110 protein-coding genes, 5 tRNA genes, 3 rRNA genes and 6 pseudogenes (2 of these 124 cut by a window edge) are annotated in these 115,343 nt (G+C 41.0%); 52 read left to right on the top strand and 72 right to left on the bottom strand.

Annotated features, from left to right (window positions below; all coding sequences use genetic code 11):
• Together AC4CVD_RS00875 and glnK are read right to left on the bottom strand one after the other, a co-directional pair.
• Positions 1 to 302, bottom strand: the start of a protein-coding gene (locus AC4CVD_RS00875) for an ammonium transporter (RefSeq protein WP_058868720.1). The gene continues 1,093 nt to the left of window position 1, outside the view; 302 of the gene's 1,395 nt are visible here — the first part of the coding sequence; it begins with the start codon at positions 300 to 302; its stop codon lies beyond the left edge, outside the window.
• A gap of 59 nt (positions 303 to 361) precedes the next feature.
• Positions 362 to 700, bottom strand: coding sequence for a P-II family nitrogen regulator (gene glnK / locus AC4CVD_RS00870; protein ID WP_004281042.1), 339 nt, complete (start codon positions 698 to 700; stop codon positions 362 to 364).
• 275 nt (positions 701 to 975) lie between these two features.
• Here glnK and AC4CVD_RS00865 point away from each other — a divergent pair, with 275 nt between their 5' ends.
• Both AC4CVD_RS00865 and AC4CVD_RS00860 read left to right on the top strand, forming a co-directional pair.
• Positions 976 to 1,203, top strand: a complete 228-nt coding sequence (locus AC4CVD_RS00865; RefSeq protein ID WP_004692854.1) for an accessory factor UbiK family protein — start codon at positions 976 to 978, stop codon at positions 1,201 to 1,203.
• Positions 1,204 to 1,268: 65 nt separating this feature from the next.
• Positions 1,269 to 1,358 (top strand): annotated as a pseudogene (locus AC4CVD_RS00860) (hypothetical protein); the annotation flags it as partial.
• Between the two features lie 139 nt (positions 1,359 to 1,497).
• Here the strand turns inward: AC4CVD_RS00860 and AC4CVD_RS00855 are convergent.
• Positions 1,498 to 2,652 (bottom strand): RNA-guided endonuclease InsQ/TnpB family protein, encoded by a 1,155-nt coding sequence (locus AC4CVD_RS00855; protein ID WP_005402020.1) that lies wholly within the window; start codon positions 2,650 to 2,652, stop codon positions 1,498 to 1,500.
• The gene (locus AC4CVD_RS00850) at positions 2,649 to 3,263 is read right to left on the bottom strand and encodes an IS607 family transposase (RefSeq protein WP_005402019.1); all 615 of its coding nucleotides are present in this window, start codon (positions 3,261 to 3,263) and stop codon (positions 2,649 to 2,651) included. Before AC4CVD_RS00850 ends, AC4CVD_RS00855 begins: the two co-directional genes overlap by 4 nt.
• 44 nt (positions 3,264 to 3,307) lie before the next feature.
• Between AC4CVD_RS00850 and AC4CVD_RS00845 the strand changes: the two are divergent.
• Positions 3,308 to 4,072 (top strand): annotated as a pseudogene (locus AC4CVD_RS00845) (YifB family Mg chelatase-like AAA ATPase); the annotation flags it as partial.
• A gap of 112 nt (positions 4,073 to 4,184) precedes the next feature.
• Here AC4CVD_RS00845 and AC4CVD_RS00840 read toward each other — a convergent pair.
• The gene (locus tag AC4CVD_RS00840; protein WP_070074431.1) at positions 4,185 to 4,892 is read right to left on the bottom strand and encodes a hypothetical protein; all 708 of its coding nucleotides are present in this window, start codon (positions 4,890 to 4,892) and stop codon (positions 4,185 to 4,187) included.
• Between the two features lie 429 nt (positions 4,893 to 5,321).
• Here AC4CVD_RS00840 and AC4CVD_RS00835 point away from each other — a divergent pair, with 429 nt between their 5' ends.
• From AC4CVD_RS00835 to AC4CVD_RS00805, 7 genes are all read left to right on the top strand, one after another.
• Positions 5,322 to 6,404, top strand: coding sequence for a helix-turn-helix domain-containing protein (locus AC4CVD_RS00835; RefSeq protein WP_490751720.1), 1,083 nt, complete (start codon positions 5,322 to 5,324; stop codon positions 6,402 to 6,404).
• 205 nt (positions 6,405 to 6,609) lie between these two features.
• Complete coding sequence (locus AC4CVD_RS00830) at positions 6,610 to 6,789, top strand: hypothetical protein (RefSeq protein ID WP_001141891.1); 180 nt, start codon at positions 6,610 to 6,612, stop codon at positions 6,787 to 6,789.
• Positions 6,790 to 6,903: 114 nt separating this feature from the next.
• On the top strand, positions 6,904 to 7,917 hold the full coding sequence (locus AC4CVD_RS00825; protein ID WP_070074429.1) for an SMODS domain-containing nucleotidyltransferase: 1,014 nt from the start codon (positions 6,904 to 6,906) through the stop codon (positions 7,915 to 7,917).
• Complete coding sequence (locus AC4CVD_RS00820) at positions 7,917 to 9,629, top strand: ThiF family adenylyltransferase (protein ID WP_070074428.1); 1,713 nt, start codon at positions 7,917 to 7,919, stop codon at positions 9,627 to 9,629. Before AC4CVD_RS00825 ends, AC4CVD_RS00820 begins: the two co-directional genes overlap by 1 nt.
• Before the next feature lie 5 nt (positions 9,630 to 9,634).
• A complete protein-coding gene (locus AC4CVD_RS00815) occupies positions 9,635 to 10,096 on the top strand; it encodes a Mov34/MPN/PAD-1 family protein (RefSeq protein WP_086265363.1) in 462 nt (153 codons plus the stop codon).
• A gap of 2 nt (positions 10,097 to 10,098) precedes the next feature.
• The gene (gene cap4, locus AC4CVD_RS00810; RefSeq protein WP_070074426.1) at positions 10,099 to 11,493 is read left to right on the top strand and encodes a CD-NTase-associated endodeoxyribonuclease Cap4; all 1,395 of its coding nucleotides are present in this window, start codon (positions 10,099 to 10,101) and stop codon (positions 11,491 to 11,493) included.
• Between the two features lie 44 nt (positions 11,494 to 11,537).
• Entirely contained in the window at positions 11,538 to 13,421 is a 1,884-nt protein-coding gene (locus AC4CVD_RS00805; protein WP_086265364.1) for a hypothetical protein, read from the top strand.
• A 185-nt stretch (positions 13,422 to 13,606) separates the two neighbouring features.
• Here AC4CVD_RS00805 and AC4CVD_RS00800 read toward each other — a convergent pair whose 3' ends face one another.
• The 5 genes from AC4CVD_RS00800 to AC4CVD_RS00780 form a co-directional block, all read right to left on the bottom strand.
• Positions 13,607 to 14,680, bottom strand: a complete 1,074-nt coding sequence (locus tag AC4CVD_RS00800; protein WP_000094607.1) for a cation diffusion facilitator family transporter — start codon at positions 14,678 to 14,680, stop codon at positions 13,607 to 13,609.
• A 16-nt stretch (positions 14,681 to 14,696) separates the two neighbouring features.
• Positions 14,697 to 15,236: a nuclear transport factor 2 family protein gene (locus tag AC4CVD_RS00795; protein WP_007479719.1), complete on the bottom strand. Its 540-nt coding sequence runs from the start codon at positions 15,234 to 15,236 to the stop codon at positions 14,697 to 14,699.
• A gap of 10 nt (positions 15,237 to 15,246) precedes the next feature.
• A complete protein-coding gene (locus AC4CVD_RS00790; RefSeq protein WP_005060897.1) occupies positions 15,247 to 15,630 on the bottom strand; it encodes a hypothetical protein in 384 nt (127 codons plus the stop codon).
• Positions 15,631 to 16,317, bottom strand: coding sequence for an efflux RND transporter periplasmic adaptor subunit (locus AC4CVD_RS00785; protein ID WP_490751715.1), 687 nt, complete (start codon positions 16,315 to 16,317; stop codon positions 15,631 to 15,633).
• Positions 16,318 to 16,579: 262 nt separating this feature from the next.
• A complete protein-coding gene (locus AC4CVD_RS00780) occupies positions 16,580 to 16,843 on the bottom strand; it encodes an ArsR/SmtB family transcription factor (protein ID WP_004777766.1) in 264 nt (87 codons plus the stop codon).
• A gap of 166 nt (positions 16,844 to 17,009) precedes the next feature.
• Between AC4CVD_RS00780 and AC4CVD_RS00775 the strand changes: the two genes are divergently transcribed.
• The gene (locus tag AC4CVD_RS00775) at positions 17,010 to 19,496 is read left to right on the top strand and encodes a heavy metal translocating P-type ATPase (protein WP_000536249.1); all 2,487 of its coding nucleotides are present in this window, start codon (positions 17,010 to 17,012) and stop codon (positions 19,494 to 19,496) included.
• 10 nt (positions 19,497 to 19,506) lie between these two features.
• A complete protein-coding gene (gene cueR / locus AC4CVD_RS00770) occupies positions 19,507 to 19,965 on the top strand; it encodes a Cu(I)-responsive transcriptional regulator (protein WP_001020605.1) in 459 nt (152 codons plus the stop codon).
• Positions 19,966 to 20,177: 212 nt separating this feature from the next.
• Here the strand turns inward: cueR and AC4CVD_RS00765 are convergent, their stop codons facing one another.
• From AC4CVD_RS00765 to copM, 3 genes are all read right to left on the bottom strand, one after another.
• Entirely contained in the window at positions 20,178 to 20,366 is a 189-nt protein-coding gene (locus AC4CVD_RS00765) for a heavy-metal-associated domain-containing protein (RefSeq protein ID WP_000394310.1), read from the bottom strand.
• Positions 20,367 to 20,446: 80 nt separating this feature from the next.
• Positions 20,447 to 20,785: an ISC system 2Fe-2S type ferredoxin gene (fdx, locus tag AC4CVD_RS00760; RefSeq protein WP_001124186.1), complete on the bottom strand. Its 339-nt coding sequence runs from the start codon at positions 20,783 to 20,785 to the stop codon at positions 20,447 to 20,449.
• A gap of 90 nt (positions 20,786 to 20,875) precedes the next feature.
• A complete protein-coding gene (gene copM, locus AC4CVD_RS00755; protein WP_000680279.1) occupies positions 20,876 to 21,556 on the bottom strand; it encodes a CopM family metallochaperone in 681 nt (226 codons plus the stop codon).
• 488 nt (positions 21,557 to 22,044) lie between these two features.
• Here copM and AC4CVD_RS00750 point away from each other — a divergent pair, with 488 nt between their 5' ends.
• Complete coding sequence (locus AC4CVD_RS00750) at positions 22,045 to 23,148, top strand: nucleotidyltransferase family protein (protein WP_001289337.1); 1,104 nt, start codon at positions 22,045 to 22,047, stop codon at positions 23,146 to 23,148.
• On the opposite strand, the gene AC4CVD_RS00745 is transcribed toward AC4CVD_RS00750, so the two are convergent.
• The 6 genes from AC4CVD_RS00745 to AC4CVD_RS00720 form a co-directional block, all read right to left on the bottom strand.
• Complete coding sequence (locus AC4CVD_RS00745; RefSeq protein WP_000530048.1) at positions 23,137 to 23,775, bottom strand: Cap15 family cyclic dinucleotide receptor domain-containing protein; 639 nt, start codon at positions 23,773 to 23,775, stop codon at positions 23,137 to 23,139. The two genes, AC4CVD_RS00750 and AC4CVD_RS00745, sit on opposite strands and share 12 nt — an antisense overlap.
• A gap of 68 nt (positions 23,776 to 23,843) precedes the next feature.
• A complete protein-coding gene (locus AC4CVD_RS00740; RefSeq protein ID WP_004777765.1) occupies positions 23,844 to 25,259 on the bottom strand; it encodes a hypothetical protein in 1,416 nt (471 codons plus the stop codon).
• Positions 25,260 to 25,278: 19 nt separating this feature from the next.
• Positions 25,279 to 26,370, bottom strand: coding sequence for a TniQ family protein (locus AC4CVD_RS00735; RefSeq protein ID WP_000622362.1), 1,092 nt, complete (start codon positions 26,368 to 26,370; stop codon positions 25,279 to 25,281).
• Positions 26,371 to 26,389: 19 nt separating this feature from the next.
• Positions 26,390 to 27,241, bottom strand: a complete 852-nt coding sequence (locus tag AC4CVD_RS00730; protein WP_000073961.1) for a TniB family NTP-binding protein — start codon at positions 27,239 to 27,241, stop codon at positions 26,390 to 26,392.
• Positions 27,238 to 29,127: a TnsB C-terminal domain-containing protein gene (locus AC4CVD_RS00725; RefSeq protein ID WP_000999878.1), complete on the bottom strand. Its 1,890-nt coding sequence runs from the start codon at positions 29,125 to 29,127 to the stop codon at positions 27,238 to 27,240. Before AC4CVD_RS00725 ends, AC4CVD_RS00730 begins: the two co-directional genes overlap by 4 nt.
• Positions 29,120 to 29,818, bottom strand: a complete 699-nt coding sequence (locus tag AC4CVD_RS00720; protein WP_001064759.1) for a heteromeric transposase endonuclease subunit TnsA — start codon at positions 29,816 to 29,818, stop codon at positions 29,120 to 29,122. The genes AC4CVD_RS00725 and AC4CVD_RS00720 overlap by 8 nt, the downstream gene beginning before the upstream one ends.
• A 114-nt stretch (positions 29,819 to 29,932) precedes the next feature.
• Between AC4CVD_RS00720 and AC4CVD_RS00715 the strand changes: the two are divergent.
• Positions 29,933 to 30,586 (top strand): annotated as a pseudogene (locus AC4CVD_RS00715) (ATP-binding protein); the annotation flags it as partial.
• Between the two features lie 47 nt (positions 30,587 to 30,633).
• On the opposite strand, the gene AC4CVD_RS00710 reads toward AC4CVD_RS00715, so the two are convergent.
• Positions 30,634 to 31,365 carry a TorF family putative porin gene (locus AC4CVD_RS00710; protein ID WP_178928445.1) on the bottom strand — a complete coding sequence of 244 codons (732 nt, stop codon included), beginning with the start codon at positions 31,363 to 31,365 and terminating at the stop codon, positions 30,634 to 30,636.
• Positions 31,366 to 31,711: 346 nt separating this feature from the next.
• Entirely contained in the window at positions 31,712 to 32,482 is a 771-nt protein-coding gene (locus AC4CVD_RS00705) for a TorF family putative porin (RefSeq protein ID WP_419381221.1), read from the bottom strand.
• A 459-nt stretch (positions 32,483 to 32,941) separates the two neighbouring features.
• Between AC4CVD_RS00705 and AC4CVD_RS00700 the strand changes: the two genes are divergently transcribed.
• Positions 32,942 to 34,261, top strand: coding sequence for an OprD family outer membrane porin (locus AC4CVD_RS00700; RefSeq protein WP_419381222.1), 1,320 nt, complete (start codon positions 32,942 to 32,944; stop codon positions 34,259 to 34,261).
• A gap of 105 nt (positions 34,262 to 34,366) precedes the next feature.
• On the opposite strand, the gene ppa is transcribed toward AC4CVD_RS00700, so the two are convergent.
• Both ppa and AC4CVD_RS00690 read right to left on the bottom strand, forming a co-directional pair.
• Positions 34,367 to 34,891, bottom strand: a complete 525-nt coding sequence (gene ppa, locus AC4CVD_RS00695) for an inorganic diphosphatase (protein ID WP_004692877.1) — start codon at positions 34,889 to 34,891, stop codon at positions 34,367 to 34,369.
• 118 nt (positions 34,892 to 35,009) lie between these two features.
• Positions 35,010 to 35,414, bottom strand: a complete 405-nt coding sequence (locus AC4CVD_RS00690; protein WP_279044821.1) for an MAPEG family protein — start codon at positions 35,412 to 35,414, stop codon at positions 35,010 to 35,012.
• Positions 35,415 to 35,521: 107 nt separating this feature from the next.
• Here AC4CVD_RS00690 and AC4CVD_RS00685 point away from each other — a divergent pair, with 107 nt between their 5' ends.
• Positions 35,522 to 35,902, top strand: a complete 381-nt coding sequence (locus AC4CVD_RS00685) for a hypothetical protein (protein ID WP_005401008.1) — start codon at positions 35,522 to 35,524, stop codon at positions 35,900 to 35,902.
• Between the two features lie 47 nt (positions 35,903 to 35,949).
• On the opposite strand, the gene AC4CVD_RS00680 is transcribed toward AC4CVD_RS00685, so the two are convergent.
• From AC4CVD_RS00680 to AC4CVD_RS00650, 7 genes are all read right to left on the bottom strand, one after another.
• On the bottom strand, positions 35,950 to 37,629 hold the full coding sequence (locus AC4CVD_RS00680) for an AMP-binding protein (protein ID WP_419381223.1): 1,680 nt from the start codon (positions 37,627 to 37,629) through the stop codon (positions 35,950 to 35,952).
• A gap of 148 nt (positions 37,630 to 37,777) precedes the next feature.
• A complete protein-coding gene (parC, locus tag AC4CVD_RS00675) occupies positions 37,778 to 39,997 on the bottom strand; it encodes a DNA topoisomerase IV subunit A (protein ID WP_419381224.1) in 2,220 nt (739 codons plus the stop codon).
• A gap of 211 nt (positions 39,998 to 40,208) precedes the next feature.
• Positions 40,209 to 40,340 (bottom strand): hypothetical protein, encoded by a 132-nt coding sequence (locus AC4CVD_RS00670; protein ID WP_419381225.1) that lies wholly within the window; start codon positions 40,338 to 40,340, stop codon positions 40,209 to 40,211.
• 191 nt (positions 40,341 to 40,531) lie between these two features.
• Positions 40,532 to 41,851, bottom strand: coding sequence for a niacin transporter NiaP (gene niaP / locus AC4CVD_RS00665; RefSeq protein ID WP_419381226.1), 1,320 nt, complete (start codon positions 41,849 to 41,851; stop codon positions 40,532 to 40,534).
• Between the two features lie 102 nt (positions 41,852 to 41,953).
• Complete coding sequence (locus AC4CVD_RS00660) at positions 41,954 to 42,598, bottom strand: trimeric intracellular cation channel family protein (RefSeq protein ID WP_004692884.1); 645 nt, start codon at positions 42,596 to 42,598, stop codon at positions 41,954 to 41,956.
• Between the two features lie 59 nt (positions 42,599 to 42,657).
• Entirely contained in the window at positions 42,658 to 43,125 is a 468-nt protein-coding gene (locus tag AC4CVD_RS00655; protein ID WP_419381227.1) for a YchJ family protein, read from the bottom strand.
• 70 nt (positions 43,126 to 43,195) lie between these two features.
• Positions 43,196 to 44,776, bottom strand: coding sequence for a TerC family protein (locus AC4CVD_RS00650; protein WP_004978531.1), 1,581 nt, complete (start codon positions 44,774 to 44,776; stop codon positions 43,196 to 43,198).
• 335 nt (positions 44,777 to 45,111) lie between these two features.
• On the opposite strand from AC4CVD_RS00650, the gene AC4CVD_RS00645 reads away from it, so the two are divergent.
• Positions 45,112 to 45,732 (top strand): LOG family protein, encoded by a 621-nt coding sequence (locus tag AC4CVD_RS00645; RefSeq protein ID WP_004692887.1) that lies wholly within the window; start codon positions 45,112 to 45,114, stop codon positions 45,730 to 45,732.
• A gap of 60 nt (positions 45,733 to 45,792) precedes the next feature.
• Here the strand turns inward: AC4CVD_RS00645 and AC4CVD_RS00640 are convergent, their stop codons facing one another.
• Both AC4CVD_RS00640 and AC4CVD_RS00635 read right to left on the bottom strand, forming a co-directional pair.
• Entirely contained in the window at positions 45,793 to 46,767 is a 975-nt protein-coding gene (locus AC4CVD_RS00640; protein WP_125273442.1) for a hypothetical protein, read from the bottom strand.
• 163 nt (positions 46,768 to 46,930) lie between these two features.
• Positions 46,931 to 48,835 (bottom strand): choice-of-anchor I family protein, encoded by a 1,905-nt coding sequence (locus AC4CVD_RS00635; RefSeq protein WP_490751707.1) that lies wholly within the window; start codon positions 48,833 to 48,835, stop codon positions 46,931 to 46,933.
• Positions 48,836 to 48,995: 160 nt separating this feature from the next.
• Here AC4CVD_RS00635 and mdtD point away from each other — a divergent pair, with 160 nt between their 5' ends.
• From mdtD to AC4CVD_RS00595, 8 genes are all read left to right on the top strand, one after another.
• Positions 48,996 to 50,390, top strand: coding sequence for a multidrug transporter subunit MdtD (gene mdtD, locus AC4CVD_RS00630; RefSeq protein WP_490751705.1), 1,395 nt, complete (start codon positions 48,996 to 48,998; stop codon positions 50,388 to 50,390).
• Between the two features lie 98 nt (positions 50,391 to 50,488).
• Positions 50,489 to 51,274 carry a glycoside hydrolase family 25 protein gene (locus tag AC4CVD_RS00625; protein WP_490751703.1) on the top strand — a complete coding sequence of 262 codons (786 nt, stop codon included), beginning with the start codon at positions 50,489 to 50,491 and terminating at the stop codon, positions 51,272 to 51,274.
• 135 nt (positions 51,275 to 51,409) lie between these two features.
• Complete coding sequence (dinB, locus tag AC4CVD_RS00620) at positions 51,410 to 52,471, top strand: DNA polymerase IV (RefSeq protein ID WP_114836646.1); 1,062 nt, start codon at positions 51,410 to 51,412, stop codon at positions 52,469 to 52,471.
• A 346-nt stretch (positions 52,472 to 52,817) separates the two neighbouring features.
• Entirely contained in the window at positions 52,818 to 53,531 is a 714-nt protein-coding gene (creB, locus tag AC4CVD_RS00615; RefSeq protein ID WP_078425955.1) for a two-component system response regulator CreB, read from the top strand.
• A 7-nt stretch (positions 53,532 to 53,538) separates the two neighbouring features.
• Positions 53,539 to 55,008 (top strand): two-component system sensor histidine kinase CreC, encoded by a 1,470-nt coding sequence (creC, locus tag AC4CVD_RS00610; protein ID WP_114836648.1) that lies wholly within the window; start codon positions 53,539 to 53,541, stop codon positions 55,006 to 55,008.
• A 161-nt stretch (positions 55,009 to 55,169) separates the two neighbouring features.
• Positions 55,170 to 56,594: a cell envelope integrity protein CreD gene (gene creD, locus AC4CVD_RS00605; RefSeq protein WP_419282474.1), complete on the top strand. Its 1,425-nt coding sequence runs from the start codon at positions 55,170 to 55,172 to the stop codon at positions 56,592 to 56,594.
• A 111-nt stretch (positions 56,595 to 56,705) separates the two neighbouring features.
• Positions 56,706 to 56,939, top strand: a complete 234-nt coding sequence (locus AC4CVD_RS00600; protein WP_114836650.1) for a hypothetical protein — start codon at positions 56,706 to 56,708, stop codon at positions 56,937 to 56,939.
• A 78-nt stretch (positions 56,940 to 57,017) separates the two neighbouring features.
• Positions 57,018 to 57,374 carry a RidA family protein gene (locus AC4CVD_RS00595; RefSeq protein WP_114836651.1) on the top strand — a complete coding sequence of 119 codons (357 nt, stop codon included), beginning with the start codon at positions 57,018 to 57,020 and terminating at the stop codon, positions 57,372 to 57,374.
• A gap of 62 nt (positions 57,375 to 57,436) precedes the next feature.
• Here AC4CVD_RS00595 and AC4CVD_RS00590 read toward each other — a convergent pair whose 3' ends face one another.
• From AC4CVD_RS00590 to AC4CVD_RS00555, 8 genes are all read right to left on the bottom strand, one after another.
• Complete coding sequence (locus tag AC4CVD_RS00590) at positions 57,437 to 57,979, bottom strand: DUF2726 domain-containing protein (protein ID WP_114836652.1); 543 nt, start codon at positions 57,977 to 57,979, stop codon at positions 57,437 to 57,439.
• Between the two features lie 381 nt (positions 57,980 to 58,360).
• Positions 58,361 to 60,766 carry a YgiQ family radical SAM protein gene (locus AC4CVD_RS00585; RefSeq protein ID WP_490751699.1) on the bottom strand — a complete coding sequence of 802 codons (2,406 nt, stop codon included), beginning with the start codon at positions 60,764 to 60,766 and terminating at the stop codon, positions 58,361 to 58,363.
• A gap of 577 nt (positions 60,767 to 61,343) precedes the next feature.
• On the bottom strand, positions 61,344 to 62,636 hold the full coding sequence (locus AC4CVD_RS00580) for a M20/M25/M40 family metallo-hydrolase (protein ID WP_419381390.1): 1,293 nt from the start codon (positions 62,634 to 62,636) through the stop codon (positions 61,344 to 61,346).
• Positions 62,637 to 62,878: 242 nt separating this feature from the next.
• Positions 62,879 to 62,993, bottom strand: a 5S ribosomal RNA gene (rrf, locus tag AC4CVD_RS00575).
• 243 nt (positions 62,994 to 63,236) lie between these two features.
• A 23S ribosomal RNA gene (locus AC4CVD_RS00570) occupies positions 63,237 to 66,130 on the bottom strand.
• A gap of 411 nt (positions 66,131 to 66,541) precedes the next feature.
• Positions 66,542 to 66,617, bottom strand: a tRNA-Ala gene (locus AC4CVD_RS00565).
• Between the two features lie 67 nt (positions 66,618 to 66,684).
• A tRNA-Ile gene (locus AC4CVD_RS00560) sits at positions 66,685 to 66,761 on the bottom strand.
• 61 nt (positions 66,762 to 66,822) lie between these two features.
• A 16S ribosomal RNA gene (locus tag AC4CVD_RS00555) occupies positions 66,823 to 68,360 on the bottom strand.
• The 16S, 23S and 5S rRNA genes sit together here with 2 tRNA genes alongside, the layout of an rRNA operon.
• Before the next feature lie 801 nt (positions 68,361 to 69,161).
• On the opposite strand from AC4CVD_RS00555, the gene AC4CVD_RS00550 reads away from it, so the two are divergent.
• Positions 69,162 to 69,485 carry a helix-turn-helix domain-containing protein gene (locus tag AC4CVD_RS00550; RefSeq protein ID WP_020753140.1) on the top strand — a complete coding sequence of 108 codons (324 nt, stop codon included), beginning with the start codon at positions 69,162 to 69,164 and terminating at the stop codon, positions 69,483 to 69,485.
• 37 nt (positions 69,486 to 69,522) lie between these two features.
• Positions 69,523 to 69,915, top strand: a pseudogene (locus tag AC4CVD_RS00545) (transposase family protein); the annotation flags it as partial.
• 215 nt (positions 69,916 to 70,130) lie between these two features.
• On the opposite strand, the gene AC4CVD_RS00540 reads toward AC4CVD_RS00545, so the two are convergent.
• The 3 genes from AC4CVD_RS00540 to def form a co-directional block, all read right to left on the bottom strand.
• On the bottom strand, positions 70,131 to 72,197 hold the full coding sequence (locus tag AC4CVD_RS00540) for a TonB-dependent copper receptor (RefSeq protein ID WP_114837734.1): 2,067 nt from the start codon (positions 72,195 to 72,197) through the stop codon (positions 70,131 to 70,133).
• A 72-nt stretch (positions 72,198 to 72,269) separates the two neighbouring features.
• Positions 72,270 to 72,707, bottom strand: coding sequence for a DUF2946 family protein (locus AC4CVD_RS00535; RefSeq protein WP_114837735.1), 438 nt, complete (start codon positions 72,705 to 72,707; stop codon positions 72,270 to 72,272).
• A 90-nt stretch (positions 72,708 to 72,797) separates the two neighbouring features.
• The gene (gene def / locus AC4CVD_RS00530) at positions 72,798 to 73,331 is read right to left on the bottom strand and encodes a peptide deformylase (RefSeq protein WP_004684452.1); all 534 of its coding nucleotides are present in this window, start codon (positions 73,329 to 73,331) and stop codon (positions 72,798 to 72,800) included.
• 120 nt (positions 73,332 to 73,451) lie between these two features.
• Here def and AC4CVD_RS00525 point away from each other — a divergent pair, with 120 nt between their 5' ends.
• Genes AC4CVD_RS00525 through tsaC form a run of 3 tightly spaced genes read left to right on the top strand, consistent with a single transcriptional unit; the run spans position 73,452 to position 76,377 of the window.
• The gene (locus AC4CVD_RS00525) at positions 73,452 to 74,606 is read left to right on the top strand and encodes a LysM peptidoglycan-binding domain-containing protein (RefSeq protein ID WP_490751695.1); all 1,155 of its coding nucleotides are present in this window, start codon (positions 73,452 to 73,454) and stop codon (positions 74,604 to 74,606) included.
• Positions 74,607 to 74,628: 22 nt separating this feature from the next.
• Complete coding sequence (gene dprA, locus AC4CVD_RS00520; protein WP_114837737.1) at positions 74,629 to 75,762, top strand: DNA-processing protein DprA; 1,134 nt, start codon at positions 74,629 to 74,631, stop codon at positions 75,760 to 75,762.
• Between the two features lie 45 nt (positions 75,763 to 75,807).
• The gene (gene tsaC, locus AC4CVD_RS00515; RefSeq protein ID WP_490751693.1) at positions 75,808 to 76,377 is read left to right on the top strand and encodes an L-threonylcarbamoyladenylate synthase type 1 TsaC; all 570 of its coding nucleotides are present in this window, start codon (positions 75,808 to 75,810) and stop codon (positions 76,375 to 76,377) included.
• A gap of 399 nt (positions 76,378 to 76,776) precedes the next feature.
• Here the strand turns inward: tsaC and AC4CVD_RS00510 are convergent, their stop codons facing one another.
• Entirely contained in the window at positions 76,777 to 77,697 is a 921-nt protein-coding gene (locus tag AC4CVD_RS00510) for a DMT family transporter (protein WP_114837739.1), read from the bottom strand.
• Positions 77,698 to 78,034: 337 nt separating this feature from the next.
• On the opposite strand from AC4CVD_RS00510, the gene AC4CVD_RS00505 reads away from it, so the two are divergent.
• The 6 genes from AC4CVD_RS00505 to AC4CVD_RS00480 all read left to right on the top strand — a co-directional run bounded on the left by AC4CVD_RS00505 (position 78,035) and on the right by AC4CVD_RS00480 (position 82,108).
• On the top strand, positions 78,035 to 78,589 hold the full coding sequence (locus AC4CVD_RS00505; protein ID WP_114837740.1) for a PM1805 family lipoprotein: 555 nt from the start codon (positions 78,035 to 78,037) through the stop codon (positions 78,587 to 78,589).
• Between the two features lie 123 nt (positions 78,590 to 78,712).
• Positions 78,713 to 79,258 carry a glutathione peroxidase gene (locus tag AC4CVD_RS00500; RefSeq protein WP_114837741.1) on the top strand — a complete coding sequence of 182 codons (546 nt, stop codon included), beginning with the start codon at positions 78,713 to 78,715 and terminating at the stop codon, positions 79,256 to 79,258.
• A gap of 199 nt (positions 79,259 to 79,457) precedes the next feature.
• A complete protein-coding gene (locus AC4CVD_RS00495; RefSeq protein ID WP_419277458.1) occupies positions 79,458 to 79,832 on the top strand; it encodes an RcnB family protein in 375 nt (124 codons plus the stop codon).
• A gap of 134 nt (positions 79,833 to 79,966) precedes the next feature.
• Positions 79,967 to 80,557, top strand: a complete 591-nt coding sequence (locus AC4CVD_RS00490) for a PM1805 family lipoprotein (protein ID WP_490751689.1) — start codon at positions 79,967 to 79,969, stop codon at positions 80,555 to 80,557.
• A 90-nt stretch (positions 80,558 to 80,647) separates the two neighbouring features.
• A complete protein-coding gene (locus AC4CVD_RS00485; RefSeq protein WP_419277459.1) occupies positions 80,648 to 81,091 on the top strand; it encodes an AAA family ATPase in 444 nt (147 codons plus the stop codon).
• An 81-nt stretch (positions 81,092 to 81,172) separates the two neighbouring features.
• On the top strand, positions 81,173 to 82,108 hold the full coding sequence (locus AC4CVD_RS00480; protein WP_490751687.1) for a hypothetical protein: 936 nt from the start codon (positions 81,173 to 81,175) through the stop codon (positions 82,106 to 82,108).
• A 31-nt stretch (positions 82,109 to 82,139) separates the two neighbouring features.
• On the opposite strand, the gene AC4CVD_RS00475 is transcribed toward AC4CVD_RS00480, so the two are convergent.
• The 11 genes from AC4CVD_RS00475 to AC4CVD_RS00425 all read right to left on the bottom strand — a co-directional run bounded on the left by AC4CVD_RS00475 (position 82,140) and on the right by AC4CVD_RS00425 (position 91,012).
• Positions 82,140 to 82,460, bottom strand: coding sequence for a hypothetical protein (locus tag AC4CVD_RS00475; RefSeq protein WP_490751685.1), 321 nt, complete (start codon positions 82,458 to 82,460; stop codon positions 82,140 to 82,142).
• Positions 82,461 to 82,817: 357 nt separating this feature from the next.
• Positions 82,818 to 83,237: a F0F1 ATP synthase subunit epsilon gene (locus tag AC4CVD_RS00470; RefSeq protein ID WP_004684427.1), complete on the bottom strand. Its 420-nt coding sequence runs from the start codon at positions 83,235 to 83,237 to the stop codon at positions 82,818 to 82,820.
• Between the two features lie 26 nt (positions 83,238 to 83,263).
• On the bottom strand, positions 83,264 to 84,658 hold the full coding sequence (gene atpD / locus AC4CVD_RS00465; protein ID WP_004684425.1) for a F0F1 ATP synthase subunit beta: 1,395 nt from the start codon (positions 84,656 to 84,658) through the stop codon (positions 83,264 to 83,266).
• Positions 84,659 to 84,684: 26 nt separating this feature from the next.
• Positions 84,685 to 85,554 (bottom strand): F0F1 ATP synthase subunit gamma, encoded by an 870-nt coding sequence (atpG, locus tag AC4CVD_RS00460; protein ID WP_490751683.1) that lies wholly within the window; start codon positions 85,552 to 85,554, stop codon positions 84,685 to 84,687.
• A gap of 88 nt (positions 85,555 to 85,642) precedes the next feature.
• Entirely contained in the window at positions 85,643 to 87,187 is a 1,545-nt protein-coding gene (gene atpA / locus AC4CVD_RS00455) for a F0F1 ATP synthase subunit alpha (protein ID WP_004684423.1), read from the bottom strand.
• Positions 87,188 to 87,231: 44 nt separating this feature from the next.
• Entirely contained in the window at positions 87,232 to 87,768 is a 537-nt protein-coding gene (locus tag AC4CVD_RS00450; protein ID WP_004684422.1) for a F0F1 ATP synthase subunit delta, read from the bottom strand.
• A 12-nt stretch (positions 87,769 to 87,780) separates the two neighbouring features.
• Positions 87,781 to 88,251, bottom strand: coding sequence for a F0F1 ATP synthase subunit B (locus AC4CVD_RS00445; RefSeq protein ID WP_004684420.1), 471 nt, complete (start codon positions 88,249 to 88,251; stop codon positions 87,781 to 87,783).
• Between the two features lie 38 nt (positions 88,252 to 88,289).
• Positions 88,290 to 88,535, bottom strand: coding sequence for a F0F1 ATP synthase subunit C (gene atpE, locus AC4CVD_RS00440; protein ID WP_000424060.1), 246 nt, complete (start codon positions 88,533 to 88,535; stop codon positions 88,290 to 88,292).
• 84 nt (positions 88,536 to 88,619) lie between these two features.
• On the bottom strand, positions 88,620 to 89,495 hold the full coding sequence (atpB, locus tag AC4CVD_RS00435; protein ID WP_004684418.1) for a F0F1 ATP synthase subunit A: 876 nt from the start codon (positions 89,493 to 89,495) through the stop codon (positions 88,620 to 88,622).
• Between the two features lie 107 nt (positions 89,496 to 89,602).
• Positions 89,603 to 90,001 (bottom strand): ATP synthase subunit I, encoded by a 399-nt coding sequence (locus tag AC4CVD_RS00430; protein WP_004684416.1) that lies wholly within the window; start codon positions 89,999 to 90,001, stop codon positions 89,603 to 89,605.
• Between the two features lie 171 nt (positions 90,002 to 90,172).
• On the bottom strand, positions 90,173 to 91,012 hold the full coding sequence (locus AC4CVD_RS00425; protein ID WP_005401893.1) for a metal ABC transporter solute-binding protein, Zn/Mn family: 840 nt from the start codon (positions 91,010 to 91,012) through the stop codon (positions 90,173 to 90,175).
• Between the two features lie 141 nt (positions 91,013 to 91,153).
• Here AC4CVD_RS00425 and AC4CVD_RS00420 point away from each other — a divergent pair, with 141 nt between their 5' ends.
• The 4 genes from AC4CVD_RS00420 to AC4CVD_RS00405 are packed head-to-tail and all read left to right on the top strand — an operon-like array spanning position 91,154 to position 93,721.
• Positions 91,154 to 91,648 (top strand): transcriptional repressor, encoded by a 495-nt coding sequence (locus AC4CVD_RS00420; RefSeq protein ID WP_004684412.1) that lies wholly within the window; start codon positions 91,154 to 91,156, stop codon positions 91,646 to 91,648.
• On the top strand, positions 91,633 to 92,415 hold the full coding sequence (gene znuC / locus AC4CVD_RS00415; RefSeq protein WP_005401894.1) for a zinc ABC transporter ATP-binding protein ZnuC: 783 nt from the start codon (positions 91,633 to 91,635) through the stop codon (positions 92,413 to 92,415). The genes AC4CVD_RS00420 and znuC overlap by 16 nt, the downstream gene beginning before the upstream one ends.
• A gap of 3 nt (positions 92,416 to 92,418) precedes the next feature.
• Positions 92,419 to 93,219, top strand: coding sequence for a zinc ABC transporter permease subunit ZnuB (gene znuB / locus AC4CVD_RS00410; RefSeq protein WP_005401895.1), 801 nt, complete (start codon positions 92,419 to 92,421; stop codon positions 93,217 to 93,219).
• Positions 93,220 to 93,223: 4 nt separating this feature from the next.
• The gene (locus tag AC4CVD_RS00405) at positions 93,224 to 93,721 is read left to right on the top strand and encodes a 2-thiouracil desulfurase family protein (RefSeq protein WP_005401896.1); all 498 of its coding nucleotides are present in this window, start codon (positions 93,224 to 93,226) and stop codon (positions 93,719 to 93,721) included.
• Here the strand turns inward: AC4CVD_RS00405 and AC4CVD_RS00400 are convergent.
• Complete coding sequence (locus AC4CVD_RS00400) at positions 93,702 to 94,322, bottom strand: LysE family transporter (protein ID WP_005401897.1); 621 nt, start codon at positions 94,320 to 94,322, stop codon at positions 93,702 to 93,704. The two genes, AC4CVD_RS00405 and AC4CVD_RS00400, sit on opposite strands and share 20 nt — an antisense overlap.
• Before the next feature lie 161 nt (positions 94,323 to 94,483).
• On the opposite strand from AC4CVD_RS00400, the gene AC4CVD_RS00395 reads away from it, so the two are divergent.
• The gene (locus tag AC4CVD_RS00395; protein WP_005401898.1) at positions 94,484 to 95,404 is read left to right on the top strand and encodes a Dyp-type peroxidase; all 921 of its coding nucleotides are present in this window, start codon (positions 94,484 to 94,486) and stop codon (positions 95,402 to 95,404) included.
• A 224-nt stretch (positions 95,405 to 95,628) separates the two neighbouring features.
• Here the strand turns inward: AC4CVD_RS00395 and AC4CVD_RS00390 are convergent, their stop codons facing one another.
• Positions 95,629 to 96,561 (bottom strand): IS5 family transposase, encoded by a 933-nt coding sequence (locus AC4CVD_RS00390; protein WP_081405714.1) that lies wholly within the window; start codon positions 96,559 to 96,561, stop codon positions 95,629 to 95,631.
• A gap of 177 nt (positions 96,562 to 96,738) precedes the next feature.
• Positions 96,739 to 98,439 (bottom strand): NAD-dependent malic enzyme, encoded by a 1,701-nt coding sequence (locus AC4CVD_RS00385; protein ID WP_490751679.1) that lies wholly within the window; start codon positions 98,437 to 98,439, stop codon positions 96,739 to 96,741.
• 272 nt (positions 98,440 to 98,711) lie between these two features.
• Between AC4CVD_RS00385 and AC4CVD_RS00380 the strand changes: the two genes are divergently transcribed.
• On the top strand, positions 98,712 to 99,314 hold the full coding sequence (locus tag AC4CVD_RS00380) for a YfjT/YkfB family phage-associated protein (protein ID WP_039890974.1): 603 nt from the start codon (positions 98,712 to 98,714) through the stop codon (positions 99,312 to 99,314).
• 8 nt (positions 99,315 to 99,322) lie between these two features.
• Here AC4CVD_RS00380 and AC4CVD_RS00375 read toward each other — a convergent pair whose 3' ends face one another.
• Positions 99,323 to 99,607 carry a DUF2798 domain-containing protein gene (locus AC4CVD_RS00375; protein ID WP_004684392.1) on the bottom strand — a complete coding sequence of 95 codons (285 nt, stop codon included), beginning with the start codon at positions 99,605 to 99,607 and terminating at the stop codon, positions 99,323 to 99,325.
• 177 nt (positions 99,608 to 99,784) lie between these two features.
• Between AC4CVD_RS00375 and argS the strand changes: the two genes are divergently transcribed.
• Together argS and AC4CVD_RS00365 are read left to right on the top strand one after the other, a co-directional pair.
• Complete coding sequence (gene argS, locus AC4CVD_RS00370; protein WP_490751677.1) at positions 99,785 to 101,590, top strand: arginine--tRNA ligase; 1,806 nt, start codon at positions 99,785 to 99,787, stop codon at positions 101,588 to 101,590.
• A gap of 219 nt (positions 101,591 to 101,809) precedes the next feature.
• Positions 101,810 to 102,412, top strand: a complete 603-nt coding sequence (locus AC4CVD_RS00365) for an SPOR domain-containing protein (protein WP_004684390.1) — start codon at positions 101,810 to 101,812, stop codon at positions 102,410 to 102,412.
• Positions 102,413 to 102,441: 29 nt separating this feature from the next.
• Here AC4CVD_RS00365 and AC4CVD_RS00360 read toward each other — a convergent pair.
• From AC4CVD_RS00360 to AC4CVD_RS00330, 7 genes and pseudogenes are all read right to left on the bottom strand, one after another.
• A pseudogene (locus tag AC4CVD_RS00360) lies at positions 102,442 to 103,044 on the bottom strand (alpha/beta fold hydrolase).
• Between the two features lie 14 nt (positions 103,045 to 103,058).
• Positions 103,059 to 103,700: a glutathione S-transferase family protein gene (locus AC4CVD_RS00355; RefSeq protein WP_005401903.1), complete on the bottom strand. Its 642-nt coding sequence runs from the start codon at positions 103,698 to 103,700 to the stop codon at positions 103,059 to 103,061.
• 131 nt (positions 103,701 to 103,831) lie between these two features.
• Positions 103,832 to 104,230 (bottom strand): OsmC family protein, encoded by a 399-nt coding sequence (locus AC4CVD_RS00350; RefSeq protein WP_087013900.1) that lies wholly within the window; start codon positions 104,228 to 104,230, stop codon positions 103,832 to 103,834.
• Between the two features lie 102 nt (positions 104,231 to 104,332).
• Positions 104,333 to 105,280 carry a pirin family protein gene (locus AC4CVD_RS00345; protein ID WP_490751674.1) on the bottom strand — a complete coding sequence of 316 codons (948 nt, stop codon included), beginning with the start codon at positions 105,278 to 105,280 and terminating at the stop codon, positions 104,333 to 104,335.
• A 442-nt stretch (positions 105,281 to 105,722) separates the two neighbouring features.
• Complete coding sequence (gene guaA / locus AC4CVD_RS00340; protein ID WP_004684379.1) at positions 105,723 to 107,291, bottom strand: glutamine-hydrolyzing GMP synthase; 1,569 nt, start codon at positions 107,289 to 107,291, stop codon at positions 105,723 to 105,725.
• A 147-nt stretch (positions 107,292 to 107,438) separates the two neighbouring features.
• Positions 107,439 to 107,804, bottom strand: a complete 366-nt coding sequence (locus AC4CVD_RS00335) for a NirD/YgiW/YdeI family stress tolerance protein (RefSeq protein WP_005401906.1) — start codon at positions 107,802 to 107,804, stop codon at positions 107,439 to 107,441.
• A gap of 111 nt (positions 107,805 to 107,915) precedes the next feature.
• Positions 107,916 to 108,332, bottom strand: coding sequence for a DoxX family protein (locus tag AC4CVD_RS00330; RefSeq protein ID WP_005401907.1), 417 nt, complete (start codon positions 108,330 to 108,332; stop codon positions 107,916 to 107,918).
• A gap of 194 nt (positions 108,333 to 108,526) precedes the next feature.
• Between AC4CVD_RS00330 and AC4CVD_RS00325 the strand changes: the two genes are divergently transcribed.
• Complete coding sequence (locus AC4CVD_RS00325; RefSeq protein ID WP_005401908.1) at positions 108,527 to 109,171, top strand: DedA family protein; 645 nt, start codon at positions 108,527 to 108,529, stop codon at positions 109,169 to 109,171.
• Here AC4CVD_RS00325 and AC4CVD_RS00320 read toward each other — a convergent pair.
• The 5 genes from AC4CVD_RS00320 to AC4CVD_RS00300 all read right to left on the bottom strand — a co-directional run bounded on the left by AC4CVD_RS00320 (position 109,168) and on the right by AC4CVD_RS00300 (position 112,018).
• Positions 109,168 to 109,761 carry a LysE family translocator gene (locus tag AC4CVD_RS00320; RefSeq protein ID WP_005401909.1) on the bottom strand — a complete coding sequence of 198 codons (594 nt, stop codon included), beginning with the start codon at positions 109,759 to 109,761 and terminating at the stop codon, positions 109,168 to 109,170. The two genes, AC4CVD_RS00325 and AC4CVD_RS00320, sit on opposite strands and share 4 nt — an antisense overlap.
• Positions 109,762 to 109,976: 215 nt before the next feature.
• Positions 109,977 to 110,366 (bottom strand): hypothetical protein, encoded by a 390-nt coding sequence (locus tag AC4CVD_RS00315; RefSeq protein ID WP_005401910.1) that lies wholly within the window; start codon positions 110,364 to 110,366, stop codon positions 109,977 to 109,979.
• Positions 110,363 to 111,217, bottom strand: a complete 855-nt coding sequence (locus AC4CVD_RS00310) for a ParA family protein (RefSeq protein WP_005401911.1) — start codon at positions 111,215 to 111,217, stop codon at positions 110,363 to 110,365. The genes AC4CVD_RS00315 and AC4CVD_RS00310 overlap by 4 nt, the downstream gene beginning before the upstream one ends.
• Positions 111,218 to 111,302: 85 nt before the next feature.
• Positions 111,303 to 111,695, bottom strand: a complete 393-nt coding sequence (locus tag AC4CVD_RS00305; protein WP_005401912.1) for a SirB2 family protein — start codon at positions 111,693 to 111,695, stop codon at positions 111,303 to 111,305.
• Positions 111,696 to 111,709: 14 nt separating this feature from the next.
• Positions 111,710 to 112,018 (bottom strand): BolA family protein, encoded by a 309-nt coding sequence (locus tag AC4CVD_RS00300; RefSeq protein WP_005401913.1) that lies wholly within the window; start codon positions 112,016 to 112,018, stop codon positions 111,710 to 111,712.
• 220 nt (positions 112,019 to 112,238) lie between these two features.
• Between AC4CVD_RS00300 and AC4CVD_RS00295 the strand changes: the two genes are divergently transcribed.
• From AC4CVD_RS00295 to AC4CVD_RS00285, 3 genes are all read left to right on the top strand, one after another.
• Positions 112,239 to 112,314, top strand: a tRNA-Gly gene (locus AC4CVD_RS00295).
• Between the two features lie 41 nt (positions 112,315 to 112,355).
• Positions 112,356 to 112,431, top strand: a tRNA-Gly gene (locus AC4CVD_RS00290).
• A gap of 37 nt (positions 112,432 to 112,468) precedes the next feature.
• Positions 112,469 to 112,544: transfer RNA gene (locus AC4CVD_RS00285), tRNA-Gly, on the top strand.
• Between the two features lie 447 nt (positions 112,545 to 112,991).
• Here AC4CVD_RS00285 and AC4CVD_RS00280 read toward each other — a convergent pair.
• On the bottom strand, positions 112,992 to 113,201 hold the full coding sequence (locus tag AC4CVD_RS00280) for a helix-turn-helix domain-containing protein (RefSeq protein ID WP_017396932.1): 210 nt from the start codon (positions 113,199 to 113,201) through the stop codon (positions 112,992 to 112,994).
• Between the two features lie 110 nt (positions 113,202 to 113,311).
• On the opposite strand from AC4CVD_RS00280, the gene AC4CVD_RS00275 reads away from it, so the two are divergent.
• From AC4CVD_RS00275 to AC4CVD_RS00260, 4 genes and pseudogenes are all read left to right on the top strand, one after another.
• The gene (locus tag AC4CVD_RS00275) at positions 113,312 to 113,527 is read left to right on the top strand and encodes a hypothetical protein (RefSeq protein ID WP_004684369.1); all 216 of its coding nucleotides are present in this window, start codon (positions 113,312 to 113,314) and stop codon (positions 113,525 to 113,527) included.
• A 13-nt stretch (positions 113,528 to 113,540) separates the two neighbouring features.
• Positions 113,541 to 114,723: pseudogene (locus tag AC4CVD_RS00270) on the top strand (Arm DNA-binding domain-containing protein).
• The gene (locus AC4CVD_RS00265; RefSeq protein WP_004684367.1) at positions 114,716 to 114,964 is read left to right on the top strand and encodes a hypothetical protein; all 249 of its coding nucleotides are present in this window, start codon (positions 114,716 to 114,718) and stop codon (positions 114,962 to 114,964) included. Before AC4CVD_RS00270 ends, AC4CVD_RS00265 begins: the two are co-directional and overlap by 8 nt.
• A gap of 69 nt (positions 114,965 to 115,033) precedes the next feature.
• Positions 115,034 to 115,343, top strand: the 5' portion of a protein-coding gene (locus AC4CVD_RS00260) for a DUF1376 domain-containing protein (RefSeq protein WP_201707048.1). 170 nt of this gene lie beyond the right edge of the window; the window shows 310 of its 480 coding nt (coding positions 1-310); its start codon is at positions 115,034 to 115,036; its stop codon lies beyond the right edge, outside the window.

Genomic DNA, 115,343 nt, shown 5'->3' with positions numbered 1-115,343 from the left:
TTCTTACGAACCATACCGCCGTAGAATAACGCTAAACCTGGAATGGTCATTAATAAAACCAGTGCTGTGGAGACTAAAATCCACGCCGTATCACCTGTATCTAATGTTGGTTCTTCTTCTGCAGGTGCGGGTGCTTCTACTGGAGCAGCAACGGCTTCAACCGCTGGAGCAGCCACATCCGTTGTTTCAACCACTGTGACTTGTTCTGATGGCGTTGGCGCTGTTGCTGCTTCTTCAGCCCAAGCAACAGAACCACCTAAAAGTGCGCCAGATAAGCTCAGCGCGAATAGCATCTTTTTCATTCGTATCCCCCAACCTAATTTGTGCGAGTTATGTGTTACTCAGCAAACTTCATGCCAAATTAAACGGCATCGGCACCTGTTTCACCTGTACGGATACGGATGACTTGCTCTAAATTTGTGACGAAAATTTTACCGTCGCCAATTTTTCCGGTACTAGCCACACGTGTGATTGACTCAATCACCGCGTCGACCATTTCATCACTGATCGCGATTTCGATTTTTACTTTTGGTAAGAAATCAACAACATATTCAGCGCCACGATAAAGTTCAGTATGACCTTTTTGACGACCAAAGCCTTTGACTTCAGTTACCGTGATCCCTTGAACACCAATTTCAGACAGTGCTTCACGCACATCATCCAATTTAAACGGTTTTACAATTGCAGTTACGAGCTTCATGTTTGTTTTCCTTCGGCTTATTTCACCAGTAAGGTTTTATGTTCAAATTTCATGCCAAAAATTCTTAGGTTGGGGGGAAAAGAAAGTCTGACATGAGTTTTCTTTATACCCTATTCTATACATTTAAATGCGTTTTGAGCTTCAAAATTCAGGTTTTTTAGTCGAAGATTTATGATTTTTTTACAATCGATGAAATCATATTTCATCTGAAAGGCTATAGAGTCAGAAGCAGCAATGGTACACTGCTGTCACGTCTCCAACTGTTGGATATAGAAATGATTGAAACTTTATTACAAGCCATACTGGAACAAGTCGAACAACCTAAACAAGACTTAGAACATAATTTACGCGCACTGCTCAATGAAGCAGTCACCAAGATGGATTTGGTTTCCAAAGATGAAATTGAACGTCAACGTACTGCACTGAATAATGCCAATTTGCGTTTAAATGACTTATTGAAACAAGTGGAAGCTTTAGAGTTACGCATCCAGAACAAAAAATGAGCACCTGTTTGGTGCAATAAAAGACGCATAACGAATTAAAATAATGCACTATAATGGAACAAAAGATGTCTTTTGCCAAAATTTACACTCGAGCTTTGCTCGGTTTACACGCACCTTCGGTTGAAGTTGAAGTTCATCTGAGCCAAGGACTACCGTTATTTAAAACCTACTTAAACCTACTTACGTGGGTTTAATGTTTAATTCCTACTTCATCATCAAGAACCAATTGCTATTGCGCTTGGGATTACCTCAATTCCATAGGCTGTCACGGTGTAACTCACCGCCATTGGTGGCTTATGTAGCCACCAATTCTTTATCTGCATGTTTTAGAATATTGATGGCAGCATTAATATCCCTGTGATGCAGGGTGTTACATGAACATCGCCACTCACGCATTGCAAGTGTCAGGTTTTGGTTTAATTCACCACAATTCGAACACATCTTGCTGCTTGGAAAGAATCGTCCAACAGAAAGTATTGATTTGCCATGCTGTTTAGCCTTGTAAATCAACTGTCGCTTGAACTCATAAAAGCCCATATCCGATATGGCTCTTGAGAGCTTACGGTTTTGTACCATACCTTTCACATTTAAATCCTCAATCGCAATCAGATCGAATCGCTTAACTAAATCAGATGTGACTTGATGAAGATTGTTTTTTCTCAAGCATGATATTTTGTAGTGCAAACGAGAGAGCTTGGTTTTCGCTTTTTCTCTGTTTTGACTACCTTTCTTTTTACGGCTAAAAGACTTAGCAAGTCGTCTTAACTTGGCAAGCTGTTTCTTTAGTGGCGCACTTGATGGAACAACCTCGCCATTAGATAAAGTGGCAAGACTGGAAACACCTAAATCAATACCAACAGATAAACCTGTTTTGGGGTGAAGTTTCTCAGGCTGATTTAATTCAACAGCAATCGAAGCAAACCACTTACCACCCTGTTTAAATATTTTCGCTGATAATATTTTTCCTTGATAACGCAAATCCTCAGTCATTTTTACCCAACCCAAGTTTGGGATACTAATTTTTCTATCTTTAATGCTGAATTGGTCATTTGATAATGAGAAGCGATCATCTACGCCTTTTTTTCTAGGCTTTGGATATTTGGATTGACCATTAAAAAAACGATCAAATGAACTACCCAATTGCTTAATCGCAAGTTGTGGCGCACATTTGGTCACTTTAAGCATGAAAGGGTATTTCTCACGCTTGAACGAGTTTAAGTGCTTTCTTATTTTAGCTTCGGATGGTTTATTTAGAAGTTTTTTATCCACCTGAACGCCATAATAGTCACACTGATCTCTATATTCCTTATCTGCTTTATATTGACGTTGCCATTCTTTTAAAGCCCAATTATACGACAAACGAGCAACACCACTCGCTTGAGCGAAATGACTTGCTTGCTTATTATTTGGCAGTAATTGGATTACATGCCCTCGTATGAATCGGCTCATAGTGCGTCTTTGACTGCCTGTATTAACTTTTGGTTTTTCTTACTACGACTACCATATAATCTTGCCGAAAACACTGTAATGATTTCCAAAACATCTTGAGCAAGTTCTTCCTCAAAAGACAAATTTTCACCCTTATTAAGAATGACGATCTCCACGCTTTTAGCTTCACATAAGGCAAAAACCAACTCAGCACCAAACCGCAATAAGCGATCTTTATGCGTTAAAACCAAACGTCCGATTTCATCATTCATGATTGCTTCTAGCAGCTTATTTAAGCCTTTTTTTCTATAGTTCATACCCGAACCAAGATCGGAGATTAATTCAAACGTCCAACCTTGATTTGCACAGTACATTTCAAGAACTTGTTGCTGTCGAATTAAATCTTCTTTTTGGTCATGACTCGATACCCTTGCGTATGCAATGGTTTTCCTTTGAAGTTGACTATCGGGCTTGTGTATTTGCTCAGGCGTGATCTTACTCAGATCATATCGTCTATGATTTTTAGGGGTTCGATCTGCAACCAAAGTGCCTTCTTCATCCCAACGCCTTAATGTTTGAATGGAAACACCTAATGTTTTAGCTGCAACGCTAATGCTTACATATTTACTCATGTTGTATATAATAGTATAGAAATAAGTAGATTTCAATTAGCAGTTACAAACCCTCTTTAACCATTGTGGGGCTTCCTGAAGCAGCCGTTCGGGAAAGCAAAGATCGGGTGCGCTCCGCCATTATCAATAGTGGCTTTCAGTTTCCGACTAAACGCCTCACCATTAACCTTGCACCCGCAGACCTGCCCAAAGACAGTTCACGGTTGGATTTGCCTATTGCACTGGGTATTTTAATTGCCTCTGGTCAGCTCCCCGAACAAGGAACTGAAAATTTTGAATTTATAGGTGAGTTGGCACTTGATGGGCAACTGCGACCAATTTCAGGTACTTTAAGTATTGCGATTGCCTGCCAGCAAGCTGGCCATCAACTGATTTTACCTGAGGCCAATGCGCAAGAAGCCTCTCAACTACCAGATTTCCAAGTCTTTCCCGCACAGCATTTAAAACAAGTTTGTGATCATTTAAACCAAGCTTTACCTTTATCAGCACATCAAACATCGAATATGCATCCACAGTATCACTCTGGTTTAGATTTAAGTGATGTAAAAGGACAACTCCGTCCACGACGTGCATTAGAAATAGCGGCAGCGGGTGGTCACTCTATCCTGTTTCGTGGCCCACCAGGCACAGGCAAAACGCTTTTGGCTTCACGTTTGGCCAGCATCTTACCTCCACTCAATACGCAAGAAAATTTAGAAGTTGCGAGTATCTATTCTATTTCAGGTGCTAGCCATCATTTTGGCCAGCGGCCATTTCGCGCACCACACCATACAGCGTCTGCGATCGCACTGGTTGGCGGTGGCTGTCATTTACAAACAACTATGCGACATTCCAAACAACTATGCGACTTAGAAAATGGAAGCGATAATATATTGAGAGAAAAACAGTTTTGCACTGTTGTTCTCTCATTTCCTATTTAGTTCACCAAGAGGTTAAATTAGAATAATAGTCTGGTTGGCCTATACCATGATTAAGAAAAGTTTCTTCAGTTTTAAGCACTCTATCAAGCAATCTTTTTTTCAATGCTTCATTAGCATTCATATGTAGAAATTGCATTGCAAACACCTGTAACATGCCATTAAGGGTCAGCAATATACTTTCAATATCCTCATAGGCACAGACAGGTTGTTTACCTTTAAATAGCACATTCAGTAGCTCACCACGACCATGTGTGAAAGTTGAATACTTCTCGTACAAAGCTTTACCTTGCTTTGTGAATTGCTTGAAGTGTTTATGAAAATCTCCATTGTCTGGGTCTTCAAAATTATCTAAAGCTGTACTCATCTGAAAAAAACTAGCAAAGTCTTTTGGTTGAGTAATTAACGTTTCAACATCTGTCCCTTTAGGCTGTTCTATAAACTCTAAATAAAAACACCTAACATATATTTCTAGCATCGTACGAGCTACGACGACAGCGGAGGAAAAATGATCTTCTTTCATAAGTAATTTAAAGGAAAGATAATGTGTTTGGAACAACTGAAAATATGCTCTATTAATACGCTGATATTGATCATCCTCGTCTATCTGAACTGAAGCTGAAATTTTATTTACTTCATTCTGAGTCTTATCAAGCTCTCTGATTATAAAGTGAATACGTTTTTTTCCATCCTTATTCAAGTTCATCTTCATTTTAAATCCTTTATTTAATTACACTCTGGGAGAAAAGGAGGCAATCGTCCTTAAACCTAATTTTAGCAAGAATAAATCACTTTAGAATTCCCTCCAAATGGTCAAATATTTAATAAAAATACATTTTCTAAATAATCGAAAGTCAAACTGCCCCTTATAAGAACACTGATCATCCTCCATCTTTACCCAAATATTTTAATGCTCAAATTTTGACATAAAATTCTATAGCGAAATTAAAATCTTTCAAATAGAATGTAAAATCAAAAACACTATATGTTGTGCTAAAAACCAAAATGACCACTACATAAAGCAATGTAAGATAAAAAAGAAACAATTTAGGAATAATTTTAAGAAAAATTTGCATAAGCTTTTTTGTTCAGTTATCATTCGATTAACTTGATCTGTAAGTCAATGATCTTGGAGGTGAATATGACTAATTTCAATCCTGACATGCTTAGTATTGCACGAAACTTTCGTGGTCTTAGTCAAACTGAACTAATTGCTGAAATGGGACAGTCTATTACCCAGGCTTCATTATCTAAAATTGAAAGTGGGGACTTAAAACCCTCCGATGAAGTTATCCATAATCTATCCAATGCCCTACATTTCCCTATACGATTTTTCGAACATATTGAAAAGCTAAATGCACTGCCAATTAGTTTGCATGCATACAGAAAAAAAAGCTCTACCACAGCTAAAGCATTGAGCCGCATGAATGCTGAAATGATGTTAAAAATGGGCCATGTACAAACATTAGAATTATTCACAAATGTGCCAAAAAGAAAAAACTCCTTACCAACTTTTAAAATTGGCCTAGATGTAAACACTCCTCAAGAAGCGGCTAAAAAGCTTAGATCATTGTGGGCGTTAGGAAATGAACCTCTTGAAAACCTAACTGCCACTGTGGAAGATGCTGGGGTTTTAGTCTTTTTATGCGACTTTAAAGATAATAATGTTGATGGCGTATCCTTAAAAATGCATGGTGTGTCTCCATGCGTATTTCTAAATGCAAACCAGCCAAATGATAGAATACGCTTCACATTAGCACATGAGCTTGGGCATTTGGTCCTCCATGAAGAGCCATCTGAGTTTATGGAAAAAGAAGCAAATGACTTTGCTGCCGAATTCTTAATGCCAGAAGAAAAAATTATTGATCAATTAGGTTCAACCAATTTAGCTCATTATCTAAGACTTAAAAAGGAATGGAAAACCTCAATGGCGGCCTTAATCTATAGGGCGTCAGAGTTAGGAACTATAACTTCAAGTCAAAGTGCCAATTTATGGCGGCAAATGGCTATGCGTGGTTATCGTAAAGTTGAACCAAATGAATTGGATCGAGAAGCGACATATAGAGTAGCTTCAATGCTCTTTGACTATGCAATAGATGCAAAAAAAACATCAGCATCTGTCATTAGTGAGTTATCTCAATTATTTGACTTATATGAAGATGACTTTAAAAAACTATATTATTTTGACCTAGATTCAATGGAGACTATTGAGATGGTTTCATAAATTAAAAAGCCGACTCTATTGGGTAGAGTCGGCTTGATAGATTTTCACACAGGAAAGGCATATGGCTCTAAGCCCTACGCATACCTCATGTTAGATCTGGCTGTCAGAACCCCATTCTAACATTTAGGCCCGTAAATCTCAAGATTTACCCGCTTATTTTGGTATGCGCCCTGAAAAACGAGCCGCCAAAATAGGAGGGCTAACAATGCCTACCGAAAATCAAGACTTCGTGTTTTGTAAATCTTATCGCCATAAATCTGGAAAAATTATTGTCCATCCAACTGGATATTTTAAATTTCCCAGAACTCGGCCATTGAAAGAAGAAAAGGATACTATCCGTAATAAAAAATCGGATGATCCTGATAACTCAAACTCAATATCGTAAACACGGTTAAATAACCTACTGCTATGCAACAAAGTCCACAGTAGTAGGTTACTTAATTTTTCTGATCGCACTTAATTTTATGCCCCATTTTAGTACATGGGCTCAGAGAGAATTATGACAACTCAACAGCAGTTTCTTGACCTACTTTCCGATATTGAACCATCTACAACAACGGTTAATGATTGTTCAAGCGCACATAATACGCTTCGTGATGCTTTAAAAGTGCATAATGAATTCAGCAAAGTACATGTGCATACGTTCTTATCAGGTTCTTATAAAAGAAATACGGCAGTACGTCCGACTACTATAGGCGGTATCACACAAAGACCAGATGTAGATATTATTGCCCTTACAAATCACACAATTAACGATAATCCTCAAATTGTCCTTGATGCAGTACATACAGCATTAAAGGATATTGGATATACCGATCTTACCGTTAACCGTCGTTCAGTAAATGTTAAGTTGAAAAAAGTTGATATGGATGTTGTCCCTATCATTTCAGATGGATATGGTGGCTATCTGATTCCAGACATTCATCTTGAAGAATGGCTAGTTACCAACCCTCCAGCCCATACCGAGTGGACTGTTGAGGTGAATAAAAATGCAAATGGGCGATTTAAGCCTCTTGTGAAGCTATTTAAATGGTGGCGTCGTGAGAACTTGTCTGATTTAAAACGACCAAAAGGATTCATTTTAGAATGTCTAGTTGCCAAGCATATGAATTACTACGAATCCAACTATGAAAAGTTGTTTGTTTATCTTTTAGAAACAATCAGGGATTCTTATGGGATTTATGCGTCACTAGGCATAATTCCACATTTAGAAGATCCTGGTGTTGCAGGCAATAATGTTTTTTCTGCGGTCACAGCAGATGAGTTCAAAACCTTTTATGAAAAGGTAAAAGAACAAGCTGCTATTGCACGAAATGCCTTAAATGAAACAGATGATGATAAAGCATTAGCTCTATGGCGGCAGGTCTTGGGTAATCGTTTTCCACGTTCGGCATCACACAAAAGTGCAAATTCTGCTGATATGGCCAGCTCTTTAATCCGTTCAGCTTTAGGTGCAGGATTAACATTTCCATCAACCCCTGTTTATCCAAATAAACCAGGAGGCTTTGCGTAATGGAACTGCTAAAAACACCATTAGAACGCTTGATTCAAGAACGGCAGTTATTGACCGATCTTGAAAATGAGGAAAACAGTTTTAAGATTCAGGAGTGGAACTCAACAGGCACTAATGAACTGCATTTAAACTTCTCTCTCAAGATAGGAACTATAGATTTTAATGGTGTTTTAGTATATCCAGAGCTTTTCCCAGAGCTACCAGCATATATACGCCCACAAAAATCTGGTGAAAGATGGAGTATCTTGCACCAGTACGGTGGTTCAGGAGTGCTGTGTCTAGAATACGGTCCAGATAATTGGAATACCAATATCAGTGGAGTGGAACTAATTAGAAGTGCCCGGATTCTTTTATTAACAGACGCAATGACTGTATTGGAGATGGATGTAGAACCTGTGCCATCTAGGCATTCTGAAACAATAGGTCAAAAATTAAGAGGTATTTCAGAAAGGTTCATTGGAACACCAATGTTACGTCACATACTATTGGGTAGTGACCCTGAAAAAATGGACTTTAAGGTTGCCATCTCAAGCTTTCGGGACAAGACCGTTATTGTTCCAACAAATATTCAGAACAAACCTCTACCTGACATCGTCCCATCATTTTCTAATGAAAGATTTGAATTGTCTGGATGGGCAATAAGAGTTGATTCTGTTCCTTTATTAAAGGAATCTGTAAATGATCGACTTTCGTTAGAATCCTCTTTAGGCAATTTATGGCCTACTCAGGAGGAATTCACAAGTTCCATAAAGCCTCTATTGTTATATGACTTAAATGGTAACTTGGAACTATTCTTAATTAATAATACAGCACCACTTTTCGTAAGTTATCCAGCTATTAATCTACATGATGATCAGAATCAAAGATTGCCAGCACAATTTAGCAATACCAATGATGCAAAGATAGTAATCGTTGGTCTTGGATCGTTAGGAAGTAAAATTGCAATTTCACTGGCACGGTCTGGCTGTAAAAACTTTCTACTTATTGATGATGATATTCTGGCACCCCAGAATCTTGTCCGTAATGAACTCAACTGGTTAGATGTTGGCTTTGCTAAAACCCATGCTGTTGAAAGAGCATTAAAACGAACTGCATTAGACATGCAAGTTGAAACGTATGAAATGCAAATCGGTGGGCAGGAAAATCCTCATTTAAATTCCAATATCGCTAATGCTATTGCCACATGTAATCTGATTATTGATGCGACAGCAAATACACATACTTTCTTAACATTAGCTGCAATTGCTAAAAGAAAACATATTGCAATGGTATGGGGTGAAATCTTTGGTGGCGGTGGTGGAGCAATGATGGCCCGTAGTCGCCCAACGTTAGATGCCTCCCCCTTAGAACTTCGCAATCATATTCATGGTGTCTTACAAACGTTGGAACCAATCCCAGAAGGCAAAGTTAATAATTACGGCTTTCAAACACAAAACCAAACATATATTGCATCAGATGCAGATGTAACGGCTCTTGCAGCCTCTATGACGCAGTTCACATTAGATACTTTATGTACAATTGATGAGCAATCCTCTTATCCATATTCAGCATATTTAATAGGGTTCCGTAAATATTGGATATTTCAATGTCCTTTTGATACTCATCCTATCGATTGTTCAGGTGCTTTAGTAACAGAATCTCCTACGGATAAACAGATATCTGAAAGTGAAAATGGCAATTCTATTGAAGAGTCTGAACCGATGAAAGGTTAATACTGATGCTGAAAATATCCATTCCTACTGATATACAAATTTTACTGATAAAAGCCCTGTTGAAGTCTGGAACCCACGAATGTGGCGGTGTTTTAATGGGTGAGCATATAGGTACAAACCATTTTAGAGTTAGCTCATTAACTGTTCAAAAGAGTGGAACGATAGCATCCTTTGTACGTGGAATTACGGATGCTATTAAAGCAATTCGCCTTTTTCATAAATCAACAAACAATAATTATCAAAAATTTAACTATTTAGGTGAATGGCATAGCCATCCTCTCTTTAGTGTACAACCCAGCAGTAAAGACCATCACACCATGAGGGAATTGGTGTCCGATCCAAAAGTTGGGGCAAATTTTGTAGTCTTACTGATTTTTCATTTAAAAAACAATCATCTTGAGGGCAGTGCTCACACCTACCTTCCAGATGGTTCCTGTTACCGATCCACCCTAGATTTAGAGAGATAATAATGAGTGCGAGTCTGTTAGAAAAACAATCAACTGGTGGTGCGATTGCACGAGTAGGATTTGAATATCAGGATGCATTTGTATTAAGGAGCTTACCGCTATGGCTTTCACAAAGTGCATTTAGCCATATAGTGAGTGAAGCATTAAGTGATATAGAAGTTTGTTATTTTTCTTCGGAAAAGTCATTACATGTAATGTATGAAGCAAAAAATCACTCCTTAACGGCTACGGAATTTTGGGATGAAATAAGGCGTTTTAAAAGTCTTTTTGATACCCACCCAAAAAACTTTATTTGGTTTAATTTAGTATGCCCAAGTTATAACACCGCTATCTCACCATTAATTTCAAAAATAGACCGATTAAGAGGGGTTGGATCTTCTTATGATGACGACTCTTCAGTTTCAGTGAATGGGCGCTCGGAATACCTTGATTGGTGTGTTGGTAAAAAAATTGATTTCTCTTTAGCTGAATTTGCTCTTGATTATGTTGGTTTCATAACTTTTAATTCTGAGAATAGTGAGTCTATATTTCTAAGTGAAATTCAAGACACAATAAATATTGAACTGCTCAGGAGTCAGGTCAAACAACTAAAAGATCAGTTCAAAAATCTAATTTCTCGTTCATCTTTTGGTCCAATATATCGTAAAGACTTTGAAAGTTTTATTTGCCATGCTCTTGAAGAAGATATAAGTAGAAGTCAGTGGCTATCCGATCCTATAAAAATTAATCTTTCAGCATCATCCAGTCAGTATCAAGACTTAAACTTAGATATTCGTGATTTCAATGGTCCTGATCGTGCCCAAAAAACCTCCAGCGACTGGAACAACCTAATCAAAAAAGCAGTATCGATTGGGGATTTCATTCATAGCAGTGGTAACCGTAGAACCCTCCTTATAGATGGCAAACAGAGAATGTCCACTGCATGTATGCTTGGCTATGTATTTAGTGCCACACGTAATTTCCTACTTAAAATAGAACATAATGGCCTCGCTTATCGCACTGATGACCATAAACAGAAAGAGGGACAATTTTTTAATAAAATCGCCCCTGTTGAGCTACAGGGAGAAACTGAAGCCATAGTTACTATCGGATTTCCTACAGCTATAGGTAAAGACATTGACTCTACAATGAATGAAGTAAAGAGCTTACCTAGAATGAATTTAGAAAGCTCTTATGCGATTGATAATATGGAAACTCTAAATCTTGCTGTGAGAGAGGCAAAATCCGCTTTAGTTTCATTCAAATCTGAAAATAAGTTATCTAAATTACACCTCTTTATTAAAGCACCCTCAGTTTTTGCAATGGTCTTGGGACATCGTTTGAATGGTGTTTGTGATATTCAGCTTTACGATTGGGTAGATGGGCAATATATCCCTACGGCCGAGCTGAGCATATAAGAAGAATTGACTAGTCGATAATATTACTAATAGAGAGGTTGACCATGAACAAACATTCTAATGAAAAAAATACTGATAATTCTCCAGATAAAACAAAATCACCGGCATTCAAAGTTCTTGAATCCAATGCTGAAAAGTTCTTAATGGTGTGGTGGTATGGAGCGTTAGCAAAAGCTGATCGTAGAAATGCTCAACCTAAAGTTCATGTGGCTTTTAGGGAACTTCTGGAAGATTACACACCCACAGATAATTTTATTTTTATTGATGCAAATATAACAGATTTGATGTCTTGGCCTATTGGAACAGTTTGGCACCATGAACGATTAGTTGACTATCTTCCTTTGGAAATACGGGAATTTGATATTGATCATACAAATTTTAAACATACCTTTGTTCAAGCATATAAGCGAGATGAAAAGACAGGAAAAATAGATCATTTCTTCTCAGACAGGAATAAGTTTTATATTAACCCAAGCCAACGTGAAAATTGTATTTCTTTCTCTTTAAAGGATCAGGAATATAAGGAGCTTCTCGTACCTTGTTTTGAGTTTCTGGTGAGAGGATATGGCCTCTCTACAGAACTTCCTAGAATTCTAACAACATATGATGAGGTCGAAAGACATGAAAGGCTCTACACCCCTCATCCAGAAGAAGAAAATACATGGACTATCCTTATAGGTGATAGTCTCACATCAGATGATCATGTATTTATTGCCTACTATAAATATAGCGAATATACCCAAGATGCCGTAAGAATCTTATTTAGCAGTATTGCAAAACATGATGATTTTATCCAAAGAAACCATATATACCCTAAAGTAATGCCGTGGCATAAGGAAACGAGAAAAATTAGGGTTTCAGGTTTTTGTATTCCTGACACCAATGCTTTTTTAGCCTTGACAATTCTTGGAATAGAACTACCTGATCAAACACTTATCAGACGTGTTCCAAAGGTAATTCACCGCATTAAGAAACCTGTAGATGTCAACTCACCTAATCCTCCTCAGTTGCAACTAGGTCCTGGTCAGATTAACGTATCTGAAGATCAAGGAGGGCGCAAACCATTATTACAATCGGTTATTTTAGGTCATGAATTTACATGGTTAGGTTCAGGCCCTATCGGGGAAAAAAGTAAAACAAAGTATGAAAGAACCATCACCCAACCACAGAGAAAGAAAAATACTAAAGAAACCAATACAGTTGGTACAGGAGAACCTGATAGCTCTAAGGAAGTTCTAAATGTCCAAATTAACCCGACCACTAATGGAGATACAGAGTTTGAAGCTCCATATCATGGAAGAATCATGGGCCTATGGAATGCATGTTTAAAGGCACGCTCGTTAAATCCCAGTATTGTCAATGCAGTCCACTATTATACTTTTGAGGAAGAGTTTGATTACAGCGATAAACCCACTCTCATGGCTTTTTTCGTTAATTCAGAAACATTAAATAATAAAGATATTACAGATGGAGAAAAACAAACTTATAAAAATTGGTGTTATGCAAACTCAAATAAAACAGCACTTCGTGGAGCATTGGTCATCCGATTATCTCTTGTAAATTGCCCTCCAGTTTATCTTTTCGATATACAACCAGCGACTTACGTTTCAACTGTAGATGGGGAAAGTGTTCTCAAGGAGCGTGGGCATGCTGGTCTAATATTTAGGTCAAGAACCGTAGAACAATTTGAGCAGTATATTTCTGGGCTCATGGAGAGCCTGCCTTTGTCAGAGGGCTCTTATACGACAACTCTCCTAGGCTCCAATTTGGTTACTCAATTATTTGTTTTTAGACATTCAAAATCTGCTGGCTTGTCAGAGGGTGAATCAACGTTATTGAATGCTCTAAGAAAAATTGGAATTACGAATATCAAGTTAAAGGAGGAAAAGGAGGAAAAGGAGGAAAAGGAGGAAAAGGAGGAAAAATAATTTTCGAATCTTACAATTGTGACCATCTTCTTTTAGCCTATTCCATAATTCTTTCCTATGGGTAATTTTATTACATATCAAATTGAATTATATATAGTTTAATGGCACTTTTAAGTGCCATTAAACTTGGGTACCACTTGTGACTAGATAAGCACCTATATTAGGAATATTTAACCTTTTTAAACTCAGTGTTCTGAATCCTTTGGTATATTTTCAATAATGCAATGATGAATATCATCGTGATTGTTGAGTGATGTTTCAGCCTGAATAGTGACATGCTCAATACCTAGATTTTGTATGACATTCTCCAGATCATGTAAGAGTATCTGCACTTCCTGCATACTCATTTCTTCACTTACAACAATATGGCAGGATAAAATATAACGTTTACTTGTCAGACTCCATATATGTAAATCATGTACACCTTGAATTCGCTGGTCTTGAAGAATGGTTTCTTTGATTTCTGCCAAGTCAAATTTTTCTGGTGTACCCTGCATTAAAACATGCGAAGCCTTTACTACAACTGAATATCCACTGCGAAGAACAAGTATTGCAACTAGAACACTGGCTAAAGTATCTGCCCAGGCCCATCCAAAGAAGTAGATACATAGCGCAGCAGCAATTGCGCCAATAGAACCTAACAAATCACTGAGTACATGCAGGTAAGCACCTCGCATATTCAAGTCGTGTTCGGTATCACTACCTTTAAAAATCATTACTGCAACAATGATATTAATCAGCAATCCAATACTGGCAACGATCAACATCCCTTGTACTTCAATATGTTGTGGCTGCTGGAACCGTAGAATTGCCTCAATAAAGATGTACAGTGCGATACCAACCAGTGTAATACCATTCAATGCAGCAGCCAGTATTTCAAAGCGTTGATAGCCGTATGTTTTATTTTTGGTAATCTGTTTTTGACCGATAAAGACTGCTGCAAGTGCAATACCAAGTGCAACAGAGTCACTCAGCATGTGGCCAGCATCCGAAATCAAGGCCAAACTATTGGTAATAAAACCACCTATAAATTCCACTGCCATAAAAATGGTAATCAGTAAAAAACTTATGGTCAGAATTTTTTTATTACTCGGGATATGGCTGTGGTCGTGATCATGATGATGACCACCATGACCGTGATGGTGTCCTGAGTGATCATGGTTGTGTTTATGGCCGTTACCATGACTATGCTTATGCCCAGAATGATCATGTTCAGAGTGTTTATGCTTGTGATCTTGTGTATGGTTGTGCGAAGACATTTTATAGCATTCCTGATTATGGCTCTAACTGACTACGCAATGGATGATTGTTGTAGTAATCACCGATGTATGTAATCTTATTATTTTTAACCTCAAAAAATGAAGCACCTTTAAAAGTGATTACTTTTGCGTCTTTTTTACCAGACTGGTCTTTTTTATTGAGGGTTCCCTGAAGCTGCCATTCGACAGCAACCTTATCACCAACAATGAGTGGCGGGGATGTAAGCGTCATCTTCCGATCAGGAATGACTGTTAATAAAAACTTGGGTACCTCAATTACAGATGCTGTACCTTTACGGGTTTCTTCATTACTTGTATTGAAATACTCAACATTCGGGTCAAGAACTTTAGTCAGGTCATCTGGCTGCGTACCATTCCAGATATTAAGATAGCTCTCCACGGTTTCCAAAGCTGTATTGATCGGTGCTTTTGCATGCGAAATTGAAGCTAATCCTAACGTCATAAGAATGAGTAAGAATGTCATGAAAAAAGGCTTTGATTTTTCCTCTTGACCATCAAAATCTTGCTTCAATTGATTGATATAAATAATGTTCATCACATTCACCTTAGACTTGAGTAAGTTCATCAGCGATCCGTTCGGCATCTTCCCTGGTATCGACGATTTCATAAGGTATGCCAAATGCCTTTACAGCCATTTCCGTCATCTTTCTGATGGCAACTCTTTTTTCCTGATCAGGTTCAATGCAGATAATTGCCTTACACAACTGATTAAGTTCATCTTTATGGTTTTTAAGCCAAAGACCACGTTGTTTAAAGTCTTCAGGTGTTTCTTGCATTGATAATTGATCATAAACAATCACAAACGGACTACTCATTTCCAGGAACTCCTGCATTTCCAACTGCCATTGAGGTGAATAGCCTGGAACTGCCTGATCTTGCTTAAACTCAACAAATGGGAAGTTTTCTATATCATGGATAATAAATTTCATTTACATGACCTCATATTCTGTTTCATCCAGTGGATTGACGGAAACGATGGTGGTTAAGGCTGTGGCATTGCCTGTATTTCCACCTGCAATCAAGTTGCCACTGGTGACAAGAACACGGTCAATACGTCCTGAAATCGGTGCTGTAATATTGGTATAAGATAAATCGAGCTTCGCTGCACTGACGGCTGCCTGAGCTTCCTGTACCTGAGCCTGGCGGTTATTTTTGGTTGCCAGTGCATCGTCATAAACCTTATTGGAGACGGCACCACTTTCGACCAGTTTATTTGCTCGATTAAAATCCAGAACAGCCTGGCTGTACTGAACCTCTGCTGCTTTCAGTCGTGCCTGGGCTGTATTCAGAGCAACCTGAAAAGGTTCAGGATCAATTTTAAATAATACCTGTCCCTTACGAACATAACTGCCCTCGGGAACACTAACACTATTAATGACACCACCAACACGGGACTTGATTTCAACGCTTTGTGGTGCTGATAAGTAGCCTGTATATTCTGCGGTTGGGTTAAGTTCCCGTGTAATCACTTCCGCAACAGGAACTTGAGGGACTGGCATTTGAGCTGCGGCAGCTTGTGGATTGGGTGCATCTGGTTTATTCGTTGCTGTGTAGAGCAAACCACCAGATATAGCCACCCCCACTGCAACAGCAATTACTGTAATTTGTTTTTTCATGGTGCTTACCTTTCATGCAATGCTACAACACGCTCTCAATAAGGTTTCTGTAGCAGTTGCCTGTATGCTAGAGTTTCCAATAATTGGAAGGTCAATAGATCAGCCTTAAAAATACATAACAAATTAACATATGTTTAATCATTCATATGTTTAGTGCTAAAATAACTTAAATATTGCTACTTGAATAGCAAATATGAATAAATGATCATATGTATATATTTTTAAGAAGAAAAAGGAGTGAAGAAAATGAGTGTTTGCTACATTACTCTGAAATATGCTTAGCCATATCCGATAGAACCTGACTTACATGAATATCATCTATTTCATAAAAGACTTGTTTAGCTTGACGTTCACCTTTGACTAAACGGGCTGAACGCAATAAACGTAGATTGTGACTGACCAAGGACTGGGATAAATCAAGGGCATCACTGATTTCACCTACTGAACTAGGTCCACGCATACAAAAAAGTAGAATTTTAAGTCGTGAAGCATCACCCAATAGCCGAAATGTTTCAGCTAAAGACATAATCTCCTCTTGAGATAATTCTGTAGGGTGATCTTTAAAACTCATATTTATACTTAAATTCCAGTCATTAGCGAAAATATAGATGTTTACATATTCTACCCTTGACCTTTCCATAATGGCAAGGTTTATGCTCTTAGCAACTGGATAAGCTCTATAGGTATATCTTATGGGAACAGCAACAAATAAGCTTTCTAATAATATGAAAGTTACATTAAAAATTGAAGGTATGACATGTGCCAGTTGTGTTGGACGTGTTGAAAAAGCCCTCAAAAAAGTTGATGGTGTACAGTCAGCCTCGGTCAATCTGGCGACAGAACGTGCAGATATTGTACTTGATCAGCCTGTGGATCGTCAGGTACTGGTTCATGCCATTGAACAGTCAGGCTATGACGTGCCTGCAAATAATATTGAATTATCAATTAAAGGCATGACCTGTGCCAGTTGTGTAGGTCGTGTCGAAAAAGCCCTTAAAGCCGTTGCAGGTGTAAAAGAAGCCAATGTCAATCTTGCAACTGAGCGTGCAACGGTCAGTGGTACAGCAAATGTCGATGCCTTGATTGCCGCAATTGATAAAGCTGGTTACGATGCCACAGAAATTCAGGCTTCTATTCCTGACCAGACAGAGCAGCTTGAGAAAAAAGATCAGGAACGTGCTGAACTTAAACGTGATTTGATTCTCGCCTCCCTGTTGGCTTTACCTGTATTTATTCTGGAAATGGGATCTCACCTTATCCCTGGTGTACATCAACTGATTGATCAAACTATTGGGATGCAGAATAGCTGGTATTTACAATTCATACTGACCACACTGGTTTTGGTTATTCCAGGACGAAGATTCTATCAGAAAGGTTTTCCTGCATTATTCCGTCTAGCTCCTGATATGAATTCTTTGGTCGCTGTGGGAACATCAGCAGCATATTTGTTTTCTATTGTTGCCACATTCATACCAAACATCCTCCCATCAGGAACGGTGAATGTGTATTACGAAGCGGCTGCGGTGATTGTCGCATTAATCTTACTGGGTCGTTTCCTTGAAGCAAAAGCCAAAGGGCGAACCTCTGAAGCAATCCAGCGTTTAGTCAGCTTACAAGCCAAAACTGCCCATGTTTTACGCAATGGTCAAATGGTGGATATTGCAATAGACCAAGTGGTTGCAGGTGACATTATCATTGTAAAACCAGGGGAAAGAATCCCTGTTGATGGTCAAGTCACGGATGGAAAAAGCTTTGTCGATGAATCCATGATTACAGGTGAACCAATCCCTGTGGAAAAAGGCATCGGCAGTGATGTAGTGGGCGGTACCATTAACCAGAATGGCACGTTGACTTTTACCGCTGTGGCGGTGGGTGGCGAAACTATGCTGGCTCAAATCATTCGTTTGGTTGAGCAGGCACAGGGTTCTAAAATGCCGATTCAGGCTGTGGTGGATAAAGTGACCTTATGGTTTGTACCTGCGGTGATGATTGCCGCAGTGCTTACATTCCTGGTCTGGCTGATTTTTGGTCCATCACCAGCCTTAACTTTTGCATTGGTTAATGCGGTGGCAGTGTTGATCATTGCCTGTCCTTGTGCAATGGGATTGGCGACACCAACCTCAATTATGGTCGGTACAGGTCGTGGTGCAGAGTTGGGAGTACTGTTCCGCAAAGGCGAAGCCTTACAACTGTTAAAGGATGCCAAAGTTGTTGCAGTCGATAAAACAGGGACATTAACAGAGGGTCATCCCGTACTGACTGACTTTGAAGTGACTCAATTCTTTGAGCGTGATTATGTCCTAGGCATGGTTGCGGCTGTTGAATCCCGTTCTGAACATCCGATTGCTAAAGCAATTGTTGATGCGGCAAAAAGTGAAAACCTGACTTTACCTAAAGTTGATACGTTTGATTCAGTCACAGGCATGGGTGTCTGTGCAACCATCAATGGTAATGAAGAAATCAATATTGGTGCAGACCGTTATATGGTTCAACTTGGTATTGATGTTGCTCCATTTGTTGCCACAGCTCAGCGTCTGGGTGATGAGGGTAAATCACCACTTTATGTTGCTGTCGATGGTGAACTGGCAGGAATTATTGCAGTTGCTGACCCAATCAAAACCACAACGCCAGCAGCGATTAAGGCTCTACACCAATTAGGTCTCAAGGTAGCAATGGTGACGGGTGACAATGCTCGTACTGCTCGGGCAATTGCCAAACAATTGGGTATTGATGAAGTGATTGCTGAAGTTCTACCAGAGGGTAAAGTCAGTGCGGTTAAAGAGCTGAAAGCAAAATACGGCAATATCGCTTTTGTGGGTGATGGGATTAACGATGCACCCGCTTTGGCTGAAGCTGATGTCGGACTTGCGATTGGTACAGGTACAGATGTTGCAATTGAATCTGCCGATGTCGTGTTAATGTCAGGAAACTTACAAGGTGTTGCCAATGCGATTGCCTTGTCCAAAGCAACGATTGGTAATATTCACCAGAACTTATTCTGGGCATTTGCCTATAACACCATGTTGATTCCTGTTGCTGCTGGTATATTGTACCCAGCCTATGGAATACTGATGTCCCCAATCTTTGCAGCAGGAGCAATGGCTTTGTCCAGTGTATTTGTACTTGGCAATGCATTACGTTTACGTCGATTCCAGCCACCATCCGTCAGTCAAGGCTAAGGAGGATATGATGAACATTGGTAAAGTCTCTAAAGCTTCGGGAGTTACCGCCAAGATGATTCGTTATTATGAGCAGATTGGCCTAATTCCTGCTGCGGGACGTAATAATGCAGGTTATCGCTCTTACTCAGCAAATGATGTTGAACGTTTAAAGTTTATCAAGCGAAGTCGTGAACTCGGTTTTTCAGTAGCAGAAATATCAGACTTACTTGATTTATGGAATAACCGCGGTAGACAGAGTGCTGATGTCAAACGCCTTGCTCAGGGTCATAGTGAAAAGCTGGAAGAACGTATCAATGACCTACAGCAAATGGCGAATACCCTCAAGGACTTAATCGACTGTTGTGCTGGTGATAATAGACCCGACTGTCCGATTCTTGAAGGCTTGCAAGAACCTCACAATGAAATAAAGGACGTTCACCATCATAACGACCTGCTTTCCGTTTCACCTTTAACCCGAAAGAAATAGCAATAGGATATAGGGAGAAGTAAAATTAATTTTACTTCTCCCTATTTTTTATATTTATAACTATGAACTAAAATATGTCATTTCTTTTAGATACTTACATTGTCAAATAACTGCTAATTTAACATCACAAACATTCCTAAATATTGAGCTTATAATTCATTGCCCACAAAAAAGCGACTCAATAGAGAGTCGCTTTATCATTTCGTCCGTTTTTAACGAGGAGGAAAACCAGCCTCGGTTAAAGCCTCAACGATTTGCTGCTGTGTTGCAGTTGTTTCAACTTTTACACTACGATTGGGTGGTTCGGTGATGACCTTTGCATTGGCATCTATTGCTTGAATTGCTCTGGTTACACCACGGGCACAGCCACCACAAGTCATATCTTCAACATGAAATTCCATATTTAACTCCACTATTACTATTCAGGATGTGTTTAATATAAACCTTGCCATAATTGTAAGGTCAAGCATTAAAAGTAAAATTAATGTCCCTCAGATATATAATTGACTGTGTACTTAGGTATTTCTACCTCCAAGTTTTCATCTTGGACCTTAACCTGGCAAGATAGTCTTGATTGGGCCGTAAGCCCCCAGGCACGATCCAGTAAGTCCGCCTCTACATCATCCATTTCTTCTAAACTGTCGAACCCTTTTTTCAGAACAACATGGCATGTTGTACATGCACCTGATAAATCGCAGGCATGTTCTATGGGAATGCCATGATCCAATAAACTTCGACATAAATTACTTCCGCTTTCAATTTCAAGTTCCGCACCCTCTGGACAAATCTTTTCATGCGGAATAACTATAATTTTTGGCATATAACATAATCCTCAATTCATCAAATTTATAGATAAAACAAGGGGCTTTAAAAAGCCCCTCATTTAAAAGAATATCGAATAGAGAAGTATCTACTTATGTTTACTTAACCATTCATTCATCATCTTGATTTCTGATTCCTGGGCAGAGATAACATCTTCAGCAAGCTGGCGTACTTCTGGATCAGAACCATATTGAAGAACTACTTTTGCCATATCAATTGCACCTTGATGATGGGGGATCATGCCTCTCATGAAATCAACATCAGCATTTCCTGTAAATGGAACCATCATATCTGCGTGCATTTCATCATTGATCTTAATATATGCTTGAGTTGATGGGCTATCTTCATTTTTGCTGCCAGAATGATTTTTGTTTTTTGCCAACCATTCATTCATCATCTTGATTTCTGACTCTTGGGCAGAGATAACGTTCTCGGCAAGCTGACGCACTTCTGGATCAGAACCGTATTGAAGAACTACTTTTGCCATATCAACCGCACCCTGATGGTGAGGAATCATACCCAACATAAAGTCAGTATCTGCATTTCCCGTGAAATCAATACCCATTCCGCTGTGCATACGAGTATTTACTTCCATATAGGCATTTGTAGATGGATTATCTGTTTTAGCTGAACCATTCATATCATGGTGCATTGAATGGCTTTCATGTTTATTCTCACTCATTGAATTTTCCTTTGGAGCGTCAGAAGAGGAACACCCCGCACTAAATACAATCGCACCGATCATTAACATTGGAACAAAGTGTTTCATGGAGTTATCCTCTTACTACAATTATGAAAAAATAATGGGTAATAAGCTCGGAAGTTATTCTTTCATATCAGGTACATCATTACCCTTGATGTAGCAACTCTATTCTTTCCAATTATGGTAAGGTCAACACCTAATCAAATAAAAATAATTAAAAGAATAAAACAATTAAAAACAAATACTTAAAGACAATTAACTCCGTAGTGAGTCACAATAATCAATAGAATTAAAAAAATCACCTCCAATCACAAATAATATTTTTATATAAATATCAATGTGATATGTGTCTTCATGGTTTCACAATTATTTATTTGACTATTGGATGCACTACAAAAGACTACAAACATTCTCAAACTTTATACTTAAAAATTATCTTACTTCCCATCTTAAATTTGAGCATTTATGACAATAAAACCTTATTTATTAAAACCTTAAAATAATTATTAAGGTATAATTATTTTAACCATAACTACTATTTTTTGAGTTTCACAATGTCTGAAATTGATTTTTATAAAAGATTGAACAGATTAGAGAAAAGACGAAAAGGTACTGACCTTACATACAATGCTTTTGATAGTGTAACAGCAGGCGTAACTTCATTTAATGAGTTTGATGAATTAAAACGTACAATAGAAAAATGGCAGATTGTATCAGACAAACCATCTATCCGTTATGCAGTAGGAGCAATGCAAGAAGTTAGTAAACGTTACACAGAAATCAGTATTGAAACTGCTAAAAGAATTGAAAAACAATTAGAGCCTAGGCTACTAAATAATCATAACATTGTCACAGAATACAGATTACAAGGGTCAGTTCCCCTAAATATTCATATCAAAGGTGTAAGTGATGTTGATTTACTTGTACTTAACAAATCACATTATCGTACAGAGGGTTATTTAGGTACTTTACGTCATGATGATATAAAAATATTAAGAGAACTCAGGAACGCGTGCACTTATGAATTAAGACAAGCATATCCTGCCGTAACAATTGATACTACTGGTGCTAAATCTATAACTTTAACAGGTGGATCACTTCCTCGGGATGTAGATGTTGTACCCTCTCATTGGGTAGAAACATATGAGTACCAACAACAAAAGCACCTTTATTTAAGAGGAGTCAATATTCTAGATAATAAAACTCCTACTACATTGATGAACTTACCTTTCAAGCATATTTTTTATATAGATTACAAATGTAAATACTATGCTGATGGAGGATTGAAAAAATCTATCCGCCTTTGTAAAACAATAAAAGCCGATTTAGTTGAAGAGGGCAAAGTAATTTACTTAAGTAGTTTTGATCTAGCCTCTATTATGTATCATTCCAATCTAGAAAATTTAAAGAAAGGTAGAACAAATGCTTTAGCAATAGTTCTTGAAACAAAAAGATTTTTTGATTATCTGTATCATAACCCAAACTATAGAAATAGCTTATATACACCTGATATGACCAGAAAAATATTTGATAGTTATCAGAAAGAAACCTCTCTCACAACAATGAGCATTGCCTTAGATAAACTCGTTACGGAAATACGTAAAGATTTGGGTTACCTATATGACGAAACCATTGGCTCTTATCCATTAGTTATCTAATTTTTCCCATAACATTGTTCCCATGGTTCTTCGACCAGTAACATTATAATATTTAGCACTGGCACTTTTATTGTCTTTATGAAGTGTCAGCTCTACAAATCCTCGATGGATACGTAACTCTTCATGATCTAAATCTTTTGGTTTGTTTTCATAACTATAAAGAACTTTGTATTCTTCAATTTCGTCATAAATAATTGCAGCAGAAATACTGTCAGATGTGGAAAATTCTGTTTCTAATCTGATTCTTACTTTATCCCAACTTTGTAAAATTGTTACTTTTCCAATCCACTCTCTATTGTGCTTAATCATTTCAGAATTTTCTTCTTGGTAATCAGAGATACCTTTACATGACCATTCTCCCGAAATATCAGGATATTTCAGAATCTTGAAAAATAAACCTGTTTTCCATATCCATTTATCAAATAGAAAATAAAAAGTAAGAAATAATAAAGCAGTGATAGCACTAGAAATGATGACATTCCAATAAGGAGACAATCCACCCAAGAACTTCAGTAAAAAGTAAATCAATATCCAAGATATAAACGTAGCAAGTGAATAAACATATTTCCCTGCATGAGACCTATTGAATCCATTATGAACACAATATTCATGACCTAATTGCCCCATACATACCCTCTGGAAGCCCAAAATTCAGTTTTAACTTTATGTAGCTACATTAGCGTTATATGGTCCAGTTATACAAGCAATTTAGGTATCCAATATTGCTGATCACCAAACCTCACTTCAAAGCCATCATTCAGCCCCCTATAATTAATACTATCCATTTGATTAAAAAAGGATTTATCCAAATTATGAAAATACATCAATCCTAACTTTATCCACTCTAGTTCATTAAAATTTTCCTCTGGGGCTTTCATGATGGCCAACAATTGTTTTTCCAGTTTCTTCATATTACTTTTTTCTGTTATTTTTTCATCTAGTACCCATGACGTATCAAGGTTCGTATCATAATTCTTGTTTAAAAAATTAAGAAAGCCAACAATAGCGCAAGCTTGTCCAGGGGACTTAAATAAGTAATATTTTACATGCCACATTGTTGGTAAATCTAATCGTGATTGACTTACCAACAGCATTAAAGCAGATGCTGGTTTCATGGCTAAACGGGCAGAACGTATACTCGTTTTCCCTAAATCCATTTTATTTATTAAAACCTGATAATAGTTCTGAAGAATTTGGGCTGAAAGCGATGAACCAGGACATGAGTTCGCCAGTTTTCTCAGTTGGTCAAATTCAGAACAGTGGCCTTTAGATTGGGTATCTATATGCAGGTGATGTACTGCAACCAACCACCGGATGGGCAGCTCATATTTGCGTAAACCACTTGTTCTTAGTCTATGTAATAAAGAGTCATTGTCTGGGATCTGATCTCCCCAAAGATCACTGGTCTTTTCAAAAAAATGAATATGTTTACGAATTAGTAATGCAGCCTTATGCGGTCCAACCTCATGATCAAGCCAATTCATATAATCTTTAAAGTAACCTTTGAGGCTTGGATTTACTAATGTATTAACCAGTTCCTTAATCCTATTCCCCAATATTCTTCGCCATGTACATAATTCACAGTATTTCCCATATCCAGCAGGAATCTGTTGCTGGCAAGTTAGACATTGAAGTGGTGGACAGGTCAAACATTTCTTACAAAGCATTTTGCCTGACACAACATCCTGTTCAATCAACCTATATCTTCTACAACTTTGGCATGTCTGGTAATCACGGGTTGCACACTTTGGGCAAACTCTTAAATTATCTCCAAAACGGCTGATACGAGATAAGCGTTGTGATGTCACACCACACCGTTCACAAGCTTGAAACTCTCTAAAATAAACTGAACAACTATTACAAACAGGGCCTTGCTCCGTTATTTTTCCTATAGGGTAATCAATACGCTGACATCTAATGCAAGGTCTATTGGTTTCACATTGTTGGCAAACGGCCAAGTTATCAGCTTTATATAATCTGGAACTTTTACCACACGACGGACAATCCTGTTTTTTAAAAACTCGTACATAGCACTTATGGCAATAGTTACGCTGTTTATAAAGTCGGTGTATCTTTTCAACCGCATCACCACATTCATCACACTGAGGCATGGTGTTGTCCCCCCAAAAGTTACCCTAGTTTTCTTTTTAATCTTAAAAACTTGCGTATTACAGTCTCCTTACTTTTAGGTTTAAAGGTAGCTACCAATGCTCTCTTTGGAGGGTAGTTCCGATAAATCGAGCCTAATTGTTCTTCAACAGGCCTTAATATGGCTGGCAACTGGTTTCTCTTATCCCAAAATGAAGACCTGTTCATATTTAAAGATTTTGCTGTTTCAATAAACTTTTCCTGGGGAATAATGAGTAATTGATAAATACAGGAAAATAGCCGTTCTCTCTCGGTAACTGGAAGTTGGTTAACAGCCAATCCATTCGATATAAGCTCAGGATGGGGCACCTGAATTCTGAGTTGTTCAAGAAAAGCCCATCCTTTTCCATTTACTGAGCCAGCTAAAGCTTTTCTAATAAATTGTGAAAATAACTTAATCACCGTTAACCAATCAGTTACTGAAATCAACTTGTCTTGATAGGTTGCACAGCCTTGTTCCAGGAATTGATCAAAGATTTTTTGGAATGCCAAGGCATGACAATCCACAAGGCTTTTATTAACCTCCAATAGACTTTTTTTACATATTGAACAGCAAGTCATAACCTGATCAGGGGCTTCAAGACGTCTAGGTTGAATAGCATTATGGCAATGAGGACATTGATCATGTAAATGCTGATTATGTTTTATACAACCTGTATGCCAGGCAAAACGCCAAGGCAGACGGAAATAGGCAACATTATCCTCAGATAGACACTCAGGACAATATTGCCAGCCACCTCGATGCTTACGGTTTCTTGTACCTAATACCAAGTACCATGCATCAAGAGTTTGATTATCCAGATTATATTTAATTAAAAAATTGCGAAGCGTAGCAGAATTAAATTGGCTTTCATCAATTTTTGTCGTATTGATCAATACCTGTACTTGCTCTGCACTTAAACCACGATCTACATCTACAGACCAGATTCGCCATTTGGGCCAAAGTACTCCAGTTAAACTTAATGGGTCACAACCACTGTCAAGTGCGGCACGTATCAACCAAGAAGATAATGCCTCATCTTGCTTTAAGTCCGTGGGAATAAACCATGAATGGATTTCTGTTGCACTTATCATACCTAGTCCTCCACATTGCTTATTTCACACTTTCTAGCAAGCTACGGTCGATAAACTCCTGACCAGAAACAACAGCTTTCTTTGCGGCGTCCCGTAAAATCGTTCGCAGATTACCTAAGTTTCCATCTGTAATATCATGCAGATATTTTACTGTTGCTGGTTCAGCCAGTTTTGAAGCCTGTTTGAGGGGAAGAACTTTCTCAAATTTATTTACCATAGCTTGAAAGTCTTTATCTAGTTTCCATAAGGGCAAATTAACCACACGAAAACGGCTGACATGCTGTGGATCAGTACGCAGAACACTAATTGCTTCTTCTGTACCAAACCCAACAATGGGTATCTGTGTTTCATTACACAAATACTTAATCGCATTCATTACTGTTCTTTGCTTAATCGGACTGCCACATAATAGAGAATTCATTTCGTCGATAATGAGGAGCTTTACCTCATAAAGTTTAAGGCAATGGACCACTTGGTAACGTAGCTTCGCAACGGGATCTCTTTCTCGAAAAGGAACCCAGAACTTATCAAGAATAGCCATATACAGAGCTTTTTCATCAGGGGAAACAGGTGCCTGTACAATGATTACAGGTTTTACTGCATTATTTTCTGCATTGACATAACCCTCCCCATACAGCTTAAAGAACTGGTTAATAATTGAGGTTTTACCATTATTTGGCTTACTCAATACCAGTAAGTTGGGCATACGGCTCCGCTTAGGAAGTGTCAGGAATCCTTTCAATTGGTCTAACAAGTCATTGGCTGCTGGATACCCAATCCATCGGTCCTCTTCCAGGAAGTAGAGTCTGTCCTCATTAGACTGTTCCACAATAGGGCGAAACTCTTGAAAAACATGTGAATAGTTACTCATGAAATATCCTCATCATTTTCCAGCTCATCGAGAGGCAATAAACCATATACGTTTTCAAGCTGTTGCTCCAAAATCGTACTCTCTTGTTGAGGTTTTTTGCCCTGAATTGAAGCAGGGTTAACACTCTGTTGATGTTGGGTACTGCGCTGATGTGATCTGCGAGCCCGTCGAGTTTTAGTACTTGCCTCCTGAACACGCTCCCGAAGTTTAGCTAGAGCCTGTCCAAGTTCATGATCTTTTAGATATTCGCCAGTTTCCTTTTTCAGTTCCTGAATCTTTTTGTGTTCCCAAATACTAAATGGTGGAATACTTTGATCCGCTAAAGGAACCTTAAAATAATTTTTGATTTCGGGATCAAAGAACCATATCTCACTAATATTTCTTGGATCACGCCTAAAGATAAATTTACGTTTTTCCTTTTGATTATCAGGGTCTACAGCATTAATCCAACCTCTTAGTACATCAGCATAATAAGCAAGACCATCAATTGTTACACCTGTTGTTTGAATCGTCCTTTCAAAACTTGGTAGAAAATCAAGAAAGAAATTATGATCATTTGCAGGCAATCTAGCAGCCCCAGAACCTAACGTGTTTTTATCACCAAAGATACCTAACTCAAAAGCATGTAGTGGAGAAGTACCTAAAGCAGAGTGTTTCCTTTTGTGGTAAACATTACAGATAAAATCAATCAGCCAGTCCTCAAATTCGGAGAATGTGAAAACTGCTTCCGCATCTGAGTTATAGCCTTTTCTTTCAAAAATATTTGAAAAAGTTGTTCCTGGAACTGCGTGAATATCGGTTGCAAATGTTCCCATCAAACGTTCAATGTGCCCGCCAAAACGTGGTTTTTTAACTGGTCGGTATTCCAGACGAATATCATGTGCCATACAAGCATTTCTGAAAGTTTCTGAGTGAAACTCAGGTCCATTATCGACATGAATGGTGTTCATAATTCCCCAGACAGGCCATTCAGCTTGAATCTTGCGCGAAGCTAGCCATTTCTCTTTGGGCAGTACAGCTTGAGAAACGCTCATTGCAATAGACATAACAGAGGGGGCATCTAATGATAAGTAATATCCCACAACTACCCTTGAACGCACATCAATTGCCAACGTAAGAAAAGGTCGTCCTATAGGACACCTGCTAAAATCATCAACCAGAATAAGATCAACAGGCGTATGGTCAATCTGTACGACGGCAAGTGGATAATCAGCATGAGGGAATTTCCCTGCGGCAGGTGTAAATTTGTTATCGGCCTTTTCCTTATGTCCCCTCTTACGAAGAGAGTCTCTCTGGCTAATCGCTGCAATACGATTTCTTACTGTATTGGCATGAGGCACCTCTAGGATATGGTATTCATGACATAAGCGTTTCACTTCAAGTACAACTTTTTGAACACTTATTCTTTGATTAGTTAGGTATAAATCCTTGATGGCTTTTTCAATGATTGCTTCAGCATGTTTATTAATTATCTTCTTGCCTTGTGGCAATCCCTCTTTTCTGGGCCGCAATCCATCAATAGTTCCATATGCCTTATAGATTTTTAACCATCTATAGATAGTGGCTGGATTAATATCATGTTCTTGGGCTCGTAACTCTACTTCCTTACGACCACTCACGCCTCCCTCAATGAAAGGTCGGATGATGTTGAAACGTCTTTCAGCCTCAATCCAGTCTTTATCAGCGATGAGCTCTAGATCTTCATACTGTTCCACAGCTATTGATGGCCTTAATTCACTGATAGCCGCGATACTTTTCCTGCCAGTATTATTGTTTTCAACAAAAACCGATTTTAGGTCAATGACTTCAATAATCGTATGGGGAATCCCTTTTATCTGAACCGGCTCCCCAGCAGCTATTTTGATATTCACACGTCTATCATTCATGACAACTCCCATTTACCCAAAGTTCAGTAGATGGCTGTAAAGGCATACTTAAATCGCAAACCAGATAACCATGAGCAACTAAATACCAGATTTGACTAATTCCATTGGCTCTGTCCCATTTTCCAAGAAAATGTCTGGCTAATAGAGTCTCAAAAGTTACTGCTCCTCGATCTCTCACATAATCCAATAAGTGCTTTGAATCAGCAGGGGGAAATTCCATCTTTCGGTACTTTTGTAAAAACATGGCATTCGACCATAACTGGTCCCGAATACGCCCCTCATGTGCAATATGAAATTTCCAACCCTCTTCTTTGCATACCCTCATGGCAGCACGATATCTAGCTTTCCATAGATGCAAATTAAGTTGCAATTCATCTGTAGGTTTTACTTCAACCAGTTTAGGTGCAATAAATGGAATAAAATCATTATGCTTATAAGTTACTAGGTAGTCAGGGGTGTAAACTCGTTTCTGTCCATTATCAAAATACTCAATGGTAAATGGTTGAGACTCAACAGCAAGAACATTGGGATCAACCTCTAATCGAATAAGGAAATCCCGTTCAAGAGTTGATTCAAAGGCAACTGCGGAATCTTTTTTAAAAGGATATAAACCAGATACACTGATACGTGTATTACCAATTTTTCTTCGAGCTGGTACGATGTTAACGGTGTCGCATGATTGATTGTTCATTCTAGGTTCCGTTGCATAGTTCTTTATAAAATTTGTCGCATAGTTCTTTATAAAAGGTGGTCTAAGTCTTTGACCCTAGCTTATATTGTCGCATAGTTCTTTGTAAATAACAGTGGCTCGAATCCAAAGCCCGGTGAAATAACCTTGGCACATTTAGGTGTGTTATTTTTAGATGAGTTACCTGAGTTTGACCGAAAAGTTTTGGAAGTATTAAGACAACCATTGGAATCTAAAGAAATTGTCATTTCTAGAGCTTCAAGGCAAATCACCTTTCCAGCCAATTTTCAACTGATTGCGGCGATGAACCCCTGCCCCTGTGGTTATGCATTTAATCAAGATAGCCGCTGCCAATGTAGTAGCGAAAGTATTAAACGTTATCAAAATCGAATTTCTGGACCTTTACTCGATCGTATAGATTTGCATATTGATGTTCCACCCCTTGCGGCGCATGAATTACAAACAGTACAGGCTGCTGAAAGTTCATCATCCGTACGTGAACGGGTCATCGCTGCGTATGATGTACAGATACAACGTCAACAACAGCCCAATATGGCGCTCTCACCAACACAGCTTGAACAATATTCAGCTTTAGACACAACGGCGCAAAATATCATGCAAATGGCACAGCAGCGCATGAATTTATCGGCGCGCGCATATCACCGCGTACTTCGTGTTGCACGTACTATTGCCGATCTAGCCCAACACGAGCAGATTAATGCACAGCACATTTCTGAAGCATTGTCTTATCGAAATAATATGGCTCCTTAAATAAAACAAAGGCGACCATCAGGTCGCCTTTGTTTAGGATGCAAATTTTAGAATTCGTATTTCAAACCAAATACTACTTTGTTCTTTTGTTTTTCATCAACGCGATCATATCCGCCAACAATGTAATCCATGCTCACACTTGCACCAGTGTCACCCAGTGGATGGCTCAGACCTGCAGTGAAATGACGGAAACCAAAATCTTCTGTGGTTGTCACGAATTCGTCGTCATCGCCATAAGCATATAAACCCAGAGAAGTGTTCAGGGTAAAGTCTTGTGGTAAACCATAGCTATAGCTACCTAAGATGTAAGTATCGCCCTTATTACCCCACGTAGTATTTTGAGTCAACGTTTGTGCTGTAACGCTAAAATCTTTGTAATTCAAACCTAAAAGTGTTTCAAAACCATCTGAATCCACATCAGATTCATAATAGTAATAATATGTACCACCAACGGTATAACCTAAATCTTCAGTGATTTGGCCGTTGTAACCTGCATAGAAATCATGCTCAAAAGAGTCGCGACCTTCTTCACCCAAAGCATAATCTAGTGTAGAACCCCAATAACCTGCATAGAAACCTGATGCATGACTATAATCTAAGCCCCCTTGAATTGTTGCACCGCTATTTTCAGGAACATTGGTAATACCACGTAAGTTATAGCTAGATAATACCCCGATATTTCCAGAAATCGTATGTTCCGAAGCAGGTGCTTCAGCGAATGTGAACGTTGAAGCTGCGCCTAGTACAGCAAGAGATAAAGCTTTAAATGCAAATTTCATTATGGATTCCCCCACATCGTGCTACGACGTATTTTGGTTATTTCGATAAACTCATGTAGGTAGTAGCAATAGCTATGCCACATTCAATTCAACATCAGATACACCTTTTAAAAAATTATTATAAATAATTGTTTTTGTTAAAATTATATAAAATATAAGAAATTGAGCTCATCCTCAGCTTGATCGTTAAACCTCTTCGCGGTGAATTGAAGCCAAGCTCATCAAACAAACATAATTGTTTACAATATGCGCTATTTTGAGACTCATTTCTGGAACGTACGTTTTTAAGTGCATAAAAAAAGTGCATCCCCAACCGATCTGGATGCACTCTTCATATCTTTAACATTTAAAAGTTGTAAGTTAAACCCAGCACCAAATGGTCTTCTAAATCCTCGCCCATACGATTATGTACACCATAAATATAATCCGCAGACATTTCGATCCCTGTCTCTGCAAAGGGTCTACTCAAGCCTAAGCGAACTTCATTAACAGTAAAGTTCTTCTCTGTAGTGAGTATGGCATCATCATGCTGACGATAAATCGATGCACCAATCGAACTATTGAATTGAAAGTTTTGTGGAAGAGCATAGTGATGTGCAAGGCTTAAATAGGTATCGCCCGCATTGGCATAGCTCACATCGGCTAAAGCCACTGTGACGCCTACATCAAAGTCTTTATAGCTCAAACTATTTACAAATTCCGCTCCAGTCGTACTTCGGCGTTCTGTGCGATCTTCATTATAGACCGAGCCGCCATCATTATATAAATAAGTCACAATATGTGAGCGATAGCTTAAATCTGGACTGAGTGTGCCTGCATAACCCATATAAAAGTCATGCTCAACACCGTGATCTTTGCTGACATCTGCTGCATCATAATTCAGTGTTGAAGCCCAATAACCAGCATATAGACCAGATGCATGTTCATATTCAAGCCCTGCTTGTAGGGTAGGCTGATCATTTTCAATACCCCCACGATAAATATACTGACTGAGCACAGCAAGGCTTCCACTAAGTCCGCCTTCTGAACTTTGTTGCTGGGGCTCACTTGCGTTGGCCGACATACTGCCAGTGAAAAAAATTAAAAATAGTGCAATTTTATGTGAATTCTTATGCATTTAAGCTCTCAAAATCTCTTTAGACATGAATCATTTACTGATTCTATACCCATAAATTTTAAAGCTATTTTTTAACAATAGGTCAATTTTACTTAGGCAACTGCTGTGTAATTCATCGTTCGCCAATCTGGGTATGGGTTCTCTTGAGCTGATTCCAAAAGATTAGAAATGACTGAACACTTTGATTAATAAGCTAAAATGACCTCACAGTCTATATATTATATTCTACGATACATAGCAAAAAATAGAATTAAGAAGAGAAAAATAATTCAATGTTTTATAAAGATTTATTTTAGTAAACCGAATATTTTAACCAAAATTAAAATATTTCAAACATATCGCTTACAAAAAAATGCATTACTTTAGTTGAATATGTTAAATAAAAATGACAATTTTTCAGCGATTACTTATACAATTGCTGTTCTCTTTCCATCCAATTTGTATAAGGTTCGCTCCCCAATGCAAAACACAAAAAAATTAGCATTAGCAGTTTTAGTACAAACTGCACTTATATCAACAGCTTTTGCGAGTGAGCAAAGTGAATCTAAAGGTTTCGTTGAGGACGCTGAAGGATCAGTGCTATTTCGTACTGGTTATTTAACTCGTGACAAGAAAAATGGTAAAGCTGATACAAGTTCAGCAGCTCAAACCGCGATGGTCAAAATTGAGTCTGGTTATACTCAAGGTACCGTTGGCTTTGGTGTCGGCATTATTGGTGATACATCATTTAAATTGGGTAAAAATGGTCACACTGACAACCAAATGATCCCAACACATCCGCAAAACAATGCTGATGGAACAAAAGATGCGTATGACTACTGGACACGTGGTGGCGGTATTGTAAAAGCACGTATCTCAAATACAGAAGTACGTTATGGTACTCAAGTACTCGATTTACCTGTTCTTGCAAGTAATACTGGACGTATGGTTCCTGAATATTTTACAGGTACTTTATTAACTAGCCACGAAATCAAGAATCTTGAAATTGTTGCTGGTAAATTTACTAAGAACCAAATGTCTGATCAAATCAAAACCGATGCTGACGTCAATGGCAATGGTCTTGATCGTGCAATTGTTTGGGGAGCTAAGTACAAATTTGATGACAATTTAAATGCATCTTATTATGGCTTAGACAGCAAAAATGCTCTTGAACGTCATTATGTAAATGTGAACTTTAAACAGCCTTTAGCGAATGACAGTTCATTAACTTACGATTTAAGTGCTTATCATACTAAGTTTGATGAAGCAGCAAATACTTATTCACAAACCACTGATAACTTATCAGATCGTAAGAATGATATTTGGGCTCTTTCTACAGCTTATAATACTGGCGCACATAACATCATGGTTGCATACCAACAAAACAGTGGTAATGTTGGTTATGACTATGGTCAAAATGCTGATGGCTTCCAAAGTATATACCTTCCAAACTCATACCTTTCTGACTTTATTGGTAACGATGAAAAATCTGCCCAAATCCAGTACAGTCTTGATTTTGGTAAATTAGGTATATTACCAGGTCTAAACTGGACTTCTGCATTTGTATATGGCTGGGACATCAAGGCAACAGACAATGCTGGCACAATGATCAGTGATGATGAGCAAGAGCGTGAATTCTTTAACCAAGTGAAATATACAGTTCAATCTGGTTTCGCTAAAGATGCAAGCTTACGTTTACGCCACTCGTACTACCGTGCAAGTGACGACTATCAAAAGAACTACATTGGTGACACCAACGAATGGCGTATTTGGTTAGACATTCCTGTGAAATTCTTCTAATTTCTACGGAAAAGCTAATCTAATAAAAAAAAACCTGCACATTGTGCAGGTTTTTTATTGAAGCCTACAATCAAACACTGTTCAATCGAGGCTTCATAGACAGGATTATTTTGCTGCTTCAATTGCTTTAAGCACTTCTTGCTTAGCAACTTCAGAACCTTCCCAACCTGTTAATTTAACCCACTTCCCTGGCTCTAAGTCTTTATAGTGCGCGAAGAAGTGTTCAACTTGTTGAATGAGTAAAGGTGGAAGATCGGTATATTCTTTCACGTCTTTATAAATTGGCGTTAACTTGTCGTGTGGAACTGCGATCAATTTCGCATCGATACCACCGTCATCTTCCATGTTCAATTTACCCACAGGACGGCAACGAATCACTGAACCTGGTTCAACTGGATGTGGCGTTACAACAAGTACATCTAATGGATCACCATCTTCAGACAAGGTGTTTGGTACATAACCATAGTTCGCTGGGTAGAACATTGCTGTACCCATGAAACGATCTACAAAAAGTGCATCCGAATCTTTATCAATTTCATATTTGATTGGTGCTGCATTTGCAGGAATTTCGATGATCACGTAGATATCGTTCGGTGCATCTTTACCCGCAGGGATATTGCTGTAGCTCATAACATCACTCTTTAACAAGTTAAATCTTTTAAAAAACCGCATCGATTATAACGGTTTTTGAGAAAAAAATATTTCTGCGATTATACATCCACTGGGTGAAAATATGTATGTTTCGCACTTAGCCCATCGTCAGTCGAATGACCAACAATAATAAACAAATAGGACAAAGCAGTGACAACAGCCAAACGATCGATCGAAGCGTCGACCAGTTGGCCAAATAGCAAATACCATACACCACACGAAAGACAAGATAGGCAATACCAAACGTCATGGTGACCACTTGCGGAATCACCATATATTCCGCCATTAAGATGGCTGCAATAAATAACGGTAAACTCTCAAAGCTATTTTGCTGCGCCGCATTGGCACGTGCTGCCAGACCAGTCGTCTTGGTAAGAAATTCACGTGGATGTTGATTATCCTTGGCGCGAAATCCTGCTGTTTTTTTAGCAATGATTGTAAATACGTAAGGCAGTAAACAAGCAATTAAAATGAGATAAATAATCCCGCTAATGCTTTGCATTGGTTTTTTCTCATCAAGATCATTTCGAAGGCTATCATAGCATGGCATTCCGAGGATAAATTTGGTTAAATTATAGTGTTTTTATAATTTCCCAATGAGACTCCTGCATGGCTAGCCCTGATCAAAAAGAAATGTTCGACGTGCTCGAAATTCAGCGCCAACATCAACGCCAAGTAGATCGTGTTTTAAAGATTGTGCTTCCTGTTACTGCATTTTTATTGGCGGTCATTTGTGCCAATATGAATATTGGTTCGACTCTTGGCACACTGGTCATGCTGATCATTGCATTTTGGATGGTCGGGATTAAACGTCAAAACCTATGGTCTTGGTTGCTTGCAGTGACCGTCTATTGTCTGATCGATAATGTCCTGAGTTTTGGTAGTTTTGCTTTCCCAGCCTTTAGTCGTCAGTGCGGTACGATGCTGACCTTTGTTGGCATCTTAGGCATTGGCCGTCCCTATATTGATCGCTGGTTAATGAAAAATTAAATGCGAACATGAAAAAAAGCGCCTGACGGCGCTTTTTTTATTTGAACTTAAGCTGTTTTACGTAAATCTTTACGTAGGATTTTACCTACGTTTGATTTCGGTAACTCATCCAAGAATTCAACATAACGCGGACGTTTGTAACCCGTTAAGTTCTCTTTCGCGAATGCCAATACTTCTTCTGTGGTTAAAGATGGATCTTTCTTCACCACAAAGAGTTTTGGTACTTCACCTGATTTTTCATCAGGTACACCAATGGCAGCTACTTCCAATACTTTAGGATGCTTTGAAACCACTTCTTCAATTTCTGAAGGGTAAACGTTAAAGCCTGACACCAAAATCATGTCTTTCTTACGGTCTACAATTTTCACATAGCCGCGAGGGTCCATGACACCAATGTCACCTGTACGGAAGAAACCATCTTCCGTCATCACTTTAGCCGTTTCATCTGGACGGTTCCAATAGCCACGCATCACTTGGGGACCACGGATTGAAATCTCACCTTGTTCACCCAGTGCAACTTCCTTCCCATCATCATCCAAAATTGCAACTTCAGTCAATGGTAATGGGATACCAATTGTTCCGCTAAATTCTTCTGACGCTGGCGGATTTGCCGTTGCCACAGGTGAAGTTTCAGATAGGCCGTAACCTTCAATGATGTTGGTTCCAGTAATTCGCTTCCACGCTTCTGCTGTAGAAGGAAGCACAGCCATACCACCACCCATCGCCATTTTCAATTTGCTGTGGTCGAGTTGCTTAAACTCTTCATTGTTCACTAAAGCATTGAATAGTGTATTCACTGCTGGGAAGAATGACGGTTGGTATTTACGTAATTCTTTCATCACCGCAGGTAAATCACGCGGGTTTGGAATCAAAACGTTGGCTTGGCCTTTGTACATGCCGTACATCGCACAAACCATGAACGCAAAAATATGATATAGCGGTAAGGCACAGAAAATGCGGTCATCAGGTTGACCATCTTGTGCACCAAATTTACTTTGGAAAATACCGTCACACTGCAACATGTTCGCCACAAGGTTGCGATGCGTCAATTCTGCACCTTTAGATACCCCTGTCGTGCCGCCAGTGTACTGAAGCACTGCTGTGTCACTTAACGTTAAGTTCGGGCGCTTATAGTTACTCGCACTAACTTTCGACATTGCCGCATTAAAGCGAATATGGCCAGGAATATTCCATGCTGGAATTTGCTTACGTACTGAACGTAATACAAAGTTCACCAGTGTGCCTTTTAATGCACCTAACATGTCGCCTACAGAGGCAATCACGACATGTTTAACTGGCGTTTTACCATTAATCGCTTGGTAAACAGAGGCAAAGTTTTCGATGATCACTAAAACTTCTGAACCCGAGTCATTTAACTGATGTTCAAGTTCGCGCGCGGTATACAGTGGATTGACGTTAACCAATACTAAACCTGCACGGAATACACCCAAAGCAACGATAGGATACTGAAGAACGTTCGGCATCATCACAGCGACACGTGAGCCTTTTGCTAGACCCAAACTTTGTAAATACGTTGCAAATTTACGGCTTGCTTCTTCTAACTCATTAAAAGTGAGCACTTTATCCATAAAGATAAAAGCATCACGAGAGCCAAATTTTTGGAAATTTCGTTCAAAAACATCTACTAATGACGTGTTTTCTGGTGGCAATTCTACAGTCTCTGGAATCCCCATTTTTTGGTATTCTGCGAACCAAATTTTTTCCATATCGCCCGATTCTCCTATCAGTAATCCTTAAATTTCAACTATTGTTCTCAATATTAAGCGCTCTTTATTTAACTTCTGTTGCTTAATACTGCATCCATTTCCCGCATACATACCATATATAACGTATTTTGATCAATGGATGCTAGTTTTATCTCTGAACTAACAGTTTATTTGCTTTTTGATAACCACGTGGTAATAACTGGCCTTTTGATGCTCTTTTGCCTATGTATTTTTGCAAGTCATCACCCTTCAATTTTAATTGCTGCTGCCCTGCAACGACTTGCAGTATTTCATCTAGCGTTAATCTTGTCATGAATACAATTTGATCTTTCTCTTCAAGTTGTATCAATTTATTACCTTTACCTTTATTTAAAACAGGTAACTCTGACAACTCTAAAATCAACAAACGACCCGTTGAGGTCAATAAAGCCAAATGGGTGGCCTGATCAACACTGGTTAACGGCATAACTGTGGCTTTTTCAGGTAAAGTTAAGAAGGCTTTCCCTGCTTTTGCATTGGTATCTAACTGTTTTGCCTGTGTTTTAAACCCATATCCTTTACTACTTAGCGCTATGACTTCGGCTTCATCATCAGCAATAAAGACTTGTTTAAAACCAATACCACTGGCTGGGGACAATTTTGAACTCAACGGTTCGCCCAGACCACGCGCGGACGGTAGGCTATTAATGGCTAGGGCATAACTACGTCCTGACTCATCCAGCACATACACGCGCTGATTAGATTTACCTTGCGCATGACTGAGGTATTGATCGCCTGCACGGAAGTTCAAGTTTTCAGCATCAACTTCATGACCTTTGGCTGAACGAATCCATCCTGCCTCAGACAAGACCACAGTCACAGGATCAGCAGGCATGAAATCTTGCTCACTCATCGCCGTCGCTTCTGCTCGATGCACGATTGGTGAACGACGGTCATCGCCATATTTTTTCGCATCATCTTTGAGTTCATTGATGATCAAAGCTTTTAAAGACTCTGGATTAGCCAACTGTTCACGAATCAGTGCAGCTTTGGCTTCTAACTCTTCTTGCTCACGGCGCATTTCCATTTCTTCAAGTCGAGCCAAATGACGTAACTTGAGTTCTAAAATGGCTTCGGCCTGAATGTCATCAATATTAAAACGTGACATCAACTCCGCTTTGGGCTGTTCTTCTTCACGAATAATACGAATCACTTCATCAATATTTAAATAGGCAATAATCAAACCGCCCAAAATATGTAAGCGTTTTTCAATTTTATTCAGGTGATATTGCAGACGACGGGTGACGGTTTCCTTTCGAATTTCAATCCACTCCAGCAAAATACGACGAATCGATTTCACTTGTGGACGGCCATCCGCACCAATCATGTTCATATTGACCCGATAGCTCGACTCAAGATCGGTGGTGGCAAAAAGGTGACTCATCACTGCTTCAGCATCAATCCGATTTGAACGCAGTACAATTACCAAACGGGTTGGGTTTTGATGATCCGATTCATCTCGTACATCGCTCACCAAAGGCAGTTTTTTCGCCTGCATTTGATCTGCAATTTGCGAAATAACTTTCGAGCCTGACACTTGATAAGGCAAGTCCGTGATCACAATTTCATTTTTTTCGATGCGATACACCGAACGCATACGGTAACTGCCCCGACCTGTGCTTTGTATTTTTAACAGCTCTTCAGGTGGCGTAATAATTTCTGCTTTGGTCGGCAAATCGGGTGCAGGAATGTATTCTGCAACTTTGTCATCGCTTAAATTTGGATTACGAATTAAGGCAATGGTGCCTTTTACGACTTCACGCAGGTTGTGTGGAGGAATGTCCGTAGCCATACCAACCGCAATGCCTGTGGTGCCATTTAACAAAATATTCGGAATACGTGCAGGTAAAGTCACAGGCTCTTTCATCGAACCATCAAAGTTGTCCTGCCAGTCACAAGTCCCCTGTCCCAGTTCAGACAAAAGCACTTCGCTATACTGAGATAATTTGGCTTCGGTATAACGCATCGCCGCGAATGATTTCGGATCATCGGGAGAACCCCAGTTACCTTGCCCTTCAATAAATGGATAACGATAGCTAAAAGGCTGCGCCATCAGCACCATCGCTTCATAGCAGGCCGAATCACCATGCGGGTGATACTTACCGAGCACATCGCCGACGGTACGCGCAGATTTTTTGGGTTTACCGCTGTGTTTCAGCCCCAATTCACTCATGGCATACACAATACGGCGTTGTACAGGTTTTAAGCCATCGCTGATATGCGGTAAGGCACGATCCATGATCACGTACATGGCGTAATTGAGATATGCTTGTTCAGTAAATTCTGCTACGGAACGGTTTTCTGTCGCTTGATGCGCAAGGTTCGTCATAACAACCTGTCATCCTAATTAATCGTTTTTTGTTTAAGTTCTTATGCTATGTCGCAGGCTCTGCCTATACAAGTGAAAGCGTACACCACTACGACAAATTGCGTCTTTAGATGTTCCTAGTGTCGTAAAATTATCCATTTTTTTTAAAATGAGCAACTAATTATTTTGAAGTTCAGTTCCTGTGTTCATCTCTGCTCATCAATGAAAATGGTTAAGCAACTTCAGTCTTCTCAACTTGATCGATACGATCGACAAAAAATCGGGTCATCCTCGCCCAAAATGCGACACAACCAATTGGGTAGATCACATCAATCAAGCAGTGATTATTTAAAGGTCTCATCATTAGCAAGATCCGCGTTTACCAAAATGCAGCGTTGAAAGGCTACGTTTTGGCCGAGCAGATTGAATTTTTTATTGCTGAGTTGGATCTGGTTATCGGCTATCTTCAGATCCATCATCTAGATTTTATGTTGAAGTGTATTGAAGACTGCGAGTCTCAGCACATCTGACTCTCAATCTTCAGCGCGGACTAAATTACAGTCCAATTTCTTCCAATGTTTTGCCTTTGGTCTCTTCACCCAAAATCAAAATTACCGCTGCCACCGCAAGCAATACCACGGTAAACATCATGAAAATCGCACTAAATCCATTGCTCTGTACCATCATATGCGTCACCACCATCGGTGCGACAATGCCGCCCATACGACCAATGGCCGATGCCCAGCCCGAACCAAAAGCCCGGATATTGGTTGGATATTGTTCTGGGGTATAGGTATACAACACCCCCCATGCGCCAAGGTTAAAGAATGACATCAGACAACCCCAGAACATGATCATGCTCACAGTGTCAGCTTGACCAAAGAAATACGCTGAGACTGCACACATGCCAATAAAACCTGCCAAGGTTGCTTTGCGTCCCAGCTTTTCGACCAGCCATGCTGCGGCCACATAACCCGGAAGCTGTGCCAAAATCATCACCAGTACATATTCAAAAGACTGAACAATGCTATACCCCTGCTTCACCAGCAAACTGGGTAACCATGTAAAAATGCCATAATACGAATAAACAATGCCAAACCAAATCAACCATAACATCAAGGTTCTACGTGCAAATGCCCCCGACCAGAGCTGGGTAAAAGACACAGTCTTTTTTTCTGCCACCGGTTTAACGATGATATGTTCAATGACTTCCACACCGCATTGACGCTCAATCTGCTGCACCAAAGCGTGCGCTTCCACAATGCGACCACGGTTGATGAGATAAGGAATTGACTCAGGTACCTTGAACCAAATCACAATGGCATATAGTGCAGGAATCCCACCGATTAAGAAGGCCATATGCCAGTCAAATTTTGGAATCACAAAATACGCCACCAATGCAGCGCAAAGCCAACCTAGACCCCAAAAACTTTCTAGCAGCACGATAAAACGCCCACGCACCTGCGCAGGAATGTATTCACTGACCAAGGTCACCGCTACTGGCAACTGTCCACCTAAACCGAGACCCACAATAAAACGAAACACCAACAACCACGTTAAGTTCGGGGCAAAGGCACAGGCTGCCGTCGCTAAACTGTAAATCACTAGGGTCGCGGCAAAAACTGTTTTACGCCCAATACGATCGGCCAGACCACCTGAGCACACCGCACCAATCGCCATTCCGACAAAGCCAATGGAGACCACCCAACCTTTCTCGGTTGGGCTCATGTGCCAATCTTCGGCCATTTTTGCCAAAATAAAAGAAATCAGCCCCGTGTCCATGGCATCGAACATCCAGCCCAAGCCAATGACCCACAACAAGGTGTAGTGAAATTTACCGATCGGTAAGCGTTGTATGCGAGAAACTAAATCCATAGCTCGGCCTCTAAAGCGGGAAAAGATAACAGGCTGCTTCCTCAACAGCTTTATCATTATGTGCTTTTTTTATACAAATAAGGCAGTCAAATCGCCGTTATTTTAGCTCGCATCTTTCGAGGAAGCCGATTGTTCATCATCGTCTTGATAAATGAATTTTGGCATTTCTAAGCCAAAGTAAATCGCGATTAGACGTAAGCTAAAACCAAAGATCAAAGTCGAAATCACAGTCAGCTCAAGTGATAAACCGAGCTGAATGCAGCCCCAATAGAAAATCACCGCGACAAAAGAAATACTGGCATACAGCTCACGGCGGAACACCAAAGGGACGTCATTACACAAAATATCACGCAAGATACCGCCTGAGACTCCTGTCAGAACCCCTGCAACTGCAGATACCACAAAACCATGTCCCATTTCTAAGGCAATTTGACAGCCGATGATGGTAAAACCGATCAGGCCCAGAGCATCGAGGACCAAGAAAATGTTGCGTAAATGGCGCATCCACTTAGCAATCAAAATCGTCATAAAAGCGGCAAAACACGTCAGCATCAGATATTCAGGATGCTTGACCCAAGTCAGCGGATAATGTCCCAATAACACATCGCGGACAGAACCTCCGCCCAGTGCTGTGACACAGGCAATAATCACCACACCAAACCAATCCATACTACGCCGACCAGCCGACAGTGCACCTGTCATTGCCTCTGCTGTGATCGCTATAATATAAATAATAGTGAGTAACATCGCCTGGATTCCATATAGGCTAATTGATGCGCGCTATTCTAAGCCAAATTTGCTTAAAATTATAAAAATTGTGCACAACATTGTTTAAATTTTTTCCCTGAACCGCAGACACACGCTTGTTTCATGGTGATTTGCATTTCAGTGGTTGGATCTAAAAAATACCATGCTTCTGCATGTTTCACAAAATGTGAAATTTCATGATGTATCTGTGGCGATGTGCCATCATGATAATGGGCCTTGAACTCGACCATGGCATGGTTTTTATCGAGTTTTTCAATGGCCTGCACGACGTCTAACTTCAACCATTGGTTGCTTCGACTCCACTCAGCAATTGCTGCAACATCTAGAGCCTGTTGCTGCCCCAACGCTGTGGTTTTCACAATGTAATCAATTTGCTGTTTGGCAAAAGCACTATAACGTGAGCGCATAAGTTGAGTAGCACTCTGCGCACGGCTTTGTCCCAAATGCAATGGCTGACAGCATTGCTTATATTCACCCTGTCCACACGGACACTCAACATTACTCATGATTTTTCCATAAAAAATAGCTCGACATTGCGAGCTATTTTAATCTATTCAAACCAGATTACGGTTTGTTTTAAGATGATTCCTTGTGCAGATCTGACTTTGGAATCACATGCACTTTTTCAATTTTGTGCCCATCCATCGTCACCACTTCAAAAATACAACCATCTGCTTCAAGGCTAGAGCCATTTTCAGGTAAACGACCTAAATGAAAGAGGATATAGCCTGACAAGGTTGAGTACTGATCGGACTCATCGACCAAATCACGATCCAACAATAACGACACATGGCGAATATCGGTTGAACCATCGAGCATCAAGCTACCATCTTCTAAACTTTCAGCCACATTGTCTTCGGCATCTTCATCGGGGAACTCCCCTGCAATCGCTTCTAATACGTCAATCGGCGTGGCAATCCCTTCAATCGAGCCGTATTCGTTCAAGACCAAAGCCATTTGCAACGGTGCTTGACGCAATTGTTCCATCACCATCAGGACTTGCGCATTTTCATGCACAATCACAGGTTCACGTAAATGTTTATCAAAATCGAGTACACCGGTTTCGATATATTCATTCAAAACTTTATGGGTCAGCACCACACCTGCGATGTTGTCTAACTCGCCCCGTGCCACAATTAAACGCGAATGCGTAATGCTGAGTAGTTGTGATTTGATTGAAGCTTCTTCATCCTCTAAATCAATCCACTCCAACTCTGGACGTGGGGTCATCACGGACTTCACTGGACGTTCAGACAAACCCAGCACCCCTTGCACCAAGACACTATGATAGACCCCATTTTCAGGATCAAATACTTCATCCGCATAAGCGCGAGTTGCCAGGACATCTTCAGGCTCAGAGGCATGATCACTACTTTTACCGCCCAACATTCGCAGCACCGCAGATGCAGTTTTATAGCGAAGGTCTGTGGTGGTGACCATTTTTTCTTGATTACGGCGCATGGTTTGGTTGATGAATTCAACAATTACCGAGAAACCAATCGCGGCATATAAGTAACCTTTTGGAATATGAAAACCAAAGCCTTCTACAATCAATGAGAAACCGATCATCATCAAGAAGCCGAGACACAAAATCACTACGGTCGGATGTTTGTTGACAAATTCCATCAAGGCTTTCGATGCCCACAACATAATGCCCACGGCGATAATCACCGCAATCATCATCACAGACAGATGTTTAACCATACCGACTGCGGTAATCACCGAGTCTAAGGAAAACACAGCATCCAAAACCACAATCTGAACGATCACCATCCAAAACACAGCATTGGCTGGACTTTCTTCTTTCTGAACCACTTTGGCGTCAATACGTTCATGCAGTTCCATGGTGCCTTTAAACAGTAAGAACACCCCACCAAACAGAAGAATCAAATCCCGTCCTGAGAAAGGATGATCGAAGATATGGAACAGCGGCTCGGTCAGTGTCACCACCCAAGCAATTGAGGCCAACAGCACCAAACGCATTAAGAGTGCAAGGATCAAACCAACAACACGGGCCGTATTACGTTGTTCTGGTGGAAGTTTCTCCGCCAAAATCGCAATAAAAACCAAGTTATCAATCCCCAGCACGATTTCCAGCACCACTAAGGTGAGTAACCCCACCCACGCAGAAGGATCAGACATCCATTCAAATATCATGTGATCTGCTCCTGTCGAGGGGAAATATACGGTGCATAACGCAACTTAAGCGGATGAAAAGGAAGATTCAGCCCCAATGGCTGTAATTTTTTTTCGGAAAACTGAAGATGTCTTGAGCGACAACTACCACTACCCATGTTCGTTCTTGTGTTGTAAAACAGGAAATAAGTATAGGCAAGATCTACATGAAATTCATCTTTTTTTCAAAAGCGCACTGTTTTAAAAGATTTAACAAATTATTACCCGATTGTTAGATTAAATACAGCTTGCCGTCACATTTCTTGCTTAAACTAAGAGAGAAAAAGTAGATAAAGCAAAAGGTAAAAACATACGCCATGAATAGTGAATTAAAAATATCCTCTCTCAACACTGAAGTAAATGTTCAAACCACTCAACCTCTGATCGCACTTTACTGCGGTTCTCGTTCAGGTAATAAACCGATTTATCAAGAAAAAGCTATTGCACTGGCACAAGGTTTAGCTAAACAGGGTTTTGGTCTGGTTTATGGGGGTGCCAGTATTGGCCTCATGGGACAAGTGGCCGATGCCATGATTAGCCACGGCGGTGAAGCAGTCGGCGTCATTCCAGAATTTATGCTGGATTATGAAATTGCGCATCACCAACTGACCGAATTACATGTTGTACAAACCATGCATGAGCGCAAAGCCTTAATGGCCGAACGTGCAAGCGCCTTTGTCGCACTACCCGGTGGTTTAGGCACTTTTGAAGAAATTTTAGAAGTGGCAACCTGGGGACAACTCAACCAACACCAAAAGCCGATGATGATTTATAACGTCAATGGTTTCTATGACGCACTGATTACACAATTGGATCATGCAGTAGAAGAAGGTTTTCTACCGCCACAGCACCGCGCAAAAGTAATTGTATGCAACCATGCTGAACAGATTTATTCAGCCATTGCCAACCTCGGCAGCCCAGCGCACTTCGCTATTTAAATCCTTTTATTTATGCCATAAAAAAGCGAGCCTAGGGACTCGCTTTTTTAACATGTGCGTTTATTGCCCATAATGGGTGACAAAGTTATAGAACCACGGCAGTGTGGTCGCCAAAATCACGGACATGGCTAAACCAAACATCAATTTCATCGCATCTTTACTGACGTTACGCGAAGTGCGGTGTTTGTTCACTTCATCAAAAATCATCGACATTGCAAACTCACGACCTGCAAGTAAACCTAAGAATACCCATGTGGTACTCATTGGAATGTTACTCCACTCTTTGAACACCAACAAAATCAGGGCATACATAAAGTCAATAATAGTCGCTGCACGAATATCGGTGACACCTGTTTTGGTATCGACAATCTTCTGAATCGCACCACCACGTTGGTACAAAATTATCGCCAACAACACCACAAAGACCGTGATGGCAAACAGTAAAAATGAAAACGGCACTTGACGGGGTACATAGACGAAAATATTGGCCAAATCTTGAATCAGCCACTGACTCCACAGAAAAGCCGTAGAGACCCACTGTAGCCCAATCCAAATATGCGACGGTTCTTGATTACGGGTTTTCGCAAAATACTTTGCGACTTGTCGCATCACAAAACGATAGACAATAATCGCAACCACAAAAGCCACCGCATAGCCCATCATCGATTTCACCATCATCGAGCCTAAACTTGCAGGCGAGAAAATGGTTAAAACCAAGAAAGTGGTACTGACGGGAATTCCGTATTTGGTTAAAAATAGCAGTAAAATCGGTGGCACAATATAGAGCCACGTGACCCCACCCTCAGGAAAAGGGATCGTTTCTAAACGGCCATATGATGCATCACCCACACCGGATGCATACCAACCATAAATCAACACCACCACCAAAATGGTACTGATAAAGAGCCAAAGCACCCACCATGGACGATGTGCATTGGATGAAATAAACGTACCTAATGTCTGTGGCACATCATTTCCGACGATAGAATAAGCCGCTAAACAGAAGCCTATCACCATCAAAATTTCGATTGTCATAAAACCAACCTTTTGAATAATTTATTCCAAGACAGTGCCTTTGGACGTTTGCGAAAGATTATGACGGTTTTATTTCATTTTCATGACATCATTGTCATATATTTTTTGTAGCACCATAAAAAAGAGCACCGTAGTGCTCTTTTTCAAACGCAGAATTCAGCCTTTAATTGAGTTTGACTTCATAAACCACTGTACTACCACTGACTTCATTACCGACCACCAACAGCGGACGACCATTTGGTGAATTTTTCGCCTCGATGAAGATCAAACCTTCTGGGCCTAAGTCGCCTTGCTTCGTGACTTCTGTTTCCATGGTGTTGCGATGGTTCAGGTACTGAACAAATTTAGCCTGATTCGGGTTGCTAATGTCATACACCATGATGCCACTGGCACGCTCAAGTCCAATAAAGGCAAAGGTCTTTTCACCAATTTTACCCAAAGTCACGCCTTCAGGTTCAGGGCCTTTGTTGTCACTACGGTCATCAAATTTAAATGCTTCATGATTGCTATTAAATTGATGTGGAAACAACTCCGCAATTTTTCGCTCAAACTCACTCCCCGAGTCCCATACAATCTGCTTGGTTTCAGGGTCGACAATACTCACCGAACGGCCACCATAAGCATATAATTTGTCATAAGTCAGACGACCACTTTCATCTAGCTTCGGCAGACCTGTCAGTGGATCTTTTTGATAACCTTGCGTCCAACTAATGGTCAAACGTCCAATTTGTGAGTCTTTAATTAAATTGTTCGCACAGACTTCTGTTGCATCAGCCGTTTGACAAGGTTTAAACACCTCTGGGTTTAATTTTGCCCCTTTCACGCCCGGTGCAAGCTGACGTAAATGCGCTGCATAATCACCTTTGGCATCAAAACCTGCTTTTTTAAATAAATGTTTGATGCGTATCTCTTCTGCATAACCAGCATTTAAGTCCTCGCCTTCAAAGTATTTGGCTTCATCCCTTAGCCATTCACGGGCATCCCCTTCATTGGCTGTGACCAAATAGGTTTTACCGTTGGCTTGATATTGTGCAATGGCATCAGGCATATACATGCCATATAGCCCTGGCCAAGAACTAATATTAATCATGCCTGCATCTTTTGCACATTCTGTAATACTACGCCCCAAAGAGTCTTGACCAATAGCACAGTCACGGTCACTCCCATCCAAGGCATTTTCAGGCAAGCTATGGTCCTTGTAGCCCATCGGGAAAAGATCAACAAATTGATTCTTTTCTAGGTCTAAAACCCCAATGGCATTGTTTTCCTGCAAACTGACCCATGCTTTTTGACCATCAGCACTGACTGCGATGTACTCAGGTTCTAAATCTTGTGCAACGGTGGTCGTTTGAATACCTGCGGTCGCTACATTTGAGTATTGACTGATGTCTGGGCCAAAAATACGAATGCCTGCATCTAATAAGTCTTGTTTACGATCATTCCATGCGTGGAAGCCCGCAATGGTTGCTGTTGGTTTTTGAATATCTGAAATATCAATAATACTGACCGAACCTTCGGGATCGACTTGATAACCTTCATTCGGTTCCGCTTCATTCGCTACCAGTACTTTTCGACCATCAGGCGTGAAGGTCAACATATCTGGCAAAGCCCCCACGTTGACTTGGCTGATAAAAGAGAGATCCTGTGCTTTAAAAAAAGCCACAATACCCGTTTGGGTTTTATCCTCAGCCTGAACCGCAAGCGCCACGATGCCATTATGCACCGCGACACTATTCACTTCGGAATTAGATAAATAAGTTTTGGCATCCAAAGATTGAATATATGTCGGTTGCGCTGGTTGGGAGAAATCTAAAACATCAACCATGCCTTTTTGTGCATTCACCACGAACAGGCGCTTACTCGCAGCATCATAGGCGGGAATTTCAGCCGCACTCTGTCCAAATATCCCAGACTCATAACTTGCAAGATGAACCAGTTCAATACTATTCGGCGTGGCTTCCTCTACCACTGGTGGTGTGATGGTTTGCGCATCATCACTGTCATTGCATCCTGCTAAGCCCAACCCCATGCATGCTAAAAAAACGGCACTATAATTTTTATTCATCATGATCTAAATATCGGTTCAAATTTGACCAATGTATGACGCACGCGTTGCAAACACATGACGTAGAGATGTCAATTTGATGGCATGTGATAAATGCACATTCGCAACAACAGTCCAACTTAAATTAAGCTAAACTGTTTAAAAATTTCACTTTGTTGTATCTATGAACCAAACGCCGACCCATCAAGCACTCGCTCCTGAGTACCGTCTTTTGGTACTTCTGGTTTCGATTGGCTTTTTTATGCAAGGCCTAGATACCACCATTGTGAATACCGCTCTACCGGCTATAGCAGCCAGTTTGAATGAAGACCCGCTCCAAATGCATAGCGTGGTAGTGGCCTATGTGCTTGCCGTTGCTGCCTGTATTCCCTTGAGTGGCTGGCTCGCCGACCGTTTTGGAGTGCGCAATACCTATTTCAGTGCCATTATCATTTTTACCCTTGCCTCGCTGGGCTGTGGCTTTTCTGAAAGTTTAAATGAATTATTGTTCTATCGCTTGCTACAAGGCATCGGCGGTGCATTATTGCTCCCTGTTGGCCGTTTAGCCATGCTCAAGGTCATTCCGCGGACGCAGTTCTTATCGGCCATGAGTTTGATGAGTCTCGCGGGACTGATTGGCCCACTGATCGGTCCAACACTCGGGGGCTGGTTGGTCGAAGTCAGTACATGGCATTGGATTTTCCTGATTAACCTCCCCATGGGACTGTTAGGGGTTCTGATTAGCTTTAAAGCCATGCCGAATGTCACCGAGCAGAATGTGCAGCGTTTTGACTTTTGGGGTTTTATCCTGTTGGTGATCACCATGGCAGGACTATCTTTAGGGATTGAAAATTTTGCCAGTCCGCACCTGACTTTATGGTGGAGTATTGGGCTGATTGTACTGAGCTTGGCGACTGCGCTTTGGTATGCCTATCATGCACATACACATCAAAATGCGCTATTTCGCAGTAAACTGTTTCGTAACCGCATTTATGCCGTGGGTATTTTAGGTAACTTCTTTGCTCGCCTCGGTGGCAATGCCATGCCCTTTTTAATGCCACTCATGCTCCAAGTGGCTTTCGGCTTTGAACCTTTTGTGACGGGACTCTTGATGATTCCGACAGTATTGGGTTCACTGGCCTCCAAACCCATCATTCGTCACTTGATTCAGCGCTTCGGTTATCGCCACGTGCTTTTGGTTAACACCTTGTTGGTCGGTGCATGTATCGCCAGTTTTGCTCTTAATACCGCAGATACCCCAACCTGTCTGCGCGCGCTGCATTTCTTTGTTTTTGGTATGCTGAACTCCCTGCAATTTGTGTCTATGAATACCCTCACGCTGAAAGATTTACCGCAACAAGATGCCAGCAGTGGCAACAGTTTCTTGTCGATGATCATGATGGTATCGATGAGTATTGGCGTGGCTTTGGCAGGTACTTTAGTCAATGTCTTTACCGCATATTTGGGTACAGATCACATCGTCATGGCATTCCATAACACTTTAATTGTATTGGGCTGTATTAACCTGATTACCGCAGCTATTTTCTGGCATATCCCTAAAGATACCGTGGATGAATAACAGATACAAAGTGCTGCCATTCACTGACCATAATCATCATGGTCAGTTCCACAAATTCGAGCTATGATGATGAGCTAAAAACCAATACCTGCAAAAGCATGTCCGCAAGAAAAAAAGTTTCCACGCCGTCAAAAACCTCATATCCCTATTACATACTTGCCTGTGTAGTGATGCTATGTGTCGGACTGGGGATCACCTATTTTTTCTTGCAGAACAATGTCGCATCTGCCCAAGAGTATCCGGTAAAAGGCTTTGATGTGTCTCATCATCAGGGCGACATCCAATGGCAATCCATTTCTCCCCAAGAGTTTAAATTCGTCTATTTAAAAGCCACTGAAGGGGGCGATTTCAAAGACCGTAAATTTCAGGACAACTGGCTCAAAGCTCGTGAACAAGGCTTTTTGGTCGGGGCTTATCATTTTTATCGTTTATGTCGTGATGGCCAGATTCAGGCGCAGAACTTTATCGAAACTGTGCCGAAGAAAACCGATAGTTTGCCGCCTGTGATTGATTTGGAATATGACAGCAACTGTATCAACACCTATACCAGAGAACAGCTGCTCAAAGAAATTCAGGTCATGCACGACCAACTGTATAAACACTATGGCCTGCAACCCATTTTTTATACCTCTAAAGCATTTTATAATATTGTTTTGGTCAATGAATTTAAACAAACTCCCCTTTGGATTCGTGAATATCAAGGCCAGCCTGAGCTCAAAGGCAATCCGAAATGGACCTTTTGGCAACACACCAGCCAAGGTCAAATTAAAGGCATACCAACCTTGGTGGATCTCAATGTATTTCAGGGTTCAGAACAAGATTGGATCAGCTTTTTAGAGCGCCAAGGACTTTATCAACTGCCACAAAACTTACCAATCAAGTAAGCAGTTCCAAGCTCATCATTGAAGTTCAAATACAAAAAACACCAAGTCAAACTCTGTCGCTTATGCCACATACAGGACTACGCAATCGATCTGAATAGTGCAATACTGGTTTAGGTTTCAATATTAAAATTCAGCATGCGAAAAATCATTCACATCGACATGGATGCCTTCTATGCCTCGGTGGAGTTACTTGATCGTCCCGACTTAAAGCATTTACCTGTGGTGATTTCTTCACACCACCCTCGTGCCGTCATTGCAGCTGCATCCTACCCTGCACGTCGCTACGGACTCCGCTCTGCCATGTCGATGACTCAAGCCAAAAAACGCTGCCCTCAAGTGGTGGTGATTGAACCTAATTTCTCTAAATATCGTGCGGTCTCAGAGCAAATTCATGCAATTTTTCAGCGTTATACCACACTCATTGAACCGCTTTCCTTAGATGAAGCTTATTTAGATGTAACGGAAAATTTACAACAACTGGCCAGTGCCACAGAAGTCGCTGAACGCATCCGCGCTGATATTTTTCAAAGCACAGGACTGACCGCCTCTGCGGGTGTAGCACCGAATAAGTTTCTAGCCAAAGTTGCTTCGGACTGGAATAAACCCAATGGTATCTGCGTGATTAAACCCTCACAAGTTCAGCAATTTATTCAGCACTTGCCGCTTAAAAAAATCCCCGGAGTGGGTAAAGTCATGCAAGAAAAATTACATGCGCTCAAACTTGAAACTTTAGGTGATTTACAGCATGTGGATGAAAATGTCCTAATTCATCATTTTGGCAAATATGGCAAACAGCTCTATCTATATGCACAAGGGATTGATGAGCGCCCTGTACAAGCGGAACGAGAACGTCAGCAAATTTCAAAAGAAACCACTTTTGATGATGACTTAACCATTGAACAATGTCTCCCATTTTGGCCCAAGTTGATTGCGCAAGTCTGGCAAAGCTTAGAGAAAAAGCAACTGTATGCCCGCGGTGTCACCGTCAAAATGAAACTGAAAAACTTTCAAACCCTACAGCACAGTAAAAGCTTCAAAATGCCATTAAAGCATCAAACTGAACTGCAAATGACCTTAGATATCTTACTCAAAGAAATGCAAATCACACCGGATCAACAATTTCGTCTTATCGGTGTTGGGGTCTATGCACTTTCGACTCAAGAGCCTTTACCCCAGCTCTCTTTATGGTCTGACTGAATGCTCAATCAGTCACTTTTTAACCAAAAGAACAAAAATAATGCAATTTAGCATTCACAAACTGTGTTTTTAGAGTAATCTAATGACGCGCTGCATTTATCCATGTAACCGCTGAGATGCTAAAACTTACCTTTACTTTTAGCATACGTCCTGTGATTGGTGTGACGATCAAATCCGAAGATTACAGGACATCTCTGATATTTATCATGGGTAAAATACCTGCCTCAAAACACATTCAATACTTCTCACATCATTACAAAGTTCATTTCAATTTCACTTAAAATTCATTCGTCTAAAAAAAAGAAATTCAGTACACTCAAAATGATTTAACAATATTCAAAGACCAATGAATAATAAAAAACAGATCCTCTGTGTTGAAGATGATGCCGCAATTCTCATGCCCTTACGCTATGCACTCGAACGTGAAGAATGGCAAGTGACTTGGGCAAATACTGGCTCTCAAGCCATTGCCTTTGTTCAACAGCAAACTTTTGATTTTATTATCTTAGATGTAGGTTTACCCGATATAAACGGTTTTGATGTCTGTAAAAAAATTCGTCAGTTTAACCATACCCCACTACTATTTTTAACTGCACGAGATGATGAAATTGACCGAATCGTAGGACTGGAAATTGGTGCAGATGATTACTGTACCAAGCCTTTTAGCTCGCGTGAAATCGTGTCTCGTATTAAAGCCATTTGGCGCAGAATGGACATACAAAGCCAATTACAACCTGCTCAAAGCACGATTGAGACACAAACAATAATTGCGAAAACATGGCAATGTATTGATGAATCACTGCAAATTCATTATCAAGGCAGTGCCTTACAACTCACTCGTTATGAATACCGCTTATTAAAATTGTTAATCGATCATCCTGAACAAGTTTTTAGCCGTCAACAATTGATGGATCATATTTGGGAGCATCCTGAACACAGCTTAGAACGTACTGTCGATACCCATATCAAAAGTTTAAGACAAAAGCTCAAACACATTTCAGCTGAACATGACCCAATCACAACACATCGTGGTTTTGGTTATAGTCTAAAACGGATGTGATAGCACCATGTCGATTTTTATCCGTATTTGGTTTTTCTTTGGCTTAATTATCTTGCTTGGGTTGTGGTTTATGTCCTACACCTTTAACCAACAAGTGAAGCCCAATGTTCGCCAAGTGGTTGAAGACACACTCGCTGAAAATGCCAATATTATCGCCATGTTAGTGGCAGAAGATGTCTATGAAAATAAAGTCGGTACCGCACAATTTGATGAAAAAATTCAAAAGGCACTGAATCGTAAACTCAATGCCAATATTTGGCAGCACAATAAAAAAGAAATTAACCAACAAATCTATATTACAGATGCAAAAGGCACCGTGATCTATGATTCACAAGGTATCGCCACTGGACAGGATTATTCACGTTGGAATGATGTTTATCTAACACTGCAAGGTAAATACGGCGTACGTTCAACCCGCAGTTATGAGGGGGATCCGAATAGCAGTACCATGTTTATCGCTGCGCCCATTTATTATCAAACTGCTCAAAATCAGCAACAAAAATTGATTGGTGTGGTGAGTATTGGTAAACCGAATAGCTCTGTACAACCTTATATTCAACGTGCAGAAGATCAATTACTGCGCCAAGCTGCATGGATTACCCTACTCAGTCTTTTCCTTGCCAGTTTGGTCGCTTATTGGCTTAAACACAGTATTGACCGTGTTCGAAAATACGCTCAAGCGCTTGCTCCAGTGAATCAAACGCCTTATTTCCGTTCAGCCAAAGAACTGAATCAAGTGGCTCAAGCTGTTGAAAATATGCGTGAAAAACTCGAAGATCGTGCCTATGTAGAACATTATGTCAATACTTTAACCCATGAATTAAAAAGCCCACTCACGGCGATTCAAGCCAGTGCAGAGTTACTCAAAGAAGATTTGCCTTTAAATGATCAACAACAATTTGCACAGCACATTCATGCACAGAGCCAACGTTTAAAACTTTTGATTGATCGCATGTTATTGCTTACACGTTTAGAAAAATCCAAACATCAAATCGAACTTCAAAATTTTAACTTATCTAAGCTGATACAACAGGTTTTAGATCAACAAGCAAGCCAATTACAAAGTAAAAAAATTCAATGTTTATTGGATATCGAAGCGAACTGTATGATTCATGCAGATCGTTTTTGGTTACAACAAACCATTGCCAATATTTTGGATAATGCTCTAGATTTCTCGGCAGAATCTTCGAAAATCCTGATTCAATTGCATCGTCAAGCTCACCAAAGCATTCAATTACAGATTTTTAATGAAGGTGAATGGATACCTGAATACGCCCTCTCACAAGTCTTTGATACTTATTTTTCATTACCCCGTCCTATTACCCAACAACGCAGTTCAGGTATTGGTTTAAGCATTGTCAAACAAGTGATTGAACAACATCATGGGCAAATTCAAATTCAAAATATTCAGGAAAATAACATTGCTATTATTCAACCGCATCAGCAAGGCGTATTGGTCAGTATTGTTTTACCTTAACGAAGTTCTATAAATTTCTTAATAAAATGCTACTAGGAACGACTCAAATAAATTCGTAAAGCTTCACCTAAACTTCACATAAAGATCAAGGCCAATTCAAACAAAAACCATCTCACTTTCACATACTCAATCCTGAAAAAAACAAATCATCAGGAATCATTATGCGCTCTCATTTCCTTAGCCTTAAAATCATTGCGATTGTTATACTGGTCGCTATTTTCTGGATCGGCTTATTTTTCATTACCAGCCTTGTGTCAGAACGCCAAGACTACCAACAAGCATTCCTCAAAGAAATCTCACAAAATCATATTAGCCCACAAACCATTATTTCGCCCTATATACAAGTTCCGTATCAAGAGCAGAAAACCTGTTTGGATGAACAGAAGAAATCCTATGCATGTACAGAAGAAAACTGGATGTATATCGGTGCTGACAGTACTCAATGGACATCAAACTTTAATGTTTCAGATGATACTTACAAACGCACGATTTATCGCGCAATTAGTTATCAAGCCAATTTAACAGCGAAAGGAATCTTCCAAAAACCTCTATTAGAAAATAAAACCTATCTTTGGGATCGTGCTGAAATTATTTTCCCAGTCCATGACCCACGTGGTTTAGATCAGCAACCTACACTTAAAATACTCAATAAAAACTATGCTTTTGAAGTGAGCTCGCAAGGCAGTGATGGCTCAGGTTTTGATTTTATGAATATTTCAGCAAAGAAATATCCTGAATTGATCAATGCGATTCAAAATGGCTTTCACTTTGATTTAACGGCAAATTTGACAGGTTTAAATAGGTTTACGCTTATTCCAACCAGTCGTAGTGTGAGCTATCAAGCTAAAGGCAATTGGGCAGATATCAAATACGATGGTCAAAACCTCCCTTATGCAAAAACCAGCACTCAACAACAATTCAATGCGCAATGGAAAAATATAGCTTTAGGTCATCAAAACCTAAATAAATTCATGTATTGTGAAAGCAATGAATGTACTCGCCAATTCGCTCAAGGCAACTACGTTCAAACTGCAAATTCTACTGAGTATGAAATAGCTGGGCATGAAAAAATTGGCTTATCGACTGAGTTTTTAGAGTCGGTGAATGTTTATACTCAAACTGATCGTGCGATTAAATACGGTATTGTGATTATCATCATCACCTTTGGTTGCTTCTTCTTATTCGAAGTGCTTAAAGGCTTGAGAATCCACCCTATTCAATACTCATTGGTGGCAATGGCGCAAGGCATCTTCTTTGTTCTACTTCTTTCGATCAGTGAATATTATGCTTTTGCATGGGCATATATCGTAGCAGCATTGGCCTGTATCGGCTTAATGACATGGTACCTATACTTTGTGATGAAAGGATTTAAAGCTGCTGCTTTGTTTAGCATCATCTTAATGACCTTATACAGCATCATGTATATGTTACTGCAATCTTCAGGTAAGACCTTCTTAATAGGCTCAGTGATCTCGTTCATTATCCTCGCAGTCGTCATGTTTATTACGCGTCATATTGATTGGTACAGCATTGGGAATAAACCTACACCAACACTTAAACCTTATACCCCTTCTAATTCAGAATAGTTCTAATTTTAACTAGATAAGTGGTTTAAAACTTAGGCTTTTGCGGATGGCGACATGCCATCCGTAATTGAACGAAAACAATGAAATAACAATCGAATATCGAGATTGATCATGCAAACCCAAACTATCTATATTGCGACCTATATTCAAAAAGAGATACAGCTCCAACAATACTGTCCTTTGCAAAGTTCGATTGCATATTGTTTAAATCGGCTCAGAATGGCTCAAATTCATTTCTTAAACCTAGGTAACCTTATTGTCTGTCCCGAATACAATTGCGTATTGATCTTCCAAAATAAGTCTTTGATTCGTATTGATCCACTGGCAAGATCAGCACAAACTTAACTGATGATAATAAACTAGGTTTGCAGAATATTCTCGATCACGTAAACTTTAGATAATGAATCATGTTAGAGAAATATTATGGCTGTACAACGTTTTCATGTGTCAAATCGCTTTTCTGAAATTGCGATTGCTGGAAACCTCATCCATTTAGCAGGGCAATTGGCTTCTGACTTCGATTTAGACATTAAAGGGCAGACGCAACAAACATTGGACATGATCGACCAATTTCTTGCCGATGCAGGCACAGATAAAAGTCATATTTTATCGGTGACGATTTATTTAAAAGACATTGAAAATGACTATGCAGCGTTCAATGAAGTTTGGGATGCTTGGGTTGCAGACATTGATGCCTTACCCCGTACCTGTGTTGAAGCTAAACTTTATGATCCACGAGTATTGGTAGAGTTAACCGTTGTTGCAGTGAAACCTACATAAAAAATACACTCATCATAAAAACATGAGTTTTCATGTTTTTTATGATGGATGCTGAGATTCAGTTAGCCGATCAGACGTAATTTTCGAGTTTGTGCTGCATTATAGTAATCATATTTTTTGGTCGCATGCTTATCTTTAGTCAAACGCGATGAGGCATAGAGATCGCCATAAAAATCTTCACGTAACTGATGATAGTCAGGCACTTCTTCATAACGAATCACTTTATAGCCAGCCATATCGAGGATCGCATCCTGAAACTGTGCCTTTTGTGGACGTTTCAGTGAAAGCGGATCTTCTAAAGCAACCACTGCCAAAACTTGTTGTGCACTATCCATAATGACAAAATCAGCCACCAAATTGCGGTATTTATTTCGCGTACGCGAAAATTTTGTAGTCAGTAAGGCATCATAAGACACATGTGCCAGAACAGTATGATGCGGTAAAATTTCTTTCAAACGAGTATAAGTCAGTTGCTCATGCATACTAAAAATAGCACGTTGTCTTAATGCACTATCTTGCTGCTTGGTCTTAGGGATCAACGCTTTACTCGCTAAAATCATGACCAGTATCAACAACACGCTACCAATTACCATATAAGTTGTCATATTTTCATCCTTTTGATCTTTATTATAATTTTCGGTATCACAACCATTTTTATTCGATCAGTATAACCTACTGACCATTTATCCAAACCACGCAATAAAAAACTAAAGCTAAAATCAAACAAACGCTGATAAAACTAAACAATTTTTTGCAATGTCATTCGTTGTAACACGTTTTGTTTTAATCTGAATGAAATTTTGGCTCTTTAGCCTATCTACACTGTAATAGAGTGATTCATTCACGTGCAATATGATTCTTCGGATTGACCCAATTTTCCAGACGGATGGCAGAAAAGCCAATCTTTGAGCTATTTTTCTAACGCAATAAAAAAGATCGATCCTAAAAAAGGATGCCGTAGCATCCTTTTTTATATTCAATTGCCATTAAGCACGTGACTTAGACTTTGGTTTTGACTTTGAATGTCCAAATGGCTTCTTGGCGTCACCTGTTTCACGCGGCGGCAAACCTGTATGCTGCGTTAAAATCTGACCACGTTCAGGACGCTTCTTGGTATTTGATGGATGCGATTGATTTTTCGCTTGTTGGTTACGGCTATCACCATTACGTTTTTGCGAATCACCATCCACGGTTGAGTTTTTCTTCCGAGCAGACTGATACTGACCTTCTGTCCCTTGCGGTTGATAGGTTGGAATCAAATGCTGTTTCGAGTTACCAATCAAGTCTTGGCGGCCCATCTCTTTTAAAGCATCGCGGAGTAAAGGCCAGTTGTTTGGATCATGATAACGTAAGAAGGCTTTATGCAGACGACGACGCTTCTCACCTTTCACAATATCCACATCTTCAGTATAACGTGCCACTTTTGCTAGTGGGTTTTTACCTGTGTGATACATGGTGGTCGCTGTGGCCATTGGTGATGGATAAAAAGTTTGTACCTGATCGGCACGGAAACCATTTTTCTTCAGCCAAATCGCCAAATTCATCATGTCATATTCAGTCGTACCCGGATGCGCTGCAATAAAGTACGGAATCAGATACTGTTCTTTACCTGCTTCCTTACTGAAACGATCAAACATTTGCTTGAAACGATCATAGGTCCCGATGCCCGGTTTCATCATCTTAGACAATGGACCTTTTTCGGTATGTTCAGGCGCAATTTTTAAATAACCACCGACATGATGCTGCACCAATTCTTTAACATATTCAGGGTTTAACACCGCTAAGTCATAGCGTAAACCTGAGCCAATCAGAATCTTTTTGATGCCTTTAATGGCACGTGCTTTACGATATAGCTGCGTTAAAGGTGCATGGTCGGTATGTAGGTTTTGACAAACACCCGGATACACACAGGATGGTTTACGACAGTTCTTTTCAATTTCAGGGTCTTTACAGTGCAAACGATACATGTTTGCTGTAGGCCCACCCAAGTCAGAAATGATGCCAGTAAAGCCGGGTGCAGTATCACGAATCTTTTCAACTTCACGTAAAATTGATTCTTCTGAACGGTTTTGAATGATGCGTCCTTCATGTTCTGTAATCGAACAGAAGGTACAACCCCCAAAACAGCCACGCATAATGTTGACTGAAAATTTGATCATGTCAAATGCAGGGAAACGCGCATCAGCATAGACAGGATGCGGTAGACGTGCATAAGGTAAATCAAACACATAGTCCATTTCTTCCGTCGTTAACGGAATCGGTGGAGCATTTAACCAAACATCACGCTCGCCATGCTTTTGTACCAAAGCACGCGCATTGCCCGGATTGGTTTCAAGGTGCAAAATACGGTTGGCATGTGCATATAAAACGGGATCATCTGCCACTGCTTCAAATGCAGGCAAACGAATCACAGCCAGTTCACGCGGCGGTAATTTATGTTTAATTGCCTTTGAAGACGGCTGTAATTGCATAATTTGTGTATCAGGATCGAGTTGATCCCCTTCACGAACAATTTGATTTGTCACAATTTCTTTTTGGAAATTTTGATATTGGGTTAAAGAATTACCCTTATCTTTTTCAATTTCACAGCCATCTAAATCTTCAGTCATCACATAAGGATTGATAATCGGATCGACACGGCCAATGGTATCCACATCATTTGATGCAATTTCCACAAACTTGGCTTTAGATGGACGGTTTAACTTATTCACGATAAATGCCGTGCCACGCACATCTGTAATTTCGTGAATTTTTTCGCCTTTGGCTAAGCGATGCATCACCTCAGTAATTGAACGCTCACCATTACCATACATCAAAAGATCGGCTTTTGAGTCCATCAACACTGAACGGCGAACTTTGTCTGACCAATAGTCATAATGTGCAATACGACGTAAAGACGCTTCAATTCCACCTAACAATACAGGTACATCTGGAAATGCTTCACGCACACGTTGGCAATATACGGTTGCTGCACGGTCTGGACGTTTATTAGGTAAATTATCTGGTGAATAGGCATCATCAGAACGGATTTTACGATCAGCCGTATAACGGTTGATCATCGAATCCATGTTCCCAGCAGTCACACCCCAAGCGATATTTGGCTTACCCAAAACGCGGAATGCTTCAACATTAGTCCAATCAGGTTGTGCAATAATCCCGACACGGAAACCTTGTGCTTCTAACGTACGGCCAATAATGCCCGAACAAAATGATGGATGGTCGATATACGCATCACCACAGACCAAAATAAAGTCACAACTATCCCAACCGAGTTGGTCCATTTCCTCGCGCGACATCGGCAAAAATGGCGCAGGTTCAAAACATGACGCCCAATATTTGTCGTAATCAAACAACGCTTTAGGCGCGGTCTGCATAGTATAAGCAGTAGACATGGCTAGCAATTCTCGGCTGGCAGATGAAAGATCTTAAATAAAGATCAAAGATGAAAGCCGATCATTTTACCATGAATTACATTCAGCTTGCTTGGTTAAAAAAGCATCATATACAGCACGTTATCATTTATTTTTTTATGCAAACGTAATTTCGAAGTTTTTATTTAAAAAGAAACAATTCGACAGTGAAGAGACAAAAGCTGCCCCTTCATTCCTTAAAGAATAAAGACCAAAGTCCAATCACTTGGGACAGCAAGCAATACATCGAGACCCAACAGATTCCGCTGAATAACGCAGCAAAGAATAAAAAAAGTAACATCAACTATAGCTATACCGATCTCTCAGAATATCCCTCACTTTATATAGTTTTTATTTAAGATATCATCATTTCCTTATAAGATTCTGATATTTAGATTAATGAAAAATGCTGCTAAAAATAAACACCATCTTTCATCATGTAAAAACTCAAATCAGTTCAGTTCTTTCATACCAACTTTATTATTTTTGAGCAGTCGATAAATCCATACTTTCATCATGTAAAAACTCAAATCAGTTCAGTTCTTTCATACCAACTTTATTATTTTTGAGCAGTCGATAAGTCCATAATCAACTTTGTAGCTAAATATAAACGCGGCACAATACTTTCGACTAAAATATATTCAGCATTATTCGAATGTGCACCATCACCAGATAAGCCCATGCCTTCTAAAATCGCTGCTTTCGAATTTAAGCCAGCAAATGCGGCATCTGTACCACCACCTGTTGCTTCAGCTAAGACCTTCATTGGTAAGTTAAAATCAGTTTTGTAAATAAGCTGTGCTTGTTCAGCCAATTTTTTTGCCTGTGGATTTGCCATTAAAGGTGGGCGACGCATTTCAAACTTTAACTTAACTTCACTATCAGCTAACTTTTTATGTTTAATCCTTTCCTGTAATACACGTTCCACTTGCTGAAAATCTTTAACTTGCAAAGCACGAACATCTGCTTGTGCAGTCGCAAGGTCTGGAATCACGTTACGCACTTTACCTGCACTCGCTACAGTCCAGTTTAATTTCAACCCTGTTTTAGGATTCGATAAATCTTGTAACTGTAAGATTTGATGTGATAATTCTGTCAGTGCATTTATGCCTGCTTCAGGCTTAACCCCTGCATGTGCAGATTTCCCGTGAACCTCTAAATATGCTGCACCAATCCCACTGGTAGCTAATCGTAAACTACCATCTTTGCCACCACCTTCAAATGACAAAACCACATCTTGGTCTTGTGCAGTTTCAGTAATCAGTTTGCGTGAACCTGGCGAACTGATCTCCTCATCGGAGTTAAGTAAGACTGTGATCGTGCCATAATCTTGATAATTCAACTTTTTCAAAAGATCAAGCGTATGAATAATCGCAGCAACTCCCTGTTTATCATCTAAAATTCCAAGACCAAAAACTTTATCTCCTTCCATTTTAAAAGGTTGGTCTTTCAACATTCCTGTTAAATACACCGTATCCATATGAGCAATTAGCATAATTTTACTGCTGCCTTTACCCTTTAAAACAGCTTTTACCATTGGACCAGTCTGTTGGGGCGTATCATCCATACGATATATATCTTTAGCTTCTACAATACTGACCTCAGCACCTGTCGTTTTTAATTGTTCGGCGACATATTTAGCGATCTTATTCACGCCGACAAGATCTTTACTCCCCGACTCAATATTGACTAAAGCCTCTAGAGTATTTAAATAATTCTTTTTTTCTGACTCAACCAGATGTTTGACCTGATCATTAGATACAGCATGTACTTGCCCAAAAGCTAAACAGCTCAACAACGCACATGAGATTAAAGGAAGTTTTTTCAGTTGATATTGAATTTTATTAGACATACTCATTATTCCATTTAAAGATATTGCTAACAAACTATGAACATTTCATCGACTATTCAATATTTTTAAAAATCTAAAAATAAAAATGTTAGATAGATTAAATGTCATAATCGATAAATAAGTAAATCAGTATGTAGAAACCTATCCTAATTCTCAATTAGACGATTGATTCATTTATTATTTAATTTTTTCAGCATAAAAAAATCCCCCTAACCGTTAAGTTAGGGGGATTTGAATTAATGAGCTGGCGATGACTTACTCTCACATGGATAACTCCACACTACCATCAGCGCTAAGAGGTTTCACTTCTGAGTTCGGGAAGGGATCAGGTGGTTCACTCTTGCTATTGTCGCCAGCACAACTGTTTATGACTATTCGTTGGGTCTAACCTCAGAGCAGTGCTCTTCGTGCCTAACTTTCATCAAATGAGTTATTAACAGGTATATTTGAGTTGATTTTAACATAAAGCATAGCTTTATGTCTTGCGCTCGGACAAACATAATTAATGTTTGTTTATTCCTCGCTCATGTATCTAGCTTTATAACTAAATCAAGTTGTTTGCAGTGATTTGAACCACAACACCAACTGTTTGGGTGTTGTATAGTCAAGCCTCACGAGCAATTAGTATTGGTCAGCTTCACATATCACTATGCTTCCACATCCAACCTATCAACGTCGTAGTCTTCAACGGCTCTTTAGAGGACATAAAGTCCTAGGGAAATCTTATCTTGAGGTAGGCTTCCCGCTTAGATGCTTTCAGCGGTTATCCCTTCCGAACATAGCTACCCGGCGATGCGACTGGCGTCACAACCGGTACACCAGAGGTTCGTCCACTCTGGTCCTCTCGTACTAGGAGCAGATCCTCTCAAATTTCCAACGCCCACGGTAGATAGGGACCGAACTGTCTCACGACGTTCTAAACCCAGCTCGCGTACCTCTTTAAATGGCGAACAGCCATACCCTTGGGACCTGCTTCAGCCCCAGGATGAGATGAGCCGACATCGAGGTGCCAAACACCGCCGTCGATATGAACTCTTGGGCGGTATCAGCCTGTTATCCCCAGAGTACCTTTTATCCGTTGAGCGATGGCCCTTCCATACAGAACCACCGGATCACTAAGACCTACTTTCGTACCTGCTCGACTTGTGGGTCTCGCAGTTAAGCGCGCTTTTGCCTTTATACTCTACGCGTGATTTCCGACCACGCTGAGCGCACCTTCGTACTCCTCCGTTACTCTTTAGGAGGAGACCGCCCCAGTCAAACTACCCACCAGACATGGTCCTCGTCCCGGATAACGGGACAGAGTTAGAACCTCAATATTACCAGGGTGGTATTTCAAGATTGGCTCCACCGAAACTAGCGTCTCGGTTTCAAAGCCTCCCACCTATCCTACACAAGTAAGATCAAAGTTCAATGTCAAGCTGCAGTAAAGGTTCACGGGGTCTTTCCGTCTAGCCGCGGGTACACCGCATCTTCACGGCGAATTCGATTTCACTGAGTCTCTGCTGGAGACAGCGCCCCCATCATTATGCCATTCGTGCAGGTCGGAACTTACCCGACAAGGAATTTCGCTACCTTAGGACCGTTATAGTTACGGCCGCCGTTTACTGGGGCTTCGATCAAGAGCTTCGCTTACGCTAACCCCATCAATTAACCTTCCAGCACCGGGCAGGCATCACACCCTATACGTCCACTTTCGTGTTTGCAGAGTGCTATGTTTTTAATAAACAGTTGCAGGGGCCTGGTTTCTGTGGCTGCCAATAGCTCAAGGAGTAAATCCTATCACCGTCGGCAGCGTACCTTCTCCCGAAGTTACGGTACCATTTTGCCTAGTTCCTTCAGCAGAGTTCTCTCAAGCGCTTTGGTCTACTCGACCTGACCACCTGTGTCGGTTTCGGGTACGATTCCTATGTAACTGAAGCTTAGAGACTTTTCCTGGAAGCATGGTATCAGCCACTTCACTGTACAAGTACAGCTTGCTATCAGTTCTCAGCATACAGTACCCCGGATTTGCCTAAGATACATGCCTACAACCTTCCACCTGGACAACCAACGCCAGGCTGACTTAACCTTCTCCGTCCTCTCATCGCATTACATAGAAGTATTGGAATATTAACCAATTTCCCATCGACTACGCCTCTCGGCCTCGCCTTAGGGGTCGACTCACCCAGCCCCGATTAACGTTGGACTGGAACCCTTGGTCTTTCAGCGTGCGAGTTTTTCACTCGCATTGTCGTTACTCACGTCAGCATTCGCACTTCTGATACCTCCAGCATACTTCTCAATACACCTTCATCGGCTTACAGAACGCTCCCCTACCACTTGCAATAAATTGCAAATCCGCAGCTTCGGCATATAGTTTTAGCCCCGTTACATCTTCCGCGCAGGCCGACTCGACTAGTGAGCTATTACGCTTTCTTTAAAGGGTGGCTGCTTCTAAGCCAACCTCCTAGCTGTCTATGCCTTCCCACATCGTTTCCCACTTAACTATAATTTTGGGGCCTTAGCTGGCGGTCTGGATTGTTTTCCTCTTGACTACGGACGTTAGCACCCGCAGTCTGTCTCCCGGATAGTACTCATTGGTATTCGGAGTTTGCATCGGTTTGGTAAGTCGGGATGACCCCCTAGCCGAAACAGTGCTCTACCCCCAATGGTATTCGTCCGAGGCGCTACCTAAATAGCTTTCGGGGAGAACCAGCTATCACCGAGTTTGATTAGCCTTTCACCCCTATCCACAAGTCATCCCCTGGCTTTTCAACGACAGTGGGTTCGGTCCTCCAGTTAGTGTTACCCAACCTTCAACCTGCTCATGGATAGATCACCCGGTTTCGGGTCTACACCCAGCAACTAAACGCCCTATTAAGACTCGATTTCTCTACGGCTCCCCTATGCGGTTAACCTCGCTACTGAATGTAAGTCGCTGACCCATTATACAAAAGGTACGCAGTCACCGAACATGTCGGCTCCCACTGCTTGTATGCATGCGGTTTCAGGATCTATTTCACTCCCCTCACAGGGGTTCTTTTCGCCTTTCCCTCACGGTACTGGTTCACTATCGGTCAGTCAGGAGTATTTAGCCTTGGAGGATGGTCCCCCCATATTCAGACAAGGTTTCACGTGCCCCGCCCTACTCGACATCATCATATCAGCCCTTTCGTGTACAGGACTATCACCCACTATGGTTGCACTTCCCAGAGCATTCCACTAAAACTGATATGACTTAATGGGCTTTTCCCCGTTCGCTCGCCGCTACTGAGGGAATCTCAATTGATTTCTTTTCCTAAGGGTACTGAGATGTTTCACTTCCCCTCGTTCGCCTCGTATGACTATGTATTCATCATACGATACCTGCCTTATGACAGGTGGGTTTCCCCATTCAGAAATCTCCGGATCACAGGATATTTGCCGCCTCCCCGGAGCTTATCGCAGGCTATTACGTCTTTCATCGCCTCTGACTGCCAAGGCATCCACCACATGCACTTAATTACTTGACTATACAACCCCAAACAGTCGTTAATCCCTACAAGTAGGATTAAGACAGTCTATGATGATTTCTCATCACTTCCTTACAGTTTGTTGTTCTGTGTACTTAAACACTGTACAGCTTCAATTCAATTCACATACCAAAACGCTTGATTCAGTTAATTTCGCTAGTAACTCATTTCTCCAATCTTCATCAATCAGTAATAAATCACTGTTAATGTCGATCTTAAAAATGAGTATGAACAAATTATTTCAACTCAAATATATTCTGTTAATGATTTTTCCAGCCTTCGTCAGGTCAGGAAACTGTGATAAATCACAGAGATTAATAACAACGAAGCGCATTCTACGCTTTATTATCACTAAGCTCTATAAGCTATCAGTTCGTTTGCTTAATGTTTAACTCATTGCATCGCAATGAGTGGTGGAGACTAGGAGAGTCGAACTCCTGACCTCCTGCGTGCAAAGCAGGCGCTCTACCAACTAAGCTAAGTCCCCAGCTTATCAATAAGTCAATGTTTCTGTTTTCTGTATTCAGCATTTAATAATGCTTGTTAGTCAGATTTGGTGGGTCTGACAAGACTTGAACTTGTGACCCCACGCTTATCAAGCGTGTGCTCTAACCAACTGAGCTACAGACCCTCAGATACATCGTCATGAAGAACAACTTGTTGTGGATTCTTACCAATCGTCAATCTTTCGTTAAGGAGGTGATCCAGCCGCAGGTTCCCCTACGGCTACCTTGTTACGACTTCACCCCAGTCATCGGCCACACCGTGGTAAGCGTCCTCCTTGCGGTTAGACTACCTACTTCTGGTGCAACAAATTCCCATGGTGTGACGGGCGGTGTGTACAAGGCCCGGGAACGTATTCACCGCGGCATTCTGATCCGCGATTACTAGCGATTCCGACTTCATGGAGTCGAGTTGCAGACTCCAATCCGGACTACGATCGGCTTTTTGAGATTAGCATCCTATCGCTAGGTAGCAACCCTTTGTACCGACCATTGTAGCACGTGTGTAGCCCTGGTCGTAAGGGCCATGATGACTTGACGTCGTCCCCGCCTTCCTCCAGTTTGTCACTGGCAGTATCCTTAAAGTTCCCGGCTTAACCCGCTGGCAAATAAGGAAAAGGGTTGCGCTCGTTGCGGGACTTAACCCAACATCTCACGACACGAGCTGACGACAGCCATGCAGCACCTGTATGTAAGTTCCCGAAGGCACCAATCCATCTCTGGAAAGTTCTTACTATGTCAAGACCAGGTAAGGTTCTTCGCGTTGCATCGAATTAAACCACATGCTCCACCGCTTGTGCGGGCCCCCGTCAATTCATTTGAGTTTTAGTCTTGCGACCGTACTCCCCAGGCGGTCTACTTATCGCGTTAGCTGCGCCACTAAAGCCTCAAAGGCCCCAACGGCTAGTAGACATCGTTTACGGCATGGACTACCAGGGTATCTAATCCTGTTTGCTCCCCATGCTTTCGTACCTCAGCGTCAGTATTAGGCCAGATGGCTGCCTTCGCCATCGGTATTCCTCCAGATCTCTACGCATTTCACCGCTACACCTGGAATTCTACCATCCTCTCCCATACTCTAGCTTCCCAGTATCGAATGCAATTCCTAAGTTAAGCTCAGGGATTTCACATCCGACTTAAGAAGCCGCCTACGCACGCTTTACGCCCAGTAAATCCGATTAACGCTCGCACCCTCTGTATTACCGCGGCTGCTGGCACAGAGTTAGCCGGTGCTTATTCTGCGAGTAACGTCCACTATCCTAGAGTATTAATCCAAGTAGCCTCCTCCTCGCTTAAAGTGCTTTACAACCAAAAGGCCTTCTTCACACACGCGGCATGGCTGGATCAGGGTTCCCCCCATTGTCCAATATTCCCCACTGCTGCCTCCCGTAGGAGTCTGGGCCGTGTCTCAGTCCCAGTGTGGCGGATCATCCTCTCAGACCCGCTACAGATCGTCGCCTTGGTAGGCCTTTACCCCACCAACTAGCTAATCTGACTTAGGCTCATCTATTAGCGCAAGGTCCGAAGATCCCCTGCTTTCCCCCGTAGGGCGTATGCGGTATTAGCATTCCTTTCGGAATGTTGTCCCCCACTAATAGGCAGATTCCTAAGCATTACTCACCCGTCCGCCGCTAGGTCAGGTAGCAAGCTACCTTTCCCCGCTCGACTTGCATGTGTTAAGCCTGCCGCCAGCGTTCAATCTGAGCCATGATCAAACTCTTCAGTTAAAAATCATTAGTAGCTTATGGCTACAAATCTTGGCTCATCAATTTTCTGACAAATATTTCTCAAATAAACTTCGAGTAATTTTTACCATTCAATCAATGAAATATTTTCGATCGATCAATCAGTAAAAATCCACACAAGTTGTTCTTCATAATCTCTTAATGATCTTCTTACTGATTCGTCATCAGCAAGCTAGGTCGGCTATACTACTCTCTTTCAAGAAGAAGTCAACTGGTTTTGTTAATTATTTTTAAACTTATTCAAGACTTCCAGATTCTACCACTTGGGCTAAATCCTTGTTTCTTAACAAGTTTTAATCAACATCACCGCCGATGGATGTGCATTCTACAGCATTTCACACCCCTTGCAATACCTTTTCTCAATAAATATTTCTGCATGTTTATTTTTCAAACTCATAAAAATATAAGTCACTGTTATTTATGTAAAATATTTTTTAATAAATTTATCTACTTCCTAGTTAGCGCCATAAACCGCACCATCACATTCGCACAAATTAAACTTAATAGACTTCTTGCGTTAGTCAAATTTTAAGTAGCCGAAAGCTATATTTTATGAGGTTTTAGCCAATTCAAAAAATAGATAAAACTATACTTTCGCAAGAGGTCTAATATATTAGACTTCCGTCATAAATCAAAAAACGTACAATTTATTTGATCTTAAATTAATCAGCAAAATTATTTAATTCAAGAGATAATCCTTGAATGAAATTCAAAGATATTCAAAAATTATCAGACGTTAAGTTTCGTAGGCTTACCGGTGTTAGTTGGGCTACATTTACCCTCATGTTGGCCGAGCTAAATAAGCATTTACCTCGTCATATTGGTAAAGGACGACCGCATAAATTACCGTTGGAAGATCGTTTGCTCTTATGTATAGAATATTGGAGAGAATATCGAACATTTTTCCATCTTGGTATGAGTTACGGTGTATCTGAAACGAGTGCAATTCGTATCACACGTTTTATTGAAGATACCTTAATCGGTTCTGGAAAATTTAACTTGCCAAAACAACTTCCTAATCGAGATGAAGTGGATTGGGAAGTTGTTGTGATTGATGCAACTGAAATATTAGTTCAACGTCCAAAAAAAACAGAAGAAATGGTATAGCGGTAAAAAAAAGCGACATACCTTTAAATTTCAGTTATCTATGCACTATACAACAGGTGAAATACTGAGTGTATGTGGAAGTCATGGAAGCATGCATGATTTTAAAATATTTAAAAAAAGCATGAGGAAATTAAAATTTAAGCCCTTTTTTATCGTTGATAAGGGTTATTTAGGAATAAAGAAATTGGGTTTTGGATGCCTCATGCCATCTAAAGCAAAGAAAACTGAAAAACTAGATTCTGAATTAAAAAAGTTAAATAGAGAGATTGGTCGTAGACGAATTCAAGTAGAGCATGTATTTGGAAGGATGAAATGTTTTAAGATTTTATCTTGTGTATATAGAAATCGTCGTAAAAGATTAAATCTGCGGTTTAATTTACTTGCTGGCATATACAATTTAGATTGGGTGAAAGATAAACAATTAAATTGATTGAAAAATGATTTATGAAGGAAGTCTATTGTTTTAATTAATTTAAATAAAAATAAATCAAAATAATATTTAAATATTTTATCTAAATCGCTGTTTCTTTCTACTTTTTATGGTGAATATCTACTCACAATGCTGTTTTCTCAGTCAATTTCTATCTTAAAACAAAAACAGCCATTCTATTTCTAGAATGGCTGTTTCCGATCATCTCAATATATTTAGAACTTCATACTGATACGCGCCCAATAATTACGTCCAATATTATTGAATTGCTCTGTTCCCACTTGACCATCTAAACCAACACCCAACTTATTTAAATGTTCGGTATAGGTTTTATCGAGGACATTGTCTATGCCTACAGCAAAATCAACATCATTCCTTACCTTATACGTCGCATTTAATGCAAGTGTGCTAAAACCTTTGCTCTCACCAATGTCATAACCGACAATATTACCTTTATTCAGGTTAATACGATCTTGTTTCGCCACTGCACGCCACAATAAACCTAGAGAATATTTGTCTTGTACATATCTTAAATTGAAACGCCCTTCCAAAGGTGCAATCTGAGGAAGTGGGTCATTATTATCCGTAATTTCACCCCATGCATACATGGTACTCATATCCGCTTGAATTGCATCGGTAAATTGGTAGCCAATACCTGCTTCTGCACCAGCGATCATCGCATCCACATTTTTAGCACCTGCGCTAAATGAAGAACCATGACTATGTCCGCCCATTCCTGTGGTTGGGTGATTATGATAACTCAATAAAATAAAGTCGTTCACTAAACCTGCATAAGCAGATGTCCATAAACTCAACGCACCATGCTCATATTGATAACCCATATCTAACTGTAAAGTTTTTTCAGTATCAAGGTCGTTAAATGTAGGCTTCGACATACCTGTATTGCCATGTGCTGTACTGAATAATTCCCAATAATCAGGCACTCGTTCTACATATCCCAAACCAATATAAGATTTAGCATTATGCTCAGAGTATTGATTTTCCAAACGAATAAATGCACTCGGTAGCGTTTCTTTACGTTCATCATTCAGCTGTAAGGCATCAATTTTAACTTGGTCAATTCGTGCGCCAGTAACCAATTTATAGGCATCATTAAATTGGTAAGTAAGTTCACCAAAAGCACCATAAGAATGAAACTTCATATTGGTGGCTAATGGCATATTCATCATCATAGATTTCATACTTCCAGCATGATGATTTTGCTGAGAATCAATTCCAGTAATCAGACTTAATTTATCCCATTCACTGGTCATCGCTAAACGTGAATTCAACGTACGGCGTGTAACTTGCATTTCAGATGGATTCGGTACCATCTGATGCGTTGTCATATCGTGAGTCATGGGTGGGGTGCGTAAGCTAAAATTATCCATCACATGATCGTTATAGCTATAGTTAATTTGCCCTTCGATCTTTTTAATCACATCGGTTAGGTTTTTCTTTTCAAATCTTAAACCCAAACTTTCACGAGCAAACTGTGAACCATCCATGCTACGACCAGCATATTCGGCCTCACCATCTGCTTTTCCACCTGTAAGTTCAATCCAAGTGTCTTCATCGGGTGTCCAGCCTAGTGCTAAATCTGTATTCCAACGTTTCCAAGCAGATGGAACCGTATTGCCATCGCCATCTTCATAACTATTCGATTCAGAATGATTGGCATTTAGACGAATATATTTTTTCTCATCCCCTACCGCTGTTTCAATATTATGATCTAGACGACCAAACGAACCGATTAAAACACTGGCTTGCCCAAGATAGTTTTTATCATTGGATAATTGCGGTTTTTTCCGTTCAAAAATAACAGTTGCTGCTGAACCTGTATTGGCATATTGAACTGTTTGTGGACCTTTCACGACAGAAATACGATCGTAACTTTCAGGTTGAATATAAGACGTCGGTGCGTCCATACGTGCTGGACAAGCACCTAAGTTTTCAGTGCCATCAGATAAAATTTTAATCCGTGATCCAAACATGCCTCGGAAGGTTACATCTCCGTTGGTTCCGCCGCTTTTAATTGAACTAAAACCCGGAATACTTTGTAAATAATCTGCGCCATCGGTTGCAGGAACAGGTTGGATCGGTTGCTTTGGATCGGCATGAAGAATTAAACCATTTGCGTCATGATCTAATTGTGCATTTACCACGATCGGCGCTAGACGTGTCGTAGAATGCTCCAGTTGAGCAGCAAAACTCACTGTAGAAAAACAAGCAAGGGAAATCGCAGCCGCAAGAGGCTGTAAAAAGAATGTAGGCTGAGCCATTTTTATTCTCACTGAATCTATAAATACAACTAGGCTAGAGTCCATTAAGACCCGAAAAATATATGTCTAGGTTTATACAAACAGTGGCGGTGCTCGCCCTTGAGGCAGTAAGAAGAGTTGTTGCAGTGCAAACCAAACATGCGCAAAGGCTTTTTGAAATGCAACTAAACGGATTTGAATACGGTCAAGTACCGCTTTCAACTCTAAATCAGGCGGCAGCACGAGATTGCCATATACCGTACAGTATTGGCATTGATGACTTGCATCATGATGATTGTGTTCAGCAGGTTGTGAACTGAGTTCATGCTGAGCCTGCATTTCATGATGATGTGTGGAATGCTTTTCAGCATGAGAACTGAGTTGTTCAACTGGTTTGAGTAAAAGCGCACGCGAAATGGTTTCACAGACCGGCGCAATTTGATATTGCGTCGGTAGTAAAGGCTGTAAAAAAACAGCAATCTGTAAAAACACGGCTACACAAGACAGTAGCAACGCAGCTCTAAAAAACAATCCATTCCATCCGAATTGGGAACGCGGCCAGTATAACAAAGCCCAATCGAAATTGGGCTCACTTTAAAGATGATTTTTAAGCAAAAAAACTTAACCGCGTTTTACAGCTACTTTGTCTTTTTGGCGCTGACGAGTCAATTTTTCCACTTTTTCACGTGCGCGTTGACGCTTCAGTGGTGACAAATAGTCGACGAACAATTTGCCATTTAAGTGATCCATTTCATGTTGAATGCAAACAGCGAGAAGTTCGTCAGCTTCGATCTCAAATGCTTGACCTTCAAGGTTAATTGCTTCGATCTTTACGCGTGACGGGCGCTCAACTTTGTCGTATATTTGGGGAACTGATAGGCAGCCTTCTTCATAGGGCTGCGTTTCTTCAGTCAATGGGGTAACTTTGGGGTTAATGAATACCAAAGGTTGATCTTTATGTTCAGATAAGTCCATGACAATCAACTGAATATGACGATCAACTTGTGTCGCGGCAAGTCCAATGCCTGGCGCTTCATACATGGTTTCAAACATATCTGCAGCCAGCTGACGAATTTCATCAGTAACTTCTTCGACGGGTTCTGCAATGGTACGAAGACGGGGATCAGGAAAACTTAAAATAGGTAATAAGGCCATACTGCGTCCTCAATTATGCCATTGATCAAAAAACCAAATGAAGGGAATGCTTGATCAAAAAAATGTGTGTAATATCGTTATTATAACGCAACTACATACATAATTTTAGGAATTATGATAATGAAAAAGGTTTTTATGGGCATGCCATCTTTTAGTGCCTTGGGGTTTAAGCAACACATGTTAGCACTTGCGGTTTGTCTAAGTGTTGGCGCTGGCGTCATTTCAACAGCTCAAGCTGCGCCTACACGAAATTACAATCCACCTGCTTTAAAAGCCAATGCACCGAATGTTTATGTGGTGAAAAAAGGCGATACCCTGTGGGATATTTCTAAACGTTTTCTAAATAATCCTGTGCGTTGGCCTGAAATTTGGGCCAGCAATAGACACGTCAAAAATCCGCATTGGATTTTCCCAGGTGACCGCTTACTGATGTGTACTCATGAAGGCCGTCCAATTATTGGTAAAGACGAAGGTGATGGCTGTGAAGGGATTATTCGTCGTTATACAGGCGGCACTAAACTTCAACCTCAAGCACGCGTTGAGTCTTTAAACAATGCCATTCCTGTCATTCCACTGGAATACATTAAAAACTGGCTTGAACACAGCACTATTCTTTCAGAGGAATCTTTGGAAGGTACACCGTATATCGTTGGTGCTGCCGATCAGCGTGTGATTGCAGGTAAAGGTCAAACCGTTTATGCACGTGGCCAAGGCATTGAAGCCGGTCAACGCTACGCGATTTACCGTGAAGGCGAACCGTACATTGTGACGGATGCAGAGGGTAAAAAACAAAATCTAGGTCTAGAATTGACTCAGGTTGCTTCAGCCATTGCCATTCGTGGTGAAAATGACATGTCTACTTTAGAAATCACAGATTCGTATAATTCTGAAGTACGTCGTGGTTATCGCGTACTGCCTGAATACGACGACATGCTTCCAACCTTGTTCTACCCAACACATGCACAAGATGTGACTGAGGGTGGACAAGTGATTCGTGTTCAAGGTTCGATTGGTCTAGCTGCAAAGCATTCAGTTGTGACGATTGACCGTGGCACAGTGGATGGCGTTCAATCGGGTTATGTGTTCTCGGTTAGTCAAAAAGGTCAAGAAATTCGTGATCCGAAAACCAATGAAAAACTGACCCTTCCAACGGAGCGTATCGGCAACATCATGGTATTTAAAACCTTTGACCGTGTCAGCTATGCTTATGTGCTCGACAGCGAACTACCAATGAACTTGGGCGCGAAACTTTCTCCCTCTGTAGTGGATGAATAATCCGTTGCCTTAAGGTGTATATATGCTGAACTCTTTATCACATGAACAGATTGCAACAATCACCCTGTGGTATTTGGTTCAGCATTCTTTATCGAGCTTTCAAAAACTACAGCAGCATTTTGGCACAAGCACAAAAGCTGTTGCTGCCTCCAACCTTCAGATCTGGCCAAATCTTGGCTTACACAAAAGCCATCTACAACGTATCGCAGAAATCCAAACACCTGCTGGCCAAATCAAATTACAAACTTTACTGCAGGACGTCCAAGCCAGCTGTGATTTTATTTTGCTTGATACTGAAAGTCATTATCCTTCGCAGCTGCTGCCCTATGCTGACCGGCCACCGATTTTATTTGGTCAAGGTAATCCACAAAGTTTACTCCAACCTCAAGTTGCTATCGTCGGCAGTCGAAAACCCAGTCCACACGGCAAACAAGTGGCTTATGACTTTGCCTATTACCTCGCCGAAAAGGGCTTTTATATTTGCAGTGGTTTGGCTGAAGGCATTGATGCAGCGGCACATCAGGGCGGCTTAAAATATCAACGTACCATTGCAGTGATGGGCACGGGCTTAGATCTCACTTACCCTTCCCAACATCAAGCCCTGCGTACGCAAATATTAGAAAATAATGGCTGTATCATTACTGAATTTTTACCACATACACCGCCTTTACAGCATAATTTTCCACGGCGCAACCGCATCGTCAGTGCATTGAGTTTAGGGGTTGTGGTTGCAGAAGCCGCACTCAAAAGTGGCTCTCTTGGCACAGCCAAATCTGCTGCTGAACAAGGCAAGATAATTTTTGCGATTCCCGGTCATATTTATAGTGAACATCATCAAGGTTGTCATCAACTAATCCGAGAAGGGGCGATTTTGGTTGATCATCCTGAGCAAATCATTGAAGACTTGGCACTCCCCACTCAATGGCATAGCCAATCCCAGTCACAAGAAACCGCCCCAAGTGCTAGTATTGAGATCCCATCTGATTTACTCAAACTTTATAATCAACTGGATTGGGTGGGACAAAATATGGATCAACTTAATTCCAAACTTAACACCGATATTGCCACACTCACTAGCCAGTTAATGGAACTGGAGATTTTGGGGCTCGCACAACAACAGGCTGGCAATTATCTGCGTTGCCGTTCCAGCCAATAAGGTTCACAATAACCCTTTATGAACCAATAAAAGGTACAAAGTGTAATGATTACCACCTCTGTGACTGAAGCGGCGCAATGTTTAAAACAAGGTCAAGTTTTAGCATATCCAACAGAAGCAGTATGGGGTTTAGGCTGTGATCCGTATAACGAACAGGCCTTTCTAGATATTTTGCAGATTAAGCAACGCCCGATTGAAAAAGGGGTAATTTTACTGGCTGGGCAAATTGCTCAAGCTGAACCGCTTTTAGAACATTTAGATCCCCACATCCGTCAACAAGTGATCGACAGCTGGAGCGATCGCAGTCCATCAGAACGCGCAACCACGTGGTTGTTACCTGCAAATGAACATATTCCAACATGGATTAAAGGCAATCACCCTAAAGTTGCTGTACGGGTAACCACACATCCGATTTGTGTGGCGCTTTGCAATGCTTTTCAAGGCTTTATTGTCTCCACCAGTGCCAACCCCGCTGGATTATCACCTGCCCGTTCACTACAAGATGCCAACCACTACTTTGCCCAACAGGTCAATTATCTGAATGGTGACCTAGGCTTGAGCCAAGAACCGAGTCGCATACTCGATGCCGAAACTGGCGCAGTGATTCGTGCTTAAAAGCGTGCTCTTTCTCAGGATTTTTACTGAAAAATAGACAAAAAAAAGCTCAGCCATATAGGGATGGCTGAGCATAAAAAAGGATGTGTAATCACATCCAGAGGGTCTGAAAACTGATGAGCAAACACTTAATAGCCGTTTTGACATTGGCCTAAGTTTGCAGTGCGCGTATTATGTAGCAAATTGCTTTTCTAAACAAATAGATTTTTTATATTAAAAACAGCGTTAAAACGCTGATTAATGAAGATAATTAAATTATAATTCAAATTATCTACCTATTTTTAATCAGCTTTTGCATACATTAAATACATTCACTATCTAAAATAGCATTAATAAATCAACTTATTAATGAATTATTCTATTAAAAAAATAATTTAAATGGTCGATTTTTAGCCAAAATCAATCCATCGAGTTTGCTAAAGGTGGCGTTTTTAATGCTGTTTTACGCTGTGCAAGTAAAATACCACAGATAATGACCACTCCACCGACCGTATGATAAACCGTCCACGCCTCTTTCAACCAGACATAGGCAATCACTGCGGTAAAGACTGGCATCAAGTTCATGAAAATACTGGTTCGATTCGGCCCTAAATGGGTAATGGCCAACATCCATAGTAAAGGGGCAACTAAGGAAGGGAAAATGCTGGCATACATAACACTTGCCGCATTTTGACTATTGATTGAATCGAGACCGAAATAGGCAATAAAAGGTAAATGGTAAAGCAGTGCAAAAAAGATCTGTACATAGAGGCTCAGCATCAAGGGAATTTGCAATTGCCACTTTTTCAAAAACACCCCATAAAAGGCATAGAAGAATACCGCAACCACCATCAGGACATCTCCCAAATGACCACCCGATTGAACTAAGCCCGCAAGATTGCCCTGCCCAATGATATAAACCAAACCTGCAAAAGATAAAATACTACCAATCATCGCAAAACGATTTGGAATATCTTTTAAAATCAGCAGTGAAACAAAAATGGTGAAGATCGGAATAAAGGCATTAATCAATCCCATATTGGTCGCAGTCGTATAGTGCGCTGCGGTGTAGGCTAAGCCCTGATACAACACCAGACCAAATGCACTTAGCACTGCCAACTGACCCAAATGCACTCGAATTAATGCCCACTGCCGACATAAAGGTCGCACGACAAAAGGTGTTAACAGAATGAAGGCAAAGAACCACCGATAAAAACTAATACTGACTGGCGAAATGAAATCAGCTACATAACGCGTAACGACAATATTGATCGACCAAATGAGTACGGCAATGATAGGGAGACTCAAAGCCCAATACATACGTTGTGTTGTGGTACTCATTCTTTTTCCCGTTTAGCTTTTGTTTGCAAAATTTAAATGAATGGTAAAACATTTTTACGATTTATTCGAATATCATTTGGGTATCACACATAATTGATACATTTATCTTAAAATATAAAATTCATAAAAAACATATTATTAAGATAATATAAAACTATACATTTCAACAAATTGATGCATTTCAGCAGCTTCACTCTACAAAAACACCATAGAACAATGTCAACGATCTCTGCATCGTATTGATGCTGTTCTAGCGAACGTATTTTTTAATTGATTGGTCATTGCTCTTATAGACTTTGGCCTACAAAAACATATTTCCCGATAGAAGGATGTCGTTATGAAAAAGTTACTTTTAACCACAGTTTGTATGGCCACACTTACTTTGGCTGCGTGCGAAAAAAAAGGAACTGAGCCAGCCGTTGAACAAACGACGTCTGCATCTGAAGCGACCTCAACCGAAGCAACCACTATCGTTGCTAATCATAGCAATAACAATATTGCCGATATTCAAGCCGATTTGTTAGCCGTACAAACGCTATCGAATGCCAAAGCTCAAGAAGCCGCCGCGTTTCAAAAAGAAGTGAGTGCAACCTTAGAAAAAAAGGATCCCGCTCAAATTAAAGCAATGGTTGAAAAAACAGAAACCTATGTGAAGCAATTTAATGATGAATTAGATGCCTTAACCTTAAAAAGTGCTGAAGTAGATGCTTTACGTGAAAAAATGCAGGATGCCAATGATCTGGGTGTAGAGCTCACCAAAGAAAGTACAGATGCAACGCCAGATAGTGCGAAAATCACCGAACTACAAAACAAAGCAACTGAGTTGCAGAAATCGATCATTGCTGACGTAACGGCTTTGGAAGCTAAAGTCAAAGCGGCTCCAGCATCTTAATGACCTCCCCACCCTTTAAAGCAAGCCTTGGCTTGCTTTTTTGTTGCGATCAATCCGCAAATGGGCGTGACTTTGTCGAACGCTTCCAACACAATAAAATGCACATCGTATAAGGACACGCAAATGAGCACTTCGATTTATAATATTCCTGTCAAAACCATTCAGGGCGAAGACATCAACTTAAACCAATACCAAGGTAAAGTTCTCTTGGTTGTGAATGTGGCATCTAAATGCGGCCTCACACCGCAGTACGAAGGCTTAGAAAAACTCTATCAAGACAAAAAATCACAGGGTTTAGAGATTCTAGGTTTTCCTGCCAACAATTTCTTGGCACAAGAACCGGGTTCAGATGCTGAAATTCAAGAATTCTGCTCCTTAAACTATCAAGTAGATTTCCCGCTTTTTTCAAAAATCTCGGTCGCAGGGGATGATAAGCATCCGTTATATGAAACGCTCACCCACGCGGTGCCTGAACGCATTGGTGAAGGGCCTTGGTGGAAAGACTTGGTGGACTATGGTTTAACACCGAATGAACCACCTGAAGTGCTGTGGAACTTCGAGAAATTCTTAATCAATAAAAATGGCGAAGTGGTTGCGCGTTTTGCACCGGACATTACGGCCAATGATCCGCGTATTGTCGATGCCATCAATGCCGAATTGGCCAAATAAGCCTGAAGCTGTTTATAAGCAGTCGAATTTAACGGCTGCTTATATTTTTATTTTTTTAAATGAGTAATGACACTCGAATCGGTTCGATCTTCATGATTTCTTCTTTATTTTGATAATTTTACAACACTTCATTCACGATCAATCAAACACTTCACTCTATGATGCATCTATCCGCTCAAGACAACCCGAAGTGAAGCTCATGCATACCTTTATAAAAGCAGCTATTTTATCTATCTCAACCGCATTGATTGCCCTTCCTGCACTAGCAGCACCACAAGAACAACATCAGCAACATCACGCAGCTCAGTCACACGGACATTCGCAACAGCCCCCATCAAATGGACATCAACAACCAACTCAAACCACTGTAAAAAAAGTCAATCGTCCATCTCAAGACTGGAAAGCAGGTCAAAAACTCCCAAGCGCTTATCATAGCAATGCCTATAAAGTAGATCACCAAAAATACAAAAAACTCAGCAAACCGGCTAAAAACCAACAGTGGATTAAAGTGAATGGCGACTATGTACTGACAGACATTCGCAATCATTCCATTATTAAAATCATTGCTGGTTAAACTGCTGTAAATGAAGAGTGTTCAGGCACTCTTTTCGTATTTTAAAAAGTTTTGTTATGACTTTGAAACCCAGCATTTTATCTACACATTTTGCCCTTATATTAAAAAATACATAGCCCAATATTGATTTGATGATGAAAAAGCTTTTACAAAACTTAGTTCTTCCTTTTGCACTGTTTAGTTCAGGCATCCTACTCATTGGCTGTGAGCAAGCAACAGAGCCGAATCAGCAAGACATCCGGACTGAGACCTCTGAGCAAAACCAATCTGCGAGTACACAAAACCCTGACAAAGCTGAACTGAAAAGTGGCAACATGCTCTATATCGTGCGTGATGTGGCAGATATGCAATTGAAGGCAGGCGAATACGTCACTCAGCTGCAAGAAACCCAAAATGACTTGCAGACCGCAATTGAACAGCACGATCAGCAACAGTTGCAACAAGCCGCGACAGCTTTACAACAACAGCTTACAGGTTTCAATAATGCCTTGAATGGCCTGAATCTTAAAACCCAAGAAATCAATGATATCCGTGAAAAATTACTGTCTGCTAACCAACAAGTTTTAGCTTCGCCTTTTTTAAATGGACAAGTGGATTTTAGCCAAGTCGACTTTAAAAAGATACAACAGCAAATGGGCACGATCCAATCTGAAATGTTGAAACTGGCTTCAATGATGATTCCGCAACAAGCTGAGAATGATAGCTCAAACACAAACCAATCTTAAAACATGTAAATATTGGTGCTTTCAGCAATAGAGTAGGAGAAAATGACTACAACCGTTTTCTCCTACTTTGATTGAGGCACGATTTCACACATGCAGCTGATTATTTTTATGGGCATCCAAGCTTCGGGAAAATCGAGCTATTATCTGTTGAATTTGGCACATAGCCATTTGCGCATCAACCTCGACATGTTGAAAACACGGCATCGTGAAAAAATCATTTTTGAAGCAGGACTCGCCTCAAAAACCAAAATGGTAATTGATAATACCAACCCTACGCCAGCCGATCGTGCGCGTTATATTGCCAGTGCTCTGGCCGCAGGCTTTGAAATTGTAGGCTACCTCTTTGAGACTGAACTTAAAAGTGCGCTGCAACGCAACTGCCTACGTGAAGGCAAAGCCCGCATTCCTGAAGTCGGGATCAGAGCCACCGCTCAAAAACTTGAACCACCGCACTATGCTGAAGGCTTTGATGCACTGTATAAAGTTCGTATTCTCGGACAAGGTGAATTTTCAATTTTACCCATACAGATTTGAAGCTTTAATGAAAAAACATTAACTATTTCTCATTTTTAAGCTACCATGTACAAATAAGAAACACAGAAAAACATTTTTATAATGAAAAAAGTCATTCTTGTGATCGCCTGTTTAGCAATCATCGTCTTTGGCGGGATGCACTTTTTAATGCCTGAAAAAACCACGCCACACTTAACCCAGTTTTTTTCTAAAGAGCATAAAGAAGTTCAACGTATTCAGGACTGGCTCAAATACAAACAACAGCAGCAGTTACTTTTGGTAGATGTTACAAGCCCTGTCAGCCCCAAACAACAAGGCGCTTATGCTGAATACATCAAACAAAAAATTGAGTTCAACCGGCAAAATATTCAGCGCCTGCAGCTCAGCCGCTATCAAAGCAAAGCGTTTAAAGAGCTACAACAGCTCGAAATTCATGCGCTAGAACAATGGAATAACTTATTTCAAACGCATATTGTAGATGCCTTCATTGAACAGCAACATTTCACTGAAATTCCAGCCGAAGAATACCAACAATTTGATGCTGAAGCGCGCTATGCCTTACAAAAGCAAGAAGTTTTGGTTCTCGAACACTTACAACAATTGCTGCAACACAACAGCCCATATCTGTCTGACATCGATCATAGCCTACTCAGCGATTGGCTTTATTACCAACTGATGCAACATGAAATTCATCCAGTTATCTCTGAATGGTTGGAAGGCGAAACAGATATGCCTGATCGAAGCCGTCAAGATGCAATGCAAGACCTGAGACTATATAAGCGGTTTAACCCCAATACCGATGAATATAAGTACATCATATCACTCGAAACACAGCTTTGGCATGCCCAACACCCATCTTCAAATTTGCTTGCACAGCCGTCCAATACCATGTCCAATTCGGATATCGAAATCGATCCAGAGATTGTGATTCCTGAAGATAAACCTCAAGTTGAGCAAATCAAAAAGTTGATTGAGACTCAACACAATAGCGTTAGCCGCATGATTTTTAGCCAATTGCGTCAAAGCTTTTTGCAATAAATTTAAAATAATGCTTTGAGCTCACACCTCATCAAAACGAAGACTGTTCCTGAGTTTTGCTCTGTGCTAACCATTCTTTAAAAGCCTTTTGCATGGCGTGACGCTCATATGGCTTGGCTGAACGTGCTTCCATCATTGAAAAATCACCCTTATAAGCTGCGTCAATCATGGCTTTGGTCAGCTCCTGAATACTCGCGCGACCCCGATGTTCATATTGTAATATTTCTTCTGAAGTCAATACCAAGTCCCAACACGACACCACTGAGCTCATGTCGACTGCAATACTCAGATAATAATGCTCAAAATCTTGGTAAAGTTCCCAAAAGTGGGATTCATGCGCAATCAGGTTCATCTTCATCTTCGCTTACAGAGAAGCTTTCAAAATATAACTTCTGTTGAATAAAAGATATGCAACTTTAGATAGCTATGTCCTTGCTTAACGAAATATATCAAGCATAGGAGCATTGATTCAGATGAATTTTAAAAATTGTGTATTCAAAATATTCTACAAGCCAACATACAGTTAAAAGACGAAGCACTATCATGCAAAACAAAGATTGCATGTATGCAGCAGACCAATCCAGTCCATTTGAACAATGACAACTAAGAAACCAACAAACTCATCATGAAATAAGCAATTGACGCATTTTTATCAACAGACATAAAAAAAGCCACCTTTCGGTGGCTTTTTTTAATCTCAAACCGTCTCTTATTGAGCGCGGTTTTTGATTTTGCGGATGGTTTCCAACTGAGCAGCAGTTTCTGCGAGAGCAGCCAAAGCAGCAGCCGAGTCCAAATCGCTCTTTTGATTTGCAAGCAATTGTTCAGCGTGTTTACGCGCTTCAAGAATTGCTGCTTCATCTAAGTTTTCTGCACGGACTGCAGTATCTGCAAGAACCGTAACAACATGCGGTTGAACTTCTAGAACACCACCAGATACATAGATTAACTCTTCTGTACCGTTTTCAAGCAGAACACGGATTGTACCCGGCTTGAGTAAAGTTACTAGTGGCGCGTGACCAGGCATAATACCTAATTCACCACCAGCACCTTTAGCAATTAGCATCGTTACAGCGCCAGAGTACAAAGACTCTTGAACACTTACAACATCACACTGCATAGTCGACATGAGAATCTCCTAAATTAGGTAACTAATTAAAGTTTCTCAGCTTTAGCAATTACTTCGTCAATACCACCAACCATATAGAACGCTTGTTCTGGAATGTGGTCATATTCACCAGCTAAAAGACCTTTAAAGCCACGAATCGTTTCTTTAAGCGGTACAAGTTTACCAGGAGCACCAGTAAACACTTCAGCTACGTGGAACGGTTGAGAGAAGAAACGTTGGATTTTACGCGCACGGTAAACAGTCAACTTATCTTCTTCTGCAAGTTCGTCCATACCAAGAATCGCGATGATGTCTTTCAATTCTTTATAACGTTGAAGAACGTTTTGAACTGAACGAGCGATCTCGTAATGCTCAGCACCCACTACGAGTGGATCTAACTGACGTGAAGTTGAGTCAAGTGGATCGATCGCTGGGTAAATACCAGAAGATGCGATGTCACGGCTCAATACTACAGTTGCATCTAAGTGAGCAAACGTAGTTGCAGGCGATGGATCTGTTAAGTCATCGGCAGGTACGTATACCGCTTGAATTGACGTAATCGAACCAGACTTAGTCGATGTAATACGTTCTTGAAGAACACCCATCTCTTCTGCAAGTGTCGGTTGGTAACCTACTGCAGATGGCATACGACCTAGAAGTGCTGATACTTCAGTACCTGCTAGTGTATAACGGTAGATGTTATCTACGAACAATAGTACGTCACGGCCTTTGCCGTTTTCGTCTTTCTCGTCACGGAAGTACTCAGCCATGGTCAAACCAGTCAACGCTACGCGTAAACGGTTACCCGGTGGCTCGTTCATCTGACCGTAGACCATTGCTACTTTGTCTAGAACGTTTGAGTCTTTCATCTCGTGATAGAAGTCGTTACCTTCACGAGTACGCTCACCAACACCAGCGAACACAGATAAACCTGAGTGCGCTTTAGCGATGTTGTTGATCAACTCCATCATGTTTACAGTTTTACCAACACCGGCACCACCGAACAGACCAACTTTACCACCTTTAGCGAACGGGCATAGTAAGTCGATGACTTTAATACCAGTTTCTAAAAGGTCAGTAGAAGCTGCTTGTTCAGCATAAGAAGGTGCTTGACGGTGAATCGGCAAACGCGCTTCAGTCGCAACTGGACCAGCTTCGTCGATTGGGCGACCAAGAACGTCCATGATACGACCCAAAGTCGCTGTACCCACTGGTACAGAGATTGGTGCGTTAGTATTCGTTACGTTCAAACCACGCTTAAGGCCTTCAGTAGAACCCATTGCAATAGTACGAACTACGCCATCACCAAGTTGTTGCTGAACTTCTAATGTAGTTTCAGTGCCATCAACGTGGAGAGCGTCATAGATCTTAGGAACGCTGTTACGTTCAAACTCGACGTCGATAACCGCGCCGATGATCTGAATGATACGACCGCTACTCATTGCTGTCTCCTCAATTCAAAATAATGTTAAACGGCAGCGGCACCACCAACGATCTCAGAAATTTCCTGAGTAATCGCGGCTTGACGCAGCTTGTTATAAATAAGTTGTAGGCTCTTGATCAAATCACCTGCGTTGTCCGTTGCAGCTTTCATTGCAACCATACGAGCTGACTGCTCACACGCGATGTTTTCGATCACGCCTTGATATACCACAGACTCGATATAACGAACCAATAAGCCATTTAAAAGCTCTTTAGCTTCAGGCTCATAGAGATAGTCCCAACCGTATTGACGGTTAAGGGTCTTGTTTTCTTCAGCAGTTGCTAAAGGAACAAGTTGTTCGATTTTTTGATTTTGAGTCATGGCATTGACAAAGCCGTTTGACACAAGATAAATACGATCTAACTCGCCTTTATCAAATGCGTCTAACATCACCTGTACAGAACCAGATAACTGTTCAAGGCTTGGTGTATCACCGACATTTGTCGTAGCACCCAGCACTTTACCGCCGTAGTTTTTAAAAAACGAAACCGCTTTTTGACCAATTAAAGCAAATTGAACTTCAATTGACTGCTCTTGTTGCTGTTGTACGTGTTTAACCACTTTTTTGAACAAGTTAATGTTCAAACCACCAGCAAGGCCGCGATCTGAAGACACAATGATATAGCCAACGCGCTTTACAGGGCGTTCAACCATATAACGGTGTTTGTATTCAGGATTCGCTTGAACCAAGTGAGCAATTACACGGTGCATATTTTCGGCATACGGACGGCCTTGAGCCATGCGCTCTTGCGCACGACGCATCTTAGAAGCTGCTACCATCTGCATCGCGCGAGTAATTTTCTGCGTGCTTTTGATACTAGCTACTTTGGCGCGAATTTCTTTTAAATTTGCCATACGCTTAACCTAGTATTCGAAGGCCCTTTCGAGCCCTCGAAGGTTGATCCGTGAACCAAACCAAAACTAAATCCAACTGAAGTTGAAATTAGTAAGTTTGAGTCGCTTTAAAGCTTTCAATACCTGCTTTGATTGCAGCTTCGATGTCTTTGTTGTAATCACCAGTTTCATCGATGTTTTGCATTAACGCAGCATTTTCTGAACGGAAGTAAGAGATTAACGCAGCATCAAAGTCTACGATTTTCTTCACTTCAACGTCAGCCATGTAGCCTTCGTTAGATGCATAAATTGAAACAGCTTGGTCAGCAATTGAATATGGAGCATATTGTTTTTGCTTCATTAATTCAGTTACACGTTGACCATGTTCAAGTTGCTTACGAGTTGCTTCATCAAGGTCAGAAGCGAACTGAGCAAACGCTGCCAATTCACGGTATTGCGCCAAAGCAGTACGGATACCACCAGACAATTTTTTGATGATCTTAGTCTGCGCTGAACCACCAACACGAGATACAGAGATACCCGCGTTCACAGCAGGACGAATACCTGCGTTGAATAATGATGTTTCAAGGAAGATCTGACCGTCAGTGATCGAAATTACGTTCGTTGGTACGAATGCAGATACGTCACCCGCTTGAGTTTCAATGATTGGTAATGCAGTTAATGAACCAGTTTGGCCTTTAACTTCACCATTCGTGAATTTCTCAACGTAGTCAGCAGAAACGCGCGAAGCACGCTCAAGAAGACGAGAGTGAAGATAGAATACGTCACCTGGATACGCTTCACGACCTGGTGGACGACGTAATAACAATGAAATTTGACGGTAAGCAACAGCTTGCTTAGACAAATCATCATAAATGATTAGTGCATCTTCACCGCGGTCACGGAAGTATTCACCCATTGTACAACCAGAGTATGGAGCCAAGTACAACATTGCTGCTGGATCGGCTGCAGCTGCTGCTACAACAGTGGTATACGCCATAGCGCCAGTTTCTTCTAGCTTGCGCACAACGTTAGCAATAGTCGATTGTTTTTGACCAATAGCTACGTATACACATTTAATGCCAGAGTTTTTCTGAGCGATGATCGCATCGATCGCCATCGCTGTTTTACCAGTTTGACGGTCACCAATGATCAACTCACGCTGACCACGGCCTACAGGGATCATTGTATCTACTGATTTATAACCAGTTTGTACAGGTTGATCCACTGATTGACGCCAAATTACGCCTGGTGCTACTTTTTCAACAGCATCAGTTAATTTTGCATCAATTGGGCCTTTACCATCAATTGGGTTACCCAAAGCATCTACTACACGGCCTAAAAGTTCTGGACCAACCGGAACTTCTAATACACGACCTGTGCAACGTGCTTTTTGACCTTCTTGAAGGCTTAAGTAGTTACCTAAAACAACGACGCCCACTGAATCCTGTTCTAGGTTCAGTGCCATACCGTATAAGCCGCCGTCGAATTCGATCATTTCACCGTACATTGCATCAGCAAGGCCGTGAATACGCACAATACCGTCGGAAACCATAACAATGGTCCCTTCGTTTTTAGCGGTCGCGCTGGTGTCCAGATCGCCGATACGCTGTTTAATGAGCGCACTGATCTCGGATGGATTCAGTTGTTGCATTGCGCTATACCTCAATCTTTTTAAAGTTCAGTCTTCATATGCAATTAAGCAAGAAGACGAGTCCGCATTTTTTCTAGCTTGTTAAGCGCAGAATCATCTATCACTTGGTCGCCTGCACGAATAACAACACCAGCAATAAGCTCTGGTTTAACTTCTACAGAAACATTTACCGCAGCTTCGAATTTTTTCTCTAAAGCATGTGCAAGTAATTGTTCTTGTACAGAAGTCAATGGGAATGCAGATTCAATCACTACATCCACAGTATTGTTATTCTGTGATTTGAGCTGCTCGTATTCAGCAGAAATTTCAGGAAGAAGCACCAAACGGTTGTTTTCAGCAAGCAATGTCAAAAAGTTTGACACTGCTGCAGTTTGGTCTTCGCCTAATACTTTTGCAAAAAGACTTACCTGCTCAGCAGGAGTAAGCTCAGGGCGAGTTAAGAAAGCTGAAAATGCTTCGTCTTGCACCGCAGCACTGAGCAAGTTCAATGCAGATGACCAAGAGTCAGTTGCATTTTGCTCAGAAGCGTAAGCAAATGCTGCTTTAGCGTACGGGCGTGCCAACGTCAAGAGTTCAGCCATAATCCGCCTCTCTTAAAGTTTAGCAGCCAGCTGAGTCAGCATGGCATTGTGAGCTTCAGCATCAACTTTTTGGCTAAGAATTTTCTCAGCACCTGTTACTGCAAGATCAGCAACTTGTTGACGTAATTCTTCACGAGCAGAATTGATTTCTGTATCAACAGCTTCTTTTGCTTGTTGACGAATACGCTCACCTTCAGCTGACGCTTGAGTACGAGCTTCTTCTACCAATTGTGCACCGCGACGGTTCGCTTGTTCGATCAATTGAGCCGCTTGCGCTTTCGCTGCATCTAATTCAGCTTTCACTTGAGCTTGCGCATCCGCAAGATCAGCTTTTGCTTTTTCAGCAGCGTTTAAGCCATCAGCGATTTTACGCTGACGCTCACTAATCGCATTGATTAGTGGTGGCCATACAAATTTCATGCAGAATGCGACAAACATCGCAAATGCAATCGCTTGGCCAATCAATGTGAGGTTGATATTCATTGCTATTCCTCAATAGTTTAATTTAGGAATTAAGCTGATTAACCTACAAATGGATTAGCAAAGATGAAGAACAAGCCAATACCAACACCGATCATAGGCACAGCATCAAGAAGACCCGCGATTAAGAACATACGAGTTTGAAGTTGTGGAGCCAATTCTGGTTGACGTGCAACAGCTTCAAGGAAGCGACCGCCTAAAAGACCAAAACCAATCGCAGTACCTAAAGCACCAAAAGCGATCAAGATAGCAGATGCAATTGCAACTAGACCTAAAGTGAGTTCCATGATAATTCCTCAGAGGTTAGGTTTATACCAAATTAAATTAAAAAATTGTGCGCCCAACCATCCAGTGATAGTTGGGCATTACCATTAATGCTTTTCGCTTGCCATGCTCAAGTATACGATAGTCAGCATCATAAAGATGAATGCTTGTAGCGTGATAACAAGAATGTGGAAGATCGCCCAAGGCACAGACAACGCCCATTGGATCCAGAACGGTAATAATGCGATAAGGATGAAGATTAACTCACCTGCATACATGTTACCGAACAGTCGTAGAGCCAATGAAACTGGACGTGCAAGGAATGTTACTAATTCAAGAATTAAGTTCACTGGAATCAATAACGCTTTTGCAACTGGGTTACTTGGGTTAAATGGGTTAAGTGCTAATTCGCCAACGAAACCACCAATCCCCTTTTCTCGAATACTGTAGAACAAGATCAGTACAAATACAGATAAAGACATACCTAGGGTAATGTTTGGATCTGTAGAAGGTACAACCTTGAAGTAGACGTGATGAGGATCCATACCAAATACACTTGCACCAATCAGTTGAGCTGTATACGGAATAAAGTCAACTGGGATTAAGTCCATTGCGTTCATGAGGAAAATCCACACGAAAATGGTCAATGCAAGTGGCGCAATTAAGCGTGATTTGCCATGGAAAGTGTCGCGAACACTTGAGTCCACAAACTCAATGATCATTTCAATTGCAGACTGGAACTTGGTTGGAACACCAGAGTTTGCAGCTTTCGCTACGCACCAGAACAACAAACAGAAAATCACACCAAGAGTGATAGACCAACCCATTGAATCCAAGTGAATAGCAGTGAACCCCATCTGTTGAGCTTCTTCAGCAGTCTCAGCCAACTTCCATGAACCGTCTGGCATTTTGCCATAAGTCATATTCGTCAAGTGATGCTTGATATACTCGGTCGAAGTAAGGGCATGTTCTTCAGCAGCCATAAATCACACCTGGTCAATGTCAAATACAAATAGAGAGAACGAACATCGCGTGCTGCTTGATATCTCGTCCATCTCCTAAAAAACTTTTCAATTTTTTGTAGTGCTTATTAAACTCGTTTTTGTTGACGCGACACCCAAAATGGAGCAACCCACGTCATGGTTTGAACGAGCATAAAACCACAAAACAATGCCACCGCTGACAACGGTTTGACATTGCTTAAAATTAAAATGAAACCAACAATCACAATTGCAAACTTACCCATCATGCCTTTATACATGTTCGCAAGAACTTGTTTAGAAGCGCGAGCTCCTGCTGCTCGAAACGACTGCCATGAAAAATAGCAAGTCGCAAGCCAACACACGAGCGCACCTAATGCTGCACTCAGGGCTGCGGTTGAGTCTTTCACGACCCAGCCGATCAAGGCTGAAACAGGAATCATACATGCTTGTAAGAGGACTAAAGCTTTCGCTAATCGTCGGTCAATCAAGCGACTAGTTCGGCTCATTATTTATTCACTCACAACAATCATGCTTGACAAGTTTAGCTGATGATTATTTTTAATCGCAGGCATTATAGAGTTACACCCCTGAACATGCAATCTTTTCCCGACCTAAGTCGAGTTTTTTTCTATGTTTAAATTGCTTTTAAACTAATCAATTATTGTTTAATTTTTGCGTTACTTTCGCGCATTTAGCACACATTTATGCACATGTTCGGCCAATTGCTTCCACGCGCTGACAAAATCCCCTGCCCCAGTCATGCTTTCATCAACCGCTTGGAAAACCAATGGGTTCAACTTTTGATATTGTGCTTGACTCGCATGCACTTCAGCCAAAAGGCACATCTTTGAATAAGGGCGACTGTCATTTAAGTATTTGATTTGCGCAACCGTAGGCGCAATATGTGGGTCGTCTGTCAATGCGCCTGCAAAGCGTAAATTTAAAGGTCGCTCTAAGTATTGATAGGCATCATGAAAAGACCAATATGGGCGCGCTTGGGTACTTTGACTATATATAGCTGAAGCTTGCAACATTTTCTGAGCAAAGAGTTTGGCATTGTTCCAGTAGCGCTCCTTATACTCAGGCATCTGCTGTGAACGCAGGCCTGCAATAAAGAAACCAATGCGTACCGCATTGTTTGGGTCAAGCCAAACATGGGTATCGATGGTATTTTTTAAGGCATCACCACGGGTATTTCGTAGTGGTAAAGCATTGATAATGCCTGAATCTAAAATAGAAACTGCTTTATCATTGGGGGTCAGGAGTTTATCCAGCGGTGCTTCATGTGCTCGTCCCAACCAAATAACCAAACCTGCATCCTGAATAATTTTACGATGCATTGGGGTCAAACTCACATCATGTCCAGATTGATCGGCCAATAATAAGGTTGGTTTTTCAATGCCTTTCGTCACTTCCTGTGCAATCAAGTAAATCGGCTGTGTAGAGACAACCAAGTCTTGCGTCCAAGCAACACTACTAAACAGCGCAAACGCAAAAAAAGCCAAGAAACGGGACATGGGGAGCAATCACTAGAAATACAATTAGTGTTATAATATAACAAATCGACAAAAATACCTATGCCTAATCGAAACTCTCTGCGCTTCATGTTAAGATTTAATGTCGTTTTTCTTTTATAAATTTTGCACTTGAGGTTTGTTATGAGCGCTTGTTCTCACGAACACCACCATGCTTTACATGATGTGCATGGTCATCACAACGTTGAGACGCGTTTGGCTGAAGCAGAAGTCTTGTGCGCAGGAACTGGTGCGCGCCTAACCCCCTTAAGAAAAGAAGTCTTGGCACTGATCCTGAATGCGACAGGCCCGATGGGTGCGTATGACTTGTTGGCTAAAATTAAAAGCAATGCCGATCGCCCTGCTGCCCCACCGACGGTGTACCGCACCCTAGACTTTTTATTAGAAAAGGGCCTCATTCACCGCCTCACCTCGATTAATGCCTATATTCCGTGTTGCCATCCCCGCGAAGGCCATCAAGCCGCCTTTCTCATTTGTACTGATTGCAAATCAGTGACAGAGGCCTCTGCTCAGGGATTATTACAACAACTCGATGCACTTTCCGCAGCCGATGGTTTTACGGCACAACATAGCATTATCGAAATTTCAGGAATTTGTCAGCAGTGTCGCCACAAGTAAGCCTCGATCCTGTTCTGGTTGAACTCTCCCAAATTAGTGTTCGTATCGATGAACGCGACATTTTAAAGCATGTCGATTTTGTCTTACATGAACGGGAAATTGTGACCCTGATTGGGCCAAATGGTGCAGGGAAATCCACACTCATTAAAGTGCTGTTGGGTATTGTGCACCCTAATGCTGGCGACATTAAAACAACAAAGCCACTCAAGTTTTCTTATGTACCACAAAAATTTAATCCCTCACATAGCCTACCACTTAGGGTTAAAGACCTTTTGGCTTTGGAAAAATGCGATCCTGTAATCAAGCAAGAAATTATCCACGATACTGGGATCAGCAGACTTGAAAACTCTAAAGTACAGCAGCTTTCAGGTGGAGAACGACAACGCGTTTTACTGGCCCGTGCGCTGTTACGTCAACCCGATATTTTGGTTCTCGATGAACCGATGCAGGGCTTAGACATTCAGTCTGAGGCTGAGCTGTACGACTATGTGCGCAGCTTACCCGCCAAATATGGTTGTGCTGTGCTCATGGTTTCACATGATTTGCAGTGGGTCATGCAAGGAACTCATCGTGTGGTGTGTTTGAATAAACACATTTGTTGTAGCGGCCTACCTGAAAACGTGCAACAACACCCTGAGTATCAAGCCATTTTTGGTACTAACCGCGTGTTCTATCAACATCATCATGATCACTGCGCACATGGTGATAGTGCAACGCCTTGTCAGCATGACGCTCGCCCACACATTCACCCTGAACCGGAAGCTTAAGTCATGATGGAATGGTTACAACTGCTATTACCTGCATGGATTATGGGTACGTTGCTGGTCTTTTTGACTGCGCCACTGGGCTGTTTGATGCTATGGCGCCGCATGTCATTCTTTGCCGACACCATGGCACATGGCACGTTACTGGGTGTCGCGATTGCAGGAGCAATGGCGTTGCCCCTGTGGATGGGTGTAGCTTTTATTGCGGGGTTGTTGGTGGCAATCCTTTGGGTGTTGCATGATCCACGTTTACCAAATGATGCATTACTCGCACTCTGTTCTGCGACCTTGCTCTGCTCGGGTCTGATGTTTATTCAACACATTCCAAGTTTAAGACCTGAGTTACTCAGCTATTTATTTGGTGATTTACTCACGATCACATGGGCAGACCTACCCATTTTTGCTACTGTTATTGTTGTTGCATTGGCAGTGCTTTATAAAAGTTGGCAGGCTCAAATTCAAATCGCGATCGATCCTGATATGGCTGTTAGTGAAGGTGTCAGTGCGAAATGGCAACGCTTGATTTTTATGTTACTACTGGCTTTATTTACCATTTTAGCGCTTCGTGCAGTGGGTTCTTTACTGATGGGTGCCTTGCTTGTCATTCCAGCACTCACCGCTCGACTGCTTGCCCACTCTCCAAAACAAATGGTGATTTGGGCCTTTGTGATTGCGCAAATTGGGGTGACGGTTGGTTTATGGTCCAGTGCAGGACTGAATACCTCTACAGGGCTCAGCATTGTTTTAACCATGTCGACTCTGTTTGCGTTGATTTTTATCGCGCAGAAGTTTAAAAAATTGACATAACTAAATGAGCCATCAACGTTATTTTATCAGTGCATGTCTACTCGGACAAAAAGTCCGTTATGACGGCAAAGACTGCCTTGTCTATCAGTTAGTTCAAGCCATGCTCGATAAAAATTATGTCAGCTTATGTCCCGAAGTCAGTGCGGGACTTCCAACCCCGCGCCCCGCAGCAGAAATTCGCCATGGGTCAGGTGCTGATGTTTTATTAGGCCAAGCACAGGTTTTTTCCTCAGATGGTCATCAGCTTAGCGATGCCTTTATGCAAGGTGCCTACAAAGCTTTAGCATTGGCGCAAGCCAATCATGTCACCCATGCCGTGCTCAAAGCCAATAGCCCATCCTGTGGCAGTGATGGTATTTATGATGGCACATTTACGGGGCAAAAAATTGCAGGGGAAGGAATTACTGCCGCCCTATTTCGTCAGCACGGTATACATGTGGTTACCGAACAACAGTTTTTAGCAGAACTGACGCAGACTAAACTTACTGATGAACCAAACTAAGCAGTCCCGCCGCACAACTGAACAACACGGCAAAAGTACGATTGAGATATTTTTGCTGTCGCGGTGATGTTAAGAGTTTTAAAACTTTCGCTGCTAACCCCGTATAGCCCGCCATTACAATCAGGTCAATGGTGACCATAGTCATAGCCATAATCAGATACTGAATCCACTGCGGTTTAGACAAGTCTAGAAACTGGGGCAATACGGCCAGTAAAAACACAATGGCTTTCGGATTGCTCATATTGACCAGAAAGCCATACAAGACCAGTTTAGGAATCGATTTATTCGGTTGTTCCTGCTGAATTTCAATAGACTGTGCAGGTGCTCGCCATTGCAAATAAGCCAGATATAACAAGTACAACACCCCAAACCATTTCACAACCAGGAAAGCCCAAGGTGTGGTGGCAAATAGCACCCCTACCCCTGCAGCAACAATCCCGATTTGCACTAAAAGTGCCAGCTGTAAACCCAGTGCATTCCAATAGCCACGGCGAAAGCCATAATTCAGACCACTGGACATCGAAGCAATTGCACCTGCCCCTGGAGAAATACTAATGATCCAACATGCGAGTACAAAGCCCAGCCAAATTTGAAATGACATAGTGGTATTGAGAAAAAAATGACATTTAGATTATATGATCTTTCATGCTTTTAGGGTTTATTATTCATCAATGAATTTATCACTTAAGGCTATGAAGCAGAAACTGCATAAGGCACAATAAGTACAGCCAATAGAAATAACAATTTTTTTAGGAGCCATGAATGACCGCCCAATCTGTAATTCTACCATTACCTTCAGATCATGCCCGTTTTATTGTTTTACGTTTAAAAGATTTAAGTATTGATGAACTTAAAGAACAATTAGAAGATTTATTTTCCACCCGTGATCGTCTTATTACCCAACATCCAAATGCGCAAATTAAAACAGCGGTTGCTTTTGGCCCTGAACTTTGGGCACAACTTCATCCTACAGCGCCTGTAGGGTTTAAACAGCTAGAGCCCATTTATGGCTCTTTCAATATGCCTGTTTCACCTGCGGATGTTTTAATTCATATTGCGTCTCAGCGTACCGATATTTGTTTTGCCCTTAGCCAATCGTTCTTTGAAGGCATCCAAGATAAAGTTGATGTTTTAGATGAACGAGTCTGCTTCCGCAATTTTGATGGTCGAGATTTGACTGGTTTTATTGATGGTACTGAAAACCCACAGTTTCCCGATGATCGTGCTGCAACGACCTTATTAAGTGAAGATACAGGAGTATTCGCAGATGGTTCTTTTATCTTTGCGCAGCGCTATTGCCATGATTTGGAAAAGTGGAAAAAGCTAAAGGTTGATGCTCAAGAGCAAGTCTTTGGACGGACAAAACTTGAAAGTATTGAACTAGATGATGACGTTAAGCCTGAAAATTCTCACGTTGCACGTGTCGTGGTTGAAGATGATGAAGGCGAGGAAATGGAAATCCTACGTCACTCTCTTCCTTATGGCGATGGTAAAGGTGAGCAAGGTTTATTTTTTATTGCCTATACGAAAGATTTAAACATTATTGATGCGATGTTACTGCGTATGTTCGGCACCAGTGGTGATGGAATTCATGACCGTATGCTTCATTTTGTGACTCCTGTGGACGGTGCTTATTATTTTGCGCCGAGCGAAGAGTTGTTGGAAGAAGTGTTGGAAGGGTGATAAAAATCCATATCTCTATACTTTAAAAGTTGAATATAAATTTTCTTTACTAAAAAATATTAAAAAGAAAGGTATATAATTACCTTTCTTTTTATTCTTATTTTTTTAAATCCAACAAGCCTGAGCTAACTATTTTATCATTTTCAGTACATGATGGCTGTATATCCATATCGGCTTTGTTGCACAAAGATTTGAAATGCAAAGCGCCCCTAATTGAGCCAAATTTAAGGCGTAACTTGGGTAAGTGGTCGACCTAATTCCGTAAATCTGTTAAGGACTGCTACACGTGCATGGATCTCATTCACTTGGCTATCAAAACTCCTTGCACTGAGTTTATCTCCTAATAATTTGATGCAATGCATCTTAGTTTCAACCAAACTTCGCCGATGATAGCCTGACCATTTTTTCCATAGTGTCCTGCCTAAACGTTTAATTGTTCGAAGTAATTCATTTCGCTCTAGCGAGCTACTCTTTGTATCTTTCCATGGTTTCGCATTTTTTCTAGGTGGAATCACCGCATGCCCTTGCCGATCTGCAATGACCTGACGGCATTGCTTGGTGTCATAAGCTCCATCGGTATAAACAGAGTCAATCCGCTCATCTTGTGGAATCTGATTAAGTAAATCACCAAGCACCTGTGAATCACTGACATTATTGGTTGTAAGCTGAACTGCTCGTATTTGTAGGGTTTTAGCATCTATACCAATATGAAGTTTACGCCATTGGCGACGATATTCAGGTCCATGTTTCTTGCGTTTCCATTCGCCCTCACCTAGAAACTTCATGCCTGTAGAGTCCATGAGTAGATGCAGCCCATCGCTACTTTTTTGGTAGCTGATTACAATATCAATATGCTTTTGTCTTCTACAAAGCGTGGTGTAATCTGGAGCTATCCAATTTAATCCGCAAAGTTTAATCAGACTTTGCACAAAGCCAGTAACCATACGTAAAGACAGACGAAATAAGGATTTAATCATTAAGCAGCATTGGATGGCTGCGTCGGAGTAGGTTTGATTTCGCCCTTGTTTGCCTTTTGATGGCGCATACCATTGCGTAGCAGGATCAAACCAAATGGCAATATTTCCGCGACTCATGAGTGCTCGGTTATATGCGGGCCAATTGGTTGTGCGGTAGATTTTGTGTGTAGGCTTCTTCATTTGAAAATTATATCGCTGAAAAACCCTTTACAGATAGGTTTGTGCAACAAAGCCCTTGTGCGCGGAGTGTACAAAATGTCTTTTTTTTAATCTAGTAAAATAATGTTAATGAAGATGCAGCTCTCAAAAAAACAAAAAGGAGCAGCATGCTCCTTTTTGTTCGTCTCATTTTAAGCTTTAGAAGGCGACACGTTTATAGTGACGATACTCTGGCTTCCAGAAGTTCTTCTCAATCGCGTGTTGCAATTGCTCATCACTAATAATCGGGGCTACACCTGCATCCATTGCTGCTTTGGCCACTTTAAAGGCTATCAGTTTAGAGACTTTCTGAATTTCATCAATCTCAGGCAATAAATCTGCTGTAGGGTTCACGAGCATCGGTGAGCAATCTGCCAAAGCATTACTCGATGCAATTAGCATAGAGTCTGTCACACGGCTTGCATTGGCCGCAATCACGCCCAGCCCAATGCCTGGGAAGATATATGAGTTATTGCACTGCGAAATATTATAAATTTTGCCTTGATAGTTGACTGGAGCAAAAGGACTGCCTGTCGCAATCAAAACCTTGCCGTCCGTCCAGTGAATAATATCCGCTGGCACCGCTTCGACACGCGATGTTGGATTAGACAGTGGCAGCACAATCGGACGATCACAATTCGAAGCCAAAGTACGAATCACTTCTTCAGTGAATAAGCCCGGCTGACCCGATACTCCAATCAACACAGTAGGTTTGGCATTTTTCACGACATCGAGCAGTGAAATCACCTCTTCAGCATTGCCCCATTCCGCTATCACGTCTGGCTTTTGCGCCAATTTACGTTGGAAATCGAGTAGATTCGGCTGATTTTCAGTGATTAAACCAAAACGATCAACCATATACACGCGTGCACGCGCTTCGGCATCAGTTAAACCTTCAACTTTCATCTGCGCAACAATTTGCTCAGCAATCCCACAGCCTGCTGAACCCGCACCTAAGAAGGCAACAGTTTGATCTTTGAGCTGTTTACCTGCCGCACGTGATGCAGCAATCAAACTGCCCACAGAAACGGCTGCGGTACCTTGAATATCATCATTAAAACAACAGATTTCATCACGGTACTTATTCAATAAAGGCATGGCATTATTTTGCGCAAAATCTTCAAATTGAATTAAGGCTTTCGGCCAACGACGCTTCATCGCAGCAATCACTTCATCAACAAAAGCATAGTACTCATCACCACTGATGCGCGGTTGATTCCAACCCATATAAATCGGGTCATTCAGTAACTGCTGATTATTGGTCCCAACATCGAGGGTAATTGGTAAGGTGTAAGCTGGGCTAATACCCCCACACGCGGTATAGAGCGACAATTTTCCAATCGGAATACCCATCCCGCCAATACCTTGGTCGCCCAAGCCTAAAATACGCTCGCCGTCGGTAATCACAATAACTTTGACATTTTTCTTGTTGATGTTATGCAAGATGTCATCAATATGCGCACGGTCTGGATAGGAAATAAATGTACCACGATGGCGACGATAAATATCCGAGAAACGCTGACAGGCCTCACCCACCGTTGGAGTATAGATAATTGGCATCATCTCACTTAAATGGTTTTCAATGAGGTGATAGAACAAAGTTTCGTTGGTGTCTTGAATATTACGCAAGTAAATGTGCTTATTGATCGCATCATTAAAAGCACAATATTGTTGATAAGAACGCTGACTTTGTTCTTCAATGCTTTCTTCAACATGCGGAATTAAACCATGCAAGTTGAAGCGAGTGCGCTCTTCTTCCGTAAATGCCGATCCTTTATTTAACAGCGGCAACTCAAGCAAGGTATTGCCCGCATAAGGGATGTATAAGGGTTGTTTTGTCTTTAAATATTCTGTCGTCATTACCTATCTCGTTGTACATAGATTGAGATGAACCTATGGGGAGAATCTATGCATCTAATTCGGCTACTAGCTTAGCGCCATTTGCGCGTCTTTTGATATTTATAAACGTGATGCAATTATCAAAGCGATTTAGTCTGAAAATAAAAATCAAACCGACTCAACGTAAAAATGACGTTTACGGCAGTCTTTCAATCAAATAGCGCATGGATAAAATTTGAACTTGAATAAAGCTCAAGCTAAGCTAGCGCTTTTATTTCTTCTTTATATTAAAAATGATCATCAAAAAACTGATGTTGTTGTTGAGTCTTACGTGTCTTTGCCTCACACAAATGACAGCATGCCAATCCATTTCTACGGCGCAAACTACTGTGAGCAATAAAATTACAGGACTATTTGGTCATAACGAAAAACTGCCTGAAATCGATCCCAAAGGCATTGTCGATATCAGTAAAGCCACCATCGAGCAATATAAGCAACTCAGTGCAAATTTACCCTTGAACCAATGGGTCTATTTGGAAAATGAAAAACAAGGGATTTATCAGCTACAAAACAAATCGACCGAAGGCTTTGTGCTCTCACTACGTCTGAATTGTAAAATCAGCAGTCATCCCCCTACGTTTGAGCTTCAAGATGCGCAAGGCAAACGTATCTTATACGGCTATGATAAAGAAGCAGGACAGATTCAGTTTTTACTCGACAACAAAAACTATGGCAATCCCTTTGATCCATTTCAACGCCAAAGCCTGAGTCGTTTTCAACAACAGCTTGCCAGTGCCAAAGTCATTAAGCTCTTTCATGCAAGCAAACTGTATCGTTTTCAAAACCAAAATGCGGAACTCCTAAGCAAACCTGTCTCATGCCGTGAAAATAGCTAAAATGGAGGTTATTTGGGTGGGTTCAAATGTGACATATCAACAAACACACCGGTCAAACGGCGCACAATCGGTAGCACAATGAGCACTACAGGATAGGCCACCACCCAAGACATCATCCATGCGGACAGCCAAACCTGTAGGAAATTGTCCACCCAGCCCAAATTGCGCCAAAGATTGATCATCGAGATAATACCACTCATAAAAAATGAGATAAAAAATGGCAAAATAAACATGGCATATTTTGCTGGTAACTTGGGAATATTCCCAATGATCATGGGCCGCTGTTCAGACACGTTTTATCCTTAAAAGTATGCGTTTTGGTTTTCATCATACTGCGCTTTTCATGTTTATTGCAGCGCAATCGTTAGCAGTTTTTGAACATTTTTTATTCTATAAAAATGGATTCACCTAAAGACGCGGAAATTTGCTATATTTAGCGTTTTTCTGCGACATTAAATTTTCGACTGAATATGAACACGGCAATCCAAGCAGCTCTCGAGCACGCAGTACAAAACCTTCAAGCTGAAGGCGTCCTTCCAGCAGACTGGAACAACAGCAGTACTTTGACGCGTACCAAAGACCGAAGCCATGGTGACTTCGCGTCCAATATCGCGATGATTGCCTCTAAAGCTGCGGGTATGAAGCCACGTGATTTAGCCGAAAAAATTCTTGCTGCACTGCCTGAAGTGGCGGACATCAGCAAAGCAGAAATCGCAGGCCCTGGCTTTATTAACTTCTTTTTAAATGCTGACCAACGCTTTGCTGTACTTGATCAAATTCAAGCGCAAGGCAATCAGTTTGGTCGCACTCAAGCCAATGCTGCGAAGAAAATCCAAGTAGAATTCGTTTCTGCCAACCCAACGTCTAGCTTGCACGTTGGTCATGGTCGTGGCGCAGCATATGGGATGACGGTTGCAACCTTGCTTGAGGCAACAGGTGCAACGGTAGACCGTGAATATTATGTGAATGATGCAGGCCGTCAAATGGACATCCTTGCAACATCTACCTATTTGCGCTACCTCGAATTAACAGGCCAAGCACTGGTTTTCCCTAAAAATGCCTATCAAGGCGATTATGTTAAAGAAATCGCTCAAAGTATTATTGATGCTGATGGCTATGCCTACGTCCGCCCTGTGGCAGACGTCTATAAAGATGTCCCTGAAGATGTGCAATATGCAGAAGAACTCGATGCTGAAGGCAATAAAGTTGTCCTTTCAGGCGACAAAGAAAAGCATATTGATGGTTTAATCCATAATTCACAAAGCTTAATCGGTGAAGCTTACCGCGTATTCCACCAAGCAGCGCTGAATGCGATCTTAGATGACATCAAAGATGACTTGGGCGAGTTTGGCGTAACCTTTAACCAATGGTTCAGCGAAGCCTCATTGACAGACAAAATTGATGAAGCTTTAGAAACTTTAGAACAACGTGGTTTCTTATACGAAAAAGACGGCAACATTTGGTTCAAATCGACTGAATTTGGCGATGAAAAAGACCGTGTTGTGAAGCGTCGTAATGGACAAACCACTTACTTTGCTTCTGACATTGCTTATCACCTGAACAAATTACAACGTGGCTATACCCATATCATTGATATCTGGGGCTCAGACCACCATGGCTATATTTCACGGGTCAAAGCCGCGATTGATGCCTTAGGTTATGATTCGAAAAAACTGACTGTGCTTTTAGTTCAGTTCGTCAGCCTATGGCGTGGTGGTGAGATGGTACAAATGTCATCTCGTTCTGGTCAGTTCGTGACTTTACGCGACCTGCGTAAAGAAGTGGGCAACGACGCTGCGCGTTTCTACTACGTGATGCGTAAGTCTGAGCAACACATTGACTTTGACTTAGACCTTGCAGTTTCACAAAGCAAAGACAATGCGGTGTACTACATTCAATATGCGCATGCACGTGTCAATCGTATGGTCGATGTGAAAGCACCTGAAAAAGGCATTAGTTTTGATCGTAGCAAAGTAGCTGATTACGATGCGACCTTATTAGTTCTTGACGCTGAAACTGAAATTCTTGCCAAACTTGCGGCCTATCCTGAAATTGTGCTTCGTGCTGCAAATAGCTATGAACCACACCAAGTGGGTAACTATTTGAAAGAACTCGCAGCGTTATTCCATGGTTGGTATAACTTGGATAATACAAGAATTATCGACGAACAGAATATTGCCCTTTCGCAAGCCCGTTTATTACTTTCAATAAACGTACAACAAGTTTTGCGTAATGGTTTAGAGTTACTAGGTGTGTCTGCACCTGAAGCCATGTAATAAGTGAAGCAAAGCTTCGCACATGGCTGCAAGACCGAAAGCTATGCTTAAAGTAGCCATATCAATCCTGATGTATTGCTCGCTTTGTGAAACTTGAATTTTGCAAAGCGATTCTTTATTTTACGATGATGCCTCTTTTAATCCCTTGAGGCCAAGTACTAAAATAAAGAAAAGAATGGGCCAGTCCCTCATATTGATTAGAAGAAAAGAGGTTTCCACGTGTTTGGAAAAACGCAGCGCGGTGTATCTGAAAGACCGAACAAACCCAAAAAGCCACTGATTCCAGCTTGGCTCGGTACACTTGTGGTCATTTTAATCGTGCTCTGTTTTGCTGTAGCACTATTACTGTGGAAGCCTTGGGCACCAGTGAAGCCGAAAGGTCAAATCACTTCGGAACATTATCAAGAAGAAACCAATAAAGACTACCGTTTCTACGACTTACTGCCACAGCAGCAAGTGACGCCGATTCCTGATCAAGCCATTCCTGAAACCAAAGACAATCCAAGTACCGTGGTGATTGTTGAAGCACCTGCTGCCGAAGAAAGTACCCCTGCTGAACCGGGTTTAACCGAAGCAGCACCGACACCGCAAGCACCAAGCTTTATTTTGCAAGTGCGTAGCTACCCTGACCCAGACAGTGCCGATGCACGTCGTGCAGAAATTATCTTAAATGGTCTCTCTGCCGATGTAGTCAAAACCGTTGAAGGTGGCCAAACATGGTATCGCGTGATTTCAGGGCCATATGACTCGCAAGAAGCCGCAGTGATTGCACAGCAAACCCTACAACATAGCGGGATTGATTCGATTGTGGTCAAGCGCTAAAAAATTAAAGGATGCCGAGGCATCCTTTTTTATACTCTGAGTTTGGAGAGAAAATTTTGAATCAATTGCGCAACGTGCGCCGCATGCACATAAGCCAAATCATGTTATCCCTGTGACACGATGTGCAATTCTGCATGTGGTATTTGGTGGTGTAAGGCCTGCCCCACCGCAACAGGGCTAATCGGATCTGCATCGCCCCAAATCAGCAAAACTGGACACTGGATACGCTCCAGACTGTCCGTCAAATCAGACTGATGCTGAACAAACCAATCAGGAACCGTAAAGCTCTGTTGATAATCCTCTCTCCAATCCTCCACCTGAAAAGGGCTTAAATCAATGCCACCTGAGGTTGCCACGAGCACCAAGGCCTGCACCTGTTCAGGCTTTTGTAAGGCAGCTTGTACTGCAAAAATGCCGCCCATCGATTGTGCAATGACCACAGAAGGCTGTTGGATTTGATTCAATACATCGTCTTGTAAGCTCTCAAAACTCTGCACATCCACATCATCAGGATAGCCACCAAAACTCGGATAAGCGACGACCATGGTTGAATCGTCCTGAGGAAGGTGCTGGATAACAGGTTGCCAAAATGCCGTATTGCCCGATGCACCGGGTAAGAAAATCAAGTTCAAACCATCACCACCCACTAGAACCCACTGAGCTCTTTGGCTTTTTTAAAGGCTGGGCGCTGCTGAATGCGCTGTGCATAAGCAACCATTTGAGGGTTATGGGCTTTTACCCGCTCTTGCATCGCCACCACAGGGAAGCTCATTTGGATATCGGCAAAAGAAAAATCACCTGCAAAATATTCATGTTGAGATAAATAATTTTCCAAATATGCACTGTGCTCTTTCAAGCGTGGATTAATAAAACCGCCTTTCACCCCATCACAAATTTTATTGGCAATCGGTTTAATTAGAAATGGGACATGCTTCGGTACATTATTCATCACCAAGGTCATAACCAAATATGGCATCAACGAGCCTTCGGCATAATGCATCCAGTAGTTATATTGCATTAAATCCTTTGGATTTTTCGGTTTAAACTTGTGCTCCGTATCGTAGGTGGCTTGTAGGTATTCTAAAATCACCGCAGATTCTGCAATGACCAAATCACCATCGGTCAAAACGGGTGCTTTGCCTAAGGGATGAATGTTTTTTAACTCAGGTGGCGCAGCATAGGTCGGTAGGCGTTTATAAAACTTCACCTCATACTCCAGCCCTAATTCTTCCAAAGCCCATAAAATGCGTAAAGAACGTGAATGTTCCAAATGGTGCAGAATGATCATTGTTTTGCCTTTTGTTTTAATTGAAATCTAGCACTCACTTTACGCTAAAATTTGGATTTTGCACCTGTCGATACACATGAATACCCAGTCGCGCAAAATCCTTTACCACCTATAAAAAACCGTCAAGCGAGTTAAACAATTGAGGTTTCAATCTCGACGGAACGTAATAGGGTTTTAGTGACCGGTGTTTTTTGACAGATGTCTAAGATTTTTTGGCGCACTTCTTCTGTCAATGTTTGCTCAAACGACAAACGACGGCTGATCCATTCTCGGCCTTCTTTATTGGCATTAAAATCTGCTTCGACACTAAAAGCCCCCCACTCAATACCTTTGTGCTGTGCATACATCCGTAGGGTAATCATGGTGCAGGAAATCAAACCTGTACAAATAAAATCATAAGGTGCTGGGCCTTTGTCCTGACCGCCAAAAGACGCTGGTTTATCGGTAATGAATTGATGTCGTCCAGTACTTACTTCACCAGACCATGCTTCGACGCATGTTTTGACTTCTGCATTCGCAATTATTGCCATTTTTTTATTATCCTATTTTTCATTGATATTATTTTGAATAGATTTCAAGTATTTAAACTATCCACCTATTCTATTATTAAACGACTTTTCGCAGTATTCCTTTTATTTTGAAGCACGCATTTGGTCTGGAAATGCCGGAGCTTCCAAACGCGGACCTTCATAGTCAGGAATTGAACCAAAACGTTCATCTTGTGCAATCCACTGATCACGCGCAATTTTCAATTCTTCTTGAGTACGACCAACAAAGTTCCACCACAGTAAAATTGGACTTTCAAAGGGTTCACCACCTAACAGTAACAAGCGACTGCCAGCATGGATTTCAATTTCAATCGCACTTACACCCTGCTCAAGCACCACCATATTGTCTTCAGTCAGTTCATGTCCATTGACCGTAGCCGTTCCTTCTAAAGCCATAAATCCATACTCAAAGTTTGGATTGAGTGTTAAACGGGTTTTGGTGCTTTTTGCTGCGCTTAAGTCCACTCCTAATAGCTCGGTATAAACACTCACAGGTGAGGTAGTATTTAAAAACGCTCCGACCAAAACGGTAAATTCCACCCCATCTTTTTCCACCACTGGCAGTTCTGGATAATGATCGAAACGGGGTTCAACGGTAATTTGTGCATCGGGTAATGCAATCCACAATTGTGCCGCATGCATTTTGGTTTCTGTATCTGGTGCGACTTCCGTATGGGAAATCCCATGTCCTGCGGTCATTAGGTTGACCTGTTTTGGACGAATCAACTGTTTGCTGCCCAAACTGTCAGTATGCATCATGGTGCCTTCAATCATCCATGTAAAGGTTTGCAAACCGATATGTGGATGTGGGCCAACATCTAAACCGTCCCCTTGAGGGAAGGTTACAGGGCCTGCGTGATCTAAGAAACACCATGCACCAATCATTCGTTTATGGCGACTTGGCAGCGCGCGTTTGATGACCGTCCCTTGGCCTATTTCAGCACTTCTCAGTGGAAACTCTTGAATGAATTGATTTACGTACTTTTCACAGTCATCCGAATGTGAAAGTTCAGTATAATTATTATTCGTCATGTGCTTACTCATTACAGATCCATATGTCCTAGATAATAACAAGCAGATTCCCAACTGCACATCCCCAAAAATAGAATGCTGATTCTTAAACTTGGGACAATATCTTGTATTTTCAAAACCTAACTACAAGGCAATGCATGGATGTAAAAATGTTGTTACATCTTTCTCCCTATATGCCTTAGGAGTTCATACGCATCTACTCAAACTTTATTAGAAAGTATAGATATTACGATTTCGAATGACTCACTTCATCCAAATAATCAAACACCATAAAAAAAGAGCGCCTAAGCGCTCTTTTTTTAAGATAATTTTCGTCAACTGCCGCGAGCACAGCTCTTGGCGTAATTTAGGCAAGAAGCTTCGCTTCTTGAAAGCCTTTCTGCCGCAGACGTAGCCTTTGGCGTAAAACTGGCATGAAGCGTTGCTTCATGAAAGCCCAGTTTTACTCCCATTCAATCGTTGCTGGTGGCTTAGACGACACGTCATAAACAACACGAGAAACATCTTTAATTTCGTTCATGATACGAGTCGAAATTTTATCTACAAGATCATAAGGAAGATGTGCGAAACGTGCTGTCATGAAGTCAACGGTTTCAACTGCACGAAGCGCAATTACCCATGCATAACGACGGCCATCACCTACAACACCAACTGATTTAACCGGTTGGAATACAGCAAAGGCTTGTGCAGTTTTATCATACCAGCCACTGGCACGAAGCTCTTGCATGAAGATGTCATCTGCAAGACGTAAAATGTCTGCATATTCTTTCTTCACTTCACCCAAAATACGCACGCCCAAACCTGGACCTGGGAATGGGTGACGATATAGCATTTCAAATGGTAAACCTAAAGTTGTGCCTAAACGACGCACTTCATCTTTAAACAAATCACGGATTGGCTCAACCAATTCAAAAGCTAAGTCATCTGGTAAACCACCCACATTGTGGTGAGATTTAATCACATGAGCTTTACCATTTTTGGTTGCAGCAGATTCAATCACGTCTGGGTAAATTGTCCCTTGAGCAAGGAAGTTTACGCCATCAAGTTTACGCGCTTCTTCAGCAAAAACTTCAATGAACTCACGACCAATGATTTTACGTTTCTTCTCAGGATCAACTTCACCAGCTAGTGCAGTCAAGAAACGCTCTTCAGCATCGGCACGAATCACACGGATACCCATGTTTTTCGCAAACATGTCCATCACTTGCTCGCCTTCGTTCAAACGAAGTAGGCCATTATCAACGAATACACAAGTCAATTGATCGCCAATCGCACGGTGTAAAAGCGCAGCAACTACTGATGAATCAACACCACCCGACAGACCAAGAAGAACTTTTTGATCGCCAATTTGTTGACGTAATTGTTCAACGCGTAGGTCAATGATGTTTTCAGAGTTCCACAGGCTACGACAGCCACAAATGCTGTGTACAAAGTTCGATAATAACTCTGCACCTTTTGCAGTGTGCGTTACTTCTGGGTGGAACTGAATACCGTAGAAACGACGCGTTTCATCAGAAACCATCGCAACTGGACAGCTTGGTGTGCTTGCAGTGATTTGGAAACCTTCAGGAATCGCTGTCACTTTGTCACCATGGCTCATCCAGACTTTAAGTTGGTCTTTGGTGTCTTCAAGATCACCAATCAACTTGTCACGAACTTGGATGTTTACTTCGGCATAACCGAACTCATGTACAGTACCCGGCTCAACTTTACCGCCAAGCTGTGCAGACATGGTTTGTAAGCCATAGCAAATACCCAAAACTGGTACACCTAAGTTGAACACAACTTCTGGCGCACGTGGGCTGCCTTCTTCGTGTACGCTCTCAGGACCACCTGACAAGATGATACCGTTTGGATTAAATGCACGAATGTCTTCTTCAGACATGTCATAGGCATACATTTCAGAATATACACCAGCTTCACGTACGCGGCGTGCAATAAGCTGGCTATATTGAGAACCGAAATCCAAAATAAGGATACGATCTTCAGTAATTTGAGTATTGGTAGTCATGACAAACAACTATGAAAGGCAAACGAATATAAGCGCCGTATTCTAGCATTTTTCCGCGCATAACGCACATAATTCGGACAAGCTTTATACAACGCCTAAAACCCAATGGTTTTTATATCAAAAAGCACGCTTTCGCGTGCCTGATGTTTATTTCAAAACTTTTTCTATTTTAACGACTTCTATATCGGTCGGTTTATAACGATGTGTATCGACCTCGCCCACAACCTGCACTTTATCGCCTGCTTTAATATTGGATGCTTTCCATAAATCATCATCAATATCCAACAAAATAACTCCTGTACCATCGTTGAACTCGTAGTGGTCTTCATTAAGATGTTTCAGCAATGTCCCTTTTAAAGTGACCGCCGTTTCATCTTTGAGCTTTGCAATGGCTGACACAGAGACATGATTCTTTGCTGCTTCTTGTAAAATGATATGGTCATCCTTAGCCCATGCACCAGCGGCAAGACTTAAACTTGTAATACATAACCCTATTTTAAAAAGATTTTTCATCTTATTTTCCTCATGTTTTATTGATCTTGATCAAAACAAAAAATGGACGTCCACACCGTACTTTTTTGTAAATAAAAAAGCAGCATCGTGAATGCTGCTTTTCATTTTGAATTATTTTTCAATCAGATGATCTAGACTCATTTTTCCAGCACCATGCAGCATTAGAAAAAATAAACCACCCGCCATAGCAAAGTTTTTCATAAAGTTAATGCTGTCTTGCGTACCATCGTGAAAAATAAACGCAGTAATCATACTAAAAAGACCTAAACCAAACGCAGCAAAGCGGGCTTGAAAACCAAATAACAGCGCTAAGCCACCACCAAACTCAACTAAAATGGTTAAAGGTAATAGCGCTCCGGCAACACCCATAGACTCCATATACCCTACAGTTGCGCTATAAGCTGAAATTTTTCCCCAGCCTGCAACAAGGAAAATATAAGCCATCAGTACACGGGCAATTAAAGCTAAAACTGCATCGGTATTGGGTTGATTGACAATATTTTTGACCACAACATTTGGATTAAACATTTTTACACCTTTAAATACGTTTTATTTGAAGTTGTAGCTATCTTAATGTTCTCTATTTTTAGAATAAATGTCCATTTTCATCACGCATCGTTTCAAAATAAGAACACCCATAGCTAAATTTATTTACGTTTTAATACTGACTTCTGATAACGAGACTGCTAGGATTTCCGCACTGTTTTGCTTATTTGTGCCCCATGGAACTGATTGATTTTATATTACATGTCGATGACCATCTGCTTGAGTTTATCACCAACTATGGGGTTTGGATTTATGCAATTTTGTTTCTCATCATCTTTGTGGAAACCGGTTTGGTGGTCATGCCGTTCCTACCCGGCGACAGTTTATTATTTGCCGCAGGTGCCTTAGCAGCATCCACAGGTGCAATGAATCCGTGGTTCCTTGGTGTTTTACTTTTTATCGCGGCCGTACTGGGCGATACGCTGAATTATCACATTGGCCGTTATATTGGACCGCGCGTTTTTGAAATCGAGTCACGTTTCATCAATAAACAACACCTGATTAATACACAAAAATTCTTTGAAAAACATGGTGGTAAAACTATTATTTTTGCGCGTTTTATTCCTTTTGCGCGGACTTTTGCACCTTTTGTAGCAGGTGCAGGAAAAATGGACTACAAATTTTTCCTGTCTTATAACCTGATTGGTGCATTCTGCTGGATTGGTTCATTTATTACTTTAGGCTATATTTTTGGTAATGTGCCTGTAGTCAAAGACAATTTCACGCATCTGATTTTCGGCATTATTATTATTAGTGTCTTGCCGGGGATCATTGGTTTTATTCGTGCCAAATTAAAGAAAAAATCAACCACTGAAGCTTAAGCAAAAAAGCGTAGAATCACGGGAAACATACACACCACCAACAACATGGCCGATCCTTTATATAAGAGATCGGCTTTTATTTGTTTGGACTCGCCCGATAAAATGGCACGGCCAAAAGACATCCAGAACAGTGCCGTTGGCAATAACACCAGACTAAACACCGCAAAGACCAAAAAGAAATTGGTGGGATTATCCCAGGCTTCATAGGGAAAAATACCCGCAGCAAATAAGACCGCTTTCGGATTTTTCAAAGTAGAAAAAAACAATTGTTTGGGCCGAATCGAGGTAAAACGTTGATTATGTTTTTCTAAGTGCGAGCTTTTCCACAAATGAAAAGCCAACCAAAATACATAAACTGCACTGAGTGCATGTAAAAGATCAATCAGATAAGGCCAAGTCGGTGTACTGAGATGAATCAGGAGTGCCCATAAATTGATGGCATAGAAATACCCAAACAGTTCTGCGGGTACAAGTAAGCTGGTCTTCGCCAGACCTTGCTGATGTGCAGAGCTTGCGAGTAAAGCATTGGTTGGTCCCGGAATCATCAAGACAGCAATCATTGCCAATACAAACAGCCAACTCTCAATCATAGACATCCAACAACAGCATTAAAGATGCGCAATTTAGCCGAAAAAGAACGGTTTCCTCAAGTCAAAGCCGAAAAAAATACAGAACCCATGAGGTAAAAAAGTGCGTGTTAAAACGATAGTCCATTGTTTTATTGAAATTATTTTCGAAACATTTTGCTAAGATTTTAATGACTACTGAAAGGTTGAACCCTTCAGCAGGATGAATAAATGCGGCATTAATTCGTCTTATTTTGCACGGTAATCGCACAGCCTTTGAATTTTGCAGCTTGTACAATCGCCTCTTGCTGACCCAAAAGTCGTGAAATTTCAGTTTTTTTGGTATTCGATGATTGTCCCATATTCACTGAAACGCTTGGACCAAAGCCCCAACCGCCACCATGACTCCAACCGCCGCCCAGCCCTACACCTACACCCATACCAGTACGTTTCGCAGTGGGTACACCTTCATCTAAATGTTGCTGAATCCGATTATATTCTGCTTGTAACTGTTGGCAGTTCAAAGCTTGATACTGTGTAGGAGAGACATAAGTCGGTTTAACCGTTGTGGCACAGGCACTCAATAACAGCATACTGCCCATTAAAAAAGCAATTGTGATCTTTTTCATGCTGAATCTCGCAATTTATTATTCTCAATCTCATTGAACAATGATTGATAGGCCTGCGTCAATTTATGATCGTGTGCCAAATGAATTAAGGGTAAATTTTTGTGATGCGATTCTTTCATCAGCACCGATGGGGGCAACATACTTTCTAGTACAGGAAGACCTTCATCCTTCAGCTGTTGCACCACTTCACGCGGAAGTTTGGCCTGCGCTTGGAACTGATTCACCACAATGCCTTCAATTTCCAAATGATCATTATGATCGTCTTGAGTTTCGAGCACATTTTCGATCAAAGTTTGCAATGCACGTTTAGAAAAGACATCACAATCAAACGGAATCAGGACTTTATTGGCTGCAATCAGTGCCGACAAAGTAAAGAAGTTAAAGGCTGGTGGTGTATCGATATAAACACGATCATATTTTCCAGCAAGCTGTTGTAACGCATCACGCAGTTTATAAATTTTATGTTTTGACTCTAAAGCATAAGCCAATGCCCCGAGGCTTGGGCTGGCTGGAATCACATCCAAATTTTTAAAAGGGGATTGGTGTACATAACTTTCTAAGCCTTTAGCTCGTCCTTTGAGGATCGAACCAATGGCACTGCCCAATAGACTTTTATTTTGAGTCGTTCCAAGCACTTCTTCAAAATAGTTTTCAATATTGGGTTCTAAAGCTGGTTTATCTGCAGAATACGTTGCGTCATCGCCCAATACATACTGACTCGAATTCGCTTGCGGATCGAGATCAATCAATAAGGTGCTTAGGCCTTGATGTGCACTAATTGCCGCCAAATTTACTGCAATACTGGACTTACCGACACCACCTTTTTGATTAAATACCACACGTGTATGCATGAAATCCCCTCCCTCTTGTTATTTTTCCGCTATAGATAGCAGTGTAGCGCAGAACAATCGCTGTGCCGATGATTATGTCTAACAATTAGCCAAAGTTTGGTTTAATCATGACTAAACCTAAAATGGATATCATCGCAACCACCGCCAAGAATAACCCCGCTCGGCGCTGTGTAAGTAAAATGCTGTCTTCTTTTTTATAAGCTTTCGACAAAGAAGATAACATCACTAAAAATAAAACCACTTTGGCATAAAACCATGTTTGCACATCAAAGTTTTTCATGACCAAAAGGGCAATACCAGTCAGTACAATCACCAGCATGCTTAAGTGCTGAAGGGCTACAAAAGCTGTTCGACCTGCTGGATTAGGCTGATTGCCTTGGACGCCTTTAAATAGCGTCATGGCACGCGCCAAAATCACGACACATGCCAAGCTGACCGCACTCATATGCACGATCTTAATCAATAATTGTGTTTCCATGACTGAATCTCTGCTTAGCTTTTCGGGGCATGTGCGCAATTTGGACTAGAAGTGTCTTGTCCTTGCCATTCTTCAGGTAGAAAGGCATGAATAGCCAAAGCATGAATTTTACCTGGACTGAGTAAGTCTCCTGCTACCGCATAAATTTTTTGATGGCGCTGAACTAAACGTAATCCCGCAAAAATATCACTCACCACGATTACTTTAAAATGTGACTCTTTCCCCGGAAAATAGCCGCCATGACCAGAAGATTCATTCACGACTTCTAAATGTGATGGGGAAAGCTGTTGTAAGCGTTCAATCAATTGCTGCTCCAAGCTCATACCTGTCTCCAAAAATAATGATTCGTTCAGAGTATACCTGTTCCTTCGAGATGTTGAATGCGTAAAACCCTTTCAGCTAGCATGAGCCACAACTTTTCGCGAGTAAAAGTTAAAAAAGCTCAAAGCACAGTCTAAAACTGGCTTTATTTTATGCAATTAAACTCAGCTTTTTCATAAAGCTATTGACCCTGAACTTGCTTGCTGTATCATACAGCGCTATGCGGGAATAGCTCAGTTGGTAGAGCACAACCTTGCCAAGGTTGGGGTCGCGAGTTCGAGTCTCGTTTCCCGCTCCAAATTTTTTTCAGTGTAAGTTTTAGCAAAAACTGCTCAATACGCGGGAATAGCTCAGTTGGTAGAGCACAACCTTGCCAAGGTTGGGGTCGCGAGTTCGAGTCTCGTTTCCCGCTCCATTTTTTAGTGTAAGTTTTTATAAAAACTGCTCAATACGCGGGAATAGCTCAGTTGGTAGAGCACAACCTTGCCAAGGTTGGGGTCGCGAGTTCGAGTCTCGTTTCCCGCTCCAAATTCAGAAAGCCCTCATCGAAAGATGGGGGCTTTTTTATTGTTGATTTTATTAGATTTTTTAAAACAAGAAAGATTTTTAGACTGCTTTCAAATAACGTCTATCCCAACGTCTTCAATTTGCAGGTGACCATAAGTGACCAAAAAGTGCCTTCAATAAATCAAAAAGATAAGAACCCCTTTCTAAAACTGCTTAAAAAATTATTCCATCGAAAATTTCTATGTCATTAGACTTCTATTATTTTCAATTCAATATTTTTACAAGATCAAATAGGATCGTGACCAAATTTGGTCACGCAATAAAAATATCGACAAATACTAATCATTTCTAGTTTCAAAAACTCTGCCCAAAGAGCCAGATTTAACGACTGTTCTCACAATTAAAAATACTTCAAAAAAGGAAGGTGACCAAATTTGGTCACCTTATTTTTATTAATATTTCATTAACTTAGTCTTCATCAGCTTGTAATTTTAGAAGCTCCCCTACTTCTACATTTAGCAATAAGCAGAGCTTTTCAATAGTTTCAAAATCAATACGCGTCGATTGACCATTATAGAGTTTATGCAGAGTAGTTTTACTCATCCCTGTTTCACGCGCAACATCCGCAACCTTCATTCTGCGCTCAGCTAATAAGACTGGTAAATTGCAAACTATCATTAATTACCACCATTGTGTAATAAAGTACTTGCATGATGTATTAAATGCTTATAGTATTGCATTGTGATCTTAAATAACATCATTGTGATACTTTTTAAAAGGATATACATATGAACTTCACGTATCTTACTACAAAAGAACTGTCGGAACGAATTCATTACAACGAGCGTACTATCCGAAATCAACTCAAAGATAGTGTTTTACTCGAAGGCGTTCATTACATTCGCCCATTTGGTGGACGCAAAATTCTTTTTGTTTGGGAACGTATTGAGGAAGACATGACTAAAACCTCGTTCGGTTCTCTACATAGCCTACAACTACAATAGGAGTTTCAAGCCAATGGCTTCAATCCGTACTAGATACGGCAAGCTTACAATCGATTTTCGGTACTTAAATAAGCGTTGCCGTGAAACAACTGCAATGGAGGACACACCTAACAATCGCAAAAAACTTGAAAAAGCGATTGAACGTATGGAAGCTGAAATGCTCTTAGGTGTATTTGATTATGCAAAATATTTTCCCAAAAGTGCTCGACTGGCAGAAATTAAAGCTGCTGAAAACCAAATCAATGCAGTGAGTTCTAAAGCACCTGTTTTTTCTAAGTACTGTGAAATATGGGTTGCTGATAAAGAAATAGAATGGCGTAGCAGCTACGCAGAAAAAATTAGGATTGTTATTCGAAAATATTTAACTCCATATTTCGGAACAATTTCTGTTATTAACATCAAAAAGTCAGACATCCTTGGATTCCGTTCATCCCTCGCCAAAGTGACATACGGAAATAACCAAGAATGCCTTTCACCATCACGAATCAACCAGATTATGACAGTACTTCGTATGATACTAGATAGCGCATCCGAACGATATGATTTTGATAGCCCTTACAAAAACATAAAAAGTTTGAAAGAAGGTCGGATTGAAGTCACGCCTTTCTCTCTTGAAGAAGTTCAGCGAATTATTACATCTGTTCGTGACGACTTTAAACCTTATTACACCATCCGCTTTTTTACGGGTATGCGCACGAGTGAAATCGATGGCCTTCAATGGAAAAATATCGACTTGCAACGTCGTGAGATCCATATCCGTGAAGCGTTAGTGAATGGTGTTCTTGGTGGAACCAAAACGTATGGTTCTGACCGCACGATCCAGATGAATGACCGGGTGTACCAAGCCTTTCTGCAACAGAAAAGCCTCAACAACGGAAAATCGGACTTCGTCTTCTGCAACCGTGATGGTGGTCCTCTAGACTACCGTTTAGTTAATAAGCGTGTATGGCACCCTATCCTGCGTTTTTTTAGGATTAACGCCTCGTCGTGCTTATCAAACACGTCACACAGCTGCCACACTTTGGTTATCTGCGGGTGAAAATCCTGAATGGATTGCACGTCAGCTAGGTCATTCGACCACTGAAATGCTGTTCCGTGTTTACAGCCGCTATATTCCCAATGTTACGCGTCGCGATGGCAGTGCATTTGAAGCCATGCTGGAAAGACTAAATACAGAGGAGCTTGCACATGAATAGTAAAGCTTTCTTTGGTGGTGTAGTCGTTAGCCCAGAAGCAGATATGGTCGCGCGTGAACTCATTCATGAGTTACACATTCCCAAACTGCACAATCTGGCCTTTTTGCTGGAAATCAATAAATGCTTCGATGATCACCAGGCGTTGAGACTTTGGCTACAGCGAATGCTGGATGATGGACAAGCCCATTACGACGACCTGGCCCAACAGGCTCGCCTCCGGTTAATGAGCTTAGCTCCCTGATCTAATAAATATACAAGGTCGTCCAATCGATGACCTTAGCCCCTCTATACCTATAAAAAAGGTGAACACATGCATAAAGATATTTCAATTTGGATGCCACTCTATATTGGCGACTTACAGGCAAAATTTGCACGAATGACTGCAGAGCAAATCGGTGCATCACTGCTGTTAATGATGGATTTCTGGAAAAATGGAACTATTCCTCATGATTTAGCAACGGTATGCAGCATCACGAAATTACCGCAGCATACCAAGGCTAAAACTTTGTTGAATACGCTGACAGCATTGGAATTATTTGAAGTCGAATCTGAACAAATTCTTTCAAGTTTTTTAACCAGTTTAAAAAACCAAGCATTGCAAAATCAACAGATGAAATCTG

Source organism: Acinetobacter sp. LipI_23 (genome assembly GCF_058243045.1).
Note: the sequence above shows the minus strand (reverse complement) of the source record. Positions and strands in the feature narration are given on the sequence as shown.

Coding starts and splice junctions, on each gene's coding strand:
- glnK (WP_004281042.1), bottom strand. CDS start 700: ATGAAGCTCGTAACTGCAATTGTAAAACCGTTTAAATTGGATGATGTG.
- AC4CVD_RS00865 (WP_004692854.1), top strand. CDS start 976: ATGATTGAAACTTTATTACAAGCCATACTGGAACAAGTCGAACAACCT.
- AC4CVD_RS00855 (WP_005402020.1), bottom strand. CDS start 2,652: ATGAGCCGATTCATACGAGGGCATGTAATCCAATTACTGCCAAATAAT.
- AC4CVD_RS00850 (WP_005402019.1), bottom strand. CDS start 3,263: ATGAGTAAATATGTAAGCATTAGCGTTGCAGCTAAAACATTAGGTGTT.
- AC4CVD_RS00840 (WP_070074431.1), bottom strand. CDS start 4,892: ATGAAGATGAACTTGAATAAGGATGGAAAAAAACGTATTCACTTTATA.
- AC4CVD_RS00835 (WP_490751720.1), top strand. CDS start 5,322: ATGACTAATTTCAATCCTGACATGCTTAGTATTGCACGAAACTTTCGT.
- AC4CVD_RS00830 (WP_001141891.1), top strand. CDS start 6,610: ATGCCTACCGAAAATCAAGACTTCGTGTTTTGTAAATCTTATCGCCAT.
- AC4CVD_RS00825 (WP_070074429.1), top strand. CDS start 6,904: ATGACAACTCAACAGCAGTTTCTTGACCTACTTTCCGATATTGAACCA.
- AC4CVD_RS00820 (WP_070074428.1), top strand. CDS start 7,917: ATGGAACTGCTAAAAACACCATTAGAACGCTTGATTCAAGAACGGCAG.
- AC4CVD_RS00815 (WP_086265363.1), top strand. CDS start 9,635: ATGCTGAAAATATCCATTCCTACTGATATACAAATTTTACTGATAAAA.
- cap4 (WP_070074426.1), top strand. CDS start 10,099: ATGAGTGCGAGTCTGTTAGAAAAACAATCAACTGGTGGTGCGATTGCA.
- AC4CVD_RS00805 (WP_086265364.1), top strand. CDS start 11,538: ATGAACAAACATTCTAATGAAAAAAATACTGATAATTCTCCAGATAAA.
- AC4CVD_RS00800 (WP_000094607.1), bottom strand. CDS start 14,680: ATGTCTTCGCACAACCATACACAAGATCACAAGCATAAACACTCTGAA.
- AC4CVD_RS00795 (WP_007479719.1), bottom strand. CDS start 15,236: ATGAACATTATTTATATCAATCAATTGAAGCAAGATTTTGATGGTCAA.
- AC4CVD_RS00790 (WP_005060897.1), bottom strand. CDS start 15,630: ATGAAATTTATTATCCATGATATAGAAAACTTCCCATTTGTTGAGTTT.
- AC4CVD_RS00785 (WP_490751715.1), bottom strand. CDS start 16,317: ATGAAAAAACAAATTACAGTAATTGCTGTTGCAGTGGGGGTGGCTATA.
- AC4CVD_RS00780 (WP_004777766.1), bottom strand. CDS start 16,843: ATGTCTTTAGCTGAAACATTTCGGCTATTGGGTGATGCTTCACGACTT.
- AC4CVD_RS00775 (WP_000536249.1), top strand. CDS start 17,010: ATGGGAACAGCAACAAATAAGCTTTCTAATAATATGAAAGTTACATTA.
- cueR (WP_001020605.1), top strand. CDS start 19,507: ATGAACATTGGTAAAGTCTCTAAAGCTTCGGGAGTTACCGCCAAGATG.
- AC4CVD_RS00765 (WP_000394310.1), bottom strand. CDS start 20,366: ATGGAATTTCATGTTGAAGATATGACTTGTGGTGGCTGTGCCCGTGGT.
- fdx (WP_001124186.1), bottom strand. CDS start 20,785: ATGCCAAAAATTATAGTTATTCCGCATGAAAAGATTTGTCCAGAGGGT.
- copM (WP_000680279.1), bottom strand. CDS start 21,556: ATGAAACACTTTGTTCCAATGTTAATGATCGGTGCGATTGTATTTAGT.
- AC4CVD_RS00750 (WP_001289337.1), top strand. CDS start 22,045: ATGTCTGAAATTGATTTTTATAAAAGATTGAACAGATTAGAGAAAAGA.
- AC4CVD_RS00745 (WP_000530048.1), bottom strand. CDS start 23,775: ATGGGGCAATTAGGTCATGAATATTGTGTTCATAATGGATTCAATAGG.
- AC4CVD_RS00740 (WP_004777765.1), bottom strand. CDS start 25,259: ATGCCTCAGTGTGATGAATGTGGTGATGCGGTTGAAAAGATACACCGA.
- AC4CVD_RS00735 (WP_000622362.1), bottom strand. CDS start 26,370: ATGATAAGTGCAACAGAAATCCATTCATGGTTTATTCCCACGGACTTA.
- AC4CVD_RS00730 (WP_000073961.1), bottom strand. CDS start 27,241: ATGAGTAACTATTCACATGTTTTTCAAGAGTTTCGCCCTATTGTGGAA.
- AC4CVD_RS00725 (WP_000999878.1), bottom strand. CDS start 29,127: ATGAATGATAGACGTGTGAATATCAAAATAGCTGCTGGGGAGCCGGTT.
- AC4CVD_RS00720 (WP_001064759.1), bottom strand. CDS start 29,818: ATGAACAATCAATCATGCGACACCGTTAACATCGTACCAGCTCGAAGA.
- AC4CVD_RS00710 (WP_178928445.1), bottom strand. CDS start 31,365: ATGAAATTTGCATTTAAAGCTTTATCTCTTGCTGTACTAGGCGCAGCT.
- AC4CVD_RS00705 (WP_419381221.1), bottom strand. CDS start 32,482: ATGCATAAGAATTCACATAAAATTGCACTATTTTTAATTTTTTTCACT.
- AC4CVD_RS00700 (WP_419381222.1), top strand. CDS start 32,942: ATGCAAAACACAAAAAAATTAGCATTAGCAGTTTTAGTACAAACTGCA.
- ppa (WP_004692877.1), bottom strand. CDS start 34,891: ATGAGCTACAGCAATATCCCTGCGGGTAAAGATGCACCGAACGATATC.
- AC4CVD_RS00690 (WP_279044821.1), bottom strand. CDS start 35,414: ATGCAAAGCATTAGCGGGATTATTTATCTCATTTTAATTGCTTGTTTA.
- AC4CVD_RS00685 (WP_005401008.1), top strand. CDS start 35,522: ATGGCTAGCCCTGATCAAAAAGAAATGTTCGACGTGCTCGAAATTCAG.
- AC4CVD_RS00680 (WP_419381223.1), bottom strand. CDS start 37,629: ATGGAAAAAATTTGGTTCGCAGAATACCAAAAAATGGGGATTCCAGAG.
- parC (WP_419381224.1), bottom strand. CDS start 39,997: ATGACGAACCTTGCGCATCAAGCGACAGAAAACCGTTCCGTAGCAGAA.
- AC4CVD_RS00670 (WP_419381225.1), bottom strand. CDS start 40,340: ATGATGAGACCTTTAAATAATCACTGCTTGATTGATGTGATCTACCCA.
- niaP (WP_419381226.1), bottom strand. CDS start 41,851: ATGGATTTAGTTTCTCGCATACAACGCTTACCGATCGGTAAATTTCAC.
- AC4CVD_RS00660 (WP_004692884.1), bottom strand. CDS start 42,598: ATGTTACTCACTATTATTTATATTATAGCGATCACAGCAGAGGCAATG.
- AC4CVD_RS00655 (WP_419381227.1), bottom strand. CDS start 43,125: ATGAGTAATGTTGAGTGTCCGTGTGGACAGGGTGAATATAAGCAATGC.
- AC4CVD_RS00650 (WP_004978531.1), bottom strand. CDS start 44,776: ATGATATTTGAATGGATGTCTGATCCTTCTGCGTGGGTGGGGTTACTC.
- AC4CVD_RS00645 (WP_004692887.1), top strand. CDS start 45,112: ATGAATAGTGAATTAAAAATATCCTCTCTCAACACTGAAGTAAATGTT.
- AC4CVD_RS00640 (WP_125273442.1), bottom strand. CDS start 46,767: ATGACAATCGAAATTTTGATGGTGATAGGCTTCTGTTTAGCGGCTTAT.
- AC4CVD_RS00635 (WP_490751707.1), bottom strand. CDS start 48,835: ATGATGAATAAAAATTATAGTGCCGTTTTTTTAGCATGCATGGGGTTG.
- mdtD (WP_490751705.1), top strand. CDS start 48,996: ATGAACCAAACGCCGACCCATCAAGCACTCGCTCCTGAGTACCGTCTT.
- AC4CVD_RS00625 (WP_490751703.1), top strand. CDS start 50,489: ATGTCCGCAAGAAAAAAAGTTTCCACGCCGTCAAAAACCTCATATCCC.
- dinB (WP_114836646.1), top strand. CDS start 51,410: ATGCGAAAAATCATTCACATCGACATGGATGCCTTCTATGCCTCGGTG.
- creB (WP_078425955.1), top strand. CDS start 52,818: ATGAATAATAAAAAACAGATCCTCTGTGTTGAAGATGATGCCGCAATT.
- creC (WP_114836648.1), top strand. CDS start 53,539: ATGTCGATTTTTATCCGTATTTGGTTTTTCTTTGGCTTAATTATCTTG.
- creD (WP_419282474.1), top strand. CDS start 55,170: ATGCGCTCTCATTTCCTTAGCCTTAAAATCATTGCGATTGTTATACTG.
- AC4CVD_RS00600 (WP_114836650.1), top strand. CDS start 56,706: ATGCAAACCCAAACTATCTATATTGCGACCTATATTCAAAAAGAGATA.
- AC4CVD_RS00595 (WP_114836651.1), top strand. CDS start 57,018: ATGGCTGTACAACGTTTTCATGTGTCAAATCGCTTTTCTGAAATTGCG.
- AC4CVD_RS00590 (WP_114836652.1), bottom strand. CDS start 57,979: ATGACAACTTATATGGTAATTGGTAGCGTGTTGTTGATACTGGTCATG.
- AC4CVD_RS00585 (WP_490751699.1), bottom strand. CDS start 60,766: ATGTCTACTGCTTATACTATGCAGACCGCGCCTAAAGCGTTGTTTGAT.
- AC4CVD_RS00580 (WP_419381390.1), bottom strand. CDS start 62,636: ATGTCTAATAAAATTCAATATCAACTGAAAAAACTTCCTTTAATCTCA.
- AC4CVD_RS00550 (WP_020753140.1), top strand. CDS start 69,162: ATGTTGGCCGAGCTAAATAAGCATTTACCTCGTCATATTGGTAAAGGA.
- AC4CVD_RS00540 (WP_114837734.1), bottom strand. CDS start 72,197: ATGGCTCAGCCTACATTCTTTTTACAGCCTCTTGCGGCTGCGATTTCC.
- def (WP_004684452.1), bottom strand. CDS start 73,331: ATGGCCTTATTACCTATTTTAAGTTTTCCTGATCCCCGTCTTCGTACC.
- AC4CVD_RS00525 (WP_490751695.1), top strand. CDS start 73,452: ATGAAAAAGGTTTTTATGGGCATGCCATCTTTTAGTGCCTTGGGGTTT.
- dprA (WP_114837737.1), top strand. CDS start 74,629: ATGCTGAACTCTTTATCACATGAACAGATTGCAACAATCACCCTGTGG.
- tsaC (WP_490751693.1), top strand. CDS start 75,808: ATGATTACCACCTCTGTGACTGAAGCGGCGCAATGTTTAAAACAAGGT.
- AC4CVD_RS00510 (WP_114837739.1), bottom strand. CDS start 77,697: ATGAGTACCACAACACAACGTATGTATTGGGCTTTGAGTCTCCCTATC.
- AC4CVD_RS00505 (WP_114837740.1), top strand. CDS start 78,035: ATGAAAAAGTTACTTTTAACCACAGTTTGTATGGCCACACTTACTTTG.
- AC4CVD_RS00500 (WP_114837741.1), top strand. CDS start 78,713: ATGAGCACTTCGATTTATAATATTCCTGTCAAAACCATTCAGGGCGAA.
- AC4CVD_RS00495 (WP_419277458.1), top strand. CDS start 79,458: ATGCATACCTTTATAAAAGCAGCTATTTTATCTATCTCAACCGCATTG.
- AC4CVD_RS00490 (WP_490751689.1), top strand. CDS start 79,967: ATGAAAAAGCTTTTACAAAACTTAGTTCTTCCTTTTGCACTGTTTAGT.
- AC4CVD_RS00485 (WP_419277459.1), top strand. CDS start 80,648: ATGCAGCTGATTATTTTTATGGGCATCCAAGCTTCGGGAAAATCGAGC.
- AC4CVD_RS00480 (WP_490751687.1), top strand. CDS start 81,173: ATGAAAAAAGTCATTCTTGTGATCGCCTGTTTAGCAATCATCGTCTTT.
- AC4CVD_RS00475 (WP_490751685.1), bottom strand. CDS start 82,460: ATGAACCTGATTGCGCATGAATCCCACTTTTGGGAACTTTACCAAGAT.
- AC4CVD_RS00470 (WP_004684427.1), bottom strand. CDS start 83,237: ATGTCGACTATGCAGTGTGATGTTGTAAGTGTTCAAGAGTCTTTGTAC.
- atpD (WP_004684425.1), bottom strand. CDS start 84,658: ATGAGTAGCGGTCGTATCATTCAGATCATCGGCGCGGTTATCGACGTC.
- atpG (WP_490751683.1), bottom strand. CDS start 85,554: ATGGCAAATTTAAAAGAAATTCGCGCCAAAGTAGCTAGTATCAAAAGC.
- atpA (WP_004684423.1), bottom strand. CDS start 87,187: ATGCAACAACTGAATCCATCCGAGATCAGTGCGCTCATTAAACAGCGT.
- AC4CVD_RS00450 (WP_004684422.1), bottom strand. CDS start 87,768: ATGGCTGAACTCTTGACGTTGGCACGCCCGTACGCTAAAGCAGCATTT.
- AC4CVD_RS00445 (WP_004684420.1), bottom strand. CDS start 88,251: ATGAATATCAACCTCACATTGATTGGCCAAGCGATTGCATTTGCGATG.
- atpE (WP_000424060.1), bottom strand. CDS start 88,535: ATGGAACTCACTTTAGGTCTAGTTGCAATTGCATCTGCTATCTTGATC.
- atpB (WP_004684418.1), bottom strand. CDS start 89,495: ATGGCTGCTGAAGAACATGCCCTTACTTCGACCGAGTATATCAAGCAT.
- AC4CVD_RS00430 (WP_004684416.1), bottom strand. CDS start 90,001: ATGAGCCGAACTAGTCGCTTGATTGACCGACGATTAGCGAAAGCTTTA.
- AC4CVD_RS00425 (WP_005401893.1), bottom strand. CDS start 91,012: ATGTCCCGTTTCTTGGCTTTTTTTGCGTTTGCGCTGTTTAGTAGTGTT.
- AC4CVD_RS00420 (WP_004684412.1), top strand. CDS start 91,154: ATGAGCGCTTGTTCTCACGAACACCACCATGCTTTACATGATGTGCAT.
- znuB (WP_005401895.1), top strand. CDS start 92,419: ATGATGGAATGGTTACAACTGCTATTACCTGCATGGATTATGGGTACG.
- AC4CVD_RS00405 (WP_005401896.1), top strand. CDS start 93,224: ATGAGCCATCAACGTTATTTTATCAGTGCATGTCTACTCGGACAAAAA.
- AC4CVD_RS00400 (WP_005401897.1), bottom strand. CDS start 94,322: ATGTCATTTCAAATTTGGCTGGGCTTTGTACTCGCATGTTGGATCATT.
- AC4CVD_RS00395 (WP_005401898.1), top strand. CDS start 94,484: ATGACCGCCCAATCTGTAATTCTACCATTACCTTCAGATCATGCCCGT.
- AC4CVD_RS00390 (WP_081405714.1), bottom strand. CDS start 96,561: ATGAAGAAGCCTACACACAAAATCTACCGCACAACCAATTGGCCCGCA.
- AC4CVD_RS00385 (WP_490751679.1), bottom strand. CDS start 98,439: ATGACGACAGAATATTTAAAGACAAAACAACCCTTATACATCCCTTAT.
- AC4CVD_RS00380 (WP_039890974.1), top strand. CDS start 98,712: ATGATCATCAAAAAACTGATGTTGTTGTTGAGTCTTACGTGTCTTTGC.
- argS (WP_490751677.1), top strand. CDS start 99,785: ATGAACACGGCAATCCAAGCAGCTCTCGAGCACGCAGTACAAAACCTT.
- AC4CVD_RS00355 (WP_005401903.1), bottom strand. CDS start 103,700: ATGATCATTCTGCACCATTTGGAACATTCACGTTCTTTACGCATTTTA.
- AC4CVD_RS00350 (WP_087013900.1), bottom strand. CDS start 104,230: ATGGCAATAATTGCGAATGCAGAAGTCAAAACATGCGTCGAAGCATGG.
- AC4CVD_RS00345 (WP_490751674.1), bottom strand. CDS start 105,280: ATGACGAATAATAATTATACTGAACTTTCACATTCGGATGACTGTGAA.
- guaA (WP_004684379.1), bottom strand. CDS start 107,291: ATGACTACCAATACTCAAATTACTGAAGATCGTATCCTTATTTTGGAT.
- AC4CVD_RS00335 (WP_005401906.1), bottom strand. CDS start 107,804: ATGAAAAATCTTTTTAAAATAGGGTTATGTATTACAAGTTTAAGTCTT.
- AC4CVD_RS00330 (WP_005401907.1), bottom strand. CDS start 108,332: ATGTTTAATCCAAATGTTGTGGTCAAAAATATTGTCAATCAACCCAAT.
- AC4CVD_RS00325 (WP_005401908.1), top strand. CDS start 108,527: ATGGAACTGATTGATTTTATATTACATGTCGATGACCATCTGCTTGAG.
- AC4CVD_RS00320 (WP_005401909.1), bottom strand. CDS start 109,761: ATGATTGAGAGTTGGCTGTTTGTATTGGCAATGATTGCTGTCTTGATG.
- AC4CVD_RS00315 (WP_005401910.1), bottom strand. CDS start 110,366: ATGAAAAAGATCACAATTGCTTTTTTAATGGGCAGTATGCTGTTATTG.
- AC4CVD_RS00310 (WP_005401911.1), bottom strand. CDS start 111,217: ATGCATACACGTGTGGTATTTAATCAAAAAGGTGGTGTCGGTAAGTCC.
- AC4CVD_RS00305 (WP_005401912.1), bottom strand. CDS start 111,695: ATGGAAACACAATTATTGATTAAGATCGTGCATATGAGTGCGGTCAGC.
- AC4CVD_RS00300 (WP_005401913.1), bottom strand. CDS start 112,018: ATGAGCTTGGAGCAGCAATTGATTGAACGCTTACAACAGCTTTCCCCA.
- AC4CVD_RS00280 (WP_017396932.1), bottom strand. CDS start 113,201: ATGATAGTTTGCAATTTACCAGTCTTATTAGCTGAGCGCAGAATGAAG.
- AC4CVD_RS00275 (WP_004684369.1), top strand. CDS start 113,312: ATGAACTTCACGTATCTTACTACAAAAGAACTGTCGGAACGAATTCAT.
- AC4CVD_RS00265 (WP_004684367.1), top strand. CDS start 114,716: ATGAATAGTAAAGCTTTCTTTGGTGGTGTAGTCGTTAGCCCAGAAGCA.